Genomic DNA, 90910 nt, shown 5'->3' with positions numbered 1-90910 from the left:
ATCTGGAGACAACGGGCGAAGGCTTGAAAGACACAACATCAGGCTCCCACCAGCTAGCCCGTCATACCCACTGAACTAACGAAAAGATCAGTAGTTGTTCTGTCTGGGGAGGTTGTGGACGGGTGAGCCAGGTCTCGGCTGAGGGATCTTGAACAGGTGAGGGCCTGCGCCGACCGAACCGAGGCCCTGGCCCGGTTGCGGCCGGCCGGCGACGCCCTTCACGTCACGGTCCTCACCGCACTGAAGAGTCCCGCCCGCCGCGTCAAAGAGCTCACCGCCGAACACGAGGCGCTGACGCGGGCCCTGGATGCCGAGGTCACCGTACACAACCCGGGCCTGCGGGCGGCCTGCGGTGTCGGACCCGACACCGCAGCACAGCTGCTGATCACCGCAGGAGGCAATCCCGAACGGATGCGGACCGAAGCATCCTTCGCGGCCGGAGCCGCCCCGGTCCCCGCCTCCAGCGGCATAAGCAACCGTCATCGCCTGTCCCGGGGCGGCGACCGGGCCGCCAATGCCGCCCTCTACCCCATCGCCCTGGTCCGCATGTCCAGCGACACCCGGACGCGGGCGTACGCCGCACAGCAAACCGCCGCCGGCCGGACGAAGGAGGAGATCATCCGGTTGTTGAAACGGGCCATCGCCCGGGAGACGTTCCGCTGTCTCACCACCACGGTCACCAGCCCCGACATAGCCGACCTGCGGCGGGGCGAGAACATCACCCTGACCGCCGTCGCTCAGCACTTCGGAGTCTGGCCCGCGACCATCTCCAGACGGGAACGAGGACTCAGCAGGGCCGATGACCTCGCTCACGCCTACCGTGACTGACTACAAGCCGCTTGACAGCAAGAGGAGCATCAACGACGCCGCTCCTGAGTGCCCCGATCCGACCAGCACTTTCGCAACAGGCTCCGGGCTGTTGCCGGACATGACGTTGGTGACACAGGCCAATGCCGGTGAAACCGAGGTGCCGGGACGGGCATCGGTCAGGTGGTGTGCGGGCCATGTCGAGCCCCGAGCCGGACACGGTGGGGGCTGTCGGTCACGCCGTTAGCCCCTGAAGCACTGAGTTCGTAGCCTTGCCGTCCCGCCGTGCTTTGCGGCCGAACGAGTGTGCCCTTGGGACTGGCCGCGGTGACCAGACGCCCTTCCTCGTGTCTCTCCTCGCCTCGGAGTCACTCGATGCCTCTTCCGCTGTACCTGCTTGCCATAGCGGAAGGCTTCGCCCGCCTCAACCCACCAGTTGCCGCGCCTCCGCCTGCTGCATGACATCGGCGTCAAGTAGCTGGAGCGTATAGCCGCGTGCCCCGGACTCGGACTGCGGGGTGCAGCCTCGCCCAACGCCTGCCCGGAGCCTGGACAGCCGCACAATGGAGCGCGGCCTCCTGTACTCGCTGCCGCTGGCCCGGGCAACTTCGCCGCGGCACCGGGCCGTGTGCCTCTGCGTCCACTCCGACCTGACCCGATCGGCGAACACCGACTTCGAACAGGTCGGGAGCCCTGGCTGTCCGGGAAAAGTCCGGACAGGCGATGCCTTCCGTGAGCTTCAGCCCTGGCGGTCAGCCGCTTGTCTGGAAGGACTGCTGATGACGAGCGGGATCCTGCCCGCCGTCGACAGGCTGGTGACAGTTGAATACGAGAGCCCTAGTGGGGGGCTGGCCCCACCTTCGATCAACCGGACAGCCGGATGGCCGGGAGAACGCCGTGTCGGCGACCATGGGCTGTCCCGAGCAAGTCGCCTACCGAGAAGGCAAGATCGTGCGCATTGTCACGGCCACCGCCGTCGCACTGGCCCTCGCCGGCGGAGCCGCGCCGGCCGCCACCGCCCACCAGCCGACCATCGACGGAATCTGGCGCATGGACGGCTACGGCACAGTGCTATCCATCCGGAAGGGAACCTTCCAGGAGTACCAGACCACCACCGTCAGCTGCCTCAAGGGCGACTCCGCGCAGCGGACCGGCCCCGGCACCTACACCACGCCCGACGGCACCGTCCTCACTGTGCGCACCCAAGGAGGCCGCGACCGCGGGTCCATGCGGGTGGACGGCTCCGTCGGCGACCGGATCCTGCGCCGGATCGCGGAGTTGCCCGACGCCTGCACGCGTCCGGCCCCCAAGGGTCCGCTCGCTGCCTTTGACGTCTTCTGGCAGTCCTTCGAGGAGAACTACCCCTTCTTCTCCGCCAAGGGCATCGACTGGCACGCCGTACGCGACCAATACCGGCCCAAGGTGCACACGAAGACGACCAAGGACGAGCTCTACGCCGTCTTCAGCGAGATGGTCAAGCCGCTTTACGACTCTCACGTTGCCGTTCAGGACGGCGACCGCGTCTTCGCACAGGGTCGCCCCGGCACCGTCCTGCCCACTGAGCAGTTGGACACCAAGGTCAAGACGTTCATCGTGGCGCACGACCTCGAGGACGCCCGGAACCTCCAGGATTTCGCCAACGGGCGGATCACCTACGCCGACCTCCCCGGCGGGCAGGGCTATTTGCGGCTCTCCGGGTTCGGCGGGTACGCGGGCGACGGAGCCCCCTTCTCCGCCCAACTGGCCGAGCTCGACAGGGCGCTGGATACGGTCCTCAGCCAGGAGCGCACCCAGCGTCTGAAGGGCCTGATCATCGACCTGCGGGTCAATGGCGGCGGCTCCGACGCCCTGGGAATCCACATCGCCGGGCGCCTCACCGACACCCCCTACGTCGCCTACTCCAAGCGGGCCCGCAACGACCCCGCCGACCCCACCAGGCACACTCGCCCCCAGCCCGCGTATGTCACGCCCGGCCAGGGCCCGCGTTACACCGGGCCGGTCGCCGTGCTGACCGGCGGCTCGACCGTCAGTGCGGGGGAGACCTTCACCCAGGCCCTCATGGACCGGCCCGGCAAGACGGTCCGGATCGGGCAGCCCACACAGGGTGTGTTCTCGGACGTCATGCGGCGCAAGCTCCCCAACGGCATGTCGGCCTGGCTGCCGAACGAGGAGTTCCTGACCCGCTCGGGCAGCACCTTCGACGGCACGGGCATTCCGCCGCACCTCACTGAGCCGGTCTTCACCGAGGAGGAGTTCGACAAGAAGAGGGACTCGGCCTTCGACAGGGCTCTGAACGTCCTGCGGAACCACGGCGGCACCACAAGCTGACGCAGGAGCAGCGGGACCGGGGGACAACCCGCTGGAGATCAGGGAAAGTCACTACCACGCTCAGCAGCACCGACAACACGCGACAGTCGCATACGAGAGCCCGTCACTACCGAGGCCGGGATTCATGGGTTGTTGGGCTGCAACAAGCATCATCGGGCAGATCCGTGACCAGCTCCGCAAGAGCGTCCGCCTTGAGTTGGGCCGGGCGCCCGGCGCGGTCGTCACCGTCATCGACCCGCCAGTCGGCCAGGGCGGCCGAGACCCGTTGGCCGCGACCCACGCGGCTATGACGGCGCGAGGAAAATCAACTGTGAGAATTCCTCTGCGGCCCGGGATGGGTTGCTGTCAGGCTCGGTTGTGCTGATCACGGTCGGGCTGTCGAACGTCGGCGCGGACAGGGCGCGGGCGAGTGCGTTGCTGGCCACGTGTCCAGATCATTGAGCCCACCGACGCGGTCATAAACGACCTGTGTCTGCGGCTCCGCCCTGTGGCCCTACCGCGGGATCGAGCCCGCCGAGCACACGGCCATGGGGCATGAGTACATCGGCGTCGTCGAGGAAGTCGGCTCCGAAGTGAGGAACGTCAAGGCCGGAGCCTCCTCACCCTCTGACACGCCCGCCCATGGACTCGGGGCCCCTCCCACCCCAGTGGACGGAGCGGCGAGGGCGCACCCGCGCACGACGGGTTCCGCTGGCTCACCGGAGCCGAGCTCGCCCGCCCGCTCGCGGCCCGTTGGGCCGACGGAGCCCACGTGCGGATCGTCGTCGCGGCCGGCAAGGCCACCGTGCGGCTGACGGGCAACGCCAGCCCCGACGGCACCACCGTCATCGACGGTTCCTCCTTACAGGCGGCCGCCGAGCACCTCTGCCGGCGAGCGCCAAACTCGGGCTCTCCGCCTGCACCGGGCACGCCACCACCGCGCACCGCATCCGTGTTCTGGGGATCTCCGTCCCGCTCGACATGCCCCTGGCATCACGGGCCCCTATGCCGGGCGAGGCTGGCGACACATGATCGGAGGTGGGCTGACGCCGAAGGACGAGGCGGCTCGTCCCTGCGGCTCCTGCGGGACCCGGTCGCCGCCGGCCTGGATGCGGGTGGGGAGCTGGCGTAGCGGACGACGGCGAGCACGGGTGACCGGCGTGCTACCAGTCGTGCCCCTCCGGCAGGTCGCCCAGGCGGGGGGCGGACAGGTGCAGCACCTCGTAGCGCTCAGTCGCGTCCTGGTCCGGCGCGGACGTGTCTGCCCACAACACGAACCGCAGCAGTTGCCAGTGGTGGGGGTCGATGGCCAACGCGGCGGTATGCACGCCGCCCTGTTGGGAGATTTGTCGCAGCTGCTCGGTCTCCCGCTCGATCAGCGCGGACAGGCCCAAGCCGGTGTCCTCCGGGTCCGTGTGGGAGGGCACGGGGGTGAGGCGGCGCGAGGCTGCCTTGGGAGGTGCCGTGCGAGCGGGGCCGGCGTGGCAGGCAATGCCCGTCCAGTGGCGAGCGGCAGGGCGGCCGAAGTCCCGGAGGATGTTCTGGAATCCGCCGCCGCCGACGAGGAAGCGGGCCATCGCGCCGGTGTCGTTCCACAGGTAGAAGGGGGCGTACTGGTTGACCGGTGAGCCATCGATGCCGCGTTCGCGGATGACATACGCCTTCAGGCCCAGTCCGGCGCGGTCGTCGAGGACGTGGCCGCCATCGGCCACCCGCTTGCGGATGATCGTCATGTCGTAGTCGGCGGGCAGGGTGAGCTCGTACTGCTTTGCGTACACGAAGGAGGTTGCCTTCCTTGGCGAATGGTCAGTGAGTCAGCGGGCCTGTGGAGTATTCGGCCTCGGTGACATGGGCACCGCGTTCGGCTTCGGTGCCGTCCTCGGCGACTTCCTGGATGGCCAGATGGGTCATGAAGCTGGTGGGAGAGGCTCCGTGCCAGTGCCACTCGCCCGGCGCGACGCGCACACTGTCGCCGGCGCGGATGGTGTGCACCCCTTCGCCGCGGCACTGAACGAGCCCGGTCCCCTCGGTGACGTGAAGGACCTGGCCGAGCGGGTGGCGATGCCATGCGGTGCGGGCGCCGGGCGCGAAGCGGACGCTGTCGACCCGGAAGCGCGACGATCCCTCGGGGGCGGCGATTTCTTCGACCCACACCGCGCCGTTAACCCACTCGGATGACGCGGCCGCGGTGGGCTGCGGTGTACGAGAAACACGCATGGGGCAGGCCCTCTCTACTCGTGGGTGGCGGAGATGCGTGCGGTCGGTAAGGGCCCAGCACCGCGGTGACCGCCCTGGCCGGACGGCCGCGCGGAGTCGGCGGCGCGGTGCCGGGGGCGGCGGTTCAGAGGGCGAGCTCTTCATCCAGCCCCGGGGTGAGGACCTCGTAGGGCTCGCCGTCGGCCGCTTCGAGGAAGCGCGCGAGCTCCTCGGGCTGCGTGGTGTAGAAGCCGTCGGCGTGGAAGCCGTCGTAGTGCATCGGTATCGCGGTCCTCGCCTGCAGGAGGCGGGCGGCGACGGCGGCGTGCCGGGCGTCGAGCGCGGACGGGTAGGGGCTCGGCGGCTGGCAGTGCGGGAAGCAGACGGTGGGCCCGTTGATGGGTGTGAGGACGGCGTCGAAGGGGCCGTAGCGATGGGCGGCGCGCCACCAGTAGCCGTGGAACATGGTGTCGCCCAGGTGGATCACGCGGGTGCCGTCGGCCTCGATGGCCCAGGAGACCTGGGGGTCGCCGAGGGTGTCGACGGCGGGGACGGCCGCGATGGTGAAGGGCCCGATCGTCGTGGTCTCCCATAGGCCCATGGGTCGCCGGGGCAAGTCGTGGGCGGCGAGTTCGGCCTCGGCCTTGAGCGTCCAGAGGTTCTCGTGGTCGTCGCCGCCGAAGGACTCGGGGTGCAGGACCGTTCCACCGGGGCGCAGGGCGCGGGCCAGGGCGCCGGCGTCGGTGTGGTCGCGGTGGAGGTGGGTGCACAGGCCGGCGAGCACATGGCCTTCCGCATGCGGCGCCACAACCTTCGGCAGCGGCACTCCCGAGAGCGAAGTTCCCTCCAGGACGCCTTCGGGTCGCCCGAGCAGGTCGATGACCAGGCTCTCACCCTGCGCTTCCAGTTCCACCCCGGCCCAGCCCAGCCAGCGGATTTGCATATGAACATCCTCTCCATCGGTCATTTAGCGTACGATCGTTCGTTAACTTAGCAGACGATCGATCGGTAAGATAAGCGGCATGAGGAAATCGGCCGAGGAGGCCCGCCGCACCCGCGACCGCATCGTCAGCGTCGCGGTGACCCAGGCCTCCAGCGCGGGACTGTCCGGACTGACCATCGGCTCCCTGGCGGAGACGCTCGACATGAGCAAGGCCGGCGTCGTCGGCCCCTTCGGGTCCCGGGCGGGGCTCCAACTCGCCGCACTCGACCGGGCAGTGGAGCTGTTCATTCAGGCGGTGGTGGCACCCGGCCGCGCCGCGGAGCCGGGCCTGCCGTGCCTGCACGCCGTGATCGACGCCTGGTGCGCCTACCTGGCCGACAGCCCGTTCCCCAACGGCTGCTTCGTCACGGCAGCCTCGTGCGAACTCGACGGGCAGCCGGGCGAGCTGCGGGCCCGACTGTACGACGCCGTGACCCGCTGGCGAGGCTTCCTGGCCGAACAGATCACCACCGCGCGCGCCGCCGGCGACCTCGCCCCGGATCTCGACCCCGAGGAGCTCGTGTCCACCCTGACGGGCCTCGCCATGGCCGCGAATCAGGAGATTCAACTCCTCGACGACGAGGGCGCCGCACAGCGCGCTCGCCGCCTCATGCGCGCTGCGCTGGCCCGCCACCGCCCCCGGTCGGCTACCTAGGTCGACTCCTCGGGCTGCGGCGCGTTCGGCGAGGGACCGGCGCCGCAAGGCGGTGTCGGTCGGGGGTGGCGGAGGAAACGAGGCTTCTGAAATTGGACCTTGGTCGCGAGTATCACGTCGTCCCGGCGCCCCCGCAGGGCCTTGAACACGATCTCCTCGGACTCGCCCTGTCCGTACATGTCGGCGGTGTCGCGACGCTGATGCCCTCGTCGAGAGCGGCGTGGAGGATGCGGGTCTGAGCATCGGACAGGTCGCCGAGCGCACCGTCTGGGCGTGCACGCGCTGCGGTTCTACGAGTGCGAGGGCCTTCCCTCGACGTCGTGCGCCGCGGACCCGGCGGAGGCCGCGTCCGCAGCGAGGACGACGTGGACGGGCTGACCGTCTGCATCAGCCTCGGGCATGCCCCCGCCCGCCCCGGTCCCCTCCGGCTCGAACGAGGCGCGCTGCCAAGCTGCGTCAACCCTATGTCGCTGCTTCGGCTTCTCGTCGCCGGGGTCGGTGGGTTCCGTACGGAGGGGACTTGCCTGCCAGGCTCTTGCGTTCGGGGTCATCCTTTGTCGAGCATGACCCCGATCATCCCGGTGAAGGTAGGAGTGTGCTGTGGCTGGCGCAGGAGCGGCCGAGCTACTGCTGGGCGGCATAGTCGTTCTGGCTGCTTCGGTGCAGTGGCTCACAGGCATGGGCTTTGCGCTCATCGCGGTCCCCGTGCTCGTTCTGATGCTCGGGCCGGCGCAGGGGGTGGTGCTCGCAAATTGCGCAGCCGGAGTCATCAGCATCGTCGGACTCGCCGCGGGTTGGCGACGGGTGCGGATCGGGGCCATGGTGCCCTTGGTCGTCGCTGCCGCATGCACCGTGCCTGCGGGCTCATGGGCGGCCGCCCGGCTTTCCGAACCGGTACTGCTGGCCGGCATCGGGACTCTTGTGACGCTTGCCGTGGCCCTGGTGATGGGAGGTGCGCGCATACCGGCTCTGACCGGAACGAAGGGCGCCGTGACCGCGGGTGCCGTGGGTGGATTCATGAACTCCGCCGCCGGTGTCGGCGGGCCACCGTACTCGCTGTATGCCTTGAATGCGGGGTGGTCGATCCACGAATTCGTGCCGAACGCGCAGTTTTACGGCATCGCGGTGAACGTCTTCTCCGTGGCCGTCAACGGCGTACCACGGCTGACCGGGTCGGCCTGGGCGGTGACCGTGGCCGCCATGGTGGCGGGCACCCTCATCGGCAGGGCACTTGCCCCGAGAGTCCGGGAGCGGGGGGTGCGTCGGCTCATCTTCACCTTGGCCCTGGCCGGTGGCTTCTCCGTGCTGATCAAAGGGCTGTTGGAGATGGCGTGACCGCCCTCTGATCCTGTCCTGCAGAACGCGGGGGATGCCCGGCTGGTCTGGGTGAGCATCGCCTCCGGGGTCCCGGCCGTCGACACCGACGGTTTCCCGGATGGGCACCGGCCGTCCTCCCTGGGGCACCGCATTGCCTTCGAGGTGATCAGGGCGTCCGACCTGCAATGGCCCGGCAAGTACAAGTCCTTCATGAAGAACGACTTGTCCTACTGGGTCGACTTCACGTCCACGTCCAAGAAGTCGGGCACGACGACCGTGGGTGCGTCGATCAACATCAGTGGCGAGGTCAAGGCACTGTGGGCCCGGCAAACTGAAGGCCGACGTCAACGGCAGCAGGCACAGCTGGACATCTGAGCCCGGCATCGAGGCCGGCGGCAAGGTGAAGGCCCACTCAACGGTCAAGGGCGGCTACGGCATCACGAAGGAGAACGTGTACGGCTACGTCGCGTTGCAGCACAGCAATTGCAGGATCGGCGACAAGCAGTACATGGACGTATGGCCTCCGTACCGCGAAGGTTGGGCCGTACACCGCTGGCCCCGCAGCGCCTCCTCGTGACCGGTGGCGCCAGGGCGCGTCCCACCCACCTCAAGGAGTCATCGCATGCGCCGACATGTTGCCGCACCGGTCCTACTGACCCTCCTGCTCTCAGCGTGCGCCGCTGACAATGGCGACGTCGGGTCGCAGACCCCGGCCTCTTCGCAGTCCAGCGCTCAAGCGGCGAAGGCCGGGGAGACCTCCCGGGACCCCCTGGCCCTACCGGAAAAGCCTGATTTCCTGCTTCCGGTGACCAAAGGCACGGTTAGTCGCACGTTGCCGGTGTTCACGCCGACCGAGAATGTCTACACCATCCACGCCCGCTGCACGGGTAGGGGCACGATGATGATTCAGTACGGGCCCAAGGATTCAGATCCTTCCAAGATCGCGTGCGGTGACCCGGTCACCATCGGCCGCGTCTACACCGTGCCCAGCGAACAGAAGCACCTGTCCGTAAAGGTCAACGGCACCGATGTGCACTGGTCCATCGCCATCCTGTCCGGCACTCACGCCATGTGATGACCGGACAGCTTGCTCCAGGGACTGCGGGGCGTGTTCTCGGCTCCGCCCACAGCACTCCAAAGGTCGCCGTCCTGCTGGCCGATCGGCTCACCTGGGAGCTGCACGGACCTCGGCACGCCGAGGAAGGAGCGTCAGGACTCCTCGGTCCGGACCTGCGGTCCGTGGAGGAGGAAGAGCGGGCGTCGGTGGAGCAGTCACTACCCCTCGTGCGGTCGCTCCAGCGCACCGCGCCCGCTGTGAACGGGCGACCCACCGTTACGGCCCGCTGCTTCATCGAGCCGACGGGCACCTCAAGGCACAACCGAAAGAGCCGCCCTCTTGACGCAGATACTCCAGCAACGGCGGCGGCAGGCGCTGTGGCGTTACACCACATCCCACGTGCCGCGACCGTACACCCCACGGCCTCCCTCGCTACTTGACAGCTGCGCTCACGCACGCGGCCTGCCCGTCTCCGGCGCCGAGATGCGGTGCAGAAGGTCCGCAGTTTCGTTCGGTACGGCAAGCATGGTGTCGTGGCCGCAGCAGAGGTCGTAGGTTTCCCAGCCGGAGATCCGAGCCCGACGGTGAAAGGGCGTCAGGCTGTTCAGGGCGGGTGACGTGTGCCGGATATAGACCTTGCGGACGCTGTCGAGCGCATCGGCCCGGTAGTCGACGGCCTCGGTCTGACAGCGGAGGGGGAAGTCCGTCAGGCGCGGGCCGACCCATCGTCGCAGGGCCGGATCGGTGACTCCCCACTGGTCCAGAAAATCGGCACTGGCCGGGAGTCTCCATCCATCGCCCTCCGCCGACGCGGTCTCGAGGTAGCGGGCTGCGACATGCGGGGGTTGCACGTCCAGCAGCGACTGACCCGGGTCGGCGAGGAACGCGGCCAGGAAGACGACACTCGCCAGGCGCCCGTCAGCGCGCTGAGCGACCGGACCGGCGAGGATACCCGAGTAACTGTGCAGGACCAGGTGGACACCGCGGAGGTCCTCGAACCAGAGCAGATCGGTGAGGTCGCACACGTGCGTCTCCACGCCGACCTCTGGGGTGAGCGCCTGACGCCGATCGCCCTGGCCGGTCAGTGTCGGCGTGAAGACCCGGTGCCCGGCGTCCGACAGCCGGTCACGGACGTCCCGCCAGCACCACGCTCCGTGCATGGCGCCGTGGACCAGAACGAAAGTCGCCAAGGCTCCGCCTCGTCGAAGGTAACCGGAAAGGACAGATCAGCATCATTGTGGTGCGACTGCGTCGACGAAACCGTGAGTTCCGTCCGGTGCGGACCCGAATAGCCGAAGCAGGGCGTGCTTTCTTCTGGAGTGTTGCCGTGGGGATGCCACCACCGCCACCGCCCCTTCGGCCCGCCAAGGCCCCCAGGTGGCTTCTGGACCCTTCGAGTGGGGCGTTGCGGCCCTGGGTGGTCAAGGCCCGCACTGGCTCGCTGACGGTCGCCAGGACCCATGTGGAGCTCCAGGCGCTGGCCGATCTCGGCTGGAGTGGGCGGCGGCGTAGCCGCGTCGGCACCTGAGAGAGCGCGAGGTGCTCGCGCACCGCCTCGACCACCAGCTGCCGGCCGGTCACCTCGCCCAGATCCGGGGCCCCCGGGGCTGGTACTCGCCGGCCCGCCGAGCTCGACTGCACCCGCGCGTGCGTGGACGGCTCCCACGCGCGCGCGAAAAAAAGGGGGAGCCGTGACCGGTGCGTCGCCCTTCGACCGGCGGAAGACGGGCAGCAAGCACCACCTGATCTGCGACGGCAAGGCCACCCCGCTGCACGTGATCACTACCGCCGCCCACGTCGACGACATCACCCGGACCCCTGACCTCGTCGACGGCATCCGCCCGTCGCCGGACGACCCGGCCGGCCCTGGCGGCGGCCGGAGTGCCTCCTGGGCGAATAGGCGTACGACTTGAAGGCCGTGCGCGTTGAGCTGCGGCGCCGTCGCAGCCAGGCGGTGATCGCCCGCAAGGGCTCCCCGGACGTCAAGGGCCGGGGCAAGCTCCGCTACGTCGTCGAGCAGACCTTCGCCCTGCTCCAGCAGTTACAACGCCTCGCGGTCCGCTGGGAACGACGCATCGAACTCCACGACTCCTTCCTCTCGTTGGCTCATAGAAAGGATTTGAGCGAGGCGGCGCCCCACTGCTACTTTCGTGGTGGACCGTGAAGTCGTCGTATGGAGGTGAGCCCCGTGAACACAGTTACCCATGGGTGCTCCCTCAACCCGTCACGGTCCGGCGGCTGACGTTCGGTGTCGCCAGGAGCGCCTGAGAACGAGGCACTCCTGGAAGGAGACTCCGATGAATACGAAGCCTTTCACATCTGGCCTGAGCGAGGACGCGGTGATGATCACGCGCGTCGCGGACAGGCAATGGCATGCACTGGATGACGACCTGGTGGTCGGCCGCGGGTATGCGGAACGCCGGCCCGACGGACGCTTGTTCGTCAGCATCGATGCCTGGTGCGACGCCACCTTCGACCGGCTCGCCGAGGTGATGCTGACGGAGCTGCCAGCGCCGCTGTACACGGTGGTCGACGAAGCCGACGTCGAGCTGACGGCCGGCTGGCGGCGGGCCGGTTTCACGATCCGGCGCCGCGAGTGGGAGTACATGGTGCCGACCGACCCGCAGGTCACAGGGCTCGAAGCAGTCCTGCCGCCTTCGGGCGTGACGATCGTGCCCGCCGGCCAGGCGGAGGAGAGTCTGCTGCGGGTGGTGGACCGCGCGATCCGTGACGAAGTCGAGGCGACCGTCGGGTGGCAGTCGATGCCCGCGGAGGTAATTCCGCGCCCCGAAGGCGACACCATCGTCGACCCGTCGAAGTACGCGGTGGCCGCGGCGCCGGACCGCTACCTGGGTCTGATCCGGGTGGTGACGGTGAACCGGCCGCGCATCGGGCTGGTCGCGGTCCGGGCCGGCGAGCAGCGCCGCGGCATCGCTCGGGCGCTGCTGGCCCACGCGCTGCGGACGCTGCACCGCTCCGGATTCGCCGCGGCCTGGACCGAAGTCCACGAGTCCCACCAAGCAGCCTCGGCGCTGTTCGAGGGCATCGGCGCCCGGCCGATGAGCAGCAACCTGGAGTTGGTGCGATGACGAAGAACAAGAACGTCATCGAAGTCGAGGGCAAGGTCGTCGAGTGCCTGCGCAGCGCCATGTTCACCGTGGAGCTCGAGAACGGCCACCAGGTGCTCGCGCACATCAGCGGGAAGATCCGCAAGAACTACATCAAGATCATGCTGGAGGACCGGGTGCTGGTGGAGCTCCCGCCGTACGACCTGACGCGCGGCCGGATCGTGTTCCGGTACCGGAACTAGCGGCGGTCGGCACCTTCCGCGGTAGCTGATCCTGGGGCCCCGGTCACGGCGTTTCCGTGACCGGGGCCCCGACGACGGCTAGCACGGCCGCGGCTGTCACCGCTCCACTCGCCGCCAGCAGGTCAGGTCCGAGCCGAACGCCGGTTCCAGAGGCAGCAGTTGCCAGGGATGTCGTTGTGCAGCACGTACAGGACGCCCCGCAGGCACAGCCGGTCCGGCACCGGCCGCGGGCCAGGAGCCCTCTCGGGCCAGAGCGGCAGCAGCGGCGCGATCAGCGTCCACAGGTCATCGTCCACCATCCGCGGCCGTGTAGTCACACCATCGCGCACGGTCGAATCGTCACACCGGACACGGCCGAACAGGGCCGAACAGGGCCGTTCGACAAGATCGTGTCACCAGCTCATAGGCGAACGCCTATGAAAGACAGCCCACCCGACGACAACCCCCGCTACCGGAGCCTCTGTACGGAGAACTCGTTGCCGTCGGGGTCGAGCATCAGCGCCCGGCCGCCGTCGCCCTCGCCGGTGTCGGTGCGCGTCGCCGCGCCGAGCGAGATCAGGCGGTTGATCTCCGCCTCCCAGTCGGCGTCGGCGGGGAGCGCCAGCTCGAAGTACAGCCTGTTCGTGCCCGTCTTCGGGGCCACCGGAGGACCACCCCACGTGATCTTCGTACCGCCGTTCGGCGACTGGATCGCGGTCTCCTGGTTCTGATCCCAGACCAGCGGCCACCGCAGCGCCTCGCTCCAGAAGTAACCGACCTCCTGCGTACCGTCGCAGGCCAGCGCTCCGATGAAGCCGGTGTCGGCGAGGAATGTGTTGCCCGCTTCGATGACGCAGAACTCGTTGCCCTCTGGATCGGCGAGCACCACATGCCGCTCTGCCGGGAGTTGGCCCACATCGATGTGTTTCCCGCCGAGCTCCAGTGCTCTGGCCACCGTCTGCCGCTGATCCTCCGGGGAGGTGCTCGTCAGGTCGAAGTGCGCCCGGTTCTGGCCGGTCTTCGGCTCCTGGGTCGGCAGGAAACGAATGCGGAACCCGGCGTTGTCAGGGGGCAGGATCGCGACGTCGCCGTCCGGACCGTCGGCCGGCTCCCAGCCGAGGACCCCGGACCAGAACCGCGCTAGGCTCGACGGCCGGGTGGCATTGAAGCAGATCGCGAACAGTTGACTGGGCATACCCCGTGCCTCTCCGATCCACTGACGGTCGATACTGCGCCTCGCCCTCCCCGCGGGCGCAGCCTAGGGGTCGCCATGCGTCACCCGCATCCGAGTTTCCGTCGCGGGGAAGCCCCGCCCCCCACGCAGAGCGATGCCCGGGGCCCCCGTGACTGGGATCTTCACTGCAAGAGCGGGGCTTCTCCCCGTGCGGAGAGCCCTTCCCGCGACGGATCGCTCTCGTTCAATCGCCTCATCACATCCGGGACGGCTTCTTCTCGTTGAAAAGCCAGGTGTCGAAGAGTTCGGTCAGGTCCTTCCTGGACTTGTCCTCGCACAGGGCGATGAACTGCCGGGTGTCGGCGTTGCCGTGCCGGTGCTGTCGGGTCCAGGTGCGGAGAATGTCGAAGAAGGTCCTGTCGCCGACGGTCTCGCGCACCTTGTGCACGACCATGGCGCCGCGTCCGTAGACGGGCGGGTCGGAAACGCGCCCTGCGCTCGGCGGATCGGCCGGCGGGAAGGCCCAGATGCCCTTGCTCTCGTCATCCGTGCCCTCGTAGAAGTCCTTGAAGATCTCGCCGGTGCTCCTGCCGCCGTGCCCCTCCTCCCAGAGCCACTCCGCGTAGGTGGCCTGGCCCTCGCTGAGCCACATGTCCTTCCACTGGCGCGGGGTGACGGAGTTGCCGAACCACTGGTGCGCCAACTCGTGCACGAGCAGCGCCTCGTCCGGTGCCTCGTCGAAGTAGGGCTTGGTCTGGGTCTCCAGGGCGTAGTCGAGCCCGGGCAGGTGATCGACGATGGCACCGGTCGAGGAGAAGGGGTAGGGACCGAAGCGTTCGCTTGCCCAGTCGACGATCTCAGGCACCACATCGGGGACGTCGGCGGCGGCGTCGGACTCGTCGGGGTCGATGGCGACATAGACGGGCAGGTCGTCTTCCGTCCAGCCCTTGTGGATCTCGAAGTAGCCGACGGAGATGTGGGCGAGGTAACTGGCCATGGGCTCCTCGGTGCGCCAGTGCCGGGTCACCGTCTCACCCTTGTCCTCCTCCGTGATCAGCGTGCCGTTGCTGACCACGTCGTAGGGGTCGCCATCCTCGTCCTTGGGCACGGTGACCGTGATGTCGTACGTGGCCTTGTCCGACGGGTGATGGTTGCCCGGGAACCAGGTCATGGAGCCGGTAGGCTCCCCCAGGGCCGTCGAGCCGTCATCCGTCTCGATCCAGCCTTCCAGGCCTCCGTCGTCGCCCTTGAGCGTGCGTGGGATGCCGTCGTAGGTGACGACCGTCTTGAAGACCTCACCGACCCTCACCGTCTTCGCCGGTGTCACGAGCACCTCGTTGTCCTTGCGGGCGACTTGGGCCTTCGCTCCTCGCACCGTGGCGGTACGTACCCGCAGCCCCGACAGATCGAGGTCGAAGCGGCTCAGGTCCTGGGTGGCCCGCGCCGTGATGACGGCCCTGCCCTTCAGCCGGTTGGTCTCCGGTACGTAATCCAGCGTCAGCCCGTAATGCACCACGTCGTAGCCACCGTTACCGAGCGCTGGGAACAGCCGGTCACCCACTCCCACTGTTCCGGGCTTCGCGACCGTGGCGGCACCGCTCCCCGGCGCGGAGCCGGTGCAGGAGGTCGTCATGGCCAGGAGCAGTGCCGTAGCCGGAGCCCAACCCTTCGCTGTAAAAGGTTTCATCGCGTGTCTCCCGTCAATCAAGGAACCGAGACGTCAGAAACCCTTCGCTGGCTCCTGGTTGCTTCAGAACCGGTAAAACTTCTGCACGTGACTCCGCTGACGGATTTCCGCTCGTGAGCCATGATCAATGATGAGCCCGAGCCGCACTGACCACCGGCCTTCGGCTCCTGCACGGGGAAGTCGACCCGCCGCTCCGATCAACGGAGCTCACTCCGCTTGGACGGAGATCGGTGCATCACACCAGTGCCTTGTGGACGCCGCCGGGCGGCCGCTCCTGCGTGGGCAGGAGGAGGACAACGCCGAGCACCGGCGGGTCCGTGCCCGCGTGGCGTCGGCCTGGGTTCGGAGGCTCGCCCACCACGACGAGACCACCGCCCGGCTCCGCGACGAGACCGGCGGGACACGGAGCCGATACGCCCCGGGAGATCACGCAAGGAACCCAGCAGGCCGGGTTCCTTGGGGAACCCGCGGTTCTCCTCCTGTAAGGCGGTTGCCGCGGGTGGCCTCTGTGGGGCAGCCTCGTTGCGTGATCGAGTTGCGGGTACTGACACCGGACGACTGGGTCAGGTGGCGCGAGCTCAGGCTGGTGGCACTGGCCGACGCGCCGTACGCCTTCGCGTCCGCGCTCGCGGACTGGCAGGGGGACGGCGACCGGGAGGAGCGGTGGCGCGCCCGGCTGAGTATCCCGGACTCGTACCACGTGCTCGCCGAGCTCGGGGGGAGGCCGGTGGGGATGGTCAGCGGTGTCCTGGAGCCGCGGGACGGCGCCGTCGACCTGATCTCCCTGTGGGTCGCTGAGGAGGCCCGGGGGCAGGGCGTGGGGGATCACCTCGTCCGCGCCGTCGTGCACTGGGCGGTACGGAGAGGCGCGGAGGTCGTGCGGCTCGCGGTCACCCCTGGCAACGTGCACGCGGTCGCGCTGTACCGGCGCCACGGTTTCGGGGACACCGGGCAGCTCGGTGACCAGATGCCCGACGGACAGCAGGAGCGCCTGTTGGTGAAGCGGCTCCACGCCGGCTGAACCCCGCCGCCAGCCGAGACGGTGCGGCAGGGGCCGGCGGCGGCCCCCGGCCGGGGCCGGGCGCCGCCCCACCTCACGGAACTCGCCGGTCCTGCCCGGTCAGTCGAGCTTGCAGGCTTCGGAGGCGGGCTGTTCCTTGGCCAGGAACACGGTCTGGGCCATCATCTTGTAGCCGCTCATGCGCTCGCGGAACGTCTCGATGGACTCCTCGGGGTGGACGGAGTCGATCACGGCGTGGGGTCCGTGCGCGTTGAACTGGTGGCTGACACCGCGGGGTATCTGCATGTCGGCCCAGGCGTTCTCGGGGACGACCAGGTTGTAGCGGGTGCGGCTGACGCCCTCGGGTACGTCGGGGAGGTCGTCCTCGAACATCTCGGGCAGGAACGGCGTCACCCCGTCGATGTAGGTCACGTCGATGGGCGAGAGGCTGGACACCCGGATGCGGGTCCCGGGCCCAGTCATCATGCGCACGAACCGCAACCCGGTGTGCAGGTGCATGCGGGAGCAGATGTCCCGGTCGACGACGTCGTAGAAGTCCATCAGGTAGCGGTCGGCGAAGAACCCGTCGAAGGGGGCGTCGAGCATGTAGACGTCCCCTTCTTCGAAGGTCTGGGCGCGCTGGATGCCGTCGCCGTCCTGGCGGGTGGCAGACGGTGTCCGGTGGGCGGCGCGCACAACACCGCTGAGGGCGTCGGTCACGGCGAGGGCGGTTTCGGCTGACAGCCGGACGACGGGGGTGACATGGCACCGCCCGGGGTCGTCGAAGTCCACCACGTCATGGACCTCGTTCTCGTCGTCGGGGGTGAACTTGATGAAGTCGGTCATGGGGAAACTCTCCTTCTGCCGTGAACCGTTCGGCGCCGGTCCGGTTCCGGCTCGGTCCTGCAAGGCGGTGGGGATGGCTCGTGCCAAGGCCCCGCTCGGGTGAGGCCGCGGCACTCCGGAGCCGGACGGGGCGCCCCGGGAGGCGGCCGGGTCACGGGATGTGACCGGCCTCGGGCTTGAGTGCGCGGTAGATGGTGCGGCACGGCGTGGACGTCCTGGAGCAGGACCCCGACTCGCACATGGCGTAGGACGCCTCGATGTCGTGTTCGGCCGGGACGAGCCCCGCGCTCTTGCAGGCGGCCGCGATGTCCTGCGGTCCGAAGTACCGGCTGCGCAGGGTCTGGTTGACCCGCTGCAACCGGCCGTCCTGCTCCAGGACGCCGGAGACCCGCAGCATGCCGGTGCCGGAGTCCGTGTCCCACACCCCCCGCTTGGCTATCACGGCGTCGGCGTCGTCGGTGAGCGTGAGGTTGTCCCAGTGGCGGAAGTGCGATGTCTCGAAGACGTCGAACACGAACTGGCCGCCCGGCGCCAGGGCCTCGCCGACGCGGGCGAAGCAGAGCTCCAGGTCCCCGGGTACGTCGAGGTGGTTGAGGGCGCCGTCCAGGCAGACGGCGGCGTCCACCGGCCCCGCGAGGGAGAAGTCCCGCGCGTCCTGCTCCGACAGCCGGACCCGGCCCGCCTCGATAAGGTCCCCCAGCCTGCGCCGGGCGACATCCAGCATGCCCGGGGAGCGGTCCACCCCGGTGACCGACCACCCCTCGCCGCACAGCACCTCCGCGGTGATGCCCGTGCCGCAGCACAGGTCGAGGACGGACCGGGCGTCCGGGGCGGACTGCCGGAGGAACGCCGCGAGCCTCGGCGAGTAGTGCCGGACCCAGCCGGTGAAGTAGTGCTCGAAGAAGTCGGAGAACTCACGCGTGTAGTACGTCATCGCAAGGCACCTTTCCAGTGCACGCAGCGCGTGCGGGGTTTGGTGGGAAGCGGCGTTCGAACGGGGGGCGCGGGGTGCGCCCCGTGGGAGTCCGCACGGTCCGGGAGTCGGCGCGGCGCGGCGGGGCAGCGACGCGCGGAGGTGCCCCGGCACGTCGCCCGGTGCCGCGTCCCCGGCCGGGAGGAGCCGGGGGGCGGTGGCGGCGCGGTGGGCCGGTGCCCTGGCGGGGTCCGCCGCGGAGGCGGTGGACGGGGCGGTGGCCGCACGACGGATCCGGCGGCCGGCCCGGTGGGCGCGTCCACGGATTCGTGCCGGGCGCCGCGCCGGAGGCGTCCCCGGCCGGGTGCGGGTGCGGGTGCGGGTGCGGGTGCGGGTGCGGGTGCGGCGGGCGGTGGCGCGGTGCTCCCCCCTGGCACCATCAGTCCGCCGTCCGGGTGAACTCGAAGGCCGGGACCGCGCGCTCCATCCGGACGACGACGCGGTCGGTGCCCACCTGGCTGATCGCGACGGGGCCGGGCACCGCCGGGCACGTGGTGAACAGAGTGCCCCGCGCGTCCCGCCGCACCGGGCCCTCCACCGGCCCGTACCGGAACAGCGCACCGGTGCCGTGCGCATCCGGTACCAGGCGCACCGAGCCGAATCCGGGGTGGTGGTAGGCCCCCACCAGCCCTGGCAGGGTGCGCGGGTCCGCCGGCTGCCCCGGCGCGGGTCCGGCCATCCGCTCGGGCTCCCCTGCGGGCAGTCGGCACGCCAGGTCGTTCTGCCCGCCGGAGAGGGCGTCGACGAGGGAGAAGGCAACGGCGCAGCGGAAGCAGCAGTGGAGGCGACCCGGCGAGTGGCGCACACCGCTGTTGCAGAAGACGTTGACGGCCACTTGCCGTTCCGGCAGTACCACCGTCATGCCGCGCAGCGCGCCGACACTGCTGCTGTGAACCAGGACGCGGTCGCCCTGGTAACGGCCGACCAGCCAGCCGTGGCCGTACCCTTCGGCCGTGACGCACGCCGGGTGGTTGGCGGAGGTCGTGGGAGCGGGCGTGCGCGGGATGCGGAGGTGTTCCAGGGAGCGGTGGTCGAGCAGCCGTCCGCGCCTGCCGTCCCCGTACAGGTGGAAGCGGAGCAGCGTGACCATGTCCTCGGCGCTCGCCCAGACACCGGAGATCGCGGCGGAGAGTCCGGGCAGCCGGGGCGGGCCGGTGTCGGTGAACCCCTGCTCCGGGCCGGGCTCGCAGGCGTGCGCGACGTCCTCGGCCGGGCCGGGCTGAGTACCGCGGCCCGCGAGATCGGCCAGGAAGTCGGCGGTGAGCCGGTGCCAGGGCCGGCCGGCGGTCTCTTCGGCGACGTGGCAGGCCATCAGATAGGCCAGGTCGCTGTAGGAGAACCGGGCGCCTCCGGGCGGGTGGACGGTGACGAGGTGCGGCAGGCGGCCGCGGGCCGCTTCGCCGGGGGAGGTGTCGGCGCAGCCGGCCAGCAGCATGTCGTAGGTGGGCAGTCCGGAGGCGTGAGTGAGCAACTGGGTGAGGGTGTACCCGTCCGGCGGGGCGCCGTGCGGCAGCACGGCCGTCAGGTGCCGGGTCTCCCACCCGGTCGCCCCCCGGTCGACGAGCCCGGCGATCAGGGCGGCGATGAGGCTCTTGGTGAGCGATCCCAGGGGGAAGAGGGTGCGGGGGGTGAGCGGGGCGCCGGTCATCACCTCGCGTGCCCCGTCCACGAGCACCGCGGCCTCGTCGCCGTGCACGACGGTGACGCCGACGCCTGGCACCCGCCAGGCCGACCGGAGCGCGGCGAGGTCCTCTGCGAGGCGGTCGACGCCGGGAGCGGGGCCTCCCGGGACGGAAAGTGCGCGCATCTGCTGCCCTTCTGGTGACCGGGTCATCGCTGCCCGGGCTCCCGTCCGCCGTCGGCGACCGCTGTAGGGGGGCCGCCCTCGACAGCGCCGCGGCAGTGCTCGACGAGGGCGTCGAGGGTGCCGTCGAGGTAGAGGGCTTCGACCGACGGGTCCACGGCGAGCCGGGTTCCGATCCGGTCGAGCATGACGATGGCCTGCATCGAGTTGCCGCCGGCCTCGAAGAAGTCCTCGTCCCCGCGGGGTTCCCGGTCCGGTGGCAGGCCCAGTGCCTCGATCCACTCCTGGGTGACGACGGCCCGGACCAGGCCGGGTCGCTGTGCCGTCCGCGGCGGCGCGGTGCGGTCGTCGGTCATGCCGGTCTCCTTCGCTGTGGTGGCCGTGCCCCCTGCGGGGGGCCGTGGTCCGCGGTGGTCCTGCCGCGGTGGGATGCGCCGTGCGGTGCCGTGCCGCATGCGGCCGACCGTCACCGGGGGGCTCCGCCGGAGAAGGGGGTGCGGCCCAGGCGCTCGGCGAGCCGGGCCCCGAGGAGGCCGGCGAAGACGTGGCCGACCAGCGGTGACCACTCCTCCCGCGCTGTCCCGGCGAGCGGCACGGTGTGCCAGGCGGTGTGGGTCAGCTCGGTGTCGTCCCGCCCGGCCACCGCGACCACGCGCCGCCCGCGCCCGCTCGCCGTCGCGGCGAGTTCCACGGCCCGCGCGTGGCCGGGGCCCGGGGGCGCGAGGACGACGAGCGGGGCGTCGGCGGGGTCGGCGAAACGCTCGATGTGCCAGTACTCCTCCGTGTCCTGGGCGTAGGCGGACAGTCCGGCGGCCTCGACCACTTTGGCCGCCGCGTACAGCGCCGTGCCCCGGGCCGGGCCGGTGCCCGCGATCACCAGGGGGGCCCATGGCCGTCCGGTCTCCGTCAGCCGCTCCGCCAGTTCCCGGCACGGCGCGTCGGCGGCGCGGACAGTGTCCCGGACGGCGTCCGCCGTGGCGGTGACCTCAGCCACCAGGCCGTCCTCCCCGGGCGCCGGGCCGCTGCCGGGGAGGGCGTGGCGGGCGCCGCCGAGTCGCACGGCGAGCAGCAGCAGGGCCAGCAGGCTGGCCTGGTAGGTGCGGATGCCGGGGCTGCGCTCGGTGAGGCCGAGCGCGGCCACCACCTCGGCCGTCGCCGCGCTGCCCAGGGTGCTGCCCTCCCGCCCGGTGACGGCCAGGGTGGGCAGTCCGCGGGCGCGGGCCCGCTGCGCGGCGGTCACCAGCCGGGGACTGCTGCCGGAGGCGGACACCGCGACGACCAGCGTGGCGGGGTCCTGCCGGGCGGGGCCGAGCATGCCGTAGTCGAGGAACTGCTGGGTGCTCAGTGCCGTGCAGGGGATCCCGGCGAGACGTTCGAAGGCCAACTGGGCGGCAAGGCCCGCGTGGTGGGAGTCCCCGCTGCCGACGAGGACGACCTCCCGCAGGGAGGCGCCGGGGACGGCGACCAGCGCCGCGCCCGCCGAGGCGGCCACCGGGCCGGTCAGGCGCTCGATGTCGGCGGCGAGCGCGGCGGACTGCCGCAACATGGTGCCGGTGGAGTACATGGGGGTCCTTGAACCTGTCAGAGGTGCGTGCGCAGCACGGGGGCCACGCGTTCGGCGAAGAGGTCGAGGGTGCGGAAGTCCAGGGGCGGCCGGAGGCCGAGGAGGAAGTCCCGTACACCCAGGCGCAGGTAGGGCACCAGCCGTTCCACGCACTCCTCCGGCGTGCCGAAGACCGCGTACTCGGGCAGGTCGTCGGGGACGGTGGCGGCGATCTGTCGTCTGCGCTCCGCCACCTCGCGGCGGTCGTCGCCCAGCACGGCCCGGAAGGTCAGCGACCCGCGGATCGCGGCCGGGTCGCGGCCCAGGTCCTGGGCGTGGCCGGCGAGCACCTCCCGCTTGCGCGCGTAGGCGCCGGGTTCGGTGAGCAGGGTGTTCCAGGTGTCAGCGTGGGCGGCCGCGACGCGGAGCGTGTGCCGCTCTCCGGAGCCGCCGATGGTCAGCGGCAGTCTGGGCTGCATCGGCCGGGGCCGCAGGTTGGCGTGGCGGAGCCGGTAGTGGGTGCCCTCGAAGTCGGCCACGGGCCGCTCCCACAGGAGCCTGATCACGTGGCACGCCTCGTCCAGCCGCCGCATTCGCTCGGCGGTCGGCGGGAAGGGCATGCCGTACTGGGCGTGGGCGAGGTCGAAGCCGCCTGCGCCCAGGCCGAGTTCGACCCGGCCGCCGGAGACGTGGTCGATCGTCGAGGCGATGTTGGCGAGGTGGGCGGGGTGGCGCCAGGCGACGGCGGACACCAGGATCGCGCACCGCACGCGGCTGGTGCGTGCGGCGAGGGCCGCCAGAAGCGTGGGGCCCTCCAGGCAGGGGCCGTCGGGCCCGAAGAGGTGGGGGCGGAGGTGGTCGAAGACGGAGACCCAGTCGTAGCCCGCCTCCTCCGCGCGTTGCCACAGGTGGAGTACTTCCTCGAAGGTCTGGTACTGCTGTCCTGAATGGACCCCGCAGCGGACGGTGTCGTCGTGTAACCGCATTTCTCCATGCTTTCCGTGCCGGGTGTCCCGGGCGGTGCGCACCGGGTCGGGTGCGTTCACCGGTCGAGCGGCCGCTGGAGGTAGACGCGCCGCATCCAGCCCTCCGTCTCGACGGGGCCGTGCTGGACGAAGCCGAGGCCGATGAGTAGGGCCACGCTGTCGCGCAGGTCGGGGTTGGCCTCCGCGCGGAGCGCGTCGGCACCGGCGGCGCGCGCGGTCTCGCAGGCCCTGCGTACGCAGCGCAGTCCCAGGGTGGGGTCGCGCCGGGACCAGTCGGGGTGGACGGCGAGACGCCGCAGGTAGAGGGGCGCGCCGGCCGGCGGGAAGACGTCGAGGCTCCGGTTGAACGGAGGGTGGGGGGTGAGGGTGAACATCGCGACCGGCTCGGCCGCGTGGCGCAGCAGGTGGACGGCGCGCTCGGCGACGAGCCGGCGGCTGCTGTCCAGGCGGCGTTCGGGGACCGGCAGGCCGGACCGCTCTGCGGTGTGGGCGTCCGAGGCACGCAGCAGGGCGTGGACGTCCTCGGCGCTGTCGGCCCGTTCCCAGGTGAGGGCCGATGCGGGGTGGGGGGTCATGTGGGAGCCGTTCGTGTCCATGGGGGGTGCTCGCTGCCGAGGGTGGCCCGCGGGTCAGCGGACGGAGAAGGCGTACCGCGTGGTGGCGGTGTAGGTCCCGCCGGGGTCGAGCCGTGCGGAGGGGAAGTCCGGGCGGTTGGGGGCGTCGGGCCACGCGCCCGGCTGGAGGCACACCCCGGCTCGCGGCGGGTTCAGGCCGTCGCCGGTGTAGACGCCCATGCCGCTCTGGTCCGTGGAGAGGCGCAGGCGGCGCCCGGATGCCGGGTCGTGGAGTTCAGCGGCCCAGGACCGCGGGTCGTCGAGCACGTAGAAGTTGTCCACGCGCAGGTCGCCGAGCGGATCGGTCCCGGTGAGGTGGAGCGGGGTGCCCGTGATGGGGGAGGGCGGTCCGGGCAGCGGCACCTGGTCCCCGTCGAACCGCAGGGCCCGGGTGGCGTTGACGGCCAGGTGGTGGTGGTCCGCGGTCCGCCGCGTCCCGGCGCCGGCGAGGTTCCAGAAGGTGTGGTTGGTCAGCCCGACGAGCGTGGGTGCGGTGGTGGTCGCCCGGAACCCGATGGTCAGGGTTGCCTCGCGATCGAGCCGGTAGACGGTCTCGACGTGCAGGTCACCGGGGTAGCCCTGGTCCCCGTCGGGGCTGTCCAGCGCCAGGGTGAGGGTGACGTGGTCGTCGGCGCGCTCGGTTCCGGTCTCCCGCCACACCAACTGGTCGAATCCGTGGGTGCCCCCGTGGAGGTGGTGCGGCCCCCCGTTGCGGTCCAGGGTGTACCGGGCCCCGTCCAGGGTGAACGTGCCGTGGGCGACGTTGCGGCAGAACCGGCCGACCGTGGCTCCCACGTAGGCGTTCGTGTCCCTGTCCTCGTAGTCGGCCAGGGTCGGTAACCGATGGACGACGTTGTCGGGGCGGCCGTCGCGGTCGGGGACCCTGACCTCCACGAGCGTCGCCCCGTAGGTCCAGACGACGATGTCCGCCCCATTGCCGTTGCCGAGTGTGTAGGCGTCCACCGGAACGGCGGGCCGGCGCGCGTTCCCCGCCGTCAGGCCCACGAACTCGCGGTGTATGTACAAGAGTCCCCCACATGCGACTGTCGCAGAACTGCGCGATGAACCGGCGGGAGAGGATCCGGCACTCTCCCGCACATCGACGCGTGGATTCCGACGCATCGTGCGCCGCCCTGGGCGCATGGCCCCCAGGTGTGCTGACGCACCCTTGGCCGATCGAGATGCGACGGCGACGCTACCGCATTCCCCGAAGATCCGGAAGGCCTTTCCCCGGGCATTGCGGTGTCGTCCCGGTATCCGTCGGGCGACGGTCGGCAACGGCCAAACGGGAAGCTTGTACCCGATGATCGGAGGGTTATTCACGGCCACTTCAGAATGTCTCACTGTCATTGCTTCCCCACCGTCGGCGCGGGCCTGTCCGCGTCCTGTTCCGGCGGCGCGCAGGGAAGCGCGGTGGCGTGTTTCCACGCTGCTGGACCCTCTCTCCGGAAGCGCGGAAAAGCAGGCGGGCAATCTCCCACTCCCTCTGGTTTTCCCTGTCTTCCCGGCTCCCACCTAGTTGGATCACGCCAACTGACCCCAATTGGCGGCTACAACTATTGACATCCGTCTCAGCTGCCATGGAGGGTGGCGCCTGTTATGCCGTAAGCCAGTTAGGGGACGTGCGCGTTGAGCAGTGGCTGTTTTGCCGAGAGAGCGACCGACGGTCACTTAAGGCTCCGCAGCGAGTTACTCGAGACGGATGCCGCGACCACACTCCAGCCAAACACCCACCCTCCTTTGGGTGCGCGTACCGACGTGCTGGCGGATTTGCTTCGCGACAGACTCGCTGCGGACGGATATGCCCTGCTGCAGCTCGACGAGCCGTTGCCGACCTCCGACTTCATCGCGGTGGGAAGGCGCGTCGGCGAACCCATGCCGGAGACCGACGCAGCGGTCCTGCCGTATGTCGAGCAGGGCATCATGCTGAATCTGGTCGCCGCCGCCGGGAAGACGCCCGACGCTTCCCTGCAGCCATTCGCCACCAACTTCCTGACCCTGCACACCGAGGGCAGCACCCGCCGTCCCGAAGAACAACCGCGCTACATCGTGTTGATGTGCTGCGAACCGGGGAACAGCACGTCCGCCCGTACCGTTCTCGTGCCCATGACCGAGGTCCTGCGGCGCCTGTCGCCGCAGGACGCCGAGCTGCTGGCGCGGGTCCGCTACCGTGCCTTCGAGGGCGCGCCCCCGCTGCTGCGGGACGTCCGCGGTACGCCGGTCTTCTCCTTCCGCGACTTCCACACCCGGTCGCTGGAATGGCTCCTGGACGGAAGCGACGACGAGGCCGACGAGGTCGGGCCGGCCCTGCGCCGCCTGCTGTACGCGATGTACGCACCCGACGGGGCCCGCGCGGTCGAGTGGCGGCGCGGCATGCTCGTCGCCATCGACAACCACCGCTACTTCCACGGCAGGACCGCCGGCGACGGTCGCGTCCCGGAGACACCCCGGCACCTGAAGCGGCTGCGTCTCCTCGAGCGGTAGGGCCCGCCCGCGCTCCGGTGCCACCCCACCCCCCATGCGAACGACTCTGGAGCCTCAGTGGAACTCTTCCCCCATCCGCTGCCGAAACGATGTTTCAGCATTCCGGCCGAGGCTGTCGCACACACCGCCCCGGCGCGTCCCCTGACCGGCGCAGACCCGCTTTTCCTGCCCGGTGTCGACGACAGGACGCTTGACGTCTACAACCGGGCGGTCGACCCCCGGGACCCCTTCGAGCTCCGCGACCTGTGGCTGGGCCGCGTGGACGCCGAATCGGGCGACCACGCCGCCCGCCCCTGGATGGCCGACCGGTGGCGTGCCAGCAGGGTGCGGCGCAGCATCACCCCGGAGGAGGTGCTGGCGTCCCGCACCACCGTGCGGTTCATCAAGGAGCTGTTCAACTTCTTCTTCCGCGACGACCTTTACGGCGACCTCCGGTCCGACGACCACCTGATGCTCTCCGGGGGCGCCGTGGACGAGGAGGAGTGGGGGCTCCCGGAGGTCCTCAAGGAGTGCATCCGCTACGCGCTGGAGCGCGACTGGTACGGCTACTCGGACTCCTGCGGACGGATGCAGGCGCGGGAAGCGGTGGCCGCGTACGAGAGCGCCAGGATCCCCGGCGCCCGCTACGAGGCGGGCAACATCGCCCTCACCATGGGCGGCACCGTGGCGGTCAGCAGCATGGCCGACTTCATCATCTCCCGCTCCGGACCGCGCTCCGCGCCGGCGCTGTGCGCAACGCCCAACTACCCGCCCCTGGTGGAGTCGATCGCCTGCCGCACCGGGACGCGTCTGGTGCCGCTGGCGGCGCAGGACGGCCGGATGTCCGTGGGACCGCTGCTGGCCGCGCTGTCACCGGACACCCCGCTGGTGCTCCTGCAGACGGCCGCGAACCCGACCGGCGCCGGTGTCGACGAGGCGGACCTGGTCCGGCTGGTGAACGCCCTGCCGCCCACCACCTTGATCCTTTTGGACGAGTGTCACGAGTGGCTAGGACCCGCGAACCGGTTGTCGACCGCGCGCGCGGCGCGCAACGTCGTACGGATATCCAGCCTCTCCAAGCACTGGTCGGCACCCGGCATCAAGGCCGGTTGGATCATCGCCGACAGCGACCTGATCACCGAGTACTACGAGTACGCCTCCACCCATTTCGGCGGTCCGGCCTCCTTCTTCTACACCCTCATCGAGGTGCTGGCCCGGATGGAGCGCTGGCGCATCACGGGACTACGGGCCGTCGGCACCGAGCAGGTGCGCGAGTTCGAGGACTCCTACGGCCTGACCACGGACCGGCTCCAGGCCGCGTACGACAACTACGCCGCCGAGCGGAACGCCCGCGAGAGGGGCCTGCTCCTCCTCCGTGACGCCACGCACGCGCGCCTGTCGGAGTTCGCGACCGCCATCAGGCCCCGCTACTCGATCAACACGGCCGTGACCATGCCCGGTTGGGACGACTCCTATCGGTGCTTCCGCGACCTGCTCCGCGAGACGGGGGTGTCCACCTACCCGGGCATCCTCAACTTCTGCTTCTCCGGCGGAGTGGTCCGGCTGACCTCTGCACGCCGCTGGCAGGACATCGACGCCGCCGTCAGCCGACTGGGCGCCTACACCGGCAGGGGAGTGGTGCGCCATGGCTGACTTCCCGCGTCGGGGCGGCACAACGGTCATCGGCATGGTCCACCTTCGGCCGCTGCCCGGCACACCCTTCCACCGGGACGGCACCCTGGAGGAGACGGTGGACAGCGCCGTGCGGTCGGCCCTGGCCCTGGAGCGGGGCGGCGCGCACGGGTGCCTGATCCAGACGGTCGACCGGGTCTACAGCGTGGCAGACGAATCCGACCCGGCACGGACCGCCGCAATGGGTCTGGTCGCCGATGCCGTCGTCCGCGCCACCGGCAGCGACTTCCACGTCGGCGTACAGATGATGCGCAACGCCGTGAGCGCGTCGCTGGGCGTGGCGAAGGTGACCGGCGGCTCGTTCGTGCGCGTCGGCGCGCTGGTCGGGCAGACGCTCTCCCCGCACGGCATGGTCACGCCGGACCCGCTGCGCGTCATGGCCTACCGCCGGAGCATCGCGGGCGAGGACATCGGCGTCATCGCCGACATCGACTCGATGCACTTCTGGTGGTTCGGCGGCGGGAAGACCACGGCCGAGGTGGCGAAGGCCGCCTGGTCCGCGGGCGCCGACGCCGTCTCCCTCTGCCACCCGGACGACGACACCACCCTACGCATGATCGACTCGGTGCGCGCGGCCGCACCGGACCTGCCCGTCGTCCTGGCCGGGCACACCCATCACGGCAACGCCGCCCGTCTGCTGGCCGCCGCCGACGGGGCGTTCGTCGGAAGCTGCCTGGAGGGCGACGGGTGGGGCAGCGAGATCGACGCCGCACGGGTGGAGGAGTACATGGACGCCGTACGGCAGATCCCCCGGTGACTCCGCCGCTCCGTCCGCCGCGGGCGACCCGTCCCGCACCGCACACCCCGGCGCCGCGCCCCGCCCGGCCCGGTCGCCTCCCGCACGAAGGGTGCCTGCCATGACCCATCGGTCTCCCACCGGCCCGCCCGCCCCGCACCCGGCGACGCCCCTTGGGGATCGCCGGGCCGGGGCGCCGCGAGACGGGTTGCCGCCCCGTCCGTCCCTGCTGCCGGAACTCTTCCTCGCCACCGCATCGGAACGGCCCGACGCGGTGGCGGTCGAGGAGGGCGGTGTCCGGACGTCGTTCGCGGAACTGGCGCGGCGCAGCGCGGCCGTGACGGCGCACCTGCTGGCCCGCGGGGTTTTCGCAGACAGCGTCGTGGGGCTGTGCGTGCCGCGTTCGGCCGACTTCGTCGCCGCCGCGCTCGGCGTCATGCGGGCGGGGTGCGCGTTCCTGCCGCTGGACCCGGCCTATCCCGCGGACCGGCTGCGCTACCTGGTGGCGGACAGCGGCACCGCCGTGGTCCTGACGTCCGGCACCGGCACGGCGCGGCCACCGGACGGCCTCTTCCCGCCGGGCACCGCCGTCCTGCCCATCGAGGGCATCCCCCTGGACGGCCTTCCCTCGGACGGCCCCGCGCCCGCTTCCCGTGCCTCCTTCCGCCCGCCGACGGTCACCCCCGGCCACGTGGCCTACGTCATCTACACCTCGGGGTCCACCGGCCGCCCGAAAGGCGTACAGGTGGAGCACGGTGCGCTGGCGCACTTCCTGGCCGGTCTAGAGGCGGCCGGTGCGATCCGCCCGAGGACGGCCCGGGTCGGCTGGTCCGCCAGCCCCTCCTTCGACGCCTCGGTCCAGCAGTGGGCCCGTGTCTGCCGTGGTGACACGGTGGTGGTCGTCGACGACCTGGCGCGCCGGGTGCCCCAGCGACTGGTGGAGGCCGTCACCGGCGCCCGTCTCACCGACCTGGACATCACGCCCGGCCTGGCCGAGCTGGTGGCAGGCCGACTGGCCGCCGCGCTGCCGGCCGGCTCCGGGCTGCGCCTGTGGGTCGGCGGCGAGTCCGTGTCCCCCCGGCTGTGGCGCACGCTCGCCGAGCACTCCGCGGCGGGTCTGCTGGACGCCGTCAACGTGTACGGGACCACCGAGACCACCGTGGACAACACCTGGGCGCCGATCGAGGGCGACACCCCGCACCTGGGGGCGCCGCTGCCCGGCCAGCGCATCCGCCTGCTGGACGAGCGGTTACGCCCGGTACCGGCCGGTGAACCGGGCGAACTGTACGTCGCGGGGCCCACGCTCGCCCGCGGTTACCTGGGCCGTCCGCGGCTGACGGCCGCGCGCTTCCTCGCCGACCCCTGGGCCGCGGACGGCTCGCGGATGTACCGCACCGGGGACCGCGCCCGCCGGACACCGGACGGCCGACTGGAGTTCCTGGGCCGCGCCGACCACCAGCTCAAGGTGCGAGGACACCGTGTGGAGCCGGGCGAGGTCGAGGCCGCGCTGGCCGACTGCCCGGGTGTGCTGGAGTGCGTGGTGGTGCCCCGCGTCCAGGGCGGGGTCGGTGTGCTGGCGGCGTGTCTGCGGACGTCGCCGGGCACGCGCGTGGAGGAGGTGCGCGCGCACGCGGCACGGCGGCTGCCGGAGTGGATGCGCCCCTCCGCCTACGACATCGTCGCGGCCATGCCGTTGACCCCCTCGGGGAAGGTCGACCGGGCAGCGCTCGCCTCCGGGGAGTACGCCGGTGAGCGGTGAACCGCGCTGTGCCCCGACCGCCACCACCCTTTCCCTCCCCCTTCCGCTTCCTCTCTGCATGGGAACGCCCCACATGTCTGCTGCCGACGTACCGGAGACCTCCGGCCGCCCCTCACCGGTGACCCTGCGGGACCCCCGCGACGGAACCCCTAGGTCCCGTACGGTCCCCGCACGCGACGACGAGGTCCGCGAGGCCGTCGCCGAAGCCCGCCATGCCCAGGCGGACTGGGCGGCACTCACCCCCGGAGAGCGCGGCGACCGGCTGTCGCGCCTGGCGGACGCCGTCGAGGCGACGGCGGCGAAGTACGTCGACGCGGAGCGGGCGGGGACCGGCAAGCCGGAGGAGGAGGCCCTCGCGGAGATCCGCAACGCCACCGACCTCCTGCGCTTCTACGCCGGCGCGGGACGCACCGGCCTGGCTCCGGCCGGCGGCCGGTACCTGACCGGGCACGAGAGCTGGGTGCGCTGGGAGCCGCTGGGAACGGTCGCCGCGATCGTGCCCTGGAACTACCCGCTCATGATGGCGGTCTGGCGGCTGGGTCCTGCCCTGGCGGCGGGCAACTCCGTGGTGCTCAAGCCCGCGCTCACCACCCCCGACACGGCCCTGCTGCTCGCGGCCGACGCCCAGAAGGCCCTCGGTCCTGGCGTGGTGCGGGCCGTGACCGGAGACCGGGAGACGGGGCGCTTGCTGGTGCGGAGCGCCGTGGACGCGGTGGCCTTCACCGGCAGTGTGGCGGGTGGCGTGGACGTGGCCGCCCGGGCCGGGCTCCGCCGGGTCAGCCTGGAGCTGGGCGGCAACTGCCCGGTCGTGGTCCTGCCGGACGCTCCCGGGGACAGCTGCCGGGAGATCGTCCGCGCGTGCGTCTACAACGCCGGGCAGAGCTGTGCGGCACCGGCGCGGGTGATCACCCTGCGGGAGAATCACCGCCGGGTCGTGGAGGGCCTGGCCGACGCCATGGACGACCAGCGGGCCGGCGCCGACTTCGGCCCGCTGAACAACCCCGACCAACTGGCCCGCTACGACCGCATCCTGAGCTCCTCCGGTGCCGCCTTCCTGCACACCGCGCCGGTGGCCCCGCAGGCCGAGCCGAAGGGGTACTGGAGGCCGGGCACCGTGCTCGCCGACCTGGACGACGACGACCCGGCGGTGCGGGAGGAGGTCTTCGGGCCCTGCCTGACCGTGCAGCGCGCCGACTCCGTGGAGCATGCGGTCGCGCTGGCCAACAGCACACCGATGGCGCTGGCCGCCAGCGTCTGGGGTGGCGACGCGTCCCGGCTGCTCACGGTGGCCGGGGCCCTGGACGCAGGCGAGGTCTGGGTCAACTGCCACCTGCGGCAGACCGCCGAGCTGCCCCACGGGGGGCGCCGCGGATCCGGGCACGGCACCGACCTCAGCACCCTCGCTCTGAACGAGTACCAGCGCCCCAAGACCGTCACTGTGAGGCTCTCGTGAACCACCGGCCCGGAACGCCCGACACCGCGGACCCGCCCCCCGGAGACGGGGCCGCGGAGCCGCTGGACCGAAGCGCCGACCGGCGGGAGGACGGCGCCTGGCTCCGCCGCGCCTGGCGGTGCGACGGCACCCGCGTACTGCCGCTGTCCGGCGGGCGGACCTACGTCACCCGGGAGACCGGCGGCTCCCGGCTGGCTCTGGTCCGCCCGCGGGACTGCCCCGCGGGCGGGGAGCGGTACCTCCTGGGCACCGACCGGACGGGCACGGTGTACTTCGCGTACGCCGCCGATCGGCTGCCCGATGCGCCCCCCGGCGCGCCGCGGGTCGCGTGCCTGGACACCGTGGCCCATCCGCTGAGCGCCCGGGACCACGGCATGCTGGCGCACGCCACCGCCCTGGAGAACTGGCATCGCTCACACGGCCGCTGCTGCCGCTGCGGAGGGCGCACCGCACCGGAGCTCGGCGGTCACCTGAGACGCTGCACAGCGTGTGGTGCCGAGCACCACCCGCGCACCGACCCCGCCGTGCTCGTCCTGGTCACCGACGGGCGGGACCGGTGCCTCCTGGGCAGCCGTACCCGCTGGCCCCCACACCAGTACTCGGTCTTCGCCGGATACGTCGAGCCCGGGGAGACGGCGGAGGCCGCGGTGCGGCGCGAGGCCGCGGAGGAGGCGGCGGTGGCCGTCGGCGAGGTGCGCTGCGTGGAGACCGAGTCGCACCCATTTCCCGGCAGCCTGATGCTGGGCTACCGGGCGCGCGCCGACTCGGCCGCCGCGCGGGCCGACGGGCGCGAGATCGCGGCGGTCCGCTGGTTCACCCGGGACGCGCTGGCGGAGGCCGTCCGTACCGGACGGGTGGCGCTGCCCGATCGGCGCTACCTCGCCCGGCGGCTGCTCGAGGAGTGGTACGGAGGCCGACTCGCCCCCCGGCCGGAGGTCGCGGGCCTTCGGTGGATCGACTGAGACACGGCGTGCCGCCACGCCGTGAGGGAACGCGCGCGGCACGCCTACGCGCGCACGCAGCAGTTCGCGTCCGCGATGGCGGCGGCGGACCGAGCCGACTCCGACGAGAGGACGACCGTGATGAACCAGCCCTTCGGGCAGACCTTCGAGCAGTCCCCGAAACGGGGCGGTGACCTGCTGGCCGCCGTGACCGAGGTGGTGCTGCGGAACGCCCCCGACCCTTCCCCATTGGCCGACGCCGGGCCCGACGCGTCCCTCACCGCCCACGGATTCGACTCGATGCGCGTGGTGCGCCTGCTGGTGGACCTGGAAGCGACGCTGGGCGTCTCGCTGCCGTCCGACGCGATCACCGCCGAGACGTTCGGCAGCGTACGCAGCATCGCCGACGCCGTCCGCCGGACCGGTGGCGCACCCCCCGCCCCACCGCGCTGAGGCCCAACCGCGCTGACGCCTCACCCCGTTGTCGCCCCGCCCCGCTGACGACCCGCCCCTTGTGGAGCACCGCCCCCTACCGTGACGGAATGCCATGCACGACACCCACGACCGTGACCACCGACGAGCCCACACCTACGACGGAAGGGCGTTCACCGACCGGCTGCCCGTGCACCTCACCATGCCGGAGCTGCTCGCCCACCGGGCCGAGCGCCACGGGTCAGCCCCCTACCTCACCTTCCACGACGCGGACGGGACCGAGACGACCCTCACCTACGGCGACGCGCTCCGGCTCAGCCGCCGCCTGGCGGCGTGGGCCGGGCGCGAACTGGACGCCCGCCCCGGGGACGTCTTCGCACTCGCCCCGGTGAACGACCTGCCGTCGGTGACCGCCGTCTTCGCCCTGCTGCTCGCCGGCTGCTCCGTCCTGTCGCTGAACCCGGCCGATCCGGCCGAGCGCGTCACGCGGCAGGCGGACGCATTGGGCGCCAAGGCACTGCTACGGGGCCCGGGCACCACCACCGACACCGCGGTGACCTGGACGGTCCTGCCCGACCCGCGGGAGCTGCCCCCCGACGACGACACCTGGACCGGGCCCACCCTCGACCCCGGAGCCGAGGCCCTGTACTTCGGCACCTCCGGGTCGACGGCAGCCTCCAAACTGGTCGCGCAGTCGCACTACAACGGCGCCGTCAACGCCGCGGCGCTGCACCGGCACCATGGTCTCGGGCCCGGCGACCGGTTTCTGGGCTGCCTGCCCGTCCATCACGTCAACGGGCTGCACTTCAGCGTCTTCGGGGTCCTCGCCGCCGGAGCCCACGGCATCGTGCTCAGCCGGTTCGATCCCTTCCGGTACCCGGGCCTGCTGAACTCCTACCGGCCACGGATCGCGAGCGTGGTCCCCAGCATCCTGGAGACGCTGCTGGAGACCTGGCGGGCCCCCGGGATCCCGCGCGGGTTCGACTACTTCGTGTCGGCTGCCGCGCCGCTGCCCCGGTCCACGGCCCGGGCGGTACACGAGAAGTGGGGCGTGCGGATCCTCCAGGGATACGGGCTGACCGAGACGACCAACTTCTCCACCACCATGCCCCGCGGACTGTCCGAAAGCGCCTACCGCGCCCTGATGCTGGACTGCGACATCCCCTCGGCCGGAACCGCCTTGTACGGCAACGAGGTGGCCGTGCTCCGCGCCGACGGCCGGCGCGCCGAACCCGGCGAGAGCGGGGAGATCTGCATGCGCGGGCACAACGTGATGTCGCGCTACCAGGGGAACGCGGAGGCGACCGCGGAGGCGTTCGCGGGCGGCTGGTTCCACTCCCAGGACCTGGGTTACGAGGTGGTCGAGCCGGAGACGGGCCTGCGGTTCATCGTCATCACCGGGCGCGCCAAGAACATCGCCAAGGTGCGCGGCGAGACCGTCTCGCTCGAGGAGATGGAGCGCGCGCTCCGCTCCTTCCCCCCCGTCCGGGACGCCGCCTGCTCCACCGCGGCCGACCGCTTCCTGGGCGAGGTGGTGGTCGCGGCGGTGACCGTGCCGCGGGAGACGACTGACGCCATGCTGCTGGACCACCTCGGTCGGTTCTTCGACCCGGCGGTGCTCCCGGCCCGCTTCGTGCGGCTGCCCGCCGTCCCGAGGACCGCCACGGGCAAGGTCATCCGGCCCAGGCTCAGAGAGCTCCTCCAATCGGCCGTCCAGGAGTCCGCGCCCGCCGTGGACCCGCGGTCGTGAACGGGCGGCGGTCGTGGCGGCGAGGTCGAGCATGACGAACATGGCGACGGCCACCGGACGCGCCGCCCGCGGCACCTTCTCCGGGCTCCCGCCCGCGTTCTGGTGGCTGTGGGGAAGCACCCTGATCAACCGACTCGGGGCGTTCGTCTCCACGTTCCTCGCGCTGTACCTCACCATGCAGAAGGGGTACTCGGCGACCTACGCGGGCTTGGTGGCCGCGCTCTACGGGCTGGGGGGCGCCGCGGGGAACCTGGTGGCCGGAGTGCTCACGGACCGACTGGGCCGCAGACCCACCCTGCTGGTGTCCCAGACGGCCGCCGCGGGCACGGTGGCGCTCCTCGGTTTCGCCTCCCATCCGGGCGTGATCGCGGTGCTCGCCGGGCTGGCCGGGACGGCCACCAGCGCCTCCCGCCCAGCGGTGCAGGCGATGATGACCGACATCGTGCCCGAGCGGCACCGGGTGCGCGCGTTCGCCCTCAACTACTGGGCCATCAACCTGGGCTTCGCCCTGTCGGCCTCCGCGGCCGGCCTCATCGCCCGCCACTCCTACCGGTGGCTCTTCCTGGGCGAGGCGCTGCTGACGCTGCTCTGCGCGGCCATCGCCTACCTCCGGCTGCCGGAGTCCCGACCGGCGCCCCCCAGCGCGCCGGACGCGGTTCCGGAGGGTGTCACGTCGCTGTCGGCCGTGCTGCGCGACGTCCGCTTCATGACCGTCGTGGGGCTGAACCTGCTGCTGGTGACGCTCTACCAGCAGGGCCTGGTGGCCCTGCCGCTGGCCATGGGGGAGGCCCATTTCGACAGCGCCGACTTCGGCTTGGTGATCGCGGCGAACGGCGTCCTCATCGTGGTGCTGCAGATGCCGGTGACGCACGTCATCGAGCATCGCCCACCCGGCCCGCTGCTGGTGGTGTCGGCCCTGCTGACGGGTGCGGGCTTCGGCCTCACGGCTCTCGCCGACTCCGTCCCCTTCTACGTGCTCACGGTCTGCGTCTGGACGCTCGGGGAAATCATCAGCTCCCCCACCCAGATGGCCCTGGTGGCGCGGCTCTCCCCCGTTGAGGGGCGGGGGCGTTACCAGGGCGTGTACACGCTCTCCTGGTCGGTCGCCGCCTTCGCCGCGCCGCTGCTGGGCGGGCTGGTCATCGACCGGTACGGGGCGGACGTGCTGTGGCTGGGGAGTCTGGCGGTCGGCATCGTGGCCGCCTCCGGCTACGCCCGCCTGGTGCGCGGGGAGCCGGAGGACCGGGACCAGGAGACCGCCGCCGCACCGGACGCCGGGCGCTGACCGGGCGGCGCGGCGGTTCTGCGGCGCGGCGGTCCTCCTCACCTGCTGCAGACGCCTCAGACACCGCACGGCTTCGTTCACTGTCTCAGGGCAGCGTTGTCGACGGGCCCGAAAGGCGGTCGGCGAGACGGTCGGCGTCCCCTGACGCCGCGTCACGGCCGGGACCTGCCGCATCGATCAGCTCATCGAGGAAGCGCCCGTCCGTGCCTGGCAACGGCTGTCCTGCGGGGACGGGCCCCAAGGGTCCGCGCGTCTATGACTGGGCCGCGGGCAGCCAACGCCAGCAACGACGCAAAGGGGGGCTGCAGAAACAGGGGGGCTGCAGAAACACATCAGCCCTCATCCCGCTCACCGCGGCGGAGAACTGGCGACGCCTGGACGCTTTCCTGCCCCTCTCCGAGCCGGCCACGACCCCATCAGCTGGGAAGGCTTACGAACGGCGGGTCTTGCGCGCGCTCCTCGGTCAGCGCGACCGATGGCCGAAAAGTTCAATCAGCCCCGCCGGCAGGAACGCGGGCCGGTGGGGCCGGTTCACCTGGTACGGCACGAAGCCCAGCGAGGAGGCCACCGTGACCTCTTCGGCCGTCTCCGCCTGGTAGACGACTCGGCAGTGGCCCGAGGCGGTCTTCGCGCGCTGCCAGAGGATCGGAGCCGGCTTACGTTCGGTCTCGGCGCGCGGAGTGAAGATTCGGTCTGCGAAATCCTCCCAGGCGAAAGGAACAGGCCCCCGCCACGTCGCGTCGACCTCTTCTCTCAGCCTGGCGGCACGCTCGGTGTCGGTCGTGCCCCAGGAGGGCGGAACATTGGTGATCAGACCGACTTTGATGTGGCGTTCACGCAGGGCACGGAGATAAGAGGCCGCGCCACGCTGATAGCCGATGCTCCCGTCGTCGGCGGTGTGCACGAGGGTTTCGCCCAGGTCGAAGTACACGACAGGACAAGCGCGTTCACTGCTCGCATGTGTAGCTAAGACCGTTCCCGTGTCTCCGCTCGTGTTCTCAGGGGCGGCCACACTCGCTGAGGCGCAGAGCACGGTCGACACCAGGACTGCGCCCAGTACGAGGCGCGCACGGTCCAGGCTTTTGGAGGCGGATCTGTCCATGGCGCCGTCCTTTTCCTGCCGGGGGCATGACATGATATCCGGCCTGTGTGCCAGTGGTGGGATGATTTTCTTCACCGGCACTGGTCGGGTCTATGCGCTGCGTTTCAGGAGCAGGGCATGCCCTGCCCACCGGCGGCGACGATCCCGACGAGGACGGTGTAGTGGTCGTCGTGGCGCAGGGTGTGGGGGCGGTGGTGGTCAGCCGGGCTCCCGGGGACTACCCGCGGACTGGCCGGGAGGGCCTGCCGCCGGCGGCGTTCGTGTTCCCGGACACCACGGCCGCGAAGGTCGCCGACATGGTCGCCGTGTTGCAGCTGAAGGAGCACGGCGCGGACTCGGCGGTGTGCCGGCGGCTGGGACGGGAGGGTGAGCAGACGCTGACGGCCGGGCTCGGCAACCCCGACGGGGAGGCCCTCACCGCCACCAGGCCCCCCGCGCCGACGCGGAAGAGGAGCGGCGCAGGCAAGCCCTGTCGCGGCCTGCTCCACCACCGCAGCCGACCCGGTCTGCTCCCGGCCTGCGGCAGACCGCGTACGGACGTGCAACGGCCGTCGGGGCGCCACTGCGGTTACGCCCATGCGGCACCGCAGGCGATCGCCGGTAGGCTACGGCGGTGCGCACGGTCGAGCTCCTGCTGGATGAGGCGGCGGATCTGGCGGTCCGGGAGGCCTGGCGGCGGCTCGCGGACGCGGGGCTGCCCAGTCAGGCGCGCCACCGCTCACCGACCAACAGCCCGCACCTCACCCTGGCCGCCTGCCCGGAGCTGACCGCCCCGATTCGCTGGGAGCTCGCCGAGGTGGCCGCAGCCTTGCCGCTGCCGGTGCGGTTCACCGGCGTGGTCCGCTTCGAGCGGCCCACCTCGGTGCTGGCCTGGGCGCTCGACCTCGACTCCGCGCTGTCCGCCGTGCACCGCCGGGTATGGGAGGCGGTTGCCTCGGACAGCCCGCCCGAGACCCTCAATCCCTTCCACGAACCCGGACGCTGGAGCCCTCACATAACCCTCGGCCGGACCCGGCGGTCCGGTGCCTTCGCCGGCCGGCGGGTCCCCGAGCTGCTGCCGGCGCCGCCGCTGTCGGTCTGGCTCACCACCCTGCGTAGCTACGACACCGAGACCGGCGCCCTGGAGGTGCTGGAGCCCCGTTCCTGAGACGCCCCGACCCCCGACCGGTCAGCCCACCGCGGAGCGGTAGCCCGCACCGTCGCGTCGGTTGCTCGCCGCGTGAGTGTCAGTTGTCCGTTCGCAGACGCATCAGGCTCTTGCGGCGCTGTTCGGCGACGCCTCCATAGACTGCGCCCAGGCCAGCCGAGGCCCCGCCGTCACGCGGGCTCGGTCAGAAGGAAGGGATTCAACCGAGCGTTGGTGGAGCGGTCGACGTTGAACAGGAACCCCAGCACCGAGTGCCGGAAGGTCAGTGGCCGCCGCTTGGGGGCTCGCAACCGGTGCCGTCGGGGTAGCCACCGAAGGCATCCGCCTTGGTGGAGTCACTGCTCATCGTGCCCTCCACACACCAGGGAGAAGCGCCGATGTCGATGAGGAAGTCGACCCCGGCGGACCCGTCCTGGTATGCCTGAACCTTCCCGGCGGAGTAGCCGAGGCTGGTGAGCGCGTTGCGGACCCTGTCCGGGGCGAAGTCGCCGCGCTGGCGCAGCGGTTCGAGTGCCCTCTTGATGCGTCCGACGGCGGTGAGGCCGTCGCAGCGGCTCTGGCCGTGGAGCGGGATGGGAACTCTGAAGCCGTGGTTTTCGGCGTAGTGGTCGGTCGGCGGCACGGTTGAACTGGGGGTAGTGGCGGCCGTGGGCGCCGTCGGCTCGGGGCTTTCACCGGGGCAGGGGAAGTCCGCTGGTGTACTCGGCGTCGATATGCCGGTCGGCGTTGGGTGCGAACGCCGGTCCGAGTCGGCGGTATCCCCTGCCCGCTGCGTTCCGCACCCGGCCGCCAGCAGGACCATCCCCGCTAACGGCAGCATCCCGAGCCGGGCTCTCGTCTTCCTTGGCGTCGTCATCCCCCGATCCTGCCCGGCAGCTCGGTGGGCGTCGTGAGTACTTCTACTCATCGGGCTACGACGCCCGGGCCTGGTCGTCTCCGCATCGGCCACGATGTCACCAGGTGCTGGGCCCGCAGTGCCGATAGTTCGCCGGCTCAGCTTCTGGTGAAGGTGAATGCCTGGCTGGAGGCCTCGGTGCAGTCGGCCTGCACGGCTTCGGCGCCGTCTGCGATGGGGGGCACGAATCCCACGCAGAGGCTGCTGTGGAGTGGCCGGAGTCGGAAGCCGGTGCCGGAAGTTTCCAGGCGGAATTTCTGGTTGTTGCTGTCCGCGCAGTCTCGGGGGGCGAGCAGGGCTCCGGGGGAGGTCGAGGCGCCGTCTACGGCCAGGCAGCCGATGCCCTTGCCCGGGTCGGGGTTGTGCCACTGGATGCGGTAGGTCTGGCCGCTCAGCTTTTCCATGTAGACGCGGGGGAGAGGGGCGTCTGCGCAGGAGTGCTGAACGGCGATCTCTCGGTCGGTGCGCCCGTTGCGTTCGCGTCCCTCGGTGAGACAGAGAGAGGGAGAGGAGGCCGGGTGTATGCGGGTCCAGCCGGCAGCCGGCATCCGAGCGGAAACGCGCGTGGGGCTGTGGCTGGGGCGGGGGGTGGTCGACCTTTCGTGTTCGACCGGCGAGGCGGTGGGGGAGGTGGCGGGGTCGGTGTCGGCCGTCCGGCTGTCGGTGGGCGAAGGGGTCGGCTGCGCGGAACGTGTGCCGGGCGAGGTGTTCCCGGGTTGGGTGCTCTTGGGTGCGCTGCCGAGGTGGTGGTCTGAACCGTGGCCGTTCGGCCACAAGGCCAGCGCCAGTATCCCCACGACGGTGCATGCGGCGATCGCGACCAGTGGTCCCTGCCGGCGCCAATGGGACTGCGTGCTCCTTGGGCGGGTGATGCCGTCGGCCGGGTCGCCAGTCGTCGGTTCGTCGGCCGGGCCGGTGTCCGGGCCCTGCTCCTCGGCGGCTGCGTCCATGGGGGCCTGCACCGTTGCCTGCGGCGGGTCGTCGTCCTCCTGGATGGCGGTTTGCGGTGCGCGCTGGCTGGCGGGCGGTGGTGACGCGGTACCGGATATGGACAGGCGCCGTCGGGCGTCGAGCCATGTGGCCACCGTGTCGTCGTCGCCGCCGCATGCCCGTACGTAGGCGGCCAGGAGTTCGGCGCGGGGGAGTTCGTCGCGGCTGAGGGCGGCGGAGATCGTCGCGCGCGGCAGGACGTCGCCGGCATCGGTGGCGATGCGTTCCAGCTGCCGGTAACTCAGGTCCGCCCAGCGGCGTAACTGCCGCATCAGTTCCACGAACTGCTCAGGGCTGTGCGCCGTTGCCGGGTCGGGCCCTTGTCCCATCACCACTCCCTCGTCTCTTGGGTACCAAGGGAGCTTAGAGGCAGTTGATCTGTACATCAGCGCTGTTCTCCAGCGTCGTTGAGCCAAGTTCGAGGACCGGGTGCCGACTGCCGCCGAGGACACGTCGTTCGTACCGCCTGCTCGATCGTTCACGGGTGTATGTGGCGGTAGGCGACGACGTTGCCGGGGGCGGGCAGGGGCGCGGTGGTGACCACGGTGCCGGGCCGCGGGGCGTGAATGACCCGCCCGTTGCCGATGTACAGCCCGACGTGTCCACCGCCGTAGGACAGGACGAGGTCACCGGGCACCAGGCGGCTTCGGGTGGTGCCTGCTCCGGCGTGGATCTGCCCCCAGGTGGTGCGCGGCAATGCCACCCCGGCCGCCTGCCATGCCCGCATCACCAGGCCGGAGCAGTCGAAACCGCGAGGCCCCGCACCGCCCCACACGTAGGGCTTGCCCAACTGCTCCTCGGCGTAGGCGACGACGGCCTTCGCCGCGGACCTTGCGGGCTTGGCGGGCCTGGTGGTGGGCGCCGTGCTGGGCTGCCGGCCCGGCGCAGGAGCGGTCGCCGACGGGGTGGTCCTCGACGGCTGGGCGGAACCGGAAGCGTCCGGCTTCACGGGAACGCGCAGCGAGTGCCCGGCGTAGATCAGGGTCGACGATCCCAGGTGGTTGAGCCGCTGCAGCGCCTTCACGGTCGTGCCGTGCGTACGCGCCAGCTCCCACAGCGTGTCACCCGGCCGCAGGGCGATCTTCTCCACCTTCGCGGACTTGGCCTTGGCGGTGCTCGGCTCGGCGGGCTTGGTCGGCTCTGCCTGCGCGGGACCGGGCACCGCCGGGGCTTCCGGCCGCGGCGTGACCGACGGCCCACCGACCGCCGACGAGTCAGATGGGCCGTGCACGGCCAACAGCATGCCCGCCAGCACCGAGAGCACGAACCCCACGGTCAGCCCCGCCACGGCCGCTATGCCAAGGCGGATCTTCTTCGCGCGGGCGCCGGGGGTGCGCGGCCTGCGGTGCGACACCGGCGTCGGCCGGGGCCCCTTCCCCGCGGTCTGCTTCCTGGGCGCCTGCCACGAGGGCGGGAGCACCGTCTGCTGTCCCATCTCAACCTCCTTGAGAAACCGCGTAGTTCGCGGCCCGGCAAGGAGGTTGTTTCGCCGCGAAGGCGTCCCGCCAGATCCTCAGGCGTCCGGGACAGTCCAGGTGCGTCCAGCCCGGACACAACCGTGCTCAAGAATGGAGGACATGCGGATGGACACCCCATCCGACCTGCACGGGCAAGGTGGGACTGTCCCAGCCGCCGCAATGTGTTGCCCGGCCTCCAACCAGCGGGCAACCCTTCTTCCACCGCCCCGCAGCGCCGGGTGATGCCCCCAGTCGAAGGCGTCGCCACACGCGTTGTCGGGCCGGCTCTGCCGCTCGCTGGTGTCGACGACCGCGGGCAAGCGCGCCGCGCGCCAGGCCGCCTACTCAATCCGGTCCGGCATTCGGCGCTGACACCTCATCCCTTCAACGCTGGAGCGTCAGCATGCAACTCATACGAGCCCGGGTAACCCGTCCTCTGGTGATCGCCGCGGTCCTCGCGAGCACACTCGGAGCGGCTGCGGGAGTGACCGCGGTCAACGGCGGGTTCACCGGCGAAACCTCCTCTGCCAGCTCGGACACCGTGCAACCGGCAGCCGCCGAGGCCAAGCAGATGCCACCGGACTGCAACACCGGCTGGAAGCAGTACAAGCCGCGGAAGAACTTCATGTGGAACAAGACCACGGGCTGGTTCCGCGTCGGCGAGACCAACGTGCGGTTCCGCTCCGGGACGGGAGAGTTCTTCTACCGGTACGACCACAGGTGCAAGCGCATCGAGGGCTGGAGGGGTTACGCCAGCTCGTACCAGACGATCGCCAAGGGCCCTGAAGCGAAGATCCCGAAGGCCAGCCCCTGGTACCCGGCGAACGAAAGCTGCGGAACGACCAATGAGATGAACGTCATCATCGGCTGTTACCGGGGCCAGTTCCGGTACCAGGAAGTCAACAACCCGCCCACCAGGTAACCCACCCTTAGGCACGGACGCTGTGGGTTCGCCCGGTCAAGGGCGAACCCACACGCACGGTGAGGGTCTGGGCCGCAAGCATGAACCCACCGAGGTACCGGTCAAGTTGGCGGGAGCCCCGGCCGCCGCAACAGCCCGTCGGCTGACCCGTCCCTCGTCCCGCCCCCCGGCGAGGGCTGACGGCCAACCCGCAGAACGAACGATTCGCGCAGCGACCGACAGACAGGGCACGGCGCCGCTGGTGGCCGTGCCCTGCCGTCCGTTCCGCGCTCCCGCTGTCGCCCCCTGTGCGCCTGCGGACGGCGGGGCAGCGCCACCGGGACAGGGATCTGGAGTTCACGCAGGTCGGTTCGGTGTGGCCTCAGCTAGGCGGACGGAATCGGTCTGGACACCGTGCCGCACCAGCCGGCCGGGTCACCGTCGACGCGCTGCGTGTGGCGTTGCGGCCCGAGACCCGAGTGCTGGCGCTGGGCAGCGTGCAGTGGACCAACGGCTACCGCGCCGACTTGGCGGCCATCGGGCAGCTGTGCCGGGAGTGCGGGGTGTGGCTGGTAGCGGACGCCGTCCAGCAACTTGGTGCCATTCCGCTGGATGTGAGCCGGTTACCTGTCGACGTCTTGGTCTGTGGCGGACACAAGTGGCTGAACGCTCCGTTCGGCGCCGGGCTGCTCCATTTCACGCCGACCGTCAGGGAACGGCTGCGTACGCCGCTGTCGGGATATCCGGCGGTCGAATGCCCCGACGGCGATTGGGACGAACATCTTCAGACCGCTGGCATCGGCCGGCGCAGGAGATGCCGTTCACACCGACGCCCGCCGGTGGGAGAACGGCGGCGCCGGGAACTGCCCTGGTGCGGTCGGGCTTGCGGCCAGCCTGCCACTGGCGCTGGAGCTCGGAACCGGGACCACAGCCAAGTACATCGGCGGGCTCACCGACAGTTGATCGGTGGACTCGACCGCCTCGGAGTCTCCGTCATCACGCCCCGGGAGGCGCACGTCCGGTCGGGCATCATCACCTTCAGCGTCGGCTCAAGCGCCGCCAAACCAACGCCTTGACCGAAGCACTCGCCGACGTCTTGGTCTCGCTTCGGGAAGGCACCGCTGTGAGGAACCGGCTGTTGCACTCCCCGGGTTGTCCCCGCGGCTCGCCGGTGCAGGTATGCGGTCAGGGGGTCAGGTGAAGGTGAACCGGTTGTTGCCGGATGCCTGGTAGGTGAGCTGGTCGGGCAGTTGGCTCCTGGCCGTGTCGATGCCGACCGTGCCGGTGTTCTGGTTGTAGGTGAAGTACACCGCTCCGCCGGCGAGGTCCTGCGAGGTGACACGCGCCGGACGATGACATGGGTGGTGGTCTGCGTGTCCTGTCGATCGCCTGGCACTGCTGTCCGGAGGTCAGTACCTGCTGCTGGTCTTCGACCTTGAATACCAGGGCGCAGGCGTCCTGCGGTCGCCGGTGCCGGGCTCATCCATATGCCGTCCGCGTATCCTGCTGGCCGCCCGCAAAATCCGCGCAGCGCCGTCGCTGCGAGGGTGAGACGGCAAGACTGGGGGAGGGGCGCGTGAAACCGGTGGAGGCGGCGGATCCGGCTGCTGTCGGGGGATACCCGATCTTGGCACGCCTGGGCGCCGGAGGCATGGGCCAGGTCTATCTGTCCCGTACGACGGCCGGACGGCCGCTCGCGCTGAAGACCGTTCGCCCGGATTTGGCCGAGGCACCCGACTTCGAGACGCGGTTCGCCCGGGAAGTCCGCAACAGCGACCTCGTCCGGTCGCCGTTCACCGTCTCCGTCATCGATTTCAGTCCACCCGGCCACCGCCCTCAGTGGCTTGCGACCGAGTACGTCCCGGCGCCGTCGTTGGCCGACTGGGTCGCGGCACACGGGCCGCTCCCGCCGGTCGCACTGCGTGCGCTGGCCGGCGAACTGGCTGCCGCCGTCGCGGCTGTACACGCCTGCTCGCTGGCGCACCGGGACATCAAGCCGTCCAACATCCTGCTGGGCCGCGAACGGCCCATGCTCATCGACTTCGGTATCGCCCGGGCAGTCGACGACTCACGGCACACCCACAGCGGCGGCGTCATCGGCTCTCCGGGCTACCTGGCCCCCGAGCAGGTCGCCCAGGGCATCGTGACCGAGGCCGGCGACGTCTTCTCCCTCGGCTGCGTCCTGGTGTTCGCGGCAACCGGACGCAACCCGTTCCAGCACCCGGGAGAGGAGGTCTCGGCGGCCTCGCTGCTGTACCGCATCGTGCACGAACAGGCTCACATCGAGGCCCTGCCACCGGAGTTGCTGCCCGTCGTGAGACGCTGCCTGGCCAAGCAGCCCGAGCAGCGACCCATCAGCAGGGAACTGACCGACCTGCTGCCCCGCCGATCCGGCTCGACCTGGAAACAGACACTGCCACCCGGCCTCGGTGACGAACTCGCGGCCCGGGAGGCGGAAGTGACGCGCCTGGTCACGGCACCCACGGTCACAACCGCCATCGTCATGACGGCTCCACCACCGCCCACCCGGACCGCAACCCCGCCCCCCGCCGGTGGAACTGCCCCGCCACCCCCGGCCGCAGCCGGCCCTGTAGGCGTTTTCGGACCCCCGACCTCCCCCCGCGCAAGGCCGAGCGGCCCCACTGGCGTATCGCCCGCGGCCACCGGCACCAGGCAGTCCATGACATCGACATCGCACGTTTGGTGGATTGCTGCCGCGGCTGCGGCGGTCGTCGCCGTCACCCTGGTCGCGCTGTTGCACCCGTTCGACGGGCGAGACGACCGGGCAGGAACGGACGCGAAGGACGGCGGGCGCCCCACACCCTCCACCTCGGCGACCGTGCCGACACTCCCGCGAAAGTGGACGGGAGTCTGGACCGGCAGCGGGCCGGGCAACCCTCGCTCCGATGGCGGACTCGTGCCTCGCACCACTTCGTTCAAGGTCACGCTGACCCTGCACGCCGCCGCCGTCGGAGAACTCGCCGGCAAGCAGGTCAGCAACGTCACAGAGGCCGGCACTCAACGCGAGGTGGGCTGCACCGAAGCCCTCGAACTGCGGGGCGTACGCGGAGCCACCGTCACCCTCGAGGCGGTCACAAGCCACCCCACCGACCGCTCAGCCCCCCTTCTGACCTGCGAGAAGGGGCACGTGTACGTCGTGGAGCTGTCGGATGACGACACGATGACCCTCGGGGAGGAGGGCGCCCAGTCCGCAGGCGCACCCTCTCGCCTTCACCGCAGCCCAGACAGCCGATGACCACCCGAGGGAGGAGGGCGCAGCAGCCGCAGTCCAGAAGGTCCTACGGCCGGGAGGACGGCCAGGTCTAGCGACCTCTACCTTGGGCGATGGGCGCGCGAAGCAACGCGGTGTGCCCGCCAAGCAACGCGGTGTGCCCGTTCGGTCCAGCTCGACCGCCATTGCCCGCTCCCGCTGCCGGGATCCAGCGGCGTACGCAATGCGTACGCGATCCGTACGCCGCAGGTGCGATTGGGGGCTGAAGATATGGTCGGCATCGGTCTGCGACGCCGGCGTGGTCGCGCTCGAGGAGCGGGTGAACCGCGGAGTAGGCGAGAAACGCGGTGTCCTGGTAGGCATCCTGCTCGTCGCGAAGTGTGTTCACGAATTCTGCCGAACGTAGCCACGACGACGTTCCCGCGATTCCGTGTGTGCGGCACCGACTGCGTCTGAGTCGCCCAGGCGGCCTGACGCGCTCAATGGTCACCCGTAGGCGGGCGCACGGCGCGTGGCAGTGGCTGACGCCAGTCGCCCAGCCTCGTGAGGAGGAACTGACGGGTGAGGGAACGTATGTCGTCCCAGGCCGGATCTGTGGCCAGGGAGTTGGCCCAGAGGCCGACGCGGCACGCGGTATCGATCTCGCCGAGGCGACGGCCGATGGCCCGAAGGTCGTGCAGATCCGCGGACTCGAGCACTCCACGTTCAGCGAGTCCTTCGGAGACGCGGCAGAGAAGTTCCGCCTCTTCAACTGCGTCCTTCGTTTCCAGCTCACGCTCGCCCAGCCAGGCAATCTGGTCCTGGGCGTCGGCTGCGAGGAGGGCCATGAAGCGCAGCGTCCAGGTGTGCAGGTTCGTGTCGGCGAGATGGTTCATCCCCGAAGGATCGCATCTGACTCCCGTAGCCGCGTTCGATGGCACGGAGAGGCGGCAGGGCCGGCGCGGCACCCGCGGAGGTTGGAGCGCGAGTGCTGCTTCTGACATCGAAGACGCAACCGTCACCTGTCCGCTCAGGGTGCGGGTCCACGTCTCCATGAGGCCGGCCGCGCCGGTGTCGTCGGCTGAAAGACGGACGACAATCTTCGGTTTTTCCGCGAGCCGCTCCATGAGTGCCTCGTACGGCGCTCGCGGCTGTCTTCGTCGGCAGCAAGCCCGAGTGGGAGCACGGGATCCGGCACCGCTTCATCGCCCGGCGGTATGGAACCGATGGGCCGCCAGGACCGATGGTTCCGGTCCCGCCGGGCGAATTAGTCCGTCTGCGCGGCTGTGGGGGTCATCTGCCCGACCAGCTGTGGGAGCGGGAAGAACTCGACTGGGCGCTCGCAGCAGTCACCGTCATGGCGGCGGTCCTGACGGCGTCATCCGTGGACGAGGCGATCTTGAGCAAGCATGCCTCGGAGAGCGGCTGGCGCTGGCGGATGATGCCGCTGTAAGGATCAAGGTTGAAGAGCTGTCGCTGTGGGCGGCTCGAAGACGAACACCGAAGGTCACTGCGGAACCGTACACGGCATCCCCAAAGCCCAGGCCGCTGCCCGAAAACCACGCTGCCAGGACGCCGGGTTTGAACAGTTCGCATCACTGCAACGGGTGGATCGGCTGACCAGCTGCACAGGAACAACATCGGCGACGTTCGCCAACAAGCGTGCTGATGTGCCAACTGTGCTGCGTCGTCACGCTCCGTCCGCCGATGCCGAAGCCGAACGCGCGCAGCAGATGCAGGACGAGGAGCGCCGCCAGGAGCAGGAAGCCGAAGCCGCCGGCCGCGCCCCGGCAAGCGGGCTTCCCGCCCGAGGACGAGGTGCTGCTCAGTTTCGAGGACTTCACCGCCCGGCTGCCTCTGCGCAGCCACGCACGGTGCGCTCAGCGCTGGCCTGTCCAGTTGTGAGCCACGTCGATCACCAGATGGCCGGGCAACTGGAGCACCCGGAACGGCAGACGGGCACGGACGCCGAGGCCGATCTGTGTCTCCCCTTCGAAGCTGCCGGCGAACCGGGTGTCCATGAACGTGCGGTATCCACGGAGGTCCACGCCCGGAAGGGAGCGGCCCACCCGGCCCGGGTACGTGACCGTGCCACTCTCCGGGTCGTAACTCGGTGCACCGACGTGGACGTCGAGTACGGCCCCACCGCCGACGGGGATGTAACGACCGGATGCGCTCTGATGGAGCCGGTGGACGTACCCGACCTGGTAGCCGAGGGAACGCCCAGCGCCGGGCACGTCGAACACCATGCGGTCGAAGCAGTCGTGCCGTCCGGCCCTGATGTTCTTCAGCGGGACGGCTCCCGTGGCGGACCCGCCCTTGTCGCCGCTGCCCCAGCCGGTCGCGCAGGCCGTGGCATGCGCAGTGGCCGCCGATGCGGCGCCCGCGGCGGTCGTCGACGCTCCCAACCCGGCAGCCCCGACAATGAATGCCGCCGCCATTGCCCAGATTCTTCGCATAAGATCTCCCTTAGTCGTGTCATGCCTTTATGGGGTGAGACACGCAGGTATGGTGAATGGTTGCATGCCGGGGCGGCCGGAATATGTTGCGTTTGTATCTCGCCGCCCGGCACAGCCGGGGGCCCCGTCCGGAGCGGGTGGCAGGGCGAGGTGAGCGAGATCGCCCGATCGTGGTGTGCTCACCGGCCACAGGGGAGCGGTCGGTTCCGTCGGCGAGCGTGGCGGGAGCATCGGTGAGGTCATGCGCTCCCGCAGCCGGCCGTAGAGGTCCATGGGGCCGGCCGGACCGCCTTGAGCCGGCGGGGAGCGGCGTACACGCCGGTCCAGTCGCCGGGGCCCGGCACGCCGCGCATTTTGCCGGCGATGCATACGGCGGCCTGACCCGACCGTTCGAGTACCCGAAAGGCCATGGCTCGTCGGGGGCGGTCACGACCGACCGGTTGAACGCCATGCGCGGGACGGCCGGCGTCAAGACGAGACCTTCCGCGCGCGGCGAGACGACCGGACCACCGGCGGCGAAGCCGTACGCGGTCGACCCCGTGGGCGTGGCCATCACCAGCGCGTCGGCGCGGGAGAGGCGAGGGGCCGGCCGGCCAGAGAGACCCGACCGACACCTGCCGGTCCCTGGCCAGCTTCTCCAGCGCGATGTCGTCGAGCGCGGTGACGTTCAGGGCGATCCCCCAGTCGTCATCGACCTCGCACTGCGTGCGCACCGGGGGCTGGGGCGGGGGCGAGAGCGGTCCACGGCCATACCGCATCAGTGGCTCCATGTGCTGCGGCACCTCCAGCCGGCACGACGGCCGCAGGGTGAGAAGCATCCGGCTCTCGACGGCGTTCCGCTCCTGCCGTACGGCGTCCAGCGCCGCGCGCACCGAGGTGGCCGGGACCTCCGTCAGGAAGCCGGCCCGTCCCAGGTCGACGCCGAGGACCAGGACGTCGTTCTCGGCCGCCGGGCGGGCACCGCGCAAGAAGGGTTCCGTCGCCGCCCAGGCTGCCGATCAGGTCCGGATCGCCCGCCGTGTCGATCTCCTCCCGGGCGCTGTGCCGCTCGCCGTCCTGCCGCACGTCGATGCCGGCACACCCCACCGGGTGCTCGGCGCATCAGTCCCGCATGCCGCCCGCGGCAGCCACGGCATCCGCCCGTCCGCCGTGCACCGCCAGGCCGATACGGTTCACCGTCATACCCGCCTGCCAGCCGGCTCGCACATTCCGCTACGAACCGGGCCGGCACCTCACACGCCACGCCGCCGGACCGGCCCCCGCACGGGCCTTCCGTGTCGATCCGGGCTAGTTCTTGTCACCGCCATGCCACAAGTGATCCACAGCGGAACCCTGGTCCGGCGGCGGCTGTCTCTCTCGGTGAACACCGGCTCGGAACCGGTTGACCTTTGCACTTCGAACATCGGGGGAACCCATGCAGTACGGAAACACCAGCCGCGTCGCCGCCTCGGCGCTGGGCCTGATCGCGGCCGCGCTGGCGCTGACGGCGTGCCAGTCGGATGGCGGCGATTCCACGGCCGGGACGTCCTCCACCGCCCCGACCACTGCGGCCGCATCCCCCACGGCCACCTCTCCCACCAGTCCGGCCCCCGCGACCTCGCGGACCTCCGGCGCCGGCACGCCCGCTTCCGGCGCCCCCGCCTCCCCGGCGACCGCCACCTCGGCGACCGCCACCTCGGCCGGCACCGCGTCCAAGTGTGCGGTCACGGCCCTGAAGGCGAGGGTGTACCAGGCCGCTAACCGTCCGGTCGGCACCGGCACCGGAGCGGCGATCGTGGAGTTCACCAACGTCTCCGGAAAGCCGTGCGTCCTCATGGGCCACCCGACGGTGGCCGGGGCGGGCAACGGCTCCCCCGAGCACAACACTCCGCTGTCGGTGACCCCTACGGGCTCCGCGTCGAGCGTGCGGGTCGCGCCGGGCGGAAAGGCGTGGGTGAAGCTGACCTTCGTACAGGTTCAGGGCGAGGGTGACGGCTACTGCGCGTCCGGCGCGGACCCCGCCGTGTACCCGACGCTGGTGGTCGGCCTGCCCGGGGCGGGCGCCCACCAGGTCGCCCTGTCGGACGGCGAGTTCGCCGAGTGCGACAACAAGGTCACCGCGACCGCGGTCTCCGCGCTCAAGCCCTCCTGACAGCGCCCTTTTTCCGCGAGTGAAGGACGCCGCCCCTGCCGAGCGCCGGGGGCGGCGTGCCGTCAGCGAGCCGTCGCGCAGAAGACGGCGGCCCGGGCGGCCCGTTCCACCAGGGCAGTGCCGTCCTTCAACGAGGTGTCGCCATCCGAGAGGAAAGCGACGAGGTAGCGGTGTCCGCCCGTGGTGATCCGGCCGGCGCACTTCACCACCATGCTTCAGCACCGGGCACGACGGCGGGGCCACTGCGCCGTCCAGGCGGCGGAGGACCACTCCGCCTACCTGATTCGACTTCCTTCAGTCCGCCGAAACCGAGTTGCTCCAGCGCTCGGACAGCGAACGCCGCAGTCGCGTGGGTCGGAAGCTCCGGTCCGCGCTGTTGGCCCCAGGCCCGCACCCGCCCGTAGCGCTCGTCGACCTCGACCGGGACGCTGTACCGCTCCGAGTCGCTCCGCAGCCTCCGGCCGGCCCACGTCGACCCGCTCCACCGAGCGCATCGCCCGCCCACGCCGGGTGGGGTCCGCCTTCGCGACGGGCAGAATGGAACGCATGGCTCGCACCGTCATCCGGTGCTCCAGGTCCTGGGTCGGACGGTCACGGAGCTGAGCGCAGTAGGCGATCCGGGTGGGGCGCTTGAGCTTCCGCAGCTCGGCGCGGAGCTCGTCCGGCGCAGAGACGATCAGGGCTTTGAGCTGGTTGATCGCGGCGGTGGAGGCGAGGACGGCGCCGTGACGGGTGGCAAGCGACACCCGCAGTGCCTCGCGTTCACCGCGGAGGCGAGGCTCAAAGGGATTGAGCGAAGAGCGGCTCGGAACCTTTCAGCCGTGGGCCGAGGCAGGCCGCCAGTGCGCGCGTAGTCCCTCAGCTGCCGCGCCGGCTTGGTCCTCACCCGCCTGGTAGGCCGCCTTCCACGCTTCAGGGTCGCTCTGCTCGGCGTCCAGGAGGCGCACCACGGCCGGATCGGGGGCCAGGATGTGGGCACCGTCGGCCGTGGGGTGTGGGTGGCGGTGGGCGAGCGGGTCGACCACCACCACCGAGCGGGCATCGCCCGCCAGGTCGGTGTTGGTGCCGGCTCGCAAGGCGCCGTCCAGGTAGCGGCGGCCGTCGACGGCGACAGGGGGCTCAATCCCAGGGAAGGCGCTGGACGCGGCGACCGCGCGAACCAGTGGGACGCCCGCGGTGGCGTCCCACACGATCGGCTCGCCGCTCTCGGCGTCAACGGCCGGGATCAGCAGCGGGCGTCGCGGCCAGCTGTCGGCGGCGATCAGTGCGGCGCGCTGGGCGAGCAGTTGGTTCTCCGCCTCCGCGTCGACCGTTTCCAGGGCGATGCGGCCCACCCGGCGACGGGCATCGGCAGGGTCCAGGCCCGGGTCGCTGAGGACGGCGAACACCGCGCCCGTCACTGCCGGGTCGGGGCGGTGCGGCGCGGACGAGGCGTTGGCGAAGCGCCGGACGGTGGCGAGGCGGGCGGGGTCCTGCCCGGTGGCGATGACTGCGCCGACGATCGCCCCGGCTGAGGTGCCCACGATGAGGTCGGCCTCACCTAGGTCAACCCCGAAGCTGCGTAGGCCCGCCGTCAGCCCGGCCGTCCATGCGGTGCCAAGACGCCCGCCGGGCCCCAGGACCAGTACCCGGTCGAGGTCGTGCATGCCGTCGGTGTCCATGGCTCCCCGTCCGTTATTGAAACGCCCGTGTCATATACTTGCACAGCGCTATCGCACGAGAGGACGGTGCACTGTGGGACGACCTCCCGATTCCGGCCGGCGTGACCGCGTTGTGGCACAAGCCACCGACTACGTCCTCGCGGAGGGGCTGGCCGGATTGAGTCTTCGTCCGCTGGCCACGGCACTGGGTACCAGCCCGCGAATGCTGCTTTACGACTTCGGCAGCAAGCAGGAGTTGGTGGCCGCAGTTCTCACCGAGGCGCGCCGGCGCGGCGCTGAGCGCCTCGCGCACGGCCTGCCGCCGAGCGGCGCCACCGTCCAGGAGCGGCTGCGCGGGATCTGGACGTGGCTGAGTGCGCCCGAACGCGCCCCGTTCGTACGACTGTTGTTCGAAGTTCACGCCGACCTGCTGGCCCATCCCGAGCGCTACCCGGACCAGGCAGGGGCTGTCACCGACTGGTTCGGCCCACTGCGCACCGTCTTCGCCGACATCGCCACTGGGAACGACGACGCCGCCACCCCCACCCTCGTCATGGCCGTAATGCGAGGCCTGCTGTTCGACCTCACCACCACTGGCGAACGCGAGCGCACCGATGCCGCCCTGGAGCAGTTCGCCGCCCTTCTGCAGGCGCCCTGACGTCTCGGCGGCGCGCCCCAGCCATCGGCTTCTGGCCCTGCTCGACAGCCAGGTGCAGCGTGGTGGTCAGGTCGCCACGCGAGCGGCCCGGCCCGTGGTCGTCCGGCTCGGTGTCGACACCGCCGGGGGCTCGACCTGCGCCTCGCTCCTCCTTCGCGCCCCGGCGGCGTGCTGGTGGGCCCGGGACATGGTGGGGTCGACGGTAGTGTCCCATCGAATCAGACGCCTTGCGTCGACCTGGTTTGCAGCTCAGCGAGGACGCTCTTCCAAGTGCCGTGGCGCTGCCAGCGACGGAAAAGGTCGTACACCCGCCCGTACCGTTCCTGCACGTCCCGCCCGCCACGGCGCCCCAGTGCGTGTTCGCCACCGTATGCCGTCAATCAGCTTCCGCCGGATCCCCTTCCGCGGCCGGCCCGACTTCCTGCCGGTTGGTAACAACGGCTCCAGCCGGGCCCACATGGTGCCCGCAGGTCCGCTTCCAGGTCGCGGTCGCGCCCTGCTTGTCGGGGTGGGCCAGCACCAAGACCCCGTCGATGCCCACGACGACCTGGCCGATGGCGTCAGGGGCATCGGTGCCGACCAGCTGGTCGCGGAAGAAGCGCAACGGCTGCTGCCAGTACTGCGACTGCTGCCCCAGCGGTGGCTGCGGGGGATGTGACTGCGGCTGTGACGGCTGCGACTGCTTTTGCCCTTGCGACGGTTGCTGAACGCCGACTTCCTGCGTGAGGGCAAACAAGTAGGCCCGCCACCTGAGTGGCGGGCCTACTGCGCTTACTGCGCGGGAAGAAGTGATCCGTTACTCGAACCGGACCGTAGACCGGTCAGAGGAACCGGACTCGGCGTCCCACTGCTCGACCTTCAGGAGCAGCTGGTGAAGGCGAGAGTAGGCCAGATCCCCCATGGCCGCCCGACTGGCATCGGAATCCCGCCATACGAGCTCCACCGGGCGAGCAACATCGGTCGTCAGGCGATCCCACAGAGCGTCCAGGTTCCATCCGTAGTACGGACCGAAATCCAGTGCCGAGTCGAGTGCCGCATGAAAGTCGCGCTCGGAAGAGATTGCGCGACCTTCTACCACGAGCTCCATGTTCCTGCTACTTCCGTTCGCCGAGCCAGTTGTAGGCGTAGGTGGTGATGTTGCCCTTGGCGTCGGTGATCTTCGACAGCTGCCCGCTGCGCCCCCCGCCAGAGGACTCCGCCGGGTGGGGCTCGCGCGAGATCCTGCACATCACTCTCGTGGCGCCGGAACTGGTCGTGGAGGTCGGTGTCGATATCACCCGCGACAGTGGCGGGCGCTGGCGCCACCTGGCTCGCCGGCACCGGAGCCGCCCGGACCTGTCCCCAACCGACACCCCGCCTTTCGGAGGATCCTCGCAAAGTCCCCGACTCCCGGACGGGGCCGGCGCACCCGCCGGACATGACAAAGGGGCCGCGCCACTCGGCGCGGGCCCTGACTGCTGAACGCCGTGAAGCATCCGAGCATGCTTGGCGAAGCCCACCGGGAGCTCAGCCGGTAAACGCATCAGCGCCCGCATCACCCTCCTCAACGACCCCCAGGGCGCCAGTGCCGGACGCGGCCCCCGGTGAGACTCTGAGCCGCGGACCCGCGCTGCCGCGCCAGGGTCCCCGAGGACGGCGCGAGGCAGTCGGGCTGCGCACCACCGACCGTGTGACGATCTGCGTTGAGGCTGGTGGGCGACGGCGACCCGTGGATCGGCAGCTGCCCACCTCGCGGGGATACCTTGGCTGTCGTCGGTTTCTCGACCCGGTCAGTGGTCGGGGCTGCGCCGGCTGGAGCTGGGTTCTGATTGCATGATCACCACCCGGCAAACCGGTGCGCGGCCCGCCCGGACCTGAACCGCTCCGGCCCCCGTCGATCTGCGGAGCGGTCGACTTGGCCGGGAGACTCGTCCTGGGCCAGTGCCCCAGGCTGCTCTCGCTGTCCACGGCGGTGCTCGCTTTCGGTGTCGCGCGCGGCGTCCTGGGCATCGCCGTGAATTCTGCGGCGGTGTGCTGGTCGGGCCTCGCGGCTTGCCGGGAACCAGTAGGCCATCGCGGCAGCTGGCAGCGACGGCTGTCAGCCGAGCCCGACAATGAAGTCATGATCGATAGACGACTGCGCGTGGTACTGGCTGAAGACTCCGTCATTCTCCGTGACGGCATGGTGGAGTTGCTCGGTGCCCGCGGATGCGAGGTGGTGGCCACCGCTGGGACGGCTCCCGAGTTGCTCGCTGGAGTGGCGGAGCAGCGGCCTGACGTAGCCGTGGTGGACATCCGGATGCCGCCTACACACACCGATGAGGGCATTCGCGCCGCCGCCGAAATCCGTGCGAGGACACCCGGGGTCGGCATCCTGGTCTTCTCCCAGCATGTCGAGACCGCCTGGGCCTCACGACTGCTGGCTGGCGGGGCGGCAGGCATCGGATACCTGCTGAAGGAACGCGTCGCCCGAACTGCCGATTTCGTGGACGCGCTGCACCGCGTTGCTGAAGGGGGCACGGCGCTCGACCCGGAAGTGGTTACCCGGATGATGCGAGGTGCACAGCGCAGTCGGGTGGACATTCTGACCCCGCGCGAGCGTGAGGTGCTGGAGCTGATGGCACAAGGGCACTCCAACCGCTCCATCGCCGCGCTGCTGGTGGTATCGGAGCGAGCGGTGGAGAAACACGTCGCCGCCGTCTTCACCAAGTTCGGCCTGCGGGCGACACACACCGACAACAGGAGGGTGAAGGCCGTTCTGACCTACCTGGCGGAGAGCGCAGGCTGAGGCCTCAGCTCAGACTCGTCGGCAGTTCGGCTGTGACCACCGTGGGGCCGCCGGGCGGGCTGTCGACCGTCAGGAAGCCGTCCACAGCGGCGAGCCGCTCGGCCAGACCGGTCAGGCCGGTGCCGGCGCCGAGCGCCGCGCCACCGCAGCCGTCGTCGCGCATGATCAGGCGGATGCGTCCATCGGCCACGTGCACTGTGAGTTCGGCCGAGCGGGCATCGCTGTGCTTGGCGATATTGGTGAGGAGTTCGGCGGCGCAGAAGTAGAGGGCCCGTTCGACCACGTGGTCCGGGCGCTCCGGCAGGTCCAGGCGGAGGGCGACCGGCACCGGCGAGGTGGCGGTGAGGCCCGGCAGTGCCTCGCCGAGGCCGCCGTCCAACGCCACCGGGTGAATGCCTTGGGTAAGTCGCCGCAGTTCGACGACGGTCTCGTCGGTCTGGGCGCGGGCTCGGTCCACCAGGGTGCGCAACCGCCTGAGGTCCGGGTCGGTGGCCGTGGGAGAGAGTGCGTCCTCGGCCAGCGAGAGCGTGATGGCCAGGGCGACCAGCCGGGCCTGGGTGCCATCGTGCAAATCACGCTCCAGTCGACGGAGCCGGTCGCTATTGTCCGCGAGCAGGGTCGCACGTGCGGTCTCCAGCTCCCGGACGCGCTGCTGGGCACGGGCCGGGCCCAGCAGCAGCCGGGCGAGTCGTCGGTTCGCTCCGCTCAGCACCCGAATCGCGCTGGGAACCACGGACAGCAGAACCAAGCCCAGCACAGTGGAGGTGACATCCGGCCAGCTGGCCGGCCGCGGGCCAGAGTGCAGCAAGCGGGCCCAGAGCGGAAAGCCAATCAGCCACCCGCAGCCGAGGGGAAACGCGACGGCGGTAGCGAACCCGAGCACGCCGAGAGGCAACCGCAGCGCCAGATAGAGCAGCGCCTTCCAGGCAACCGGATCGGTCAGCACGACACGGCCCCGGGCGATCAAGCCGGCCGGAAGAGCCAGCCGGGCCGGCGCCCCGACACACTCGCCGAGCAACCGGCCGACCAGCCGCCGGTGCAGCGCACCCAAACCACGCGCTCCCAGCAGCGCGCCGACCACGAACGGCAGACCGAGCACGGTGAGCGAAAGAAGCGCCCCCGCATACAGGACCGCGAGTGCGTAGAGGCCGCCGAACACGGCGAGCGGCATTCCGAGGACGGCGAAGGCCCATTCGCCGCCCCGCACGGACAGGTACCGTCGCAGCTCAGCCATCCCCAACGCCCGGCTTTGCTTCCTGGCCGGCTCCTCGGTAACCAGTCCACCGCTGCTTTCAGTCCCGGTCACCGGCCACCAGCTCCGCCGCCGGACCATGAACCGCTCGCAGGCCCGCGGCCAGGATGCTCGGGACGGTCAGCATCACCGCACCCGCGACGATCCACCAGCAAGCGGCCACCGGGACGGACGGTACCGGCGAGCCGGTCACCGCTGTGCAGAACGCCGCCGACGCAGCGCCCGCGACCGCCGCACCGAGCAGGACACCCACCGCCGCGGTCAGCATCGCCTCCACCGTCAGCATGCGCAGCAGCTGCGCCCGGGTAGCGCCGGTCAGCCGCAGCAGCGCGAACTCGCGGCGCCGATCGGCGGTCGCGGCGACCAGAGTGTTGATGGTGGAGACGGCGGCGAAGCAGACCAGCAGCCCCAACTCTGCCTGACGCAGCCAGACATCCGCGGCAGAGGTGACACTGCTCGCCGTCGGATGTGCGGTGTCCTCCGCGCTGCTTGTCATGATCACCATGGTGCCCGACAGTCCCACGAGCATCGCTACCGGTACCACGGCGGACGACAGCCGCCGCGCGTATCCGCGCAAATTGGCGTCGGCCAGCCACCCCGTACCGGGTGCCAGAGCCCGTAGGGGTGCGCCCAGCCCGGCCGCCAGGACGCGCACCGCCAGCGGCCCCACCAGGGCTACTGCGATCAGCAGTACCAGCGAACCGAGCAAGGCGGCCTGCCCAGCCTTGTCCGGCTGCTCGGCGGGCCGCGTCGCCGCCAGCCGCAGGAGCAGCCCACCGCCCACCAGCGCGCCCGTTCCGGCGAGCAGGCGTGGTGCGCCTGTCCGCCCGTGCTCGGTCGAGCTCGCGGTCAGGGCAGCTGCGGGTGCGACCCGGGAGATTCGTCGGGCTGCGACCGTGGCGGCTGCCAGTCCCACGATGAGCGTGGCGGCCAGCGCGACCAGCATGGGTGTCGGCGTCCCCGGTACCCGCACGCCCGGGGCGGCCATCCCCAGCTGCTGCAGTTCGGTGAGGAAGCGACGGGCCGCCGCCGCGCCGACCACCCAACCGGGCGCGGTCACGAGCAACGTAGTCGCGATGACCTGGCCGCCGGCCAGCCGCCGTGCTTGGCGGGGCGTCGCCGCGATGGTGCGCAGCAGGGCGAGTTCACGGTGCTGCTGGCGCAGGGCGAAGCCCAGAGCGTTGACCACCGAGAAGAACGCGACCAGTACGGCGATCTCACCGAAGGCGGCGGCGATCACCATCAGCCCGGGTCCAGCGGCCGCTTTTCGGGTGGCGGCAGAGGTCGTGGTATCGGCAGCGAACAGCGAACCGAACAGCGTCACGGTGGCGATGGCGAGGAAGAGAGAGACCGCCAGGCCGACGAAGGCGGCCGGACGCCGGCGCATCTGCCCGAGGGCGATCAAAACCACGGTGCTCACTCTCCCAGCCGAGTCAGGCGTTCACCGATCTCGGCGGCGGTCGGCCGGTCGAGTTCGTCTACCACCATGCCGTCTGCGAGGAGCAGCACCCGGTCCGCGTACCCGGCGGCAATCGGATCGTGGGTCACCATCACGCAGGTCTGGCCGTCCCGGTCTACACCGGCGCGCAGCAGGGCGAGGATCTCGTGGCCGGTGGCCCGGTCGAGCGCACCGGTTGGCTCGTCGGCGAAAAGCACTTGCGGGCGGGAGACCAGCGCCCGGGCGATCGCCACTCGCTGTTGTTGCCCACCGGACAGCTGCCCGGGCCGGTGCCGCTCACGCCCGGCCAGCCCCACCCGGGCGAGCGCGTCCAGCACTTGGCCCCGGTCAGGCCGTTTCCCGGCCAGTCGGCCGGGAAGCTCGACGTTTTGTGCGACCGTCATCGCCGGCATCAGGTTGCAGGCCTGGAACACGAACCCTATTCGGCTGCGCCGCAGCTCCGCCAACCGTCGCTCGGGCAGCCGGGAGACCTCGGTACCGCCCCACCAGACGGAGCCCCGAGTGGGCCGGTCCATTCCCGCGAGGCAGTGCAGCAAGGTGGTCTTGCCGGAGCCGGACGGCCCCATCACCGCCGTGAACGTCCCAGGTGCGAGGGCCACCGACACCCCACGCAACGCCCGCACAGCGGCAGTGCCACGCCCATACCCTCGGTGCAGGTCCTCCCCCCGGGCGGCGGCTCCCATCCCGAAATTCGTCGTCATCTCAGCCATGCCCTGATCCTCAACGGACGGGGCCCCGGAATCGATCGTGCTCGCACCCGATTCGGGGTTCGGGAAACCGAACCCTGCCGTTGGCAGCGGCTGTCGAGTCGAGTGTGGCCGTGTGTTGCGAGGCGTACGTCCCGCTGCCGTGCATGCCATGGGCCGGCGGGCAAGGCGGGCGGCTGGGAGGGTGGGGGGCATGAGGGGGCGGAACTACGTCCAGTGCCTGACGAGGGCAGCCAGCTGTTTCTGTCCAGAACCTATGTTTCTGATCAGTGGGTGGTGGGCTGGCCGGGACTGATCAGTTTGGAGTACGGGTGTGGTCAAGCGGCCCGGCTACCTCAGCGTCGATCAGCGGGTGAGTGCTGGGCCTGTGGCGGGCTTCCGGCTAGTGCGCAACTGAGAGCGCGGTGCTGGCGCGCTTCCCAGCCCTGTTGATGGGCCGTGCCAAAGCATGGTCCTTTCAGCGGCCGAACAACGAAGAGCACATACGGCGCTACGCCGCTGAGCAGCGCGGCGCGGTGCTACGTGCGCTGGCGGCGTCGAACCCCGCGAGGGTGAGCCGTGGTCTGCGGCCTCCTCGACTCGCCGACGGCCGAGGCCCGCACCCCGAAGGGTGCGGGCCTCGGCCGTCGGGCGCAGTGTGACGGAGCCCCGCATCTCCTCCTGGGTGCGCACTGATGGAGCCGTTTCATTGGCCGAGCTTGCCGTTGGCTGTCAGCGGTGGGCGTCCGGGGGACGGTCGCTGCTGGGACGGTCAGGTGGTTCTGCCTCCTGTGTCCGGTGTTAGTCCGGCGGCGATGGAGAAGTCGAGGACGAGGCCGTCACGGGCGGTGTGCGCCGATGTGAGCGTGACGCCGTGGGGGAGTGTGGTGATGGCCACGGTCCTGGGAGTCAGCTCGTCGCGGAGTGTGGAGGTGGCGGGCAGTTCGGTGAGGTCGTGGACGGCCACGCTTCGGCCGAGGATGCTCACTGTGGTGGGTGTGATGGTGAACGCGTGCCGGGTTGTGGACAAGGTTGCCCGCACGGCGACCGGCAGGCCCAGGCGGCCGATGCTCCCTTCGATGATCAGGTCACCGGCCTGGCCGCTGGCGGTCATGCCGTTGCCCATCGCGCCCAGGCGTCGGGTCACCTGGTCGTAGCCCACGGTGGCCGTTGCGGTGCCGCCGGCGCTGCGGCCGTTGGTGGTCACGTCTTTCAGACGGATGGTCAAATCCAGTACGGCGTGCTGACGGTGTACACCTTCCGCGCTCACCTCGACGTCTCCGACCTCCCCCGCCAGGGTGCGCAGGCCCGCGAGGGGGGTGGTGAGGTCGGCGTTCACCGGGCCGTCCGGCTTCAGCCTGCGTGCGGCCCGGGCGGCGATCCGTTCTTGCGCGCGGTGCTCGGCCAGGAGGTCGGTCGCGCTGGTGAGCAGGGCCAGGGTCGCGGCGGTGGTGGCCAGGATGAAGCGGGTCTTTCGGCGGGGGTTCGGTCTCACGGGGTCATTGCTCCGGATGGGTCGGTGTTTCGCTGGTCAGGCGTGCAGGCGCGGGAGGACCCGGTCGACCCGGCGGGGTAGCCACCAATTGGCCCGCCCGATGAGGAACATGGCGGCCGGCACCAGAATCAGGCGGACCACCGTGGCGTCGACGATCACGCTGATGGCCAGCCCCAGGGCGAGCATCTTCACGACCACGGTGGGTGAGGCGGTGAAGGACAGGAACACCGCGGTCATGATGAACGCGGCAGCGGAGATCACGCGCGCCGTCGCCGACAGCCCCTCCTCGACGGCGAGCCGGTTGTCGCCGGTGCGGTGCCAGGCCTCGGCGATCCGGGACAGCAGGAAGATCTCGTAATCCATGGACAGTCCGAAGACGATCGCGAACATCATCATCGGCACGTACGACTCGATGGGCACCGGTTCCGAGAGCCCCAGCAGCGAGTCGCCCCAGCCCCACTGGAAGACCGCGACGAGCACGCCGTAGGACGCGGCCGTGGTGCACAGGTTGAGCACGACCGCCTTGAGTGGGATCACCAGGCTGCGGAAGACCGTCATGAGCAGCAGGAAGGCGAGGACCAGGACGATGCCGATGACGATGGGCAGCCGTGCGCCGATCGTGTCCCGGAAGTCGGCGTGGCCGGCCACGGTGCCGGTGAGATAGGCATGGGCACCCGTGCCGTGCAGGGCCTTCGGCAGTGTCTGCCCGGAGAGGGCGTCGAGCAGGTCGCTGGTGGCGGCGTCCTGAGGGCCGGTGGTCGGGGTGATGGTGGTGACGAGAATCCTCCCGTCTGCGCTCGCCTTCACGGGGGTGAAGGCGGCCACGCCGTGGGTGGTTCTCAGAGCCGTGGTCACGTCGCCCCTGATCCGGTCGACAGGCGACTTCGCGCTGCTCACGTCGACAACGGTGATGATCGGGCCGTTCGCCCCCGCTCCGAAGCCCTGCCCGTCGGCGTGCGCGATCCAGTCGTAGGCGGTTCGGGTGCTGCTGCCGGGCCGGTCGGCACCAGCGTCGACGTGGCCGAGGCGCATCGACAATAGGGGTAGCGAGCACACGCCGAGGATGGCGACGCCGACGGCGAGGAATGTCCAGGGGCGCCGTGCGACGAGGTCCGCGTAGTGGTTCCGGCCGTCGCCGGTTGCCGTGCCTTCGGCGACCGGGCGGCGCACCCGGAACCGGTCGATGTGCCTGCCCACCAGTCCCAGGGCCGCCGGTACGAGGGTGAGCGCGGCAGCGGCGGTGACGACGACGGCGAGGGTGGCCGCGAGGCCGATCTTGCCGATGAAGGTCAGTCCGCAGGCGTAGAGGCTGAGCATGGCGACGGCCACGGTCAGAGCGGCGACGAGGACGGCGCGTCCGCTGGTGTGCGCGGTGCGGGCCGCGGCGTCGGCCGGGTCGCGCCCGTTGATGAGGTCCTGGCGGAAGCGCGTCGTCAGGAAGAGGGCGTAGTCGATGCCGACGCCCAGGCCGATCATGCCGGCGAGGGTGGTGGCCGAGGTCGCGAAGGAGAGGGTGGCGGCGACGATGCCCACGACGCCGAGGCCGACCCCGACGCCGATCAGCGCGGTGATCAGCGGGAGCAGCGCGGCGAGGACGCTGCCGAAGGCCAGCAGCAGGATGACGAGGGCGGTGACGACGCCTACGCCCTCGCTCAGCTTGTCGTCGGCCGGTGCACGGGCCACCTGATCCAGATCGCCGCCGTAGGCGACGCCGAGTCCCGCCGCCCGGGCGGGGCCGGTCGCCTTGTCCAGTCGCCGGGTGTAGTCGTGGCCGAGGTTCTTCAACTGCTCGTCGAAGGAGATTGCGGTGTACGCGGTGCGTCCGTCGGCGCTGGTGACAAGCGCGGAGACGGCAGTGACGTGCGGCAGATCGTCCAACTCTCCCAGAGTCCGCTCGAGGGCCGGCCGCTGGTCGGCCACGCCGCCGGAGCTGGTGTGGAACACGACCTTGCCCCCCGGCCTGCCCGCCTCGGGCATCGAGGTGGCAAGAAGATCTGCGCCCGTGTGGGAGGCGGTGCCGGGCAGGCTGACCTGGTCGCTGAAGGTCGGCGCAGCGAGATGCCGGCCTGCCATGGCGCCGACGAGAACCAGCAGCCAGGCGGCGATCACCGCTGCCGGATGCCGGGCGCAGAAGCCGCCGAGGCGACCGGGTCCGCGGCGGACCGCGGCGAAGTCTGTCGCCGGACGAGCCCCGTTCGGTGCGGGTGGGTGCTGCAGAGGGCGGGCCACCGTGGCCTCCTAGGAAAGTGTCACGAGTGACACGAACCCTAGGAGAAAGTGGCATGAATGACAATTGTCATCAGTGACATTACTGCTGCGATCCTGAGAAGCCGCAGGCGCTCCCGGGGCATGGCGGCCGTGAGGGCGGCAAGGGTGGCAGCCAGGGAGGGCGGTATGTCTGGCGACTGACTTTGACAGCGGTGACGCCGTGACGGGAGGCTCGGACCATGCCCAGTGAGATCGCCCCAGCCGGACTGCGCGAACGCAAGAAGGAGGAGACGCGGCGCCGCCTGCTGGAGGGGGCCGCGCGCCTGTTCAAAGAACGCGGCTTCGAGGCCACCACCGTCGCGGACATCGCCGCATACGCGAACGTCTCCGTGCGCACCTTCTTCCGCTACTTCGACAGCAAGGAGGCCCTGCTACTGCCGGACGGCGTCGAAATCTTCGCCTACGTCGAGGACGCCCTGGCCCGGCGTCCGGCGGACGAGGAGCCCCTGCACGCGGTGTGCAACGCCCTGCTGGAGGCGGCCGAGCCGTTCGCCGCCTCCACCCTGACCGCCCTCAGCCATCCGATCCAGGGCATCGAGAACGTCGTCACGGCCCGGCTAGTCCAGGCGTTCTCCGACTTCGAGGAGCGGCTCACCGTCCTGGTCCAGCGCAGACTGCCGCCGGACACGCCGGACGCCGACCTCACGGCCGCGGTGATCGCGTGCGCCGCTCTGTCCGCGGTCCGCGCCGTACTTCGCACCCGCAGGGCGCGCCGGGCCTCCGGCCTCACGGACACGGGTCCGGCGCCCCTGCTGCGGGCCTTCGGGATCCTGCGCGGGATCGGCTCTCCCGCACAGCCCTGACAGCGGGCGAGCGGGCGAGGAGCCGGTGGCCGCAGCGCGAACGGCGCTGGCACGGCACGGCAGTACGCCAGCCCCACCACCGCAGCGCCCGCCGCCGCGGTGTCAGCGGGTGCTCACGCGACTTCGGTCTCGGCCTCAGCAGGGCTTCCCACCCGCTCGCCGTCGGCTGACTCACCGTCAGCCGCAGGCCACCAGGGCGCCCCCGCGCTGCGGCGGGCCGTCGCTGCGTATACTGCCCGGCTCATAAGTCACCAGGGGGAGCCCGCAGCATGACCGGCACTACGGAGGCCCTTGGCGGCTCGGCCGCAGTCGACGATGCAGCACGAAGCGTCACGCGCCCGTTCTACGTCTACGCCGTGCTCGCCAACACGCTGTTCCAGCGCGGCGTATTCGTCCTCTTCCTTTATGAGCGAGGCTTCTCCGCCGGGCAAGTGGCCCTCCTTCAGACACTGCTCTATCTGGTCAGCGGACTTGCGGAGTTGCCGACGGGGGTCATCGCTGACCGAATCGGCAGGCGTGCCAGCATCGTGATCGGCCAGGTGCTGATAGCTGGATGTCTGCTCGGTCAGGTGGCGTTCTCCAACTACTGGGTGTTCCTGGCGCTGTTCATCGGGCAGGGCGTGGGCATGGCATGTGTGTCCGGTTCGGACACCGCCCTGCTGTACGACCTGCTCGTGCGTCGTGGTGCAACGGCCAGCTACGTCAAGATCAAGTCCCGGTTCACCATGCTCGGGACGGTCGCCTCGGGAGCCGCCATCGTCTGCGGCGGCCAACTGCAGCGGATTTCCTGGGGAGTCGTCTACGTCGGTTCGGCGTCGTGCCTCGTCCTGGCCGTGGTGGTGCTGATGTCACGGGTGCCCGAGATCCGCGGCGCGGACGCGGTGGACGAGCAGGACGGAGCCGAAATGGAGCACGGCGACGCCACAGCATGGCGGGCGATGCTTCGGGTCGCCACACCGGCGCTCGTGACGCTTGTCGTGGTGTCCGCTTTGATGCATGCGACTTTGACGCCGTACATCATTTTTACGCAGAAGACCCTCTCCGATCAGGGAGCGGGCACCGCATTGGTCGGCGTGGTCATATCCGCGGGATTCTTCGTCGGCGGGCTCACTCCATTGCTGTCGGACCGCGCGGACCGGCGCATCGGGTATCGGGTCATCGTCCCGGTGTCTCTCCTGACGCTCGCCGTGGCGCTCGGCCTGAGCGGCCTCGGCCTTGTCTGGGTCACCATCGCCGCGTTCCTGGTCCTGGTCGGAATTCCCGAGATCACCGCCGTGATCGTGGACAACGTGTTCAACGAGGCAGTGCCGTCGCGCCACCGGGCGAGCCTGCTGTCGATGATCGCATTCGTGGAGTCGGCGCTCATCGGCATCGGCTATCTCGTCGTCGGCGCGCTCATGGACGGGTTGGGCTCCAGTGTGGGCATGGCCACCTATGCCGCGGTCCCCCTGCTGGCATGTCTCCTGTGGCTCCCGGTGCTCTTCCGAGGGGCACGGGTGACCGCCGGGATCGAGAAGCCCGCTGACCAGAAGGCATCCTGAAACAGACCATCTCGAGCAACGCCCTGCCCGATGGCAGAGGCGTGGCTCGTTGACATGTCGCTCCCAGTCGACGACGGAGCTCCCCAAAAAGTCCAGCGGGCCTTCTTCGAAAGTCCGCCGCTTCACTCTCCCGGCACGGCCGCTCCGTGCACCGCCCGATCCACTCCTCGCTCAAGGGCTGGGACAGGACATGATCGGAGCACATCCGCATCAACGAGTGGTTGTGACGTACTGGTCCGACGACAACTCGAACACCCGTACTCGCCGACCACCGGCGGGATTGACGGTCTCACGGACCGGATGCATCGCCAGTTTCGTCATGATCCGTTCGGAGGCGTCGTTGCCCACTTGAGCGATGCTGACGATCCGCTCCAGTTCTCGCTCTTCGAACCCGAACCGTACAGCGGCCGCAGCGGCCTCGGTGGCCAAGCCCTGCCCCCAGTGGGAACGTCCCAGCCGCCAGCCGACCTCAACCGCCGGCAGTACCTCCGGCAAGTAGTTGGGTACCGAAAGGCCGGTGAACCCGGCCAGCTCGCCAGTGGATCGGATCTCCACGGCGAACAGGCCGAAGCCCTGTGACTCCCACTCACTCTCCCACGCCTGGATCCGGCCGCGAGTCTGCTGTTCGTCAAGGACGCCGCCGTCACGGATCCACCGCATGACCTCGGGGTCGGCATTGACGGCAGCCATGGGCGCAACGTCTTCCTCGCGCCAGCGACGCAGGATCAAACGGGGAGTCTCAAGAATGACCATCCAATCATTCTTGATCACAAATGGGCCCTCCGTCATCCTCACCAGGCACTTTCGATACACGCCCTAGATCGCCCAGCGGGAGCCGGCGATCCGGACCAGCTGGCCAACTCGATACCGGCGGGTGCGCAGGCGAGGTAGTAGGCAAGCTCGCCGGGATCGGACAGGCTGCGGCGGGCCATCACCAGCAAGAGCGCCTTCAGCGGACCCGGCAGCAGGCCACGGAAGCCGAGCAAGAGCTCCACGACCGGGAAGGCGAGCTGACCGCCGCAGAGGAGAAGCAGCACCGGGCGGAGGAATGCAGCGGGCCGAGCGACTACCTCGCCCCGAAGGGGGAGGAGTACACGAAGGTCCATGAACTGCTGCGGGCCGCGCTGGAGAAGGAGAACAAGACCGGCATCGCCACCTTCGTGGTGCGCGGCAAGCAGTACCTCGTCGCGCTGCGCGCACAGGAAGAGGTGCTGGGCTGCATGATGCGTGGCCGGACAGTGACCGCAGCCTTGGCTGGTCGTTCCTCCGGGTGTGGGACTGCAATGGCGGCTGGGCGTGACGAGAATCTGTTGATACCTCGCGAATGGCCGCAGGGGGCGTCGGGGGACCGTCGACGCGCACAGCCTGAGCGGCAGTGCGTGCTGTGGAAGCGCCTTGTCGCCTCAAGGTGGCCGGGCGGGCTCGCTGCCGCCATTCGGCAGTGCCTGGGCGAAGGTGGGCCTGCATCGCCTCCGGCGTCACTGCTCCGGTCCGGCGGCCGCCGGGTGAACGACGTGGCCGAAGCCGCTCATCGTCGCAGTCTGTCCGAACCGGGCCGTACAGGGCGTGTCTTGTGATGACATGACCTGAGTGCGTATGGAATATCGGGGGAGAGCCATGACGTGGCACGGCGGAGCATGCCTCTGCGCGCGGCCGCCCGGTGACGGCCGGGCACCAACCGGCCGTCGGCGGCGGTGAGAGGGCCGCAGGCGGTGCCGGGCAGTTGCGGGAGCGGGGGAGGGGACGGCGTGACGGATACCGAGGCGAGTCCGGACGGGCCGGTGGACCGGCGCATGGCTCTGGCCCGCGAGTGGGATGACCTGGTCGACCGGGTACGGGCACTCGGGGGGTTCGAGGACTTCCTGCGGCCGCCGCGCCTCGACTCGCTGTTGCCTGCCGCGAGCGGCGGCCCGGTTGTCGTCGTCAACGTGAGCCGATGGCGGTGTGACGCGTTGATCGTGACCGAGGAGGGCGTGCGCAGCCGCGCGCTGCCCGATCTGACGCTGGACCGGGCGACCGAGTGGGCCAACACCTATCTGGAGACCCTCCACGCCGCTGAACAGGCGAGGTCCGAGCACCAGTTGGCGCACGACACGGTGAGGGCCGACCCCAAACCCTCCGCGATCCGCGCCCAGCAGCGCGCAGCCGGTGCCCTGATGACGGCGGAGCACCGTACGGACGACATGCTCGGAACGCTCCAGCGCCGGCTCTGGGACAGCGTCGCCGCGCCGGTTCTCGACGAACTGGGTCTCCACCGGGCGCCTGCCTCGGCCGACGGGCCCTGGCCCCGGCTGTGGTGGTGTCCCACGGGGCCCCTCACCCTGCTGCCCCTCCATACGGCCGGGTACTACGACGCCGCCCGCGACGAGACGGCACCCCGTACTGTCCTCGACCGCGTCGTCTCCTCGTACACGCCTACCCTGCGCGTGCTCACGGAGGCGCGCGCCGGAGGAGGCGCGGGCGGTCACGCCGGTATGGGCGACGCGGGCGCGCCAGAGGTGGAACGCATGCTCGTCGTCTCCGTGGGCGACGCGCCGGGCCAGCCGTGGTTGCGCAACGCCGGAACCGAGCGCGACACGCTCACGGAGCTCTTCCCCGCCGGGCGTCACACCCTCCTGGAGGGGCCCGGGGCCACCCGGGGAGCCGTCGAGGCGGAACTCGCGAGGCACCGCTGGGTGCACTTCAGCTGCCACGGCGACCAGGACCTCGCCGAACCGTCCCGCGGAGGCCTGCTGCTGCACGACGGGGTGCTCACCGTCGCCGACCTCGCGGCGCGACAGTTCCGCGGGGACTTCGCCGGCCTGTCCGCCTGCAAGACCGCCGTCGGCGGAGTGAACCTGCTGGACGAGGCCATCACACTGGCGTCCGCGCTGCACTACACCGGCTACCGGCACGTGGTCGCGGCCCTGTGGTCCGTGGACGACAGGACAGCGGCACGCGTCTTCGACGCGGTGTACCGGTACATGGCCGTCGACGGACACCTGCGCCCCGAGGCCGCCGCACCCGCGCTCCACCGGGCCGTACGGGCCCTGCGACGGGAAATGCCCGATCAGCCCCGACTCTGGACTCCCTTCACCCACATCGGACCGTAGGCCGCCGTACACACGGATCACCGTCCTGCCGAACACGGGAGAAACCCCGCATGTCCCCTGCACTGCCAGAGCCGCGGCCCGGCACGGCCCCGGTCGCACACGAGACCGGGGTGGGTCCGGAGCCCTACGAGGAGATCACCCACCCGTCGTTCGCCGAACAGGCGGCCTCCTTCCAGGCCGTTCCCACCCGGGGCGGGGTGGTGCTGAAGGGGCCGTGCCCGCGCTGCGGCGATCCGATGAGTTTCCCCCACGTCGACAGTGTCGTCCGCTCCTGGCTGCGCCGGCGGCCCCATCCGGCGCCGCCGGCAGCGACTGCGGAGACGGTGGTGCCCATGGTCTGCACATGCGCCGTACCCCACCCCGGGCGGCCGGACGGTCTGGACGGCTGCGGCGCCTACTGGAACGTCATCCTGCGGGAGGAGCGGCCATGACACTCCGGGTGACCCCGGGCCCGTCGGCCAACCGCGCCCACCAGGTGTCCGCCCGGCACGACTATCAGCTGGTCAAGGACTCCTTGCCGCGCGTGCGGGCGGCAGCGCTCGCCTGGCGGAACGGCGTCGGAGCCCTGCTGGCGGGTCTGATCGGCTTCGGACTGCTGAAGGGGCGCACGGACGTCGGCCAGTTGGCCTCACCGTACGACGCGGTCGTCGGCCTCCTGCTCCTGGTTGCCCTCCTGGCGGGCACGACGGCGGCCGTGTTGTTGCTGCGCGCCGCGCACGGCCGTCCGGCAGCGACCGCGATCAAGGAGTACCGGGCTCACGGCGGGGGATCGGCGCTGGGAGCCGACCATGCGGAGGCCCTGCGCGCCGCCAGCGCCTTGTCCAGGGGCGTCGTGCTGGCGCTCTCCTGCACCGCGCTGCTGGTCGCGGCCGTGGGTACGACCTGGTACGGGCCCGCCGCGAAGGAGGAGCCATCCGTGGAGATCCTCACCCCCGCGGGCACCCGCTGCGGTGAGGTGATCCGGATGGCCTCGGGTCTGCTGACCCTGAGGACCGACAGCGGCGAGGTCACGCTCGACCTGAGCCGTTCGACCGGCATCCGTGCCGTCGACTCCTGCACCCCCGAGGCGTCGCCGTGAAGCGGCGTGCGCGTAAGCGTGTTTCGACCCCGACAGGCCCAACCGCCCGGCCCGGGGCGCCGGGCGGAGCGGTATGCCGCAGGCCACGGCCCAGGCGCGGGGCCCGCTTCGGCTGATTACGCCTGCAATCCGGTGCCTGCTCCGCTACCTTGTGTCCTGAAAGCCCCGAATCGATCAGCTTCTTCGGCCCGGGGCGGGGGGCAGTACGCGTTGCGGATCCGCGAGCCGCAGGGGGACGGGCTCGGCGCACGCGTGCCGGATTCGAGCGCGGGGGACGCATGAGCGATGAGGCCGAGGTATTGCTGTTGGCGCTGCAGGCACGGGTCGACCGCTGGGTTCACGACGGGGACCCGGCCGGAGTGCTCGACGATCGGGCTCCGGAGGAGTTCGAACGACTGCTCAACATCGTGCGGGAGACCTGGCCCGTGAATCCGCCGCCCCGGTTCATGGCGGTGTTCGCCGAGTTCTTCCGGTGCCGCTATTCGGCCCGTCCCGAGGAGTACGCCGACGACCTCGTCGTCAGCGGGAACCTGTTCGCCCTGGTCTACGGAGTCGAACCAGGGAAAGTACCGGAGCAGTTGCGCCCTCTCGTCGCCGCGAGCCTGATCGCCAGTTCCGACCCCGACCTCTGGGGCGTACTGGTCGCGCGGGCGGAACTCGGGCTCCCGGTCCCGCCCGGTGTGGTGGACAGGCAGCCGACGTTCTCCGACGGAAGGGATCGGCCGAGCTTCCTGAGCGGGTGCGCGGACGCCGTGGCCACGCTGTACACGGAAACGGGTGTCCGGTCCGATCTCGACGACTCGATCCGGCTCTGCGAGGCCGCCGTCGACCTCGCCGGCCCCGATCACCGCCACCGGGCGGCCCTGCTGCAGAACCTCGCGGTTGGCCTGCGGGACCGCGCGCTCCTCGCCGGGTCCCCCGAGGACCTGGACCGTGCGGTCGACGTGGGGCGGGAAGCGGTCACCGCGTCCGCTCGTCCCGAGGCCCGGGGCCACCGGGCGACGGTCCTCAGGAACCACGGCATCACCTTGCAGCGCCGTTACGACAGCACCGGTCGGCTGGACGACCTGCAGCACGCCATCAGCGCCTTCGAGGAGGTCATCGGACTGTCGGCGGACGGCCCGAACCGGGCGAAGACCCGTTCGTTGCTGTCGAGCGGGTTACTGCGGCGCTTCGAGCACCTCGGGAACACCGATGACCTGGACCGGGGCATCCTGCAGGGACGCGAGGCGCTGGACGGGCTGGCCGCGGACGATGGCGGGCGGCCCGCCGTGCAGGGCAATCTCGGAGTCCTCCTGCGGACCCGCAACGAACGGGTCGGAGCACCGGACGATCTCCACGAGGCGATGGAACTGCTCCGCGGCGCGGTCGAGTCCATGGACGCGAACCACCCCGATCGCTCCACCACACTGGCCAATCTGGGCAACGCCCACCTCGATCGCTCCGTGCTCCGGTCCTCGGCCCGGGACCTCGACGACGGTATCGCGCTGCTGCGCCAAGCCGCCGAAGTGGCGGCGCCGACGAGCCGGGACCGGTACCGCAGCCTCGGCCAGCTGGGCAGCGCGCTGTACCGGCGCTTCCTGCGAGTGCGGGAAGTCCGTGACATCGATGAAGCGGTCGAGGTCCTGCAGACGGTTGCCAAGACCTTGCCGGACACGCACATCGAGCGGCGGCCGACCCTCAACGCGCTTGGAGTGGCGCTGCTGGCCCGCTTCGGTGTGACGGACGATCCCGAGGATGTGGAGCGGGCGCACCGGACCCTCGCCGAGTGCCTTCGCCTCAGCCCGGTCGGAAGTCCCGACCACTCCGGAGCGCTGTCCAACCTCGCCTCGACGCTGTACCTCCGGGCACGCAGCGGCGACCGCGGCGAGGACCTCACCGCGGTGATCGATGCCATCCGGTCGGCGGTGGACACCACGGCCCCCGACCATCCCGAGCGGTCCGGCATGCTGATCAAGCTGAGCATTCTGCTCCGCTCCAGATCCCGCTTGGAGGACCACCCCGGCGATCTCGATCTGGCCGTCGACGCGGCCCGGGCCGCACTGCAGGCGCCGGTCTCCAGCCGGCCCGACCGTGCCCACGAATCCCTGGCGGTCGCCCACGCCCTCATCGACCGGCTCGCCGTGAACGCCTCCGTCACGGACGCCTCCGCCGCGGTCGCGTTGCTGCGGAAGGTGGCACGCAGCGCGACGGCCGACGTGTACGCCAGGCTGGAAGCCGCCCGGACCGCCGGTGACCTCACCGCCCGAGTCGGCGGGCGACCGGGCGCGGCGGTGGACGACTACGACGTGGTGGAACTGCTCCCGCTGCTCGCGTGGCACGGGCTGGAGCGGACATCGCGGGAACGCCTGCTGACCGAGTGGCCGGGGCTGGTGCGCGACGCCGCCGCGGCCGCCGTCGACGCTCTCCGGCTCCCGCGCGCCGTAGAACAACTCGAGCAGGGACGGGCGGTGATGTGGAGTCAACTTCTCGCCCTGCGCGGTGATCTCACGAGACTGTCGGCCGAGCACCCGGATCTCGCCGAGCGTCTGACCGACATCCGCAACGAACTCGACAAGGCCTCTTTGGCGCTTCCCGAGGAGGCACCGGCCGTTCCGGTCCCGCGCCCGAGCCCTCACCGCCCGGAGGCACCGCGGCTCCCCCCCGTTCCCGGGGGCGCCACAGGGCCCGTCGAGCGGGAGCTCGTCGCCTCGGACCCTCGGCCGCACGAGGCGGGGAACGAGGAGCTGTCCGCCCTTACCGCGGAGGTCGACCGGCGCGTGCGCGCCTACCGTGCACTGCGCGATCCGGAGCCCGTCCTGCACGACCGGGCGTCCGAGGAGGCCCGGAGAATCGGTGAACTCGCCGACGCGGCGGGCGGGGACCGGGTGGAGGCCGCGGCGGCGGTGCACGCGGTCGCCTGGCTGCGCTGGTGCCGGGGCCGGGAACTACCGGGGGAGCAGGGCGCGCGGGAGTCGCTGGCGGCGTTCGAGTCCTTCGGACGGATCTGGGGAATGTCCCTGGACTTGGTCGCACCGGGTCTGGCGGACCGGGAACTCGCCGCCCGCACGGCGGAACTCCGTCCGGAGACGGACTCCGTGCGGCCGGAGAACGGTCCGTTGGTCCTGGGCATCTCCGGGACGGCACTGCTCTCGCGTGATCGTGCGGGCCTGGCGAAGGCGTCCGCCGATCTGGGACGCCTGGCCGAACACCTCGCGGAGGACGACCCATTCCGTCCCCTGTGTTCGGCCCACGCCGCCGCCGTGCATATGTCCAGGTTCCGGGTGTCCGGGGACGACGCGGATCGCCGGGAGGCCGTCCGGTGCGCTCGCGACGTGGTCGCCCACGGGCAGGCGCCCGTCGTCCGGCTGATCGGCCTGTCCGTGCTGGCCGAGGCCCTGTTGCTCGGCTTCGCGTCCGCCGGCGTGTCCCCCGGCGATCCCGGCGATCCCGGCGACCTCGACGAAGCCGTGGGCTTGCTGCGCGAAGCCGTCGACCTCGCCCGTGAGGTCGAGACCGAGGTCGGTCAGGGCGATGAGGGAGCGGTGCCCGAGACGACTGCGGACCGCGCTCGCCGACTGAAGTCGCTCGTGCAACTGGCGAACGCCCTGCTCGTCCGATACCGGGTACGGGCCGACGCGTCCGACCTCGACGAGGCGGTCCGCGGGTGCCTGACCGCGTTCCGTCTCCTCCCGCCCGAGCACCGTGCCCATCCGGGAGCCCGCAAGGTCTTCGCCGCGGTGCTCGAAGAAGTCAACAAGGACTCGGACGACCCGGCGCGTCTGGAGCAGTCGCTCCTGCTGTGCCGGGCGTTGTTCGCCATGACGGGCATGCCCATGCCATCCGAGACGGGGACGCCGGACGCGGCCGCAAACATACCGGAGAACGCGGAGACCGGTCGTCCGAGCGTTGCCGGGAGCGAGCGGTTCTCCGTCCCACCGCGAGCCGACGGCCCGGCTGCCGACACTCACGCGACCGACGTGACCTTCGGATCCGCGACGGTCGCGGCCACCGTGGTCGACGACACCGATCACGAGCGCTGGCTGGCCACCGTACGGCGGATCTGCCGGAGTGGTGGGGTGGTGCTGGTACCGGAACGTCCCTCTCCGCGGAGGGAACGTGCGGGGGAGCGCGCGGAGCTCTTCGACCTCGAAGGCATGGTGGAGCGCGTCGGCGACTGTGCGGCGGTGCCGCTCGAAGTGTTCGACGAGAGCGTCACCGCCGGCCTCGACGCCCTGCCCGGCGAGCTGCGGGAGCTGTTCCCACCGCTCCTGGGCGTTCAGGCTTTCCCGTGCCTGCTCGCCGGTGCGACCACCCTCCGCAACCTGCTGTCGGACAATGGCATCTCCCTGCCCGACGGCCTCGTGTCGCGGTCCCGGCCCGTGCGCACCGACTTCCGGGAGTGGGCGCACCTGTGGGCGCCGGGGGACGACGATGAATCGCTCGCGCACATCGAGGAACGCCTGCGCAGGGGGGACGGGCGGAGCGTTCTCGCCTACAGCGTGGCTCAGTTGCTCGCGACCGGCCACCGAAACGGTGCCTTGCACGGTGACGCGCGCTGGGAGAGCTTCGGCTGGTCACCCGAGCGGGGGTGCGCCGTCATCCTCGCGCACGACGCCCGCTATCTCAACCGGCCGCCGACACCGGCCCAATGCGCCACGGACCTGATGCCCTTGCTGCCGTCCCTGTCACGCCCGACCTGGCGCGCCTTCCGGCTCGGGTACCTCCGTGGCCGGCCCGACGGGCCCGACGGAAGGAACGTGATCGACCTCATCGAGTTCGGTGACACCACCGGCTGGATGCAGGCGATGGCCCGGAACGACATGGTCGAGGCCGTGGACCTGCTCGGAGAGGCGCTCGACCGGTGTGGGCCCGCCGACCAGGTGGGCCGGATGGTGATCACCGCCAACCTGGCGGAGGCCTTGAGCCGTAGCGGTCGGCACGAAGAGGCGTGCGCCGCCGCCGAGGCCGCCTGGTCGGCCGGCCGGACCCTGGCTCCCGAGTTCACTGCGCTGCTGGCCCTGCAGGCGGGACTGGCCAGTCTCCGAGCCGGGGACCGCGACGCGGCGGTCGAAACGATGCTGGGCCTGATCATCGGTGCCAGCACACCCCTGGTGTCGGAGTACGCCATGCGGGTGGTGGACCACCTGTTCCCCGGTGACGGCGACGCCCCGGCCCTTCCGGACGAGGAACTGCCGTTCATCGCCAGAAGGGGAGAGCAACTGGTGATCCTGAACAAGGCGGTGACGAGCGAGGGCGAGGCGTCGTGAATGCCGCCGCACAGGCCGCATCCGAAGGCGTGGCACCGCCGCCGGCATCCAACGCGGCGACGGCAAGGTGATCACCGCGGCGGCGGCCAGTACTCGCCGCCCGGAGCCGCTTCCCGCCTGGCGGGCACCTGAGAAGAAAGTTCGGCCGCTGTTCCCGCCTGGCGGGACGTGTACAGGTCCTCGGATGAGGACGGCGCCAGGCGGGGAAGGGAAGCGGCAGTGCTCAGAGCGCGGGGCCCTCTGCGGCGGCCAGCATGCTCAGCGGCGCGCGGAGTGCCGCCCTCGGTCCGGGCGGCGGCCTGCAACTGCTTGGACCGGCCGACGCGTTCCGGATCCGCGACCACGTCCTTCCAGGATCGCCCGCTGCGGGACCCAGGAGTGCACCTCGACGTTGGGCGGGATGGCGCCGAGTTCCTCGGGGCCGGTGTACTTGCCGATCTGGAGTACGACGTGCCAGCCGGGCAGGTCGCCGAAGGCGGCGATGCACCGGCGGTAGAACGCGGGCTGGCGCGTGTACGCCGAGCCGAGCGAGATCAGCAGCACGTTGTCCGCGGCCGCCGGGCGGGTCCAGCCGTCCGTGTCCGCCCGGGTGCCGAAGCAGGGGCCGACGAAATGGTGGCCGGCCACCAAACGACGAACGTGAGGGCGAAGGACCGGTCTCGTCCACTGAAGTGGCCCGCCCCGTCCACGACTCGGTCACCAACGCACTGATCGTCAAGCCGTACATGCTGCTGCACTACGGGCGCATCCTCGACCCCGCCAAGCATGCCGACCGCGAGGCCTACGCCGTCCATCTGAAGTGGATCACCGAGAGACTCTTCAGCCTCGGCAGCCGGGACATCTCGGCGATCCAACTCGCAGAGTGCAAGGCTCGCGCCCATACTTGAACCAGAGTCTGATACGCATTGGTTGGGGCGCGCGGAGGAAGGCAGCCCCGTAGTGGGCGTTCGCACCCCCCAGGAAGTGGGGGCTTCCCAAGCCCGAGTGGCTGGTGTGCCCCGTGGCTCGAGGCTCCTCCAGGCCCCCGCCGGTCAGGGTGTAGCCAGCCCCGAGCCGCAGCTAGCCGGGGGGCGGCACCGTGGAGTACTACCGCTACCGAACCCTCCGAAGCGACACCCTCTCCCGGTGGGCCCGCCATGACGGATTCCCCCCTCGTGGGCCGCTCGATCGCGAAGGTCATGTGTAGTGATGAACACACCCAACACTGAACAGCTGCCTGTAGTAGCCACTATCCGAGTGGGAGCGAAGCCGGACAGCGTGGCGGTGACTGTCAGCGACCATATCTTCGTCACCAACAGCGGCGCCGACACTGTCTCGGTGATCGATCCCTTGACCAACACGGTGAGCGCCACCATCGACGTCGGATTGCGCCCAGAGGGCGTGGCAAGCGATCCCCAGTTCGGCGTCTGCGTAGCCAATGGCGGTGACAACACCGTATCGATGATCGACAGATCCAACGCCGTAATCGCCACCGTCAGCATCCAAGGTTTGTTCATGCCACCGCCTGACATGATGAGCGTGGCGGTCGATCACTCTCTGAGTCGCGCCTATGTGACCAATCACGGTAGCGGCAGGGTGTCGATAGTCAACCTCAGCGGCGAGGTGCACTTCGCCCGCGGCTTCATCGATATCCCTGGCCCCCTTGGTGTGGCGGTTGATCCGGCAAGTCACCGCGTCTACGTCACGCAACCCGACTTCAACGCGGTTTCGGTGATCGGCCCTGAACCCAACGGGGTTCTAGCGACCATTCCGGTCCGACAGCAGCCCACCGGTCTCGTGGTCGACGCCCTGAGGCGTCGCGTTTACGTCGCTAATTCAGGTGCCAACACCGTGTCTGTGATCGATATGGATAGCCATGGCACAGCAGATATCAGCGTCGCTGCAGGATCCGCTGGCGTAGCGGTTGACTCCCGAGGCAATGCCTACGTCACCCAATTCGACGGCACGGTGAAGGTGATCGATGCCACGTCCCACAGCGTCAGCGCCACCATACCGGTGGGCTCCCAGCCGAAGGGTCTGGCCTTCGAGCCTCACAGCGATCGCCTTTATGTTGCGAACAGCGGCGATGGGACCGTATCGGCGATTGATCTTCGCCGGCAGTGAGAATTCATCACCTTTGGCGAATCCGCGGTAGCAGGTGAGGGTGCAGGGGTTTGGCCGGCGAGGCGCGGCGTTCTGCCCCCATGGCGGCGTGACAGCGGTACGTCACATCTGGTTCGCCGAGTGGCGGGTGTGTCGAGCTCGACGACCTGGAGAACCTGGAGGCTTGGCCGGACCGCTGGTCTGGACCTTCTGCGAGCATCGATCCGGGTGGAGCCCAAGGTTGATGACGGCGCCGAGCAAGCTCAGCGAACGGGCCGGAGCGCAAACAGCGGAGCTGGGAGGGGTGCCGTGCGGGTGTCCGCTCGGCAGAGACCGCGCCCGGCAATGGGTCGGCTGGTACCGGTTCGCGAGCTTCGCGACGATGTCTGCCTGGACATCATCGAGCACCGCGGAGGTGCGGGAGAAGGGTCAGGAGCCACCGGGGCACTGCGGGTGCCGTCGGACAGGCGCCTGAACCGCGAGTCCCCGGCCATGCGGAAGACGACCTTCCGGGGTTCGTCGGTGTCCTGAACCAGGCACTGACGGCGGGGTCCAGGAGTACGGGCCCCACAGTGGGCGTGGTGCCCGTTCCGGTCGGCGCGGTGCCGTTGGAGGCCCTGGCCCGGGCGGGTTCGGTCACACGCGTTGTCACGGCGTCGGCCGCGACGGCGGGGCCAGGGTTCTCCGGGGGGTACGGTCTGCCGCGAACACCGCGCCGGCGGTGACGCCGCAGGCGCCGCCTACCGTGTGCAGTTTCCCGATGTCGATGTCGGCGTCCGTGAAGGCGGTTGCCTTCCCGGTGTTGAACTGTTCGGTGACTACGTTGCGGACGAGGAAAGGGGGCGCGGCGGCGTCCCGGAGGTTGGTCACGAGCTCCACGCACCGCCGGGCCGTTTCCGGGGGCAGTTCGCACGGGGCGAGCAGGACGGACTCCCCACTCTGGTCGGCGTAGCGGTAGTCAACCGCATCACTGTCGACGGCTGTGGCGTAGGTTTCCTCGCCGACGACGTGGACGCGTGCGTCCTGGCCCGGAACGTAGGCCTGGGACTGCGTCGGGAGTCCGCGGACGAGGCGAGACGCTCTCGTCGGCGTCGGTGTACTCCCTGACGATGGAGCGGATGCCGCTGACCGACTTTGGCCGCCGGCAACCACCTCCAGGAGACCAAGGAACAGGGCTGGCTCGGCAAGGTCGCCGCCATCGAGACCACCATGGCCGCCGCCGCCAAACGCCGGAGGCCATGCGCGACCAAGCAGCGCAACTGCCCACCGTTCACTCGCCATGCCCGACTTTCGCCACGATGCCGGGCGAAGCAGCGCCGATCCGGAGCACTGAGCGCCGCTACGTCCCCGATCTCCGGCCCGCGAAATGGAGGTCTTCTCATGGAGTCAGGCTTGGCAGGATGCCCGGATGGAGAATTTGGAGTGACTCGCGTCGCTGCTGGGCTCCCTGGACACGTCCTGCATGTCTACGCCAAGTGGAGCGCACGGCGACGTGGTCCGCAACGCACGCGGCGCCCTGCACCGGCAGGACCCGCCTCCATCCCCTGCCGCCTCGCCGGAGGTGCATCGCGCCCGAGCCGGTGGGACGATGGAGATGACTCGGTGGTTCGGCAACACACCGACCCGAGGGGAGGAGCGTCTCCTCTCCCCTGCGGAGCCCGTTCGCCAGCCACCCCCGGAAGTAGCCGAACACCTCCCTCCCCGCCACGGAAGCCCTGCCGCCGGGCCCGTACCGGTCGCGGCCCCACGGCCTGGGCCGAGAGGGCGCCCGTTCGGCTGCCGCCACCGTGGATCTCCGAAACACTGAGGAAACGGTCATGCCTCAGCTCCCACAAGTGCGCAGAATACTGTTCAACGACGAGGAAATAGGCATGGGATTCAACAGTGAATCCGGCCTGGCCGTCGGAACCGCTCTGCAGAACTTCACCATCCAGGACAACCCTGCCGCCTCCGGCCAGGAGGTCACCGCCTCGATCGTCATCGTGAACTCCCATGAGGAGCTCATGGAGAGCATGGGGATGTCGTTCGAGGGGCACGGCAGGTACGGATTCGTCTCCGCCTCCGCGAAGGCCAGGTTCTCGGAGTCGTCGAGTTTCAACTCGACGTCGACGTTCCTGGTGGCCCGCTGCATCGTCGAGAACCCGCTGCGTCGCGGCAAGAACTTCCAGGTCAGCGCCGTCGCCCAAGGCTTGCTCGATTCGCTGCGGTTCGACGAGTTCAAGGCGGCTTTCGGAGACAGCTTCGTCCGAGGTCTGCAGACCGGTGGAGAGTTCTACTCCGTCATCAGGATCACCTCAGTGTCGGTCGCCAAGCAGTCCGAACTTGCGGCGACGCTGCAGGCCGAGGCGAACGGCCTGATCGCCGGTGGCGGGTTCTCCCTCGCCTTCTCCCAGGCGAATTCGAGCCAGAGCACGCGCTCCGAGTTCTCGGCGTCCATGTACCAGAAAGCCGGTACCGGCTCCCAGAGTTCGCCGGCCGTCGAGATCGGCGAGGTCATCGCCAGGTTCAAGGCCTTTCCGCAAATCGCCAGTACCAGTGCCGCCGCCTACGAGGCCGAGGTGGCCAGCTACAACACCCTTCCGCTGCCGGTGCCGACGATCGAGGAGCAGGAAGCGTTCCTGTTCGCCCTGTCCGATGCCCGGGAGAGGAAGCACCGGTACGCGCAGACCAGGAACGACCTGGACTTCGCGCTACGGCACCCGGAGTTCTTCGAGCCCCTGCCGCCAGCCGACGTACTCCAGCGTGCCAGCGACATGTACACCAAGCTCATCAACGCCGTGATGGAGCACGCCATCCGGCTCTCGCGGGGGCAGATCACACCGCCCCGCCTCTTCGATCCCGCCGCACTCACCCCGCCCCTCACCGAGCCCGCGCCGATCCCGATCCGCCGCATCGTGACGGCTCTACCCACGGCGGCCCGGCTCCTCCAGTTCCAGAGCTTGAAGTGCCTGACGCACTCCGATCAGTTCGGAGCCGAGGACGAGCCGTTCCTGCTCTGGAACGGTGAGCGGATCTGGTCGGGAACTATGGGGGACGGGGACACCCAGGCCCTCAACGTCGTCCGGCTGATGACCAACCCAACCGGCGTCGTCCAACTCTTCGACGAGGATCCCGACAGTCAGGACGACCTCCTGGGCAGCGGCACAATCAGGCTGTCCGACGAGGCCGGCCAGGTGGAGTTCCACGGGGAGGGGGACTACCTGCTCACCTACCGGCTGGCGCCGGTCGCGATCCCGTGACCAGCGGCACGTCAGAAACGAGGTGAGTCACGTGGCGGCGGTGACGACACCGGTGGCCGCGACGGTCACCGGGATAAGCGAGGCGAACGGGCTGAACGACGTGGGAGCCGTCGTCGGTCAGGAGGACACCGTCTTCCCCTTCGTCTGGAACCCGCAGCAGCCGAACAGCACGACCGGCACCGCCACCCAGCTTCCACTGCTCTTCACCGGCGGCGCCCCGACCGGGCGGGCGGTGTCCATCAACAGCGCCGGCGACATCTGCGGCTCATCGGAAGGACTCGACGCGAACGGGAACACCGTCACCCGGGCCGTCCGGTGGATCGGAGGCGCCGTGCAGGACCTGGGAACCCTCATCCCCGACCCCTTCAACCCCGGGAACTTCCTCGGCAATAGCCGCGCCATCGACATCAACGACGCCGGCCAGATTGTCGGCGCCTCCGACACGGTGGTCGGCTCCGAGCATGCCTTCCTCTTCGACCCGGTCCTGCAGGTCATGCGTGATCTTGGCTCGCTGGCCCTCGTCCCTCCCAACCCAGCCGGGCCACCAGCATCAACGGCACCGGTGACGTCGTCGGGGTCTCCGCCGCGCTCGACGCCACCGGGAACAGCGTCGAGCGGGCGTTCGTCCTCGCAGCCGGCGCCCTGTTCCCGAGCGACCTCGGCACACTGATCCCGGACCCGGCCAACCCCGGGAACTTCCTCGGCAACAGCGGAGCCTTCGGCATCAACGACAACGGCCGGATCATCGGAACCTCGGACGACGGGGTGTCCGCCGCCGGCACCCAACTGACTGGGGCCTCTGTCTCCCTGTTCTCGCCGGCGCCCGTAGGAGGGTGCCGCTGCGCTGGTCAACGAGCCAAGCCCAGGGACGGCTCGATGCGACTTTCCACCCGGCCGGCCGCCGGGCGCGCAGCCGTCGTCCGCGGCGCGGGATGTGTTCGCGTTCTAGCGTCCGTGTGGTGCCCCTTGCGTCGCTGAGGCACAGAGCTGTGCCGCGGTGCCCGCCATCGCTTGCCGTCCCGTCACGCGGCCACACAGCGCCCCGTTGGGGCGGGCATGAGACGACTTCTATCCGTGGGGGCGGCGCTCGCCCTGGCGCTGTGGTTCCGGGCACGGTGCCGGCGGCTGCGGATTCCAGCGCGTGTACGCATGGACCCGGTCCACGGCGCCATCGAGGCCCGCCGCCAGTGCCGGAGAGCCGGCCATGGCCTCCTTCTCGGCAGGCGTCCCCTCGGCGAGGGTGACCGAGCCGGCCAGTACGAGGTCCGCAGCCTCACCCGGTGGCCCGCCACGAGTGCCATCGGTCCTTCAACTCCCCGGTCGGCCGGACCACCAGGGTAGTGCGGGCGGCCCGCCTTCCGTTGACAGGCATCGGCACCGGTGGATCTAATGCGCACGCGGAGCACCCGGGCCCCTTCGGTCCGGTCACCAGAAGGGAAGGGGCGAGGCCGTGGGCCTGGACACCGCCGTGCCGGACAACGCACCTGCAGGGATCGCGGAGTTGTACGAGCGGGACCGCGCGTGCCGGAGCCTGGGTATCGCCCTGGAGGAGGTCACCCCGGGCCGGGCGTTGATGCGCATGCGGGTGCGCGAGGACATGGTGAACGGCCACGGCATGGCCCACGGCGGGTTCCTCTTCCTCTTCGCCGACGCGGCGTTCGCCTACGCCTGCAACGGCTACGGCCCGGTCACCGTCGCGCAGTCCGCGCAGGTCAGCTTCCTGCTGCCGGCCGCGGTGGACGACGAACTGCTCGCCGAGGCCGTGGAACGGACGCGTTCGGGACGCAACGGTATCTACGACGTGACGGTCCGCCGTACGGACGGCACCGTGGTCGCGGAGTTCCGCGGACAGAGCGTGATGCTCTCCGGAAGGGCGCAGGCCCCGCGCGACTGAGCCGTCCGCCCCACGCGCCCGAAGCCGGCCCGCCCGCCGCCCGCGCGGTGGGCGGGCCGGGGCGGGGCGGGCGTCACCGGACCCGGTCAGTTCGCCGGGCGCTCGTCCACCACCTGCTGGAGCTTGCCCGTACGCGGGTTCGTGAGCAGCTCGGACCGCGGCACCCACTCGATGCCCAGCTCGTGGATGGCGCCGTCCGCGACCTCCGCGGGGAAGAGGGGCCGGGCCGCGTAGACCGCCTCGACGAGCCGGGCTGCGAGGTCCGCCGGGGGCTCCTCGACGTACCCCAGGCGCAGGATCAGGCCGTCCTTCCCGTCCCAGCGGCGCTGCACCATCTGCATGCCGGCGATGTACCGGTCCGGGTCCGCCTCCACGAGCACCGCGCGGACGTCCTCGATCGGCATCGACACCGTGCCGACGCGGCCTCCCTCCATGGACCGGCCGAGGAGCCGGAACCGCGTGCACTCCGCGTCGACCCACTCGGCGCGGTCGCCCGCCGGGAACCGGATGACCGGCATCAGCGTGCGGAACAGGTTGGTGACGAGGAGCCGACCCGGCACCCCGGGAGTGGTGATCGGCTCGCTCGCGACGTCGTCCACGATCTCCACGACCGTGCGGTGCGGGAACGCCTCGTGCACCCGTACGTCCTCGCCGGGTACGGGCCGTCCGACGAGACCCGCGTCGATGGAGGCGTAACCCACCGAGGCGATGGCGGCCTTGGGGAAGGCCCGCAGCAGGATCGGCCGCAGATCGGTGAAGAGCAGGTCACCGCCGAAGAGCAGAAGTTCCACCGAGTCGGCGGTCCGGCCGCGGCGGACGAGGAGCTCCGCGACGGCGGCCAGCTTCATCGGGACCCCGGCGAGGACGTTCACACCGAAGTCGCCGATGAGGTCGGCGATGAACTCGTTGGTGGCGCCGGCGCCGACGGGCAGGCGGACGTTCTCCACGGGGGCCGCGTGCAGGGCGTGTTCGATGTAGAGCATGCCGCCGTACAGCTCGCCCGCCCAGAAGAGGTTGGCCACCCGGTGGCCCGGCCTGAGCCCGGCCTGCACGATGCCGGCGCCGAACGCGGTGACGGAGTCGGCGTGTTCCGCCCGCGACCACACCGACAGCTTGGGCACGCCGGTGGTGCCACCGGTCTTGTAGACCCCGGCGTCGGTCAGCGGCCCGGTCAGCACCCGGTTGTCGGGCCAGGTGTTCGCCGCCCAGAACTCCGTGTGGTCGATGACGGGGAGCTGGGAGAGGTGCGAGACCGTCTCCGGCACGTCCCGGTACACCTCGGCGTAGAAGGGCGAGTGGGTGCGGACGAAGTCGACCAGTTCTTGAAGGGATTTGGCGGGCACTACCTCTCCTGCTCTGTGTCGGCGTGGGATTCCGGCCTGCGCCCGATCCACGTGCGGGCGAGTTCCCGCACGACGGAGCCGTCGCGGTCGGCCAGTTTGTTCTCCACGTAGGCGGCCGCCCAGGGGTTCGTGGGGACGCGGAAGGCGGGCCGCTCGGTCAGCAGCGTCCGCACCACGACGTCCGCCACCTCGGCCGCGGACTGCCCGGCGCCCTCCCAGCCCTGGGTGGTGACCCAGTGGACGTAGTCGGTGAAGGTGGACGCGTACGGGCCGGAGGCGGCCTCGATGGTCTTGCGGTTGATGTCGGGGAAGATCCCGAACGAGGTGTCCCGGACGAATCCGGGCACCACCACGGACACCTTCACCCCGTGCGCCTCAGCCACCGGGGCCAGGCTCTCCATGAAACCTTCGACGGCGAACTTCGCCGCGCAGTAGGCCTCGTTGAAGGGCTGTCCGACGATCCCGTGGACGCTGCCGATGGTGAGCAGGCGGCCCCGGGCGGCACGGAGCAGCGGCATCGCGGCCCGGCTGACCTCGACGACGCCGAAGAAGTTCACCTCCAGGTTGGCCCGCAGCGCCTCCGCGGTGGACATCTCCAGGGTCGGGTCGAAGTTGGAGACGCCGGCGTTGTTGACCACGGCGTCCAGGCGTCCGTACGCCTCGCGTACGCCGTCGACGCAGCGGGTGACGGACCCGGTGTCGGTCACGTCCAGCGGGCGGATGTCCAGCCGTACTCCGGCCCGGTCCGCCTCCTCCCGGAGCACCCCGGCGCGGGCGGGCTCGCGCAGGGTGGCGACCGTGGCGAAACCGGCCCGAGCGGCGGCGACCGCGGTGGCCAGCCCGATGCCCGAGGAGGTGCCGGTGATCAGCACGACCGGGGACTCCCGGTCCGTCGCGGTCATGAGGCGCCTTCCGCGAGTGCCGGTTCGGCGCCCCCGCCGTCCGCCTCCGGCGCCTTTGCCGCCTTCTGCCGCTCGGCCGCGTCCAGGAGCGGCTGGATCCGCAGCGCGGGCAGGAAGGAGCAGGCCGCGAGCAGTGTGCCGCCGGCCATGGTGGCCCGGGCCGCGTCCAGCACGCCGAGCGGTCCGGTGAGCAGGCTGACGGCGACACCCCCGGCCAGGGCGGCCAGCGGGATCACGCCCCAGGTGGCGGTCCGGAAGGCCGCGTGCATCGCGCCCTGGTGGGACGCGGTCATCCTTGACTGCCGGATGGGCGCGCTGGACACGTTGATGCAGGACATGAAGAAGCCGTAACAGCCCATCGTCACGGCGATCACCGCACCGGCCGGCAGTGCGGGCGCGGCCAGTACCCCGAAGCCCACCAGACAGTGCAGCAGCAGCGCCCAGGCCAGCATCCGCCCGCTCCCCAGCCGTTCACCGGCCTTCGGCGCCACGACCGCACCGACCAGGGCGCCCACCGCCGCCACGGACATGGCGGCGCCGAAGACGCCCACGGAGACGCCCAGTCCCTGATAGGCGAGGATCGGGAGCACGGTCACGAAGACGGGGCCGCCGCAGTTCAGCGTCACGGCCGCTACCACCACCCGGCGCAGCACCGGGTCCGACCAGTTCAGCCGGAAGCCCGCCGTCAGCCGCTGCCACACCGATCCCTCGGCGACGGTTGGCTCGCCCCAGGGCCGCATGGACCGGATGCACAGGGCGGAGACCAGATAGCTGGCGGCGTCGACGAGCAGGGCGGCCACGCCCAGCGCGCCGTAGAGGCCGGCGGCCAGGGAGGGGCCGGAGACCTCGGAGACCGAGCGAGTGCCTTCGAGCCGGGAGTAGGCGCGCACCAGGTGATCCTTCGGCACCACGGCGGGCACGGCGACCAGGTACCCGACGGTGAAGAAGATCGTCGCGCCGCTGATCACCGCCACGCAGGCGAACAGCAGCGGCGTGGAGAGCCAGCCCTGCCAGTACGCGACGGGGATGACGGCCACCGCCCCCAGCCGGGCGAGGTCGCAGGCGAGCAGGGTACGGCGGTTGTCCCACCGGTCGACCAGCACGCCGGCGAGCGGACCGAGGAGCGGAATGCCCAGGTACTGGGCCATGGCCACGATGCCCACCTGGAAGGCGGAGGCGTCCAGGACGAAGATCATCACGGTCGGCACCACGAAGACCGTGATGCGGTCACCGATCGTGCTCACCGACTGGCCGATCCAGAAGCGGTTGAACTCAGGGCCGAGGGAGACCGGCCACCGTGGCTTCACTCTTCCTCCCGCACCACGAGTCCGGCGGTCTTGCCGGTCCGCTCGTTGCTGATCAGGTCGGTGACGGGACGCACCCGGAAGTTCTCTGGATCGTGCAGGAAGGCGGTGCTCAGCGTGAACGTCTCGGCCAGCAGTTCCTTGCGTAGCCGCTCGGCGTCCACCGCCGCACCCTGATGGGTCAGCAGCAGCACCTCCACGGCGCCGGCGCGGCCGCCGGTCTCCGAGATCACCACCTGGGCGCGCGAGACGCCCGGCTCCCACTCCACCCGTGCGATCACCTCGTCGACGTGCAGACCGAGGCCGCGGACCTGCACCACGCTGTCGCGGCGGCCCAGCACGCGCATGGCCCGCCCGGGCCGCCCGCACGGACAGGCCTGCAGCCGTCCCGCGTCCCCGGTGCGGTAGCGCAGCACCGGATTGAGCATCTCCGGGTTGAGGGTGGTGAAGTCCAGGAGCTGGTCCTCGCCCACATGCACCAGCTGGTCGGGCAGGGTGTGGAAGGTGTCCGCCGGGCACTGGGGCGTGTTGGTCCCGACCACCCAGGTCTCGGTGCTGCCGAACATGCCCCAGCGCCGGGCCGCCGGCGCGACCACCGCCATGTCCTCCTCCACCTGCGGCTGCCAGGCCTCGCCGAGCCACAGCACCTTGTGCAGGTGCGGCAGCTCCAGACCGGCGGCCCGGGCGTGGGCGAACCAGGACCGCAGCACGCTCGGCGTGCCGCCGATGGCCGTCACCTCGCGCGCCGCGAAGAACGCCAGCCACTCGGCGTACTCGTCCTTGGTGACCGAGCCCAGCGCGATCACCTGGCACTGCGACAGGTCGGCCAGGGCGGCCACCAGAAAGTGCGCGCCCCACATGCGGCCGGCGCCCCAGGCGTTGACGAAGACGTCCTCGCGGTCCAGCGGCTGCCAGTGGGCGTGCACCCCGGCCATGTAGAAACCGGTGGGCGCGTGGCCCAGTTTGGGCGCGCCGGTGCTGCCGCCGCTCTGGAAGAGCCAGGTGGCGCCGTGCTCGGCGCGTGGCCGCAGACGGGCCAGGGCGATGTTGAGGTCGTCCTTGAGCAGCGGCGGCAGCGCAGCGATGTCGTCGAGGGTGCGCACGTCCGCGCGCCCGCCGTAGCGGGGCACCAGTTCCGGCACCTGCCGCAGCCGCTCCAGCGTTCGGCGGGCGACCGGCAGCCGCGGCTCGGCCGCCTCCGGGGTCAGCGAGAACATGGTGGTCAAATCGTTTCCGTTGGTGAGGTGAACAGGGGCGTCCCGCCGGCGGCGTCGGCGAGGTGCTTCGCGTGGGCGTCCCGGTAGGCCGTGAACCGGGCCCGCACCACGTCCTGTTGGACCGTCCGGTCCGGATCCCCGGGGACGCCGGGGATGACGCCGTCGGGCTCCAGCTCGGAGAACCAGAACCGCTGCCCGTCGTGGAGGAAGTCGACGCAGAAGAAGGGGAGGGGCAGCCGCTCGGCGAAGTAGGCGGTGGCCGCGGCAAGTTCGTCGGGAACCGGAGTGAACTCCAGGAGGCCGCCGTGGCTCGCGTTGGCCACCGCCGAGCCGGGTTGCGGAGTCCGTTTCAGGACCGTGTGGGCCCGGCCGCCGATCACGTACACCCGGTAGTCGACCGTGCCGTCGCCGAGATACGGCTGCACCACGAGCGTGGTGTCCCCGCCCTGCGCGAGACTGGCCAGGCCCCGGATGTCGCCGGCGCTGCGCGCCAGGTTGATGCCGCCACCGCCGCACCAGCCGGCCGGCTTGACGATCGCCGGATAGGTCATGTTCCCGAGCGCCACCTCGTACAGGTGCCTGCTCACGTCGCGCCCCGTGCCGATGCGGACGGTCGGGATCGGCGGGACCGGCGAGCCGCCGAGGTGGAGCAGAGTGGCCAGCTTGTCGTTGCCGATCAGCGAGGTCTCGGGCGGGAAGGGTAGGTAGAAACCGGCCTGCTGCAGCACTGCGGCGAGGGCGTACTGGTTGAAGATGTCCACCTGCTGGTACGGCAGCGAGTAGAGCGCCGTGATGAAGAGCGTGTCCTCGGGCGTGACGAGTGCGTCGTCCACCCAAACGCGGGGCCGGCCCCGCTGCGTGCAGTCGACCGAGACCGCGTCGGGGGAGTGCCGGGTCCAGCTCATGCCCAGGTCCTCGGCGACCTCCGCGTAGAGGTCCCAGAACATGGCGTGCCAGACACCGGTCGCACGGGTCGACTCCCGGTCGGGGAAGATCCAGCACATCCGGCGCAGCGAGCCGGCGTCGGGGCGGGGCGGGGGAAGACTCACGGGCTGTCCTCGGGTGCGGTGGGGGCGAACGGTGCGCTGGGCCGGGACCCCGGTGCGGTGCCGGCTTGGCCGTCCCGGTCCGGGGCGTGCTCCGCCCACCAGCGGCGACCGGACTCGGGAAGCGTGTCCAGCGGGTCGTAGTACGGGTGGCGCCGGGCCAGCGTGGCCTCGGGGTCCGCGACGGGCGACTGCCGGACCTCCAGCTCGGTGCGGTAGTTCTTCGTCCAGTACGAGATGCCGCGCTCGCGGTCGTAGGCGACGGCCTGGTGCACCCAGCGCTTGCCGACGTGCGGTACGTCGCACACGATCCGCGGGGTGGCGTAGCCGGGGAGGTAACCCATGATCGCCTCCTGGAGCCACTGGGCCTGATGGAGCGAGGTCCGCCAGTGCTCGGCGTGGGGTATCACGTCGCAGAGGTAGAAGTAGTACGGGAGGATGTTCGCCTCGCCTTGCAGCGCGAAGCAGAGGTCGAGCAGGTCCTCCGGGGTGGCGTTGACCCCGCGCATCAGCACGCCCTGGTTGCGGACGTCCCGGACGCCCGCGTCGAGGAGAGCCCGGGCGGCCTCGGCGACCAGAGGGGTCACGGACTGCGCGTGGTTGGCGTGGGTGTGCACCGCGAGGTTGACCGCACGACGCGCCGCGACCGCCGCGACCCGCCCCAGGCCCTCGACTACCTCCGGCTGGAGCCAGTGCTGCGGCAGGCCCACCACGGCCTTGCTCGCCAGCCGGATGTCACGTACCGAACCCAGGTCCAACAGCCGCAGGAGGAACGCCTCCAGCTGCGGCCAGGGCACATTGGCGACGTCTCCGCCGGACACCACCACGTCGCGCACGGTCGGCGTGCGCTTGAGGTAGTCGAGCATCTGCTCCTGCCGGTCCCGCGGACGGAGCACGAGCCTGGCCTTGGTGACCTGGGGCGTGGAGGTGCCGACCAGATCCATCCGGGTGCAGTGCCCGCAGTACTGCGGGCAGGTGGCGACCAGTTCTGCCAGGACCTTGGTCGGATACCGGTGGGTGAGGCCCTCCACCACCCACATCTCAGCCTCGTGCAGCGAGTCCCGCCCCGCCTTCGGATGGCTCGGCCACCGGGGGTGACGGTCCGAGAGCACCGGCAGCATGTAGCGGCGGACCGGATCGGCGAGGAACGCCTCGGTGAACGATGCGGGCTGCAGATCGGCCCGGGGCACCATGGTGTTGAGCATCTGCGGGGTGACGAGCATCGCCATGGTGGCGAACTCCGCCTGGTCGGCCGTGACATCGTCGTAGCAGCGGTCGGTGAGCAGGTCGCCGACGACGGCCTTGAGCTGACGCGGGTTCTTCACGCAGTGGGCCCTCTGCCACTGGGCGTCCCGCCATTCGCGTTCCGTGACACGGCGCCAGCCCGGCAGCCGTCGCCAGTCCGGCTCAGTCAGCGGGGTCCGCGCGTACTGGTACGGCTGTCGGATCATCTGACGTCCCCGGTCTATCGGTCGGTCAGGAGGGTGGCGAACCGGGTCCGGAGCTCTCGCTTGAGCACCTTCCCGGTGGGGCCGAGCGGGAAGTCCTCCGGCGTGCGCGCGACGCTCACCGCGGCGAGCGGGGTCAGCCCGGCGGCGGTCAGGGCCTTGTTGACCGCCTCCTGGACCTCCTCCGCCGTGCTCTCGGCGGCCTCCGCCTGCAACCGGACGACGGCGACAGGAAGTTGGCCGCGACCCGGTCCGGCGGGGACGCCGACCACCGAGCAGTCCTGCACCAGCGCGGCGCAGTCGGCGAGCAGCACCTCCTCGATTGGCAGGCTGTACGCCGGCCCGCCCGCGGTGTCGATGACGTCCACCGTACGGTCGAGGTGGTAGAAGCGTCCCTCGGCGTCACGGCGGGCCACGTCGCCGGTGAGCCAGTAGCCGTTCAGCTCGAACGTGCGGGTGAGCCTGTCGTCGTTCCAGTATCCGGGGGTCCGGGACGGCGTGACGACGCCGAGCATCCCGACCGTGCCGTCGGGTACCTCCTCGCCGTTCTCGTTGAGCACCGCTGCCTTCTCGACCACCTCCAGGGGCTTGCCGACGCAGCGGTCGTCGCGCTCGCTCTCCGGTGTGGTCATCTGCCCGAACAGGGCCATGCCCATCTCGGACGAGCCCAGACCGTCGACGAACTGCGAGCCGGGCAGGGCGGGCTGCTCCTCCCTCTCCCGGGGCAGCAGCCAGGGCCTGATCAGACCCGCCGGCCGCTCGCCGAGCTGCACCAGCCGCCGGATGTGTCCGTAGTGGGCGCTGTCGCCGGTGTTGAACCAGGAGTGCACCTTCGCGGCGCCCTTGACCGGGAGTTCGCCGGTGGCCAGTTCCACGAAGGTGCGCGGGAAGGAGGCCACCATGGTGGGCTGGAAGGCCTCCATGACCGGCTCGACGACCGCACGCCGCCAGTCGGACATGACCACGGTCGGCAGGCCGAGCAGGGTGGCGGTGAGGAAGTAGCTGAGGCCGCCCGCGTGGGTGTGCGGCATGAGCGACATCAGCCGGTCGTACGACTCGGCGGGGAAGCGCACCATGCGCGGCTGCTTGCCCTCCCAGAACTGACGGTGCGCCAGCTTGGTGGACTTCGGTGTGCCGGTGGTGCCGGAGGAGTGGATGAGCGCGACCACGTCGTCGGCGGCGTGCCGGTACGGGTACACCTCGGGGAGCTCCGCCGACTCCGCGTCGAAGGCGTGGAGTTCGGCGGCCATGGCGATGAAGCGGGGACGGCGGTGCGGAGTCTCGCGGTACGCGGCGGCCAGCCGCGTGGGGTCGTCCGCGACCACTCCCACGACACCCACGTGGTTGAGGTAGCGCACCATCACCTCGTGCCGCATGGCGTCGTTGACGAGGGCGGGTACGGCTCCGAGCGCGGAGAGCGCGAGGAAGTGGAGGACGGGCTGCAGACCTTCGCCGACCACCACGCCGACCGGGTCACCGGGCCGGACGCCGTTGGACCAGTACCACTTCGCGTATTGGTCGCGCAGGGCGGCCAGGTCGAGCAGGCTGTGGCCGCGCAGTTCGACGGCGCCCCGGTGGTCGACGCGATGGGTGTAGGCGTAGGGGACCCCACGGTTCGGGTTGAGGGCGATGGCGTGGTCGAGGAAGTTGCCGGCTCCGAGCGTGGGCTCGGCCATCAGCTGCTGTCTGGCCCCGAGAGGGGCGATGGAGGTCTGGTCGCTCATGACGGTCTCCCGTTACGGCGTCGCCGGGAGGTGGCTCTGGTGGGGCCGGGCCCGGCGACTGGTCGAAGGGTTGCTGTACTCGGCGGAACGGTGGTTCGACTGCCTTGCTGCTGTGGCATGTGGCATGTGGCATGTGGCATGTGGCGTACGGCGTGGGGCCTCCGGCCCGGCGTACGACCGGCTCGGAGCACCCCGGGGCGCACCCCGGTAGGGGCGGGAGAGGGGTGCGGTGGAACAGGGAGGAGGGGAGGGTGGACGGCGGCGCCGCCCCCGAGGGCGCTGGGAGAGTGTGTACGGCCGGGGGAACGGCGCACGCGGCGCCACCGGGTTACGGAGCGGGCCGCGGCGCTACGGGCGGGCGAGGACCTCCGCCGCCACCCGGCGGCCGGAGCGGATCGCCCCCTCCAGCAGACCGAAGAACTCGGTGCTGGTCTCCGTGCCGGCCCAGTGCACCCGCAGGTGCGGTGCCGTCAGCGTCGGACCGTGCTCCAGCCAGTCCCCCGGTCCGAAGAGCGACGCGTAACATCCCTTGCTGTAAGGGTCGTTGACCCAGTCCGTCACATGGAAACCCACGGGTTCGGGCAGCATCGGGAAAAGCCGGGCCGCCTGCTCGACCGCGGTCGAGCGCTGCTCCCGCGCATCGAGCGCCGCGTAACGGTGGGCCTCGCCGCCCGTGACGAAT

84 protein-coding genes and 6 pseudogenes (1 of these 90 cut by a window edge) are annotated in these 90910 nt (G+C 70.7%); 42 read left to right on the top strand and 48 right to left on the bottom strand.

Features of this window, described 5'->3' with window-relative positions; genetic code table 11:
- Positions 1–354 precede the first annotated feature (354 nt).
- From ABZ079_RS29835 to ABZ079_RS29825, 3 genes and pseudogenes are all read left to right on the top strand, one after another.
- Positions 355–669 (top strand): annotated as a pseudogene (locus tag ABZ079_RS29835) (transposase); the annotation flags it as partial.
- Positions 670–1758: 1089 nt separating this feature from the next.
- Positions 1759–3135, top strand: a complete 1377-nt coding sequence (locus tag ABZ079_RS29830; protein ID WP_356942528.1) for a S41 family peptidase — start codon at positions 1759–1761, stop codon at positions 3133–3135.
- A 409-nt stretch (positions 3136–3544) separates the two neighbouring features.
- A pseudogene (locus tag ABZ079_RS29825) lies at positions 3545–3728 on the top strand (alcohol dehydrogenase catalytic domain-containing protein); the annotation flags it as partial.
- A 549-nt stretch (positions 3729–4277) separates the two neighbouring features.
- Here the strand turns inward: ABZ079_RS29825 and ABZ079_RS29820 are convergent.
- From ABZ079_RS29820 to ABZ079_RS29810, 3 genes are all read right to left on the bottom strand, one after another.
- On the bottom strand, positions 4278–4892 hold the full coding sequence (locus ABZ079_RS29820) for a DUF4865 family protein (RefSeq protein ID WP_356942527.1): 615 nt from the start codon (positions 4890–4892) through the stop codon (positions 4278–4280).
- 28 nt (positions 4893–4920) lie between these two features.
- Complete coding sequence (locus ABZ079_RS29815; protein WP_356942526.1) at positions 4921–5331, bottom strand: cupin domain-containing protein; 411 nt, start codon at positions 5329–5331, stop codon at positions 4921–4923.
- Between the two features lie 124 nt (positions 5332–5455).
- Entirely contained in the window at positions 5456–6277 is an 822-nt protein-coding gene (locus ABZ079_RS29810; RefSeq protein WP_356942525.1) for an MBL fold metallo-hydrolase, read from the bottom strand.
- Between the two features lie 55 nt (positions 6278–6332).
- Here ABZ079_RS29810 and ABZ079_RS29805 point away from each other — a divergent pair, with 55 nt between their 5' ends.
- On the top strand, positions 6333–6947 hold the full coding sequence (locus ABZ079_RS29805) for a TetR/AcrR family transcriptional regulator (protein WP_356942524.1): 615 nt from the start codon (positions 6333–6335) through the stop codon (positions 6945–6947).
- A gap of 89 nt (positions 6948–7036) precedes the next feature.
- On the opposite strand, the pseudogene ABZ079_RS29800 reads toward ABZ079_RS29805, so the two are convergent.
- Positions 7037–7197, bottom strand: a pseudogene (locus tag ABZ079_RS29800) (aldo/keto reductase); the annotation flags it as partial.
- A 350-nt stretch (positions 7198–7547) separates the two neighbouring features.
- On the opposite strand from ABZ079_RS29800, the gene ABZ079_RS29795 reads away from it, so the two are divergent.
- Genes ABZ079_RS29795 through ABZ079_RS29780 form a run of 4 tightly spaced genes read left to right on the top strand, consistent with a single transcriptional unit; the run spans position 7548 to position 9339 of the window.
- Positions 7548–8282, top strand: coding sequence for a sulfite exporter TauE/SafE family protein (locus ABZ079_RS29795; RefSeq protein WP_356942523.1), 735 nt, complete (start codon positions 7548–7550; stop codon positions 8280–8282).
- Positions 8283–8333: 51 nt separating this feature from the next.
- Positions 8334–8639: a hypothetical protein gene (locus ABZ079_RS29790; protein ID WP_356942522.1), complete on the top strand. Its 306-nt coding sequence runs from the start codon at positions 8334–8336 to the stop codon at positions 8637–8639.
- 25 nt (positions 8640–8664) lie between these two features.
- On the top strand, positions 8665–8841 hold the full coding sequence (locus ABZ079_RS29785) for a hypothetical protein (RefSeq protein WP_356942521.1): 177 nt from the start codon (positions 8665–8667) through the stop codon (positions 8839–8841).
- Between the two features lie 45 nt (positions 8842–8886).
- Positions 8887–9339 carry a hypothetical protein gene (locus ABZ079_RS29780; RefSeq protein WP_356942520.1) on the top strand — a complete coding sequence of 151 codons (453 nt, stop codon included), beginning with the start codon at positions 8887–8889 and terminating at the stop codon, positions 9337–9339.
- 431 nt (positions 9340–9770) lie between these two features.
- Here the strand turns inward: ABZ079_RS29780 and ABZ079_RS29775 are convergent, their stop codons facing one another.
- Complete coding sequence (locus ABZ079_RS29775) at positions 9771–10511, bottom strand: alpha/beta fold hydrolase (RefSeq protein ID WP_356942519.1); 741 nt, start codon at positions 10509–10511, stop codon at positions 9771–9773.
- 501 nt (positions 10512–11012) lie between these two features.
- Between ABZ079_RS29775 and ABZ079_RS29770 the strand changes: the two genes are divergently transcribed.
- The 4 genes from ABZ079_RS29770 (at position 11013) to infA (ending at position 12631) form a co-directional block, all read left to right on the top strand.
- Complete coding sequence (locus ABZ079_RS29770; RefSeq protein WP_356942518.1) at positions 11013–11234, top strand: transposase; 222 nt, start codon at positions 11013–11015, stop codon at positions 11232–11234.
- Positions 11231–11485, top strand: a complete 255-nt coding sequence (locus ABZ079_RS29765) for a hypothetical protein (protein WP_356942517.1) — start codon at positions 11231–11233, stop codon at positions 11483–11485. The genes ABZ079_RS29770 and ABZ079_RS29765 overlap by 4 nt, the downstream gene beginning before the upstream one ends.
- Positions 11486–11618: 133 nt before the next feature.
- Positions 11619–12410 carry a GNAT family N-acetyltransferase gene (locus ABZ079_RS29760; protein WP_356942516.1) on the top strand — a complete coding sequence of 264 codons (792 nt, stop codon included), beginning with the start codon at positions 11619–11621 and terminating at the stop codon, positions 12408–12410.
- Positions 12407–12631: a translation initiation factor IF-1 gene (gene infA / locus ABZ079_RS29755; RefSeq protein WP_010981942.1), complete on the top strand. Its 225-nt coding sequence runs from the start codon at positions 12407–12409 to the stop codon at positions 12629–12631. Before ABZ079_RS29760 ends, infA begins: the two co-directional genes overlap by 4 nt.
- 122 nt (positions 12632–12753) lie before the next feature.
- On the opposite strand, the gene ABZ079_RS29750 is transcribed toward infA, so the two are convergent.
- The 3 genes from ABZ079_RS29750 to ABZ079_RS29740 all read right to left on the bottom strand — a co-directional run bounded on the left by ABZ079_RS29750 (position 12754) and on the right by ABZ079_RS29740 (position 15417).
- A complete protein-coding gene (locus tag ABZ079_RS29750) occupies positions 12754–12930 on the bottom strand; it encodes a transposase (RefSeq protein WP_356942515.1) in 177 nt (58 codons plus the stop codon).
- Positions 12931–13079: 149 nt separating this feature from the next.
- Positions 13080–13805, bottom strand: coding sequence for a VOC family protein (locus tag ABZ079_RS29745; protein WP_356942514.1), 726 nt, complete (start codon positions 13803–13805; stop codon positions 13080–13082).
- Positions 13806–14040: 235 nt separating this feature from the next.
- Positions 14041–15417 (bottom strand): M1 family metallopeptidase, encoded by a 1377-nt coding sequence (locus ABZ079_RS29740; RefSeq protein ID WP_356942513.1) that lies wholly within the window; start codon positions 15415–15417, stop codon positions 14041–14043.
- 580 nt (positions 15418–15997) lie between these two features.
- Between ABZ079_RS29740 and ABZ079_RS29735 the strand changes: the two genes are divergently transcribed.
- Complete coding sequence (locus ABZ079_RS29735) at positions 15998–16492, top strand: GNAT family N-acetyltransferase (protein WP_356942512.1); 495 nt, start codon at positions 15998–16000, stop codon at positions 16490–16492.
- Between the two features lie 99 nt (positions 16493–16591).
- On the opposite strand, the gene ABZ079_RS29730 is transcribed toward ABZ079_RS29735, so the two are convergent.
- From ABZ079_RS29730 to ABZ079_RS29695, 8 genes are all read right to left on the bottom strand, one after another.
- Complete coding sequence (locus tag ABZ079_RS29730; protein WP_356942511.1) at positions 16592–17317, bottom strand: hypothetical protein; 726 nt, start codon at positions 17315–17317, stop codon at positions 16592–16594.
- 151 nt (positions 17318–17468) lie between these two features.
- Positions 17469–18251, bottom strand: a complete 783-nt coding sequence (locus ABZ079_RS29725) for a class I SAM-dependent methyltransferase (protein ID WP_356942510.1) — start codon at positions 18249–18251, stop codon at positions 17469–17471.
- 418 nt (positions 18252–18669) lie between these two features.
- On the bottom strand, positions 18670–20097 hold the full coding sequence (locus tag ABZ079_RS29720; protein WP_356942509.1) for a serine hydrolase domain-containing protein: 1428 nt from the start codon (positions 20095–20097) through the stop codon (positions 18670–18672).
- A gap of 23 nt (positions 20098–20120) precedes the next feature.
- Complete coding sequence (locus ABZ079_RS29715) at positions 20121–20450, bottom strand: acyl carrier protein (protein ID WP_356942508.1); 330 nt, start codon at positions 20448–20450, stop codon at positions 20121–20123.
- Between the two features lie 110 nt (positions 20451–20560).
- The gene (locus ABZ079_RS29710) at positions 20561–21658 is read right to left on the bottom strand and encodes an SIS domain-containing protein (protein WP_356942507.1); all 1098 of its coding nucleotides are present in this window, start codon (positions 21656–21658) and stop codon (positions 20561–20563) included.
- A gap of 17 nt (positions 21659–21675) precedes the next feature.
- Entirely contained in the window at positions 21676–22623 is a 948-nt protein-coding gene (locus tag ABZ079_RS29705) for an LLM class flavin-dependent oxidoreductase (RefSeq protein ID WP_356942506.1), read from the bottom strand.
- 56 nt (positions 22624–22679) lie between these two features.
- The gene (locus tag ABZ079_RS29700; RefSeq protein ID WP_356942505.1) at positions 22680–23219 is read right to left on the bottom strand and encodes a GNAT family N-acetyltransferase; all 540 of its coding nucleotides are present in this window, start codon (positions 23217–23219) and stop codon (positions 22680–22682) included.
- A 33-nt stretch (positions 23220–23252) separates the two neighbouring features.
- Positions 23253–24263, bottom strand: a complete 1011-nt coding sequence (locus ABZ079_RS29695; RefSeq protein ID WP_356942504.1) for an aldose epimerase family protein — start codon at positions 24261–24263, stop codon at positions 23253–23255.
- Between the two features lie 714 nt (positions 24264–24977).
- Between ABZ079_RS29695 and ABZ079_RS29690 the strand changes: the two genes are divergently transcribed.
- From ABZ079_RS29690 to ABZ079_RS29650, 9 genes are all read left to right on the top strand, one after another.
- Positions 24978–25721 carry a TauD/TfdA family dioxygenase gene (locus ABZ079_RS29690; protein ID WP_356942503.1) on the top strand — a complete coding sequence of 248 codons (744 nt, stop codon included), beginning with the start codon at positions 24978–24980 and terminating at the stop codon, positions 25719–25721.
- A 57-nt stretch (positions 25722–25778) separates the two neighbouring features.
- Positions 25779–27353 carry a pyridoxal phosphate-dependent aminotransferase gene (locus ABZ079_RS29685; RefSeq protein WP_356942502.1) on the top strand — a complete coding sequence of 525 codons (1575 nt, stop codon included), beginning with the start codon at positions 25779–25781 and terminating at the stop codon, positions 27351–27353.
- A complete protein-coding gene (locus ABZ079_RS29680) occupies positions 27346–28149 on the top strand; it encodes a BtpA/SgcQ family protein (protein WP_356942501.1) in 804 nt (267 codons plus the stop codon). Before ABZ079_RS29685 ends, ABZ079_RS29680 begins: the two co-directional genes overlap by 8 nt.
- A 100-nt stretch (positions 28150–28249) precedes the next feature.
- A complete protein-coding gene (locus ABZ079_RS29675) occupies positions 28250–29887 on the top strand; it encodes an amino acid adenylation domain-containing protein (RefSeq protein ID WP_356942500.1) in 1638 nt (545 codons plus the stop codon).
- Positions 29888–29960: 73 nt separating this feature from the next.
- Positions 29961–31340 (top strand): aldehyde dehydrogenase family protein, encoded by a 1380-nt coding sequence (locus tag ABZ079_RS29670; RefSeq protein ID WP_356942499.1) that lies wholly within the window; start codon positions 29961–29963, stop codon positions 31338–31340.
- The gene (gene nudC, locus ABZ079_RS29665) at positions 31337–32302 is read left to right on the top strand and encodes an NAD(+) diphosphatase (RefSeq protein WP_356942498.1); all 966 of its coding nucleotides are present in this window, start codon (positions 31337–31339) and stop codon (positions 32300–32302) included. Before ABZ079_RS29670 ends, nudC begins: the two co-directional genes overlap by 4 nt.
- 21 nt (positions 32303–32323) lie before the next feature.
- A complete protein-coding gene (locus tag ABZ079_RS29660) occupies positions 32324–32734 on the top strand; it encodes an acyl carrier protein (RefSeq protein ID WP_356942497.1) in 411 nt (136 codons plus the stop codon).
- A 94-nt stretch (positions 32735–32828) separates the two neighbouring features.
- The gene (locus tag ABZ079_RS29655) at positions 32829–34463 is read left to right on the top strand and encodes a class I adenylate-forming enzyme family protein (RefSeq protein ID WP_356942496.1); all 1635 of its coding nucleotides are present in this window, start codon (positions 32829–32831) and stop codon (positions 34461–34463) included.
- Positions 34464–34503: 40 nt separating this feature from the next.
- Positions 34504–35748, top strand: coding sequence for an MFS transporter (locus tag ABZ079_RS29650; protein WP_356942495.1), 1245 nt, complete (start codon positions 34504–34506; stop codon positions 35746–35748).
- A gap of 463 nt (positions 35749–36211) precedes the next feature.
- Here ABZ079_RS29650 and ABZ079_RS29645 read toward each other — a convergent pair whose 3' ends face one another.
- Positions 36212–36679 carry a hypothetical protein gene (locus ABZ079_RS29645; RefSeq protein ID WP_356942494.1) on the bottom strand — a complete coding sequence of 156 codons (468 nt, stop codon included), beginning with the start codon at positions 36677–36679 and terminating at the stop codon, positions 36212–36214.
- Positions 36680–37463: 784 nt separating this feature from the next.
- On the opposite strand from ABZ079_RS29645, the gene ABZ079_RS29640 reads away from it, so the two are divergent.
- Entirely contained in the window at positions 37464–37997 is a 534-nt protein-coding gene (locus tag ABZ079_RS29640) for a 2'-5' RNA ligase family protein (RefSeq protein WP_356942493.1), read from the top strand.
- Positions 37998–38259: 262 nt separating this feature from the next.
- Here the strand turns inward: ABZ079_RS29640 and ABZ079_RS29635 are convergent, their stop codons facing one another.
- From ABZ079_RS29635 to ABZ079_RS29625, 3 genes are all read right to left on the bottom strand, one after another.
- A complete protein-coding gene (locus tag ABZ079_RS29635; RefSeq protein WP_356942492.1) occupies positions 38260–38619 on the bottom strand; it encodes a hypothetical protein in 360 nt (119 codons plus the stop codon).
- Between the two features lie 371 nt (positions 38620–38990).
- The gene (locus ABZ079_RS29630; protein WP_356942491.1) at positions 38991–40211 is read right to left on the bottom strand and encodes a hypothetical protein; all 1221 of its coding nucleotides are present in this window, start codon (positions 40209–40211) and stop codon (positions 38991–38993) included.
- Positions 40212–40360: 149 nt separating this feature from the next.
- Positions 40361–41317, bottom strand: coding sequence for an NlpC/P60 family protein (locus ABZ079_RS29625; RefSeq protein WP_356942490.1), 957 nt, complete (start codon positions 41315–41317; stop codon positions 40361–40363).
- 425 nt (positions 41318–41742) lie between these two features.
- On the opposite strand from ABZ079_RS29625, the gene ABZ079_RS29620 reads away from it, so the two are divergent.
- Complete coding sequence (locus tag ABZ079_RS29620) at positions 41743–42261, top strand: hypothetical protein (protein WP_356942489.1); 519 nt, start codon at positions 41743–41745, stop codon at positions 42259–42261.
- 287 nt (positions 42262–42548) lie between these two features.
- Positions 42549–43316: an aminotransferase class V-fold PLP-dependent enzyme gene (locus tag ABZ079_RS29615; protein ID WP_356942488.1), complete on the top strand. Its 768-nt coding sequence runs from the start codon at positions 42549–42551 to the stop codon at positions 43314–43316.
- Positions 43317–43433: 117 nt separating this feature from the next.
- Here the strand turns inward: ABZ079_RS29615 and ABZ079_RS29610 are convergent.
- A pseudogene (locus tag ABZ079_RS29610) lies at positions 43434–43556 on the bottom strand (hypothetical protein); the annotation flags it as partial.
- 311 nt (positions 43557–43867) lie between these two features.
- Here ABZ079_RS29610 and ABZ079_RS29605 point away from each other — a divergent pair.
- Positions 43868–45496, top strand: coding sequence for a serine/threonine-protein kinase (locus ABZ079_RS29605; RefSeq protein ID WP_356942487.1), 1629 nt, complete (start codon positions 43868–43870; stop codon positions 45494–45496).
- A gap of 455 nt (positions 45497–45951) precedes the next feature.
- Here the strand turns inward: ABZ079_RS29605 and ABZ079_RS29600 are convergent, their stop codons facing one another.
- The 4 genes from ABZ079_RS29600 to ABZ079_RS29585 form a co-directional block, all read right to left on the bottom strand.
- Complete coding sequence (locus ABZ079_RS29600; protein WP_356942486.1) at positions 45952–46347, bottom strand: hypothetical protein; 396 nt, start codon at positions 46345–46347, stop codon at positions 45952–45954.
- A 699-nt stretch (positions 46348–47046) separates the two neighbouring features.
- Positions 47047–47295: a hypothetical protein gene (locus tag ABZ079_RS29595; RefSeq protein ID WP_356942485.1), complete on the bottom strand. Its 249-nt coding sequence runs from the start codon at positions 47293–47295 to the stop codon at positions 47047–47049.
- A 36-nt stretch (positions 47296–47331) separates the two neighbouring features.
- Positions 47332–47892 (bottom strand): hypothetical protein, encoded by a 561-nt coding sequence (locus ABZ079_RS29590; protein WP_356942484.1) that lies wholly within the window; start codon positions 47890–47892, stop codon positions 47332–47334.
- A 37-nt stretch (positions 47893–47929) separates the two neighbouring features.
- Positions 47930–48463 carry a hypothetical protein gene (locus tag ABZ079_RS29585; protein WP_356942483.1) on the bottom strand — a complete coding sequence of 178 codons (534 nt, stop codon included), beginning with the start codon at positions 48461–48463 and terminating at the stop codon, positions 47930–47932.
- Positions 48464–49324: 861 nt separating this feature from the next.
- On the opposite strand from ABZ079_RS29585, the gene ABZ079_RS29580 reads away from it, so the two are divergent.
- Positions 49325–50041: a DUF4232 domain-containing protein gene (locus tag ABZ079_RS29580; protein ID WP_356942482.1), complete on the top strand. Its 717-nt coding sequence runs from the start codon at positions 49325–49327 to the stop codon at positions 50039–50041.
- A 62-nt stretch (positions 50042–50103) separates the two neighbouring features.
- On the opposite strand, the gene ABZ079_RS29575 is transcribed toward ABZ079_RS29580, so the two are convergent.
- Together ABZ079_RS29575 and ABZ079_RS29570 are read right to left on the bottom strand one after the other, a co-directional pair.
- A complete protein-coding gene (locus tag ABZ079_RS29575) occupies positions 50104–50253 on the bottom strand; it encodes a hypothetical protein (protein ID WP_356942539.1) in 150 nt (49 codons plus the stop codon).
- A gap of 603 nt (positions 50254–50856) precedes the next feature.
- Positions 50857–51702, bottom strand: a complete 846-nt coding sequence (locus ABZ079_RS29570) for a patatin-like phospholipase family protein (RefSeq protein ID WP_356942481.1) — start codon at positions 51700–51702, stop codon at positions 50857–50859.
- A gap of 202 nt (positions 51703–51904) precedes the next feature.
- On the opposite strand from ABZ079_RS29570, the gene ABZ079_RS29565 reads away from it, so the two are divergent.
- Positions 51905–52339, top strand: a complete 435-nt coding sequence (locus ABZ079_RS29565) for a hypothetical protein (RefSeq protein ID WP_356942480.1) — start codon at positions 51905–51907, stop codon at positions 52337–52339.
- 249 nt (positions 52340–52588) lie between these two features.
- On the opposite strand, the gene ABZ079_RS29560 is transcribed toward ABZ079_RS29565, so the two are convergent.
- Genes ABZ079_RS29560 through ABZ079_RS29545 form a run of 4 tightly spaced genes read right to left on the bottom strand, consistent with a single transcriptional unit; the run spans position 52589 to position 53568 of the window.
- Positions 52589–52798 carry a transposase gene (locus ABZ079_RS29560; RefSeq protein WP_356942479.1) on the bottom strand — a complete coding sequence of 70 codons (210 nt, stop codon included), beginning with the start codon at positions 52796–52798 and terminating at the stop codon, positions 52589–52591.
- A complete protein-coding gene (locus ABZ079_RS29555; protein ID WP_356942538.1) occupies positions 52716–53075 on the bottom strand; it encodes a hypothetical protein in 360 nt (119 codons plus the stop codon). Before ABZ079_RS29555 ends, ABZ079_RS29560 begins: the two co-directional genes overlap by 83 nt.
- Positions 53076–53135: 60 nt before the next feature.
- Positions 53136–53426, bottom strand: a complete 291-nt coding sequence (locus ABZ079_RS29550) for a barstar family protein (RefSeq protein ID WP_356942478.1) — start codon at positions 53424–53426, stop codon at positions 53136–53138.
- 7 nt (positions 53427–53433) lie between these two features.
- Positions 53434–53568: a hypothetical protein gene (locus ABZ079_RS29545; protein WP_356942477.1), complete on the bottom strand. Its 135-nt coding sequence runs from the start codon at positions 53566–53568 to the stop codon at positions 53434–53436.
- An 872-nt stretch (positions 53569–54440) separates the two neighbouring features.
- Here ABZ079_RS29545 and ABZ079_RS29540 point away from each other — a divergent pair.
- Positions 54441–55106, top strand: coding sequence for a response regulator transcription factor (locus tag ABZ079_RS29540; RefSeq protein ID WP_356942535.1), 666 nt, complete (start codon positions 54441–54443; stop codon positions 55104–55106).
- Positions 55107–55110: 4 nt separating this feature from the next.
- On the opposite strand, the gene ABZ079_RS29535 is transcribed toward ABZ079_RS29540, so the two are convergent.
- Genes ABZ079_RS29535 through ABZ079_RS29525 form a run of 3 tightly spaced genes read right to left on the bottom strand, consistent with a single transcriptional unit; the run spans position 55111 to position 58527 of the window.
- The gene (locus ABZ079_RS29535) at positions 55111–56412 is read right to left on the bottom strand and encodes a sensor domain-containing protein (RefSeq protein ID WP_356942476.1); all 1302 of its coding nucleotides are present in this window, start codon (positions 56410–56412) and stop codon (positions 55111–55113) included.
- Positions 56399–57769, bottom strand: a complete 1371-nt coding sequence (locus ABZ079_RS29530; RefSeq protein WP_356942534.1) for an FtsX-like permease family protein — start codon at positions 57767–57769, stop codon at positions 56399–56401. The genes ABZ079_RS29535 and ABZ079_RS29530 overlap by 14 nt, the downstream gene beginning before the upstream one ends.
- A gap of 5 nt (positions 57770–57774) precedes the next feature.
- On the bottom strand, positions 57775–58527 hold the full coding sequence (locus tag ABZ079_RS29525; protein WP_356942475.1) for an ABC transporter ATP-binding protein: 753 nt from the start codon (positions 58525–58527) through the stop codon (positions 57775–57777).
- Positions 58528–58928: 401 nt separating this feature from the next.
- On the opposite strand from ABZ079_RS29525, the pseudogene ABZ079_RS29520 reads away from it, so the two are divergent.
- Positions 58929–59060, top strand: a pseudogene (locus ABZ079_RS29520) (LD-carboxypeptidase); the annotation flags it as partial.
- 215 nt (positions 59061–59275) lie between these two features.
- Here ABZ079_RS29520 and ABZ079_RS29515 read toward each other — a convergent pair.
- Positions 59276–59998 carry an LmeA family phospholipid-binding protein gene (locus ABZ079_RS29515; RefSeq protein ID WP_356942474.1) on the bottom strand — a complete coding sequence of 241 codons (723 nt, stop codon included), beginning with the start codon at positions 59996–59998 and terminating at the stop codon, positions 59276–59278.
- A 36-nt stretch (positions 59999–60034) separates the two neighbouring features.
- Complete coding sequence (locus ABZ079_RS29510; protein WP_356942473.1) at positions 60035–62227, bottom strand: MMPL family transporter; 2193 nt, start codon at positions 62225–62227, stop codon at positions 60035–60037.
- Positions 62228–62445: 218 nt separating this feature from the next.
- Between ABZ079_RS29510 and ABZ079_RS29505 the strand changes: the two genes are divergently transcribed.
- Complete coding sequence (locus ABZ079_RS29505) at positions 62446–63069, top strand: TetR family transcriptional regulator (protein ID WP_356942472.1); 624 nt, start codon at positions 62446–62448, stop codon at positions 63067–63069.
- A gap of 269 nt (positions 63070–63338) precedes the next feature.
- Complete coding sequence (locus ABZ079_RS29500; protein WP_356942471.1) at positions 63339–64610, top strand: MFS transporter; 1272 nt, start codon at positions 63339–63341, stop codon at positions 64608–64610.
- Positions 64611–64820: 210 nt separating this feature from the next.
- Here the strand turns inward: ABZ079_RS29500 and ABZ079_RS29495 are convergent, their stop codons facing one another.
- Entirely contained in the window at positions 64821–65363 is a 543-nt protein-coding gene (locus ABZ079_RS29495) for a GNAT family N-acetyltransferase (protein WP_356942533.1), read from the bottom strand.
- A gap of 38 nt (positions 65364–65401) precedes the next feature.
- A complete protein-coding gene (locus tag ABZ079_RS29490; protein WP_356942537.1) occupies positions 65402–65647 on the bottom strand; it encodes a hypothetical protein in 246 nt (81 codons plus the stop codon).
- Here ABZ079_RS29490 and ABZ079_RS29485 point away from each other — a divergent pair.
- From ABZ079_RS29485 to ABZ079_RS29465, 5 genes are all read left to right on the top strand, one after another.
- A complete protein-coding gene (locus tag ABZ079_RS29485) occupies positions 65621–66187 on the top strand; it encodes a Ku protein (protein ID WP_356942532.1) in 567 nt (188 codons plus the stop codon). The genes ABZ079_RS29490 and ABZ079_RS29485 overlap by 27 nt on opposite strands.
- A gap of 171 nt (positions 66188–66358) precedes the next feature.
- Positions 66359–67702, top strand: coding sequence for a CHAT domain-containing protein (locus ABZ079_RS29480; RefSeq protein WP_356942470.1), 1344 nt, complete (start codon positions 66359–66361; stop codon positions 67700–67702).
- A 50-nt stretch (positions 67703–67752) separates the two neighbouring features.
- Positions 67753–68133, top strand: coding sequence for a hypothetical protein (locus tag ABZ079_RS29475; protein WP_356942469.1), 381 nt, complete (start codon positions 67753–67755; stop codon positions 68131–68133).
- Entirely contained in the window at positions 68130–68780 is a 651-nt protein-coding gene (locus ABZ079_RS29470) for a hypothetical protein (RefSeq protein ID WP_356942468.1), read from the top strand. Before ABZ079_RS29475 ends, ABZ079_RS29470 begins: the two co-directional genes overlap by 4 nt.
- 278 nt (positions 68781–69058) lie before the next feature.
- Positions 69059–74029: a hypothetical protein gene (locus ABZ079_RS29465; RefSeq protein ID WP_356942467.1), complete on the top strand. Its 4971-nt coding sequence runs from the start codon at positions 69059–69061 to the stop codon at positions 74027–74029.
- 71 nt (positions 74030–74100) lie between these two features.
- Here the strand turns inward: ABZ079_RS29465 and ABZ079_RS29460 are convergent.
- Positions 74101–74641 (bottom strand): annotated as a pseudogene (locus ABZ079_RS29460) (glycosyl transferase); the annotation flags it as partial.
- Positions 74642–74700: 59 nt separating this feature from the next.
- Between ABZ079_RS29460 and ABZ079_RS29455 the strand changes: the two are divergent.
- Together ABZ079_RS29455 and ABZ079_RS29450 are read left to right on the top strand one after the other, a co-directional pair.
- Entirely contained in the window at positions 74701–74916 is a 216-nt protein-coding gene (locus ABZ079_RS29455) for a hypothetical protein (RefSeq protein WP_356942466.1), read from the top strand.
- 301 nt (positions 74917–75217) lie between these two features.
- Entirely contained in the window at positions 75218–76132 is a 915-nt protein-coding gene (locus ABZ079_RS29450; protein WP_356942465.1) for a YncE family protein, read from the top strand.
- A 627-nt stretch (positions 76133–76759) separates the two neighbouring features.
- Here ABZ079_RS29450 and ABZ079_RS29445 read toward each other — a convergent pair.
- Positions 76760–77392 (bottom strand): hypothetical protein, encoded by a 633-nt coding sequence (locus ABZ079_RS29445; protein WP_356942464.1) that lies wholly within the window; start codon positions 77390–77392, stop codon positions 76760–76762.
- Positions 77393–77982: 590 nt separating this feature from the next.
- On the opposite strand from ABZ079_RS29445, the gene ABZ079_RS29440 reads away from it, so the two are divergent.
- The 3 genes from ABZ079_RS29440 to paaI all read left to right on the top strand — a co-directional run bounded on the left by ABZ079_RS29440 (position 77983) and on the right by paaI (position 81244).
- Positions 77983–79350: a hypothetical protein gene (locus ABZ079_RS29440; RefSeq protein ID WP_356942463.1), complete on the top strand. Its 1368-nt coding sequence runs from the start codon at positions 77983–77985 to the stop codon at positions 79348–79350.
- Positions 79351–79381: 31 nt separating this feature from the next.
- On the top strand, positions 79382–80020 hold the full coding sequence (locus tag ABZ079_RS29435) for a hypothetical protein (protein WP_356942462.1): 639 nt from the start codon (positions 79382–79384) through the stop codon (positions 80018–80020).
- A gap of 780 nt (positions 80021–80800) precedes the next feature.
- The gene (paaI, locus tag ABZ079_RS29430) at positions 80801–81244 is read left to right on the top strand and encodes a hydroxyphenylacetyl-CoA thioesterase PaaI (protein WP_356942461.1); all 444 of its coding nucleotides are present in this window, start codon (positions 80801–80803) and stop codon (positions 81242–81244) included.
- Between the two features lie 86 nt (positions 81245–81330).
- On the opposite strand, the gene ABZ079_RS29425 is transcribed toward paaI, so the two are convergent.
- The 8 genes from ABZ079_RS29425 to ABZ079_RS29390 form a co-directional block, all read right to left on the bottom strand.
- Positions 81331–82587, bottom strand: coding sequence for a phenylacetate--CoA ligase family protein (locus ABZ079_RS29425; protein ID WP_356942460.1), 1257 nt, complete (start codon positions 82585–82587; stop codon positions 81331–81333).
- Positions 82587–83489 carry an SDR family NAD(P)-dependent oxidoreductase gene (locus ABZ079_RS29420; protein ID WP_356942459.1) on the bottom strand — a complete coding sequence of 301 codons (903 nt, stop codon included), beginning with the start codon at positions 83487–83489 and terminating at the stop codon, positions 82587–82589. Before ABZ079_RS29420 ends, ABZ079_RS29425 begins: the two co-directional genes overlap by 1 nt.
- Positions 83486–84796, bottom strand: a complete 1311-nt coding sequence (locus ABZ079_RS29415) for an MFS transporter (RefSeq protein WP_356942458.1) — start codon at positions 84794–84796, stop codon at positions 83486–83488. The genes ABZ079_RS29420 and ABZ079_RS29415 overlap by 4 nt, the downstream gene beginning before the upstream one ends.
- Positions 84793–86010 (bottom strand): AMP-binding protein, encoded by a 1218-nt coding sequence (locus tag ABZ079_RS29410; protein WP_356942531.1) that lies wholly within the window; start codon positions 86008–86010, stop codon positions 84793–84795. Before ABZ079_RS29410 ends, ABZ079_RS29415 begins: the two co-directional genes overlap by 4 nt.
- A gap of 5 nt (positions 86011–86015) precedes the next feature.
- Positions 86016–87059 carry a hypothetical protein gene (locus ABZ079_RS29405; RefSeq protein ID WP_356942457.1) on the bottom strand — a complete coding sequence of 348 codons (1044 nt, stop codon included), beginning with the start codon at positions 87057–87059 and terminating at the stop codon, positions 86016–86018.
- Positions 87056–88507, bottom strand: a complete 1452-nt coding sequence (locus ABZ079_RS29400; RefSeq protein ID WP_356942456.1) for a lysine 2,3-aminomutase — start codon at positions 88505–88507, stop codon at positions 87056–87058. Before ABZ079_RS29400 ends, ABZ079_RS29405 begins: the two co-directional genes overlap by 4 nt.
- Before the next feature lie 14 nt (positions 88508–88521).
- Entirely contained in the window at positions 88522–90228 is a 1707-nt protein-coding gene (locus ABZ079_RS29395; protein ID WP_356942455.1) for a class I adenylate-forming enzyme family protein, read from the bottom strand.
- A 348-nt stretch (positions 90229–90576) separates the two neighbouring features.
- A protein-coding gene (locus ABZ079_RS29390; protein WP_356942454.1) for an FAD-dependent oxidoreductase crosses the window boundary here: on the bottom strand, positions 90577–90910 show its final stretch. Its footprint extends 1043 nt past the window's final position; 334 of the gene's 1377 nt are visible here — the last part of the coding sequence; the start codon falls outside the window, past its right edge; its stop codon occupies positions 90577–90579.

Origin of the sequence: Streptomyces sp. NPDC006314, assembly GCF_040613075.1 — a bacterium.
Classification (GTDB): Bacteria; Actinomycetota; Actinomycetes; order Streptomycetales; family Streptomycetaceae; genus Streptomyces.
The sequence above is the reverse complement of the archived record's forward strand: the minus strand, read 5'-3'. Positions and strand labels throughout refer to the sequence as shown.

Bases quoted from the DNA above. Each gene is read 5' to 3' on its own strand.
- ABZ079_RS29565 (WP_356942480.1), top strand. From the start codon at position 51,905: ATGCTGCTTTACGACTTCGGCAGCAAGCAGGAGTTGGTGGCCGCAGTT.
- ABZ079_RS29495 (WP_356942533.1), bottom strand. From the start codon at position 65,363: ATGGTCATTCTTGAGACTCCCCGTTTGATCCTGCGTCGCTGGCGCGAG.
- ABZ079_RS29760 (WP_356942516.1), top strand. From the start codon at position 11,619: ATGAATACGAAGCCTTTCACATCTGGCCTGAGCGAGGACGCGGTGATG.
- ABZ079_RS29600 (WP_356942486.1), bottom strand. From the start codon at position 46,347: ATGAACCATCTCGCCGACACGAACCTGCACACCTGGACGCTGCGCTTC.
- infA (WP_010981942.1), top strand. From the start codon at position 12,407: ATGACGAAGAACAAGAACGTCATCGAAGTCGAGGGCAAGGTCGTCGAG.
- ABZ079_RS29470 (WP_356942468.1), top strand. From the start codon at position 68,130: ATGACACTCCGGGTGACCCCGGGCCCGTCGGCCAACCGCGCCCACCAG.
- ABZ079_RS29705 (WP_356942506.1), bottom strand. From the start codon at position 22,623: ATGCGGTTACACGACGACACCGTCCGCTGCGGGGTCCATTCAGGACAG.
- ABZ079_RS29440 (WP_356942463.1), top strand. From the start codon at position 77,983: ATGGGATTCAACAGTGAATCCGGCCTGGCCGTCGGAACCGCTCTGCAG.
- ABZ079_RS29400 (WP_356942456.1), bottom strand. From the start codon at position 88,507: ATGATCCGACAGCCGTACCAGTACGCGCGGACCCCGCTGACTGAGCCG.
- ABZ079_RS29445 (WP_356942464.1), bottom strand. From the start codon at position 77,392: ATGGCGAGTGAACGGTGGGCAGTTGCGCTGCTTGGTCGCGCATGGCCT.
- ABZ079_RS29750 (WP_356942515.1), bottom strand. From the start codon at position 12,930: ATGGTGGACGATGACCTGTGGACGCTGATCGCGCCGCTGCTGCCGCTC.
- ABZ079_RS29465 (WP_356942467.1), top strand. From the start codon at position 69,059: ATGAGCGATGAGGCCGAGGTATTGCTGTTGGCGCTGCAGGCACGGGTC.
- ABZ079_RS29395 (WP_356942455.1), bottom strand. From the start codon at position 90,228: ATGAGCGACCAGACCTCCATCGCCCCTCTCGGGGCCAGACAGCAGCTG.
- ABZ079_RS29505 (WP_356942472.1), top strand. From the start codon at position 62,446: ATGCCCAGTGAGATCGCCCCAGCCGGACTGCGCGAACGCAAGAAGGAG.
- ABZ079_RS29500 (WP_356942471.1), top strand. From the start codon at position 63,339: ATGACCGGCACTACGGAGGCCCTTGGCGGCTCGGCCGCAGTCGACGAT.
- ABZ079_RS29540 (WP_356942535.1), top strand. From the start codon at position 54,441: ATGATCGATAGACGACTGCGCGTGGTACTGGCTGAAGACTCCGTCATT.
- ABZ079_RS29700 (WP_356942505.1), bottom strand. From the start codon at position 23,219: ATGGACACGAACGGCTCCCACATGACCCCCCACCCCGCATCGGCCCTC.
- ABZ079_RS29420 (WP_356942459.1), bottom strand. From the start codon at position 83,489: ATGACCGCGACGGACCGGGAGTCCCCGGTCGTGCTGATCACCGGCACC.
- ABZ079_RS29740 (WP_356942513.1), bottom strand. From the start codon at position 15,417: ATGACGACCTCCTGCACCGGCTCCGCGCCGGGGAGCGGTGCCGCCACG.
- ABZ079_RS29575 (WP_356942539.1), bottom strand. From the start codon at position 50,253: ATGGTGGTGAAGTGCGCCGGCCGGATCACCACGGGCGGACACCGCTAC.
- ABZ079_RS29545 (WP_356942477.1), bottom strand. From the start codon at position 53,568: ATGTGCAGGATCTCGCGCGAGCCCCACCCGGCGGAGTCCTCTGGCGGG.
- ABZ079_RS29475 (WP_356942469.1), top strand. From the start codon at position 67,753: ATGTCCCCTGCACTGCCAGAGCCGCGGCCCGGCACGGCCCCGGTCGCA.
- ABZ079_RS29560 (WP_356942479.1), bottom strand. From the start codon at position 52,798: ATGTGGGCCCGGCTGGAGCCGTTGTTACCAACCGGCAGGAAGTCGGGC.
- ABZ079_RS29670 (WP_356942499.1), top strand. From the start codon at position 29,961: ATGTCTGCTGCCGACGTACCGGAGACCTCCGGCCGCCCCTCACCGGTG.
- ABZ079_RS29525 (WP_356942475.1), bottom strand. From the start codon at position 58,527: ATGGCTGAGATGACGACGAATTTCGGGATGGGAGCCGCCGCCCGGGGG.
- ABZ079_RS29655 (WP_356942496.1), top strand. From the start codon at position 32,829: ATGCACGACACCCACGACCGTGACCACCGACGAGCCCACACCTACGAC.
- ABZ079_RS29780 (WP_356942520.1), top strand. From the start codon at position 8,887: ATGCGCCGACATGTTGCCGCACCGGTCCTACTGACCCTCCTGCTCTCA.
- ABZ079_RS29580 (WP_356942482.1), top strand. From the start codon at position 49,325: ATGCAGTACGGAAACACCAGCCGCGTCGCCGCCTCGGCGCTGGGCCTG.
- ABZ079_RS29680 (WP_356942501.1), top strand. From the start codon at position 27,346: ATGGCTGACTTCCCGCGTCGGGGCGGCACAACGGTCATCGGCATGGTC.
- ABZ079_RS29630 (WP_356942491.1), bottom strand. From the start codon at position 40,211: ATGGGACAAGGGCCCGACCCGGCAACGGCGCACAGCCCTGAGCAGTTC.
- ABZ079_RS29625 (WP_356942490.1), bottom strand. From the start codon at position 41,317: ATGGGACAGCAGACGGTGCTCCCGCCCTCGTGGCAGGCGCCCAGGAAG.
- ABZ079_RS29730 (WP_356942511.1), bottom strand. From the start codon at position 17,317: ATGACCGACTTCATCAAGTTCACCCCCGACGACGAGAACGAGGTCCAT.
- ABZ079_RS29650 (WP_356942495.1), top strand. From the start codon at position 34,504: ATGGCGACGGCCACCGGACGCGCCGCCCGCGGCACCTTCTCCGGGCTC.
- ABZ079_RS29675 (WP_356942500.1), top strand. From the start codon at position 28,250: ATGACCCATCGGTCTCCCACCGGCCCGCCCGCCCCGCACCCGGCGACG.
- ABZ079_RS29715 (WP_356942508.1), bottom strand. From the start codon at position 20,450: ATGACCGACGACCGCACCGCGCCGCCGCGGACGGCACAGCGACCCGGC.
- ABZ079_RS29590 (WP_356942484.1), bottom strand. From the start codon at position 47,892: ATGGCGGCGGCATTCATTGTCGGGGCTGCCGGGTTGGGAGCGTCGACG.
- ABZ079_RS29570 (WP_356942481.1), bottom strand. From the start codon at position 51,702: ATGGACACCGACGGCATGCACGACCTCGACCGGGTACTGGTCCTGGGG.
- ABZ079_RS29815 (WP_356942526.1), bottom strand. From the start codon at position 5,331: ATGCGTGTTTCTCGTACACCGCAGCCCACCGCGGCCGCGTCATCCGAG.
- ABZ079_RS29720 (WP_356942509.1), bottom strand. From the start codon at position 20,097: ATGCGCGCACTTTCCGTCCCGGGAGGCCCCGCTCCCGGCGTCGACCGC.
- ABZ079_RS29450 (WP_356942465.1), top strand. From the start codon at position 75,218: ATGAACACACCCAACACTGAACAGCTGCCTGTAGTAGCCACTATCCGA.
- ABZ079_RS29585 (WP_356942483.1), bottom strand. From the start codon at position 48,463: ATGGCCACGCCCACGGGGTCGACCGCGTACGGCTTCGCCGCCGGTGGT.
- ABZ079_RS29805 (WP_356942524.1), top strand. From the start codon at position 6,333: ATGAGGAAATCGGCCGAGGAGGCCCGCCGCACCCGCGACCGCATCGTC.
- ABZ079_RS29620 (WP_356942489.1), top strand. From the start codon at position 41,743: ATGCAACTCATACGAGCCCGGGTAACCCGTCCTCTGGTGATCGCCGCG.
- ABZ079_RS29550 (WP_356942478.1), bottom strand. From the start codon at position 53,426: ATGGAGCTCGTGGTAGAAGGTCGCGCAATCTCTTCCGAGCGCGACTTT.
- ABZ079_RS29410 (WP_356942531.1), bottom strand. From the start codon at position 86,010: ATGTTCTCGCTGACCCCGGAGGCGGCCGAGCCGCGGCTGCCGGTCGCC.
- ABZ079_RS29725 (WP_356942510.1), bottom strand. From the start codon at position 18,251: ATGACGTACTACACGCGTGAGTTCTCCGACTTCTTCGAGCACTACTTC.
- ABZ079_RS29745 (WP_356942514.1), bottom strand. From the start codon at position 13,805: ATGCCCAGTCAACTGTTCGCGATCTGCTTCAATGCCACCCGGCCGTCG.
- ABZ079_RS29810 (WP_356942525.1), bottom strand. From the start codon at position 6,277: ATGACCGATGGAGAGGATGTTCATATGCAAATCCGCTGGCTGGGCTGG.
- ABZ079_RS29710 (WP_356942507.1), bottom strand. From the start codon at position 21,658: ATGTACTCCACCGGCACCATGTTGCGGCAGTCCGCCGCGCTCGCCGCC.